Here is a 113817-nt window from a genome sequence, read left to right on the forward strand (position 1 = left end):
GGTAGTCCACGCCGTAAACGATGAATGCCAGTCGTCGGGTTGCATGCAATTCGGTGACACACCTAACGGATTAAGCATTCCGCCTGGGGAGTACGGCCGCAAGGTTAAAACTCAAAGGAATTGGCGGGACCGCACAAGCGGTGGAGCATGTCGTTTAATTCGAAGCAACGCGCAGAACCTTACCAACCCTTGAGCATGGATATCGCGGGACCAGAGATGGTTCTTTCAGTTCGGCTGGATATCACACAGGTGCTGCATGGCTGTCGTCAGCTCGTGTCGTGAGATGTTCGGTTAAGTCCGGCAACGAGCGCAACCCACATTTTTAGTTGCCAGCATTCAGTTGGGCACTCTAGAAAAACTGCCGGTGATAAGCCGGAGGAAGGTGTGGATGACGTCAAGTCCTCATGGCCCTTACGGGTTGGGCTACACACGTGCTACAATGGTAGTGACAATGGGTTAATCCCAAAAAGCTATCTCAGTTCGGATTGGGGTCTGCAACTCGACCCCATGAAGTCGGAATCGCTAGTAATCGCGTAACAGCATGACGCGGTGAATACGTTCCCGGGCCTTGTACACACCGCCCGTCACACCATGGGAGTTGGTTCTACCCGACGGCCGTGCGCCAACCCTAACGGGAGGCAGCGGACCACGGTAGGATCAGCGACTGGGGTGAAGTCGTAACAAGGTAGCCGTAGGGGAACCTGCGGCTGGATCACCTCCTTTCTAAGGATGTTTCTAGCCAGATTAGCTTGCTAATCTCGTGAAACACTTAGCAGAGACTAGTCATAGTCTCAAACACACGGCCAGGCCGTCCTCATATCTCTTCAGAACAAGCGGAACGCAGTAACCATGCGTCTGGGCATGCGGCCCTGATGCGCCCTGTGTTCTATGCTGGGGCCTTAGCTCAGCTGGGAGAGCGCCTGATTTGCATTCAGGAGGTCAGGAGTTCGATCCTCCTAGGCTCCACCAGTTACACGACCTTACACTGCGGTGTTAAGATCGTGGGTCGGTAGCTCAGGTGGTTAGAGCGCACGCCTGATAAGCGTGAGGTCGGAGGTTCAAGTCCTCCTCGACCCACCACGTTTTTTAGCCCCGCTAAAATACGTGGGCCACGCGGCAGATGATTGCGGCACGCAAACATCAAGAGCAGCACCCATCAGAAAGCTTGATAATTACAGTATTCACAAGATCACTGGCTGCATTTGCGAATGCATCTGATCGTCCTGTGAGGGACGTTGTTTGAACCACGGTTCAAACTTTGACATCGTTTAGAGAGAAACAACATCAGTATCACTGGTTGGCCCGAGTATGGGTGCAACCAGAGGCGCAAGCCTCAAAGTGATATTGTTCCAAGTCTAGTACACTAACCGTTTGGCGTTTCCAAGGAAACGCTGGACATGGGAAAGTATACAGCTTTTGACACGTTGTAAGTCGTGAGGCTTACAGCTTGGCTGCCCTTCTCGGGGCGGCACCGGAAAGAATGAGTTTGGATCTCGGACGTAATTCCAGCATAAGTGGGCAACCAATTATGCGGTTCGGAATTACAACTTTAAAAGACCCGAACCTTGCTCTTTCTGGATCAAATCAAGCGCGAAAAGGGCGTTTGGTGGATGCCTAGGCAGTAAGAGGCGATGAAGGACGTGATACCCTGCGTTAAGCTGTGGTGAGCCGGGAATAGGCTTTGACCCACAGATCTCCGAATGGGGAAACCCACCTGAATATTTATTGTTGTCCTACCGCTTTGCTACTTGAGGACTTGTCCGCAGGTAAAAAAGAGGCGGGATCACCAGTAGGTATAACCAGGTACTTTAATCCTGAATACATAGGGGTTTTAGAGCAAACCCGGGGAACTGAAACATCTAAGTACCCGGAGGAAAGGAAATCAACAGAGACTCCGTCAGTAGCGGCGAGCGAACGCGGACCAGCCGAGCCCTGAAGAGTGAGTAGAATGGTCTGGAAAGGCCAGCAATATAGGGTGACAGCCCCGTATACGAAGCTCCAAGGGACATATTAAGTAGGGCGGGACACGTGAAATCCTGTTCGAAGATCGGGGGACCACCCCCGAAGGCTAAGTACTCCTTACTGACCGATAGCGAACCAGTACCGTGAGGGAAAGGTGAAAAGCACCCCGACAAGGGGAGTGAAACAGTACCTGAAACCGGACGCCTACAAGCAGTCGGAGGGACATCAGTCCTGACGGCGTACCTTTTGTATAATGGGTCAACGACTTAGTCTCACAAGCAAGCTTAAGCCGATAGGTGTAGGCGCAGCGAAAGCGAGTCTTAAAAGGGCGAATGAGTTTGTGGGATTAGACCCGAAACCAAGTGATCTAGCCATGTGCAGAATGAAGGTAAGGTAACACTTACTGGAGGTTCGAACCAACACCCGTTGAAAAGGGTCTGGATGACGTGTGGCTAGGGGTGAAAGGCCAATCAAACTTGGAGATAGCTGGTTCTCCGCGAAAGCTATTTAGGTAGCGCCTCGGACGAATACCATTGGGGGTAGAGCACTACATGGATGATGGGGGCCCACAGCCTTACTGAGTCTAAGTAAACTCCGAATACCAATGAGTACTATCCGGGAGACACACGGCGGGTGCTAACGTCCGTCGTGAAGAGGGAAACAACCCTGACCTGCAGCTAAGGCCCCTAATTCGTGGTTAAGTGGGAAAGCATGTGGGACGGCCAAAACAACCAGGAGGTTGGCTTAGAAGCAGCCATCCTTTAAAGATAGCGTAACAGCTCACTGGTCTAGATAAGCTGTCCTGCGGCGAAGATGTAACGGGGCTCAAACCACGAGCCGAAGCTCAGGATGTGTAGCAATACACGTGGTAGCGGAGCGTTCTGTGATATAGGACGCTGTGTAATTATGCTCCGCTTGCGGAACATAACATACACAATGTGCTTTCTGTGAAGCCGGGCTGTAAGGCATCCGGTGGAGAGATCAGAAGCGAGAATGTTGACATGAGTAGCGACAAAGAGGGTGAGAGACCCTCTCGCCGAAAGTCCAAGGGTTCCTGCTTAAAGCTAATCTGAGCAGGGTAAGCCGGCCCCTAAGGCGAGGCCGAAAGGCGTAGTCGATGGGAATCAGGTTAATATTCCTGAGCCGTGAGGTAGTGACGGATCGCAAAGGTAGTTTGCCCTTATCGGATTGGGTGGGCTGCTCAGCGGTCCCTGGAAATAGCTCCTCTATAAGACCGTACCCTAAACCGACACAGGTGGACTGGTAGAGAATACCAAGGCGCTTGAGAGAACCACATTTAAGGAACTCGGCAAAATGCCTCCGTAAGTTCGCGAGAAGGAGGCCCCGTCTGTAGGCAACTATGGGCGGGGGGCACAAACTAGGGGGTGGCGACTGTTTACTTAAAACACAGGGCTCTGCGAAGTCGTAAGACGACGTATAGGGTCTGACGCCTGCCCGGTGCTGGAAGGTTAAAAGGAGAGGTGCAAGCCTTGAATTGAAGCCCCAGTAAACGGCGGCCGTAACTATAACGGTCCTAAGGTAGCGAAATTCCTTGTCGGGTAAGTTCCGACCTGCACGAATGGCGTAACGATCTCCCCGCTGTCTCAAATGTGGACTCAGCGAAATTGAACTGTGTGTCAAGATGCACACTTCCCGCGGTTAGACGGAAAGACCCCATGCACCTTTACTATAGCTTCGCACTGGCATCAGGATTGAGATGTGCAGGATAGGTGGTAGGCATCGAACCGGGGACGCCAGTCCTCGTGGAGCCTCCCTTGAGATACCACCCTTCTTACTCTTGATGTCTAACCGCGGTCCATTATCTGGATCCGGGACCCTGCGTGGTGGGTAGTTTGACTGGGGCGGTCGCCTCCTAAAGTGTAACGGAGGCGCGCGAAGGTTGGCTCAGAGCGGTCGGAAATCGCTCGTTGAGTGCAATGGCAGAAGCCAGCCTGACTGCAAGACTGACAAGTCGAGCAGAGACGAAAGTCGGCCATAGTGATCCGGTGGTCCCGAGTGGAAGGGCCATCGCTCAACGGATAAAAGGTACGCTGGGGATAACAGGCTGATGATGCCCAAGAGTCCATATCGACGGCATCGTTTGGCACCTCGATGTCGGCTCATCTCATCCTGGGGCTGGAGCAGGTCCCAAGGGTACGGCTGTTCGCCGTTTAAAGAGGTACGTGAGCTGGGTTTAGAACGTCGTGAGACAGTTCGGTCCCTATCTGCCGTGGGTGTAGGAGATTTGAGAAGAGTTGCCCCTAGTACGAGAGGACCGGGGTGAACGTTCCACTGGTGGACCAGTTATCATGCCAATGGTAGTGCTGGGTAGCTATGAACGGACAGGATAATCGCTGAAGGCATCTAAGCGAGAAGCCCCCTTCAAAACAAGATCTCCCTTGAGAGCCGTGGAAGACCACCACGTCGATAGGCCAGAGGTGTAAGTGCAGCAATGCATTCAGCTGACTGGTACTAATTGCTCGATAGGCTTGATTTGATCCAGAAACAGCAAGGTTTAGCGGCAATACTTAAAAAGAATTGTCTGCAGGCAAATGCCAAAACCCCTGCTTCGGAAACAAAGTCAAAAGCAGACACCACTACGTCACAAAATGTGACGGCAGTGTAAAAACATGGAACAATGGTAATGCAAAGCAATGCAAAACCACTGATGTTGTAATCCCTGAAACCATCAGGGATACGTTTCTTCCTCGGTTTGGTGGTCATAGCGCGAGCAAAACACCCGATCCCATCCCGAACTCGGCCGTTAAGTGCCGTCGCGCCAATGGTACTGCGTCTTAAGACGTGGGAGAGTAGGTCACCGCCAAACCTAGAAAGAAACGAAAAACTCTCAAAACGAAACAAAATCCCAATGAAATAAAAACAGAGGGAAAAAAAACAAAAATATATTGCAACAAAACGCAATAAAAAAAACAATCGCCGCGGGATGGAGCAGCCCGGTAGCTCGTCAGGCTCATAACCTGAAGGTCGTAGGTTCAAATCCTACTCCCGCAACCAAAATTACCAAATAATACAAACGCTTACCCTGTGGTATTTTTATACCGCAGGGCGTTTTGCGTTTTACATCAACGCCACATCAACACCGCGCCTAAAAAACGGCATTCGCACGCATTCGCGTGCAGTCAGCGGCATTCGCCGACATTGGGCTGCATTCGCGGGCTTTGGCACGCATCAGATGAAGCGGAGCGATAGGGCCTTTGAGGCTTAGATGCCTGTGCCTGTTTGAGCGCAAACCGATCTGTGTTGCATCGCCACGGTAGCCCGCGGTGTTTGTCAAACAAGTTGTCCGCCGATTTCAAGCGGCGTCTCTGATTTCGGAGGCGCTGGTATCGCGTTCCGGGTTCAGCCAGACGGGTCCGGCGGGTTGCCAGTTGCGGGTTTTTCCTGACCACCGTTCCGGCTTTTGTGCGCGGGCATTTGCATAGAGCAAGGCCCGGTTTGCGAGGGCATCGCGGTCTTGTCCTGCGTGGCGCATGCTGGGTGTGACGAAGCGGATGGCGCTGTGAAGGTGCTCCCCGTTATACCAGCTGGTGAAGGATTTCACCCAAGCCTGCGCCTCGGCTTTTGTCGCGAAGCCCTTGGTTGGCCAGTCCGGGCGATACTTGCAGGTGCGGAACAGCGCCTCGGAGAAGGGGTTGTCGTTGCTGACGCGCGGGCGACTGTAGGACGCCATGATGCCCAGCTTTTCCAGCGTCACCTTCATCGTAGCGCCTTTCATTGGGCTCCCATTGTCGGCGTGCAGCACCAAGGGCCGCGCGATGCGGGCCTCCGACCAGACCGCCTTTTGCACCAACATCGCCGCAAGATCCGCACCCTCGCGCTCATGGACTTCCCAGCCCACGATCTTGCGGCTGAAGATATCCACGATCAGATAAAGGTAGAAGAACATGCCCGCGACCGGCCCCGGCATCCAAGTGATATCCCAGGTCCAGACCTGACAGGGTGCGCTGGCTTTGTAACTAGTTGGAGGCTTGCGCCGGACGGGCGACTTGGACCGACTACGATGATGCTGTTGCCCATCTGCGCGCAGGATACGGTAGAAGCTGGATTCTGAGGCCAGATAGTGCCCCTGATCGGCTAGTTTCGGCACGATCTGGCTGGGTGGAAGGCTGGAAAATTCCGCAGAATTACAGATGCTTAGAACAGCGGCGCGTTCCTCGTCGCTGAGCTTGTTAGGAGGCTCCGGCCGTTGGACCAAGGGACGTTGATCAGCGTGAACCTGACCGCCTTTGGTCCAGCGGCGCAAGGTCCGTTCGCTGATTTCCACCTCAGCGCAGGCTTTGGCGCGGCGGGCGCCAGCGGTGACGGCCCCTTCGATCAGCAGCGTGGCGGTTTGGCGATGTGGGGTGCTGATCATGCGTCCTCGTCGCCCCCCCAGATCGCCGCCAGCTTTTTTCTGAGCACCAGAAGCGCCGCAGTTTCGGCCAGGGCGCGGTCCTTGCGGGCCAGCTCGCGCTCCAACTCCTTGATCCGCTTCTTCTCTTCCTTCGTCGCCTGGCTCACCTTGGCCGTGCTGGTACGGTCCCAGTCATTCGCCTGCTCGCACGCCCCGCGCCATACCTTGATTTGCTCGGGAAACAGCCCGCGCTTGCGGCAATACTCCGCCAGATCGGCCTCATTCAGCGCCGCCGTCTCCAGCACCGCCGCAAACTTGTCGCGCGATGCCCAACCGGAAGGGCCGGCATCGGCATCGGGCAAAAGCTGGCCCTTGCCACGCGCCTCAGCACGCCACTTGTGCAGCGTCGCCTCCGAAATCCCCTCCTCCTGCGACAAGCGCCGAATGGCCATGTTGTTCGGAGGCAGCATCCGCTTCAGCACCGCAGTCTTGCGTTCCTGTGAATATCCCACGTCATCGTCCTATCCCGCCCACCTGAAAAATAGAGAAAAGTAGAGCAGCGGACAACTAGCCTGACACAGGGGGCCCGGCCCACAGTCGGTGAAACAGGCGACAAGGCTTAGATCATTGATGCGATTGCGACAGGGACCATTTCTTGGTAAGCGTTTCCTAGGCGGCACCTTCCCAGTTTTTGCCTGACCTGCGACTCCACGGCTGATGGAGATCGGGGCAGGAGTTTCGCGATGGCGACTACGGTGGAGTTTCTCAGGGACTACGGTGTGGAGATACGGGCCAATGGTCAGAAGCGGTGGCCAGACGAGGTCAAGGCGCAGATCGTTGCAGAAAGCCTGATGCCTGGTGTGACGGTGAACGCGGTTGCGGCGCGGTATGGGCTTCGGGCGAACCACTTGTCGGAATGGCGTGGTCGGGCGCGCGACGGGAAGTTGGTTTTGCCTGCGCTGGCGGACAGCGGCTTTTGTTTTGCGCCTCTTGTGCTGTTGGATGAGAATACTAGTGCTGTGCCAACGCGTCCTGAGCGGCCGGGCCAGTCTGAAGCGCAGCCCTTGGGATTTATCGAGATCGCCGTGGGCCAGGTGACAATCCGGTTGGACGGTGCAACGACAGCCACGCGGATTGCCGAGATTGTGCGGGCGATCGGGCCGTCGTCATGATGCTCCCCTCGAACCGAGTGCGGTTTCTGGTCTCGACGCAGCCTGTCGACTTCAGGAAAGGCCATGATGGTCTGGCAGCAATTGTGTCGTCTGTGCTACGCAAGGATCCGTTCACCGGCACGGTCTTTGTGTTCCGCTCGCGTAAGGCGGACAGGTTGAAGCTGCTCTTCTGGGATGGCACTGGCTTGGTGATGGCCTACAAGCGGCTGGAGGATGCGACATTCACTTGGCCCGCGATCAAGGATGGGGTGATGGCGCTGAACCACGCCCAGTTCGAGGCGCTGTTTGCGGGTCTCGACTGGCGCAAAGTAAAGGCATTGGAGGCACGCCCGCCAGCTGCGGCAGAGTGAATCAACCGCTTGGTTTGGCGTGTTTTTGCGGGGGTTTTTATGGTAGCTTCAGCCCATGCAAACCGCACCCGTCATCGACCTTTCCGCCATCCCGGCCGCGCAACGCGCGGCGGTGCTGGCGTTGATGGAAACGGTGGCGACACTGACAGAAATCACCCGTCGGCAAGAGCATCTCATCGCCGAGCTGAACCACGCCCTGCATGGCAAGCGGTCAGAAAAGCTGTCTGAAGATGAACGCCAGCTGGCGTTCGAAGACCTGTCCATCGCCTTGGCCGAGGTTGAGACAGAAAAGAAAACGCGGGCCGCCAAGGCGGACAACGGGACGACCAAGCCTACGCCCAAGCGCACCATCGGCAACCTGCCAGCCGCGCTGCCGCGGATCGAATAGCCCCGAGTTTCCTAGACACCTTGCAGCTTCAGTTTTTGCTGCTGTTCGAAGTCAATCGGTGACAGCATGCCATTCCTAACGTGTTTGCGCTGTGGGTTGTAGAAAAACTCGATGTAGTCGAACACGTCCTGACGGGCTTCAGCGCGCGTTTTATACTTTCTGCGTCGGATGCGTTCGCGTTTGAGCAGGTTGAAGAAGCTTTCTGCCACTGCATTATCCCAACAGTTCCCGCGACGGCTCATGCTTTGCGTCAGATTGTGCTGTTCGAGGAACTCTTGCCACTCGTAACTGGTGAATTGTGAGCCTTGGTCGGAATGCACCTGAACTTTGGTCTTTGGTTTGCGCCGCCAGACAGCCATCAGCAGGGCTTGCAGCGGCAGATCGGTATATGTGCGGCCTTGCATGGACCACCCAACAACGCGCCGGGAAAACAGATCGATGACAACTGCGAGATAAAGGAAGCCCTCGTGGGTGCGGATGTAGGTGATATCTGTGACCCAGAACTGGTCCGGAGCGTCGACATCAAACTCTCGGTTCAAGGTGTTGTCGGCCACGACCGCAGGGCTGCCGCCATAAGAGCCGGGCTTCTTTTTGTAACCAATCTGGGCCCTTATCCCTGCTAGACGCGCCAAACGCCAAGCCCTGTTGGGGCTGATGTCTTCGCCCATGTCGCACAGATCATCGTGCAACTTGCGGTACCCATAGACCTCTCCGCTGTCATCCCAAGCCTGCTTCAACAGCACCGTTTGGCGCTGATCCTCCAGCGCACGCTGACAAAAAGGTTCACGCAGCCATGCATAGAAGCCGCTCGGATGAACGGCCAGCATCCGGCACATAGCCCTGACGGCAAAGATTGGCCGGTGTTCGGCGATAAACGCATACCTCACCGGGATTCCCTGGCGAAGTATGCGGTCGCCTTTTTTAGGATGTCCCGTTCCTCCGTGACCCGCAGCAGATCTCGCTTCAACCGGCGGATCTCATCAGCTTGCGCATCGACCTCTTGGATCACCTTTGCGGGCCGCGAAAACTGCTTCTGCCATGTGTAGATCGACTTGGTGCTGACCCCCAATCGCTCGGCCACCTCGCGCACCGGATAGCCCCGATCCTCGACCTGTGCGACCGCATCGCGTTTGAACTCATCTGTGAATTTGTTCGTGGACATATCGTCCTCCTTGCTTCCAAAATTACCAAGCAAGGCGTCTACAAATCTAGGGGCTATTCAACCAGCTCTGTCCTGTTGCTTAAGTCAAAGATCAGCTAGTTCACTACCAAGTGAAGCAACTTTGAGAAACAGCCATGACCAACCATGACTTGGGTAACCCCGCGACGATCCAAGATCTGATTGCAGCCTTTCCATTGCCTACACTGATCATCGGACCTACAGAACACGTTCTGTCCCTGAACGACGCGGCCGATATGCTGTTGGGTAAAAGCGTTGTGGGGCGGCACTTCACGACCTCGCTGCGCCAGCCAAAGCTGGTAAAGTCAATCGAACAAAGCCTACAGGATCGGGCTCCGCGTAGCGTATTCTATCAAACTGTCGAAAACGGCAGCGACACGTCATATGACGTGTCGCTACGGGCAATTGCGCAAACGGGTCTGTTGCTTGTCAGCTTTCAAAACGCGACCGATTTGGCCCGTGCCGAACAAATGCGTCGCGATTTTGTCGCCAATGTCAGCCATGAATTGCGCACCCCACTGACAGCGCTCATGGGTTTCATTGAGACCCTGCGCAGTTCTGCCCGAGACGACGCCAAGGTTCGGGATCGGTTTTTGGGTATCATGGCGGGTGAGGCGGAACGTATGAACCGGCTTGTGGGGGGCTTGCTGTCGTTGAGCCGGGTTGAGGCAGATGAACGCGTTCGCCCCACAACGCGGCTCGACCTGCGGAACGTTTTGCAAACAACATTGAGCAATCTTGAGCCGTTGGCGCGGGAGAATGCTGTGGCCTTGCGATGCGATCCGGGACAGGTGCCGCTGTACGTCATTGGCGTTGCCGATCAGTTGTTGCAAGTCTTTACCAATCTTGTGGAAAACGCGATCAAATACGGCGGCGCGGATCAATCTGTCGAGATCAGCGCCCTTAGATCCGCGCATGATCCCGTTCTGCGTGGCCCTGCGATAGAAATCATGATTGCCGATCATGGACCGGGTATTGATCCCATTCATCTGCCGCGCCTGACCGAACGGTTCTATCGTGCAGACAATCACCGCAACCGCGAACTGGGCGGTACAGGCTTGGGCTTGGCGATTGTGAAACATATCCTCAATCGTCACCGGGGGCGGCTGAAGATTGCCAGCCAGCCGGGGCAGGGGTCACAATTCACCGTCGTTTTGCCGCCCGATAGCAAGAGCGCATGATTTGCAGGCAAAAATCCGGTCAAAACCTCAATTGTCATAAAACTGCAACATACCTGTCGCAAAACCGAAGCAAGCCGCGCCCATAAGCGCGTCAGGATCACCAAGGGGTGGTCTTTGATCGGATCGGACAGGAGTCTTCATGTCACTCGTTAACCTTACTGCATCGACGCTGGCCATCGCGGCCTTATCGGCCACGGCGGCAGCCGCCCGCGACAATGTGCAGGTTGCAGGATCGTCCACAGTGCTTCCCTATTCTGCTATCGTTGCCGAAGCCTTTGGTGAAAATTTCGATTTTCCGACGCCGGTTGTTGAATCGGGCGGGTCATCGGCAGGGCTCAAGCGGTTCTGCGCGGGGATCGGTGACAATACCATCGACATCGCGAATGCCAGCCGCGCCATCAAACCCTCTGAAATCAAAGTCTGCGCCGAAAACGGCGTGACGGATATTGTCGAAGTGCGCATTGGCTACGATGGGATCGTCTTTGCCAGCGACATCAATGGCAACAGCTTTGCCTTTACACCCGTTGACTGGTATTTGGCGCTGGCCGCTGAACTGCCCACAGATGGGGCCATGGTTGCGAACCCAAATACCAATTGGAACACGCTCAACGCCAATCTTCCCAATCAGCAGATTCAGGCGTTTATCCCCGGCACCAAGCATGGCACGCGGGAGGTGTTCGAGGAAAAGGTGCTGCTTCAGGGCTGCAAGGACAGCGGTGCGATGGATGCGATCCTGAAGATCAACGGTGCTGACGAAAAAGCTGCCGAGGCGACCTGCATGGCAGTGCGCACGGACGGCCTTTCGGTTGATATCGACGGCGATTACACTGAAACACTGGCCCGGATCGAAGCGGACTCCAATGGTATCGGCGTCTTTGGCCTGTCATTCTATGAGAATAACACTGACAGGTTGCAGGTCGCGACCATGTCCGGTGTCGTCCCGAACACTGAGAGCATCGCAGCCGGAGATTATCCGGTGTCACGCCCGCTCTTTTTCTACATCAAGGCGGCGCATCTGGGCAAAATTCCGGGCTTGCAAGCGTTCGCCGATTTTTTTGTAAGCGATGAAATCGCGGGGCCGAATGGACCGCTGGCCGAATATGGGCTGGTCTCTGACCCCGATCTCGGCACGACGCAGGGTGCAGTGGCCAATCATGTGCTTTTGGGCGCTATGTAAAGCAGATTATGCGGGGCGGGCATGCTGCACGCCCCGCGTTCTTCTACGGGAAAGTTGCCTTGATGTGGGTTTTTGATGCCATCGTTTCACTGCCGGTGCTGGTGATCGGCCTTGCGATCTTCGGGTTCACTGGCGCAAGGCTGCGTGCCCGCGTCGCTGCGCGCGATGATATCGGCAAATTAGCGGCACTGCCGAAGGCACATGGGATGAACGCCTTTTTCAGCGTTCTTGTTCCTGCATTTGCCAGCTTTGTCATTCTATTGCTTGTCCGGTTGCTTGGGCAGCAACAGGGCATCGAAACCCTGTCTGCCGGGTCTGCCTTTTGGGTGGTGCTTGCCATAGCCGCAATCGGGTGTATCGGCGCAATCTTGCGGTCTTCGCGCCGTTTTCGGGCGCAGCGGGCATCCGAATGCTGGATCAAATCCCTGCTGATCGCGGCCGCAACCGTCGCAATACTGACCACCATTGGTATTGTGTTGTCGATGGTGGTCGAGGCGATGCATTTCTTTCAGCAATATGATTGGCGCGATTTCTTCTTTTCCACGGACTGGGCCCCGAACTTTCGTGGTAACAGCGCACTTGGCATCCTGCCGCTGCTTTGGGGCACTTTCTACATCAGCTTCATCGCGCTTTTATTCGCCGTGCCGGTGGGACTGTTCGCCGCGATCTATCTGTCTGAGTATGCCGGCCCCCGCATGCGCAGTGTCGCCAAGCCGCTGATTGAAGTCCTCGCGGGTATTCCGACGATTGTTTACGGGCTCTTCGCGTTGATTACCATCGGCCCCCTGCTGCGAGATTATTTTTCGCAGCCGCTTGGTTTGGGCGACAGCGCATCTTCGGTCATGACGGCAGGGCTTGTCATGGGGATCATGCTGATCCCTTTCGTTTCGTCACTATCGGACGATGCCATCAATGCTGTGCCGCAGGCGATGCGCGACGGGTCTTATGCGCTTGGCGCGACCCGGTCCGAAACCATCCGCCAAGTGGTGCTTCCGGCCGCACTGCCCGGCATCATGGGTGCCGTTCTGCTGGCCGCAAGCCGCGCGATTGGCGAAACGATGATCGTCGTGCTGGGTGCGGGCGCCGCTGCGCGCCTGTCACTGAACCCGTTCGAGGCGATGACAACCATCACCGTCAAGATCGTCAGCCAACTGACCGGTGACACCGATTTTGCCAGCCCGGAAACGCTGGTGGCATTCGCCCTCGGGCTCACACTGTTCACCTTTACGCTGGGACTGAACGTGATTGCGATGATGATCGTGCGAAAATATCAGGAGCAATACGAATGATCACTTCCACAACCTCGCTGCTGGACCAAGACTATCGCACGAGGCGGCGAAATTCGGCCGAAGCACGGTTTCGCGCCTATGGTCTGGCCGCGATCGGCGTTGCCACTATGGCGCTGGTGCTTTTGCTGACTTCGGTTGTGTCCAACGGCCTCGGCGCGTTTCGTCAAACCTATATCACGCTGGAAATCCCCCTGCCTGAGGCAACTCTGGACAAGTCCGGCAGGCGCGACCCCGTTGCAATGGCTAAAGTTTCGACCTTCGGCTATGCGCCGCTACTGCGTGACGCATTGTTGGGAAAATTGGCAAAGCTACAAATCACCTCTGAATTGCCGGACAAGGATATGGCCGGGTTGATGAGCAAGGAGGCGACAGCAACCTTGCGCGACCATGTGTTGGCGAACCCCGATCTGATCGGCGGCAATGTGACTATGGAGATTCTGGCCGACGGGCGGATCGACGGGTATTTCAAGGGCCGGGTTAGCATGGAAAGCGCTGCGCTGGACGGCAACACTTCACCAGAGGCGCTGCAACTCGCCCAGAAACTTGCCGATGCCGGTGTGATCATAACGCGGTTCAATCGGGAGTTCCTGACCGCCCCTGACGCCAGCGACCAACGCCCCGAGGCGGCCGGTCTGGGCGTCGCCATCCTCGGGTCACTTTACATGATGCTGGTGGTGTTGGTGCTGGCGCTGCCAATCGGGGTAGCCACCTCGATTTATCTGGAGGAGCTTGCGCCAAAGAACCGGGTATCCGACCTGATTGAAGTGAATATCAGCAATCTGGCCGCCGTGCCGTCAATTGTCTTTGGCATCCTCGGGCTGGCGATCTTTATCAATTTTGCCGGGATGCGGCAATCCTCGCCGCTGGTTGGGGGGCTGGTGTTGACGTTGATGACCTTGCCGACCATCATCATCTCGACCCGTGCGGCGCTCAAAGCTGTGCCGCCCTCAATCCGCGATGCGGCACTTGGGGTCGGGGCCAGCAAGATGCAGGCGGTCTTTCATCACGTCCTGCCGCTGGCCGCCCCAGGTATATTGACCGGCACGATCATCGGCCTTGCCCAAGCCTTGGGGGAAACCGCGCCGCTTTTGCTGATCGGCATGGTTGCCTTCGTGCGCGACTATCCGGCGGCTTACAGCGATACTGCTGGGCTATTTGGCGAGGCCGCCACGGCGCTGCCAGTGCAGATCTTCAATTGGACCCAGCGCGCCGACCCCGGATTTTCTGAGCGCGCCTCAGGGGCGATCATCACCTTATTGGTGTTTCTGGCGGTGATGAACACGGTGGCCGTGTTGCTGCGCCGCCGCTTTGAACGCCGCTGGTAAAGACAGACAAAATCATGAAAGACACCAATGTGACCGAAAACATCAACACACTGACGCGGCAGAAAATATCGGCAAAGAATGTGCAGGTTCGCTACGGTGACAGCGTTGCCATCAACTGCGTATCGGTGGACATCGCCCCCAATACGGTGACTGCTTTTATCGGGCCGTCTGGATGCGGTAAATCCACGTTTTTGCGTTGCTTGAACCGGATGAATGACACGATTGAAATCTGCAAGGTAACAGGGGATATCCGCATTGATAATGAAGATATCTATGACCGGAATGTAGATCCGGTGCAGCTTCGTGCCAAGGTCGGTATGGTATTTCAAAAGCCAAACCCGTTTCCGAAGTCAATCTTTGACAATGTCGCTTACGGCCCGAAAATTCACGGTCTGGCGCGCAATAAATCTGAACTGGGGGATATTGTCGAAAATGCGCTGATGAAAGCCGCGCTGTGGAATGAGGTCAAAGACCGTCTCAACAGTCCCGGCACCGGTCTTTCGGGGGGGCAACAGCAACGGCTGTGCATCGCGCGGGCGATTGCCACCGCACCCGAGGTTCTGCTGATGGACGAACCTTGTTCTGCGCTGGACCCGATCGCCACCGCGCAAATCGAAGAGTTGATCGCCAGCTTACGACAGAGTTATTGCGTCGTGATCGTTACCCACTCGATGCAACAAGCGGCGAGGATCAGCCAGAAAACGGCGTTTTTTCATCTTGGCAGTCTGGTGGAATACGGTGATACCGATCAGATATTCACCGCCCCGCAAGACCCAAGAACCGAAAGCTATATCACTGGCAGGATTGGATGAGCCATGACAAATGAGCATATATCTTCGGCTTTCGATACCGATCTGGAGGGGGTTCAGACACAAATCATGAAGATGGGTGGACTGGTCGAAGACGCCATCCGCCTTGGCATGAAATCCCTTGAAACCCGCGATGAAGAACTGGCGCAAAAGGTCCGCGCCGCCGACGTAGCAATCGACCACCTTGAAGAGACGATCAACGAGGGCGCCGCCCGCATCATTGCGTTGCGCGCCCCGACTGCGATTGATCTGCGCCTGATCCTGAGTGTGATCAAGATCAGCGGCAATCTTGAAAGGATTGGGGACTATGCCAAAAATATGGCCAAGCGAACCGAAGTGCTTTCGCAGGTCGCGCCAATCAGTGACAGCATCGGTACTCTTCGCCGCATGACGCGAGCGGTTGAGGCGATGCTAAAAGATGCGCTGGATGCCTATATCCACCGTGATGCGGCGCTGGCCGCAGACGTGATCGCACGCGATGTCGATGTGGATCAGATGTACAACGCGCTGTTTCGGGAATTACTGACCTTCATGATGGAAGACCCGCGCAACATTACCGCCTGCCTGCACCTGCATTTCATTTCCAAGAACACCGAACGCATGGGGGATCATGTGACCTCTATCGCAGAACAAGTCATCTATCTGGCGACAGGAAAGCAACCGAACGAGGCGCGCCCGAAAGCCGATACAACATCCACAACATCAGGAGTCTGACGAAATGCCACCAGAGCAAGCGCGGGTCCTGCTCGTTGAGGATGAACCTGCCCAGCGTGCGGTCCTGACCTATAATCTCGAAGCGGCGGGTTTCGCCGTGTGCTGTGCCGAGAACGGCGAAGAGGCCATGATGATGGTCGCCGAGGCGCTGCCCGATCTGGTGATCCTGGATTGGATGATTCCGCTCATAAGCGGAATTGAAATCTGTCGCCAACTCAAGACCCGCGACGAAACAAGGCGCATTCCGGTCATCATGCTCTCGGCGCGATCCGAGGAGGTCGATACCGTGCGTGGCCTGGAAACCGGTGCGGATGATTATATGACAAAACCATATTCTGTTAATGAGCTTATGGCGCGCGTCCGCACCCAATTGCGGCGCACCCGTTCGGCAGTCGCAGGGGTTGGGCTGACATTCGAAAATATCATCCTTGATCCAGAAAGCCATCGAGTCAGTCGCGACAATCGTGAACTGAAGTTGGGGCCGACAGAGTTTCGACTTCTGACCAGGCTGATGGAGCGGCCGGGCCGCGTTTTCAGCCGTGATCAACTGCTCGATCTTGTCTGGGGGCGCGATATCTTCGTGGATTCGCGCACGGTCGATGTTCATATCGGTCGCCTGCGCAAAGCTCTGACGCGATTTGGCGATAGCGACCCGATCCGTACCGTGCGCGGCGCTGGCTATGCGCTTGGATAAACAGTTGGCGGGGTAAGGCAGGGTTTGTTTTCCATCACTAAACCGCACATTTAGCTATGAGGGCCGACAACCGACAACGGGTGGCTTTGCACCGACTTTCGATGGATACCCCGCCAAGCTGTAAAACGCGCGAAAAGACGCAACGCAGAATCTGCAATGCCGCACGCAACCGAGAGTGGGAGTCGGCTTTGGCCGAAACCGCGCTCCGGCGTGGTTCCTCCCGGGTCCTATTCCTATACCGGGGCGCAGCGCGGCATTTCGCTAGCGCGTGGCTTTTTCACCGGGGAAGCCACCCCACGGATCATCTCGGCATTATGTCTCATTATCAGTGACTTACCCGGTACACCGCGCGGGCAAGGTGGATTTCTTTCGGAAGCCACCCTCGCCCTTGGCCAGCAAAGGAAGGCAACTCTGCGCCAGAAGTTTTCGGACATCTCATAACACTTTGATTTCAAAGCAAAAAGTGGATTGATATTTCTAGCCCCCTTGACCTACCGATTGATCATCGAAGAATTACGCCCGCAGGTATCCCCTCGCGGGCGTTTTCGTTTTCCTGACATCGCGGCGCTCGATCCTGTCGCTGGCCAAGTTGCCCGCGCGCATCGGCATGCCCACCCTTCGCCAATTGAGAACCGCCCCATGGACCTGGTCTTCGCGCCAAGCGAGATTGAGACGTGGCCGATTGATCGGCTGCGCCCTTATGCCCGGCGCGATCACAAAAGGGTGGCGCGTCAAGCATCCCAACACGTTTGACTGTGAGTTCGGTTTCAGCTCTATGGGCGATGAAATCGCGGCAGGGTGGGGGGCATCCATGGCGCAAAGCGGCCCCGGCGGTACCCCTATCGTTATGCTGGGGGGCGGCACCTATATGATGATGAATTCCGACATTTATTTTGCGGCTTTGACGGGTCACAAGATGATTGTCGTGGTCTGCGATAATGGCGGGTATGCGGTCATCAACCGTCTTCAGCAATTCAAAGGCGTGCCAGGCTTCAACAATATGCTGACAGATTGCCGTGTCCGTAATAAAGACAACCCGTTGCATGTTGATTTTGTAAAACATGCCGAAGCAATGGGGGCAAAAGCGCGTCAGGCAGAGAGCCTCGCCGATTTTGAAGATGCGATGAAATGGGCACAGGGCAATGACGGCCCGCCCGTGCTTTCGATCGTATCCGATGCCTGGGCTTGGGTGCCGCGGGGTGCGGATTGGGATGTGGGTGTGCCCGAAATCTCAAATTTTGAATCGGTGCGTGCAGCCCGCAAATCACAGGATGCGATCCGTATGAACCAGCGTGTTGGAGTATAATTATGAAAGCTAAACTTGGTATTGCACCAATTGCATGGTGGAACGACGACCTCGAAGAACTGTCCGACGACGTTAGCCTAGAAGAATGTCTTCGGCAGGCTTCGGTGGCGGGCTTTACCGGCATGGAAACGGGGCGCCGCTTTCCGATGAACATGGATCAGCTTGGCCCAGTTCTCGACACTTACGGCATGTCAGTGTGCGGGGGCTGGTTCTCGGGGCTGTTGCTCGACGGTGATATTGAGGTCGAGAAAGATCGCATCGCCGAACAACTGGCATTTTTCAAAGCGGCAGGCGCGCCTTGTATCGTCTACGGCGAAACGGCGCGGTCGATCCAGGGGGTGAAATCCGCACCTCTGGCAACGAAACCCAAACTCGACAAGGCCGAGGTCGCAGCCTACGGGCGCAAGATGTCGGACTTTGCCGACTGGTGCGCGAAAGAGGGGATGCCGATCAGCTATCATCACCACATGGCCGCCGTGATCGAAACGGAGGCTGAGCTTGATCTTTTCATGCAACATTCATCCGTGCCGCTGTTGTTCGATGCGGGCCATATGGCTTTTGCCGGCGGTGACGTTTTGCGGGTAATCGACACCCATCACGACCGTATCAGCCATGTCCATACCAAGGACGTGCGCATGCAGGTGATCAATGCGCTTGACCGGACCAAAGAGAGCTTTCTGGATGCAGTCGTCAAAGGCGCGTTCACCGTGCCTGGCGATGGCAGTCTGGATTTCGAAGTCATCGTGAAGGCGCTGGCGGGCTATGGCTATGAGGGCTGGTTCGTCGTTGAAGCGGAACAAGACCCCAAGGCCGCACCCCCGCTTGCAATGGCGCAAAAAGGCCATCGGGAGTTGCTCCGCGTCATGGCGGCAGCAGGGTATGAGGTTGTATCTTCGGAGGGTGCGCAGTGAAACAGCCTCAAAGATAAGATCGCCATCATCACCGGTGGCACGCAGGGGCTCGGCGCCGCTATTGCGCGAAGTTTTGCGACCGCTGGATGCCTGTTTCGAATTTCACCCCGTCGAGGACATACCCGATGGGCACGGCTGGGATTTCTTTGTGGAAAAGCTCAACGGCCAAGGCCGGATGCTGCTGCAATCCCACGCAGCAGAGGCGGAGGCATTTTCGCCCTATGATCAGACAGGGTTAATCAGATCGCAACCCACAGGCTTTATACCGAGAGCGCCTTGCAGATCACCTGAGCCACCGCCAACAGGTTGCACGCAATATCCAGTTCGGCCTCGCGCTGCTGCTGCTTGTCGTGATCCCTGCCGCCCTTGCCATTGTCGCCGCTATAGCAGGCCCGATTGCAAGCCCGTTGATCCTGAAATCCCCCCGCACAGGGCAGCGCGCAGGTTTCGAGGTGCACCTGATGCTTCTGATCAAGGGGCAGGGGTGATGCCATTCCAAAGGGCTTTTGCCGCCCACCCATCTTGCAAAAATGTCGATGCCAGTGATGCAAACCACGCCGCGCATCCCCATATAAAGGTTGAGGCATCAGTGTTTTCAAAGGAGAGAAGCCATGGATCTGCGGTTTGACGGCAAAACGATCATTGTGACAGGTGGGGGATCGGGGATTGGGGCCGCGACCGCCGAGGAGCTTGCAACGAGCGGTGCCACCGTGATCGTCGCGGACCTTGACCGGGCCAATGCCGATAGCATTGTCAAAAGCATTTTGGGCAAGGGTGGCAAAGCCCATGCCTGTACCGTGGATGTGGCGAAGGCCGCCGAGGTTGAGGCCATGGTGGCATTTGCGGTTGAAAAAACCGGTGCGTTGCACGGGATTGTCAATAATGCTGGCATCGGTGGCCCCTCGGCGCCGACCGGCAGCTATGATGTCGAGGCGTGGCAAAAGGTGATCGACATCAACCTCTCCGGTGTTTTCTATGGCATGCGATTTGCTATCCCCGAGATTGAAAAGGCGGGTGGCGGCGCGGTGGTCAATGTGGCCTCGATCCTTGGTTCGGTCGGCTTTGCGGGCGCCTCGCCCTATGTCAGCGCCAAGCATGGCGTCTTGGGCGCGACAAAAAATGCGGCGCTTGAACATGCAGCGACGGGCGTGCGGGTCAATTCCGTAGGGCCGGGGTTTATTCTGACCCCACTGGTCAGCAACGCGCTGGACGCCGCAACGCTGAAGCAGCTTGAGCGTGAGCACGCCCTGAACCGGCTTGGCACGCCCGAAGAGGTCGCAGCGCTGATCGTGTTTTTGCTGTCGGATCGTGCCAGCTTTATCACCGGATCGTATCACTTGGTCGATGGTGGCTATACGGCACGCTAACCCTGCGGGCCCGCCCTTGCCGGGCGGGCCACGGGTTCAAAGACCGATCACCATCGGAACCTTACGACCTGTTTGGCCGGGCTGTTTGGCCGGGCTGTAACAGGCCCGCCGTCTGGCAGCCCTTATCTCTGCCTTGGCGAAAGGCTTTCCTATGGGGGAACTGGCCCTTGGCAAGCTATTCAAGGATCGAGGGAGGGCGGATTGGGTAGCCATAGGCCACGGCCCGGGGTCTGCCCGGTCAGGATGTCCGAGGCCGGGGGCGCGATGGTGAACACGTTTGAGACATCGCATCCTTCTTTCAACGTGTTGGTATGGATGATGATATCCGTATCGCCGCCCTTTTCGATGTTCACGGGGCGTTTTCGTCGCGTTCCTCGTCAGTCAGTTTGAAGTGGATTTCACTTACACGCCTTTTGCAGCGGCCATCAAAACACGTGTCGGGCTCGATAAAGATCCGCACTTGCCCGGCCTGGGTGCGAGTATTCCCGCGTTCATGCTCGTCCGTAGGCCTCGGCAATCGCTACTTTCATCGCGGCCTCTGGCGTATGATCCGCCCAGGTAACCAGTTGAAACGCAGGGTAAAACCGCTCGGCTGCCATCACGGCACTGGAAATCAATCGGTCAATTTGCTCTGGCCCCGCAATCTGTCCACCAGCAAGACAAAGCCCATAGCGCCAGACCATCAGCTTCTGGTCGCCCCACCAGGTGAACGCGCCGGTCCAAACCATATCATTGCACCGATTCAGCACATCATACAGCGCCGATATTCGGCCCTCAGGCGGCTCCATTTCAAACGTGCAGATCAGCCGAAGCGTTTCATCCTGCGCCGACCATGCCAGCGTCAAAGAGTAGGTACGCCACTGCCCCTCAACGGCCATTGCAATCTGATCATCGGTAACCCGGTCAAACTCCCAAGCGTGGTGTTCGGCCAGTGTTTCAACGATGTCGATCGGATGGACATCCTCTGCAAGATAGTCTTCTGAAAGTGACATGCTCCGCCTCGTTTTTATACTACCTGCTGGCCTGCCCACAATTGATGGACCGACTACAAGAAGCTGAGTGTTTGGCAAGAACCAGCGTCCCCCCAACAAACCCCTTACTAGATATAGTGTTTGAGGAACGAAACCCTGTAAAGGGAAATCTGTAAATTCTTCTGTGGACAACTGTGGCTCGCTGTGTGTGGCTCGATGTGGCTCGCCACGCAATTTTGCAGTGATTGACACGCAATGTTGCAGCAGAACGGTTTTTTGCTAGAACGCTTGAACGGACACAACCGCCTTCAGCTACCCCACTTCGTGGAGAAGAATGAACGCTGCCGCGATATCCGAAGGATGTCATCCTCTTTGATGGTGCCCGCTTTGCGTCGAGTGCCGCCCGTTTCAGTCAGGATTTCAACATCTGGACTTTCGAAAATTGCACTCCGAAGGTCATCAGAATGCGAAGGGGTACGGCTGTAGACTTGTTGGTAGAATTCACCCACCGTCACGGCGTCGCCAAAACCCGAAATCGTTCTAGGAACGTCATCTAGCAACTGCTCTCTCGCTAAGATTCGGTCACTTTCACCGAAAAGATAGAGTTTTCCTTCTCTTGCCGGATCGAAGCTAAACATATCCAGACCTGCTCTTCCGAAGTGGGCTTGGGAGTTAGCATTTGCATGAAGCACGTCGTTGTAGACCTGTCTTGCCCGAGGAGATTTGGCGAAGTGCATTAACCAATATCGCCAACCATCGGGGTTATGAATTGAGAAGGGGCTTGTAAATGGGGCAGCAGAAGACAAGTGGTCTAAGGTGGTCCTAGTTTTTCGACCAGTTTACAGCCTTGTTAAGATGGATCAGGGTTTCATTTCAGGCCGCTAATCTCATTGGTTCTGTTTGGGTGGCATAGGCCTCGTTGGGGGTCAAGATACCGTGGGTGGAGTGGGGGCGTTCCGCGTTGTAATAGGCCAACCATTTTCCAATACCCGCCTTGGCCTCGGATCCCCTCTCGAAGGCATGCAGATAAACGCATTCATATTTCAGGGACCGCCAAAGCCGCTCAATCATACGGTTGTCGATCCAGCGCCCTTTGCCGTCCATGCTGATCTTGATCTTTGCATCCACCAGAACCTCAACCCAACTGCTGCCTGTGAATTGGCTGCCTTGGTCCGTGTTGAATATCTCTGGCGTGCCGTATTTGGCCAAGGCATCCTTCAAGGCTTCCACGCAGAACTCCGCGTCCATGGTGTTGGACAGCCGCCACGCCAAAACCTTGCGGCTATACCAGTCCATGATTGCCACCAGGTACAGAAAGCCCCGCTGCATCGGTATATAGGTGATGTCTGCGCACCAAACTTGGTTCGGCCGGTCGATCGCCACGTTTCTCAGCAGATAGGGCCAAATCTTGTGCTGCGGGTGCTTCTTGCTGGTGTTGGGCTCCTGATAAATCGGGGCCAGCCGCATCAGGCGCATCAAACGCCGCACCCGATGACGGCCACAAGCATGGTCCTCGCGCTGCATATAACGGGCCATTTGACGCGATCCATACCACGGGGTCTGCAGAAATTGCTTGTCTATGATCGCCATGAACCTCAGGTTCTCTGCGCTCTCGCCCTTTGGCTCATAGAAAAGGTTCGACCGCACCAGCGTCAGCAACGCGCACTGACGCCGCACGCTCAACTTATGATCCTTGCTCACCATCTTTTGCCTCGCGTCCCGAGCAGTTGAACCGAGGCATCTGCCAAAAAATCCCGCTCCACAACAAGCTGCCCAATCTTCGAGTGCAGCTTTGCTATATCAGCCGGGCTCGGCGTGTCAGGATCAGGGCCCCGTCGTCCAAACGTCGCGGCCATGTTATCAATCGCTGCACGCTTCCATGTGCTGATCTGGGTCGCATGCACCCCATACTTCTTCGACAGCTCAGAAAGCGTCATCTCTTCGCGGATCGCATCAAGCGCAACCTTGGCCTTAAACTCGGGCGCGTGGTTCTTTCTCTTCGTCATTCTGGATCATCTCGCTCATTAAGAAATCCATCTTAACAACTGGTCCGAATTCCCGCGACCACCTCTTAGCGCACCCTCCGGCCTCCTGTTGAGGCCATTTGCTTGGGAGACTGCGGGCATTGCCAGCCTCTCCAAAGCCCGGTTTTCGGCCAGCAGATGTTTTCACACCAGCTTCTGGACAAAAAAACTATAGCGGTATCGTCAGGGATGGAGGGGGGCGGCTGATTACGCGGTTCTCAGTCGCCCCTCAATTGATAGACCCTCAGGTATCAATAGTTCGGGGCCACGGTATTGCCCGATCCGGCGTCAGTTATCGTGCCGCCGTTCAGCATGTTATTGACCACTGCGCAGCCTGTGGTTGACGCGCCCAGCGATAGCACCGCGCCTGATGTTCTGGTGAAACGGTTGCCCGTCACGAGTACGCGATTGGCAGCTCCCGATGCCTCAACTGCCAGCGCCATATTTGACGGATCATCAATGGCTGCACCGCTGATCGTCACCCCGACGGCCCCAGCGAGATAGACGACCCGCGTCGGGCTATTGGTTGCCGGAACAACCGCGTCCATTTTGGTCAGTGCTGAATTGATCGCCGTCGATGCAAACTCCAACAAAGTCAGGCGCTGCACGTTTTTAGCCGCAAACCGCGTGACATGTGAGCGTGGACCACGAACCCGGACAGCGGGGTTGACTGAGACGGGCTGGCTTTCGGTCAGCCCGCAAATTTCCAGCAATGTCCCCTCGGCGGTACTCAGAACATAGACATAGGGTAGGTATCGTGATCGAACCAGAAGCCCCCCAGCTTGTCGGGATGGTTCCCGGCGTTCCCGGCACACCCCCTGTACATGCGCTGTTGAGCATCCTGTTGCGCAGACCGCCAGCCGGCAGCCGCCCCAGGTATGGGCGGTCACTGTCTGTGGCCTGTTCCGCATAGAGAAACCCGTCCTTCGTGGCCACTCTGGCGGATTTCACGCGCTGACCCGCAGTTGTAACGGGCACGGTCCGGGCAACATCTTGCCACAGGTTTCCAGCCAAAGGGTCGAGCGGCATCAGGTAGATCCCCGCATCTCCGTCCTTCAGAAGGGTTCGGGGCGTCCAAGTCAGGTTGACAAGGTCAGCGGCGGAAACGGAGGAAAGAAGCGCAGCGGCGGCGGCGGCCGTGGCGTTGCCCGCAAACAGCGCAGCAGCGCCACGGTCCAATCCCGTCTGAACCTGAAGGGCAGAGGCCACAGCCAGATCCTGCTGGATGAGGTCCAGCGCATGCGCGAGGGCTGCGCCATCAAATGCCCCGGACGGCAGGTCGCCGACCCGACTCCAGGTGCCAGTCCCCGCAGCCCCCTCTTTGCGATAAACGCCGTTATAGCCCGCAAATCCATCGCCCCAGATCTGGCCCTGTGCGCGATCAGGCCAGACGAGATCGGCAAGAAGCTCGGCACGGGTTGCATAATTCGGGCCCATCAGGGTGGTCATCAACGTCACCAGCCGGTTCAATGCGATCCGAACAGTGGCCCCGTCGCGGTTGCCCAACAGCTCATCGACAATTGCAGCGTCATCCAGATTTATAGTGCGCACACCTGACATGGCTTTTTCCTTAAATAATTGAGAGGGTGAAGGGGCCGGAGGCTGGTCCGGGCACGAGGTCATCGTTCATCGGCTCCAGCCAAACGTAATGGGTGCCCTGGCTTAAGCAGCCTTCGGTTTCCAGATAGACGATCAGTGCGTCGAGCGTGCCGTCATAGGCAGAGCTGGCGCGAACCGCGACACTCACATTTCCACTGACAGCCTGAAGCCGCTGGCTGTGATGCCCGCTGGTGGTTACGGCAGCGCCGGGCCGGTCCGATCCGCCAAGAAGATACGGCGTCAGGCTGCCTGCGGTCCTATCGGCGGCACTAAAGCCGATCCGGTAGAATTTGCCGGCCTGCGCGATCAGCGCTTGCCCGATATCATCCGCCGTGCCCGGCGTGTGGGTGGCTTTGCTTGCTGCGACCGCCCAGCCCGGATCGAGGGTCCATGCCGCCGGATTGTCAAAGCCGCTGTCAACCGCGAGGTTCGATCTGGTGGTATCGCCCAGGGCAAAGCTATAGCTCTGCATCTGGCCCACCGCGTAGGGTTCACCAACAGCATCGGTTTCGCGGTTAAGGCTGGCAGAGGTCGAGCGGTAGATCTGCACCTTCGTGGTGGACGCATCGGCCCCTGTCGCCAGTTGGATCAGCGCTCCGCCCAGCAACGTCGTGACACTGATCGCATCGGCATCCAAGGCCACAGGAATGCCTGCATCACCGGTGCCGACCGTGATTGCAATGTTATTGGTCCACGCGCTGGCGATTGCTGCCGCTGATACCGCCCGCGCCCGGATCACCACCTGGTCACCACTGGCATAGTCCATGATCGCGCCGCCGCCATTGGCCGCTGGAATAAGGATCGTGGTCCATTCGGTCGCGCCAGACAGCTTGTGGGCCACGGCATAGCTTGCGGTTGCGATACCGCTGGTTTGCGCCGCCAGCTGGTAATCAATGCGGTTCGCATCGCCGGTGCCGTTAAGACCACTGCTGATCAAAGTGAACCGTGGCACGCCCGGTGCCGCCGCGCTCTCTGACAGTTCTGCGCCCGCACGCCCCGACCATGCCGGGATCGCCTCCGCCGCAAGCAGGTCTTCGATCTGTGCCGCTTCGTCAATCAGATGCAGGATCTCGTCATTTTCCGCTGCCCGCTCAACGCCGCGCACGATCAGCGGCAGGCTTTCGGCCGAGGCCCGACCGAAGAGCACCACATCGCCCGGCAGCGGCATCGGCCCGGCCCCGGTCAACGTCAGCAACGGCCCTGATCCCGTGTCGGACGTGGGGGCGACGGGCCTGACGACAGAGCTGCCGATAGTGTCAGGAATTTCGCTTTCCGCAGCAAAAACCCGAAACCGTAACACATAGGATTGCCCCGCAACCAGATCGACCTCCTGATCCAGCTCGATCATCTGGCCAATCACATCCCTGACCCGCGCCGAACATTGCACCGAGTCGAGCATATAATGGTTCAGCACCACCTTATCGCCACGCGTTGCCGCGCTGCGACACCGCAGCCGCCGCCTGCTGCCCGATCGTCATTGTGACCTGCGGCTGCCCCCGGCCATCGCTGCCTTGTGTGGCCTCAACCTTCTGGCCCGAATAGTCGTTGATCACGAAAGACAACGGCGGGGCTGACATCGCGGCGGGGGCGTGCAGGCTTGCCCGTGAACCGCCGACCGCACCCCCGGCTGCGTAGCCGGGAATGGGAGAGCCGGAATTCATCGCCTCAAGCAAATGACGATACCGTGCGGTCGACCTGGCATTCACCACATATTCGCCATTCGACAATTTGGCGGTGATATCATCGGATGTCCCAGATCCCGGACCATGCACCATGCCGCCGGTCGCATAAATGCCCGTGAAAGAGGCCGTGGCAGGGGCACCGCCTGCGCCCCCGAACAAACCGGCGATGCTCCCTAAAAATCCCTTGCCGCCACCGCCAAAAAGACCACCGCCGCCAAGTAATCCGCTCAACGGCCCCTCTCCCAGCAATGCGGCCTCCAGGATCGCGCGCTGAAGCGTCTTGATCAGTTGTTCGCCTGCATCTGCGCCGCCCATCAAGGCATCAATCAACGCGTTGCCCGCTTGTTTGCTGACCCATTGCAGGCTTTCCATTTGTTCGGTTTCGCGCATGCGCGTGCTGATCAATTCCTCAACCTTGGCCCGTTCCGCATCTGTCGCCCCGGCCAGCGCCTCGCGGTGGCGCAGCAGTTCCTTGCGGATCGGATCGCTCTCGCGCAGCAGCTCCAGCTCGCGCTCTTGGCTGGCGATCAGATCATCCAGCGCCTTTTGCTGCTTTTCCAGTTCCGAGGTGCCACTCTTACGGCCTGCGCCCGAGGTGCGGCCCTTGCCTGCGCGGTCTCGCTCTGCCTCTCTCTTTGCAGTGGCAGCGCGTTCGACCCCAAGCTCTTCGTCCAGCGTAAGCCCGCGCAGCTTGACTTCACGATCCGCCCAATTGACCGATTTATCAAACCAGCTTTGCGCCCCCATGTCGCGCGCCTTATATTCGGCGTCGATCTGTGACCGTGTCGCGGCCAAACGCGCATCGCCAACGGATTTGCCCGATTTAAGGGCGGCAATCTCAACTGCCTTGGCCGCGTTGGAAATCATGCCGCCGCCGATTTGCGACAGGGCCGACAAAATTCCGCCAATCTCGGCAGCCACCGACGCCATCGCACCCGCCCAGGCATGGGTTGCCGCCTCGCTTTGCGCCGTGGCATCCCATGCCGCCATAAGCGCATCTTTCTGTGACTCAGCGATGTCGAGTTGCGCAACCATTTCGGCACGCACTGCACGCGCCGCATCGGCCTGAAGATCGGCAACCTGAACCGAATCTCGCCCATAGACCAACTCTGCGAGACGCAGCTCATTTTGCTGGGTCAGGGCGGCCCCTTCCGCGCTGCGCAGATCGGCGGCGCGGGCTTTCGGGCGGGTGATGACGGCCTCGATCTGCATCAGATGAAGCCTTTCATGTTCCAGGCCTTGCCCTTCACCGCTTGCGGCAGCCCTTCATACCAATCCCAAACCTCACCACGCTCGGGGCGCACCAACGCACGCGGGGCCAGCACAGCCTGCAACAACTTGCGTTGCGCGCGGCTGGGGAACAGTTGCCAGCTATATTCCCAACCGCCGCCCCGCCCCGACCGCCGCCGCGCAAGCGCCGGGTTGCAGCGCCAGCCCAAGCGATCCGCATGCATATTCACGCCACGCTTGGTCCCCGGCAGATCGGGAAAGGCAGCGCAACCGTAACGCGATCATTCCGCACACACGAGAGGTTAGAGTCAGCTACATTTGGCAACCATCAAAATCTGGTCGGTCAACGCAAACACCAAATCAACGTGGATTTATCGTAGAAGGATGTCTATTGGTTTGCTCGGGGTGACAGGCAGTTGGTGGTGGACAATCTATCATGGTTTGCCTTCGCTGACTGCAGAATTAACTTTCGAAAGGACCGAAGAAATGGCTGAAAAGATGCTACTCATTATCTTGGATGGGGTGCCTTACCGCAATTGGCGTCGCCTTTTCGGCAATCTCGAAGGGTGGGTCGCGCAAGGCAGTGCGCAGGTGTGGCGTATGCGCAGCGTGCTGCCGTCTACATCTGCATCCTGCTATGCGACAATTCACACCGGCACCCCGCCACAAGTGCATGGAACTTGGGGGAATGAAGCAGTCAAGCGTCTCAGTCAGCCTGATATTTTCAGTCAGACACGCAAGAGCGGCGGTACGACTGGCGCCGTCGCCCATTCCTTTTGGTCCGAGTTCTTCAACCGTGCCCCATTCGATCCGGTGCGGGACTTGGAATATGACGAACCGGAGAGCGATAGCATAAACCACGGGCGGTTTCATTCGATGTATGGTTACAACTTGATCAACCAGGCAACGCCTGCCGATAATGACCTCTTCGCCACCCTAACCATGCTGACCGAACGCTTTGGCCTCGACTACGGCATGTTGCACACCTGCACACTGGATTCTATGGGGCACCGTTTCGGCCACGATTGTCACGAGATGGACAATGCCTGCTACCAGATGGACTATCAGCTGGCGCCTTGGATAGACCGCTGGCGCAAGGCGGGATATGAAGTCATTGTAACCGCCGACCATGGGCAGTCCATGCGCGGCCACCACGGCGGCGTTGGCGAGGACCAACAGGATTTCGCGCTTTATTATTTTGGCTCGGCCAAAGGTCCGCACTCAGCCACGCTGCTGGACCAACTCGCCCTTGCTCCGACCATCCTGTCCAGACTAGGCGCAGAGATTCCGAACAGTATGAAGGCCGCACCATTCCTGACGGACGGAGAGATCTGATCCAGACATACTCAAAGCCCATCGAAATCTGGTCAATTGATGCAAGCACCAAAGCAAGCGGCGGGCTCTGGCGTGGCAAGCGACTCACAGGCGCGCTCAGAGTGTCGCTGTGGCATCACGGTGCTGCTTTGGCCACCCGAAGGCAGCGCCGAAGCAGATCGACTCCCTACGGGCTACTACGGCGTTATGAAACTGCCCGCCGTCCGGCTCATCAGGGCGGGCTGATTCATCACAGTGATAGGGGAAGCCAAGGCGTCTCGATCCGATATACTGAACGTTTGGGAAAAGCGGGCATTGAACCATCTGTGGGCAGCGTCGGCGATGCCTATGATCGAGCCAGTGGACGCCATTGGTTCAAGACCACTGGCGAGGGCTTTGGCCGAGACAATCAACGACCTTTATAAAGTCGAGGTGATCCGCCGGCGCAGTTCATGGAGAACTATGGATGAAGTCGCGTTGGAAACCCTCAAATGGCCTTACGGCCCCTCTCGATGATTGCAAACGCAATCATCTGCCGGGCAACGGATGCAAGCATCGCCTACCGGCCAACAGGTCGACTGGTTCAACAACCGCCGCCTGCTTGAGCCCATCGGAAACATCCCACCCGCAGAGGCAGAGGAGGCCTTCTATGCAAACTTGAACACACTCGATATGGTCGCCTAGTTGTTGAACAAATCACCCTCCGGTAAAGCCGGGGCGGTTCACCCGTAGTGCTGGCTTAAATAATCTTCATGCTATGGGACACGTTTTTCACGTTCATATAGTTATCCAACCCTTCGGTGCCGCCTTCACGGCCATAGCCGCTGGATTTGACCCCACCAAACGGGGTTTCGGGCAGCGAGGCTTCCAGCGTGTTGAAGGAGATATTGCCTGCCTCCACCTCGTCCGTCATCCGGTCGATATAATCGGCTCGATTGGAAAACCCGTAGGCGGCAAGCCCGAAGGGCACCGCATTGGCCCGCGCTATGGCGTCATCCAGCGACGCAACCGGGTTGATGACCGCCAGCGGCCCAAAGGGTTCTTCCTGCATTACATTTGCATGGTCCGGAACGTTGGCAAGCACCGTTGGCTCAAAGAAGTAGCCTTTGTTTCCAATCCGTCCGCCGCCGGTCAGGATGTTCGCCCCCTTGGCCCTTGCATCCGCAACCAAAGCCGCAAGCGCAGGCACGCGGCGTTCGTTTGCCAAGGGGCCCATCTCTACCCCTGCCTCCATGCCGTTGCCGACAACCGTGGCCGCCGCGCGTTTGACGAAGGTTTCAAGAAAGCGATCAAAAATGCTTTCATGCACGAAAAAGCGGGTCGGCGATGTGCAAACCTGCCCTGCATTGCGGTATTTTCGAATGGCACTGGTCACAGCCGCTTTTTCCACATCCGTGTCTTCGCAGACAATCACGGGGGCGTGTCCGCCCAGCTCCATCAAAACGCGGGTCATGTTTTCGGACGCCAGCGTCGTCAGATGCCGCCCCACGGCGGTCGAGCCGGTAAAGGCGACCAGCCGCACGGGGTCTTGCCGGATAAGATGGTCTGAAATCTGGGCAGGGTCGCCAAAAACCAGATTCAGCACACCCGCAGGCAAGCCCGCATCATGAAACGCCTGTATGATGTGCAAGGCCCCCGCCGGGGTTTCTTCGGCAGCTTTGAGGATAATGGAACAGCCGGTCGCCAAGGCACCGGCAATCTTGCGGCAAGGCTGGCTCATCGGGAAATTCCACGGCGACAGGCCCAGGACAACGCCGACAGGTTCGTGATGCACGATATAGCGCACACCCGGACCGGACGGGATGACGCGGCCGTAGGTCCGCGTTGCCTCGCCCGCGTCCCATTCGATGAATTCGCACCCCCGGATCACTTCCAGCCGCGCTTGTGACAGCGGCTTGCCATGCTCGGCGGTAATCGACTGCGCGATCTCTTCCTGGCGGTCGCGCAATATCCTTGCGGCTTTCAGCATGATGTCAGCACGATCACGCGGGGCGGTACGCCGCCAGATCCGGAACCCGTCTTGGGCCGCTGCAAGGGCATCATCAAGATCGGAAATCCGCGCCCTTGGCAGCCGCGCGATCTCGGCCTCGGTTGCCGGATTGATGACGGGCATATCGTCAGGCGTTTTGCGCCACTCACCGCCGATATACAGCTTCAAATCCGGATAGGTGCTCATCTTGCCCTCTCAAAGTCACAGGTTTGTCTAGAAGGTTCACATGGATGCAGCCATCGGCTCAACCGAATTGGGCAAATACTGCTATCGGTATCGGTGATACCAGTGCCGCCTATCTGCCATTCGCCACATCGCGCAGCGCCGCCAGAAAGGCGCTTCCCGCCGGCGACAGGCTGCTTTCACCCCGATGCGAAACACCCACGGGCCGCCCGCCAAAGGGAACATCCCAATCAATCCGGGTCAAAAGACCTGCCTCGACATCAAGGGCCGCGACATGGGTGGGCAGCAAGCCGATAAAATCATGGGACCGCAAAAGTGCTCGATTGGTCAGATAGGACACGGATTCAATCACCGTTGCCGGCAGATATTGCCCTTGCTTTACAAAATACTGATCGGTTTGCCGCCGGAGCGTCGTTTCAACCGGCGGCAATATCCATCCGAATGGCATCAACTGTTCAAACGTCACATTGGCAACTTTGGCCAGCGGGTGCGCGTTGCCGGTGACAACCATCACGCGCTCGTCAAAGAATTTTTCCTGCTGGATGTTGGAACGGTGCCTGTGACTGGGCAACCGCCCGACGATCATGTCAATCTCACCCGACCGGAGGGCGGGGATCAGCGCCTCGTTCGTGCCTTCAATGATCTTGATCGCGACTTTGGGACGATCCTGAAACAGCCGCTTGATTGCACGGGGCAAAAGGGTGGGCGACGCGGCCAGCAAAGTACCCACAACGATACGGCCACTGTTGCCTTCATTCAGATCATCCAACTCCTGTGCGGCGTTGGATACCTGCGCAAAGATCAGCTTGCCATGGCGGATAAGCGCCTCGCCAAAGACCGTAGGCACGACACCGCGGTTGGTCCGTTCAAACAGCTGAACCTCGAAATCAAGCTCAAGGTCCTGGATCATCTTGGTTGCGGCGGGTTGCGAGATGCCCAGATCGCGCGCGGCATGCTGGATGTTACCGTGCTGGCTAACAGCCACAAGCAACCGCAGTTGGCGCAGTTTCAGGCGTGTCAGGGCACGGTCGACAATGCGCGTGTGATTGGAAACCATGCGATCCCGCCTTAAGTTGTGATTGCAGCGCGGCGGCGCTCAATCGCGGAAATGATGCTCATCGCGGCAAGGGCAGAGCTGCGCGGATTGTCTGGAAGGGCCTTGCCTTCGATCCTGAAGCTGAAGCTGCCAAAAGCGCCTGACGCGTGGATCTCGTGGATATTGGCGGTCACATCGGGGTCTGCGATCAGCGTGACCTTGGTGCGGTCAAACCCAAGCCCGGCGATGGCCACGGCGGCAGCGACATTTGCGTTTTTCGGATAATCGGTTGCGGCCTGTCGGGCGCTGCCCTCAAAATGGGTTGCCGCAGATTTCAGCCCCGCCAGATCAACGCGCGCTTGGGCGGGTGAGCCCAGCCAGCCTTCAGGGGGCTTGCGGCCCGTGTAGGTTACTGCGTTCAATCCGCCAACCCGCGCCGCCTGCAAGCAATCCAAAGCGCCGATGGCCCCGCTTGCCAGATGCAGTTGCGCCCCGCCAGCTTGCGCCGCGCGTGTCAGGCTTTGCTCCAGCCTTTCATCGGCAAGCGCGCCTAAAGAAACCGTTATCAGGTCAATGCCGCGTTCCAGAATGGCGGCCCCATGTTCAATCAGTGCCGCATGGCCAGCACAATCAACCATCAGGTCGATGTCGCCCGGCAGGTCAGCCACACTGGCCACGCGGGCCACTCCGCCCTCATTCGGGGCACTCAACCGGGCTGCCCGCACCAACGAGACGTGCAGGCCGCTGCCACCTGCGCGGAGTTTTTCCGCCACAAAGCGCCCAATGGCACCTTCACCGATAATCCCAATCTTCATCCGCGACTCCTGTCCTTGCAACTTTATACCTGAAACCCCAAGCCCTCTGCTATCGAATTTTCGAATAGCCAGTTAAGCCCGTTTAGATTGGTAATTGCGCGAACGCCGCGCTTTAGTGTTTGCAAAGCAACCGCCATGACCCGCCGGAGCCCCATTGTGAAATATTCAAAATATGACGCCAAAGCCTATGCCCGCGAAACCATGCGCGGCATCTGGGCCGCTGCACTGAACCCGTTTGACGATAATCTGGCCCTGAATGAAGCTGGTCTGCGCCGCAACATTCGGCACTGGATTGATGATCTGGGGATTCAGGGCCTGTTCATTGCCGGAAAACAGGGCGAGTTCTGGTCGATGTCGCTGGATGAACGCAAGCGCAACATGACCGTCGCGGCACAGGAATGTGGCGATAAGGCGGGAACCATCATGTCGATCTCGGACCAGAATGTGAATACCGTGCTGGAGCTTGGCCGCCATGCCGAAAGTTGCGGGGCGGATTATGTGGTCGTGCATGCGCCAATGCTTAGCTTTTGCCATGATCGCGAGGAGGTTTTGTATAATTATTACAAGCACCTGTGTGACCGTCTTGATATCGGTATCGCAATGTGGAGCCATCCTGACAGCGGCTATCTGATGGAGCCGGAAACCTGTGCGCGGATTTCCGAGCTGCCCAATATCATGGCCATCAAATATTCGGTGCCACGGGAAATGTATGCACGGCTGACAAAGATGATCGGCGATAAGATTCTGGTCTCAACCTCGTCCGAAGATGAATGGCTCGACAATATCGAAGAGCTTGGCTGGCAGTTATATCTGTGTTCATCGCCGCCGTACCAGTTGCAAACGAAAAACGATCTGCGGATGCATGAATACACAGAACTGGCCTTTGCGGGTAAGTTCGATCAGGCGCGGCATGTGCGCAACAGCCTTGATCCGGTGCGCGATGCGATCAAGACCAGCAAACCCGGCGGCAAGCCCACGGCGCATGGCAAGTATTGGCAGGAATTGCTGGGGCAGGTTGGCGGGCGCGTGCGCCACCCGATGCTGGAATTGACCGAGGCGGAAAAGGCCGCGACATCAAAGGCGTTTGAAGGCTGCGGGCTGAAGCTCTGATTTATGGGCGGTGAAGGCTTTGCGCTGCTGGCCGCCCTTGCTTACGGGCTGGCAGGTGTGTCGATCGTAAAGGGCAAGGCCAGCGCGCGTGGCGACAATGGCGTGTTCTTGTCTGTTGTGTTGACGGCGGCTGTGTCGGGCCTTTTGTGGTTGGGTTGGGGGCAGGTCACTGTCGCGGTGCTGGCAACATCGGCCGCGGTTGAACCCGTGGCGGTTTTCATCGCCGCAGGGCTGTTTTCAATGGTGCTGGGGCGCACGACCATGTACCGCGCAACCGAGCAAATCGGCCCCGTCGCCGCCAGTTTGCTGCGCCGCCTGACGCCGGTCTTTGCGCTTCCCATCGGGGTGATATTTCTGTCAGAAATCCCCGAAGGGCAGACGATTTTGGGCGCGGGCCTAGTGATCGCGGCGGTTATGATCTACATCGGCAAACCGGTCCCAAATTCCGGTCAGACAATCCGCCTTGGTTGGTTGTTGGGAATAGGATCAGCGGCATCCTATGCAGTATCCTATGTGCTGCGCAGTCATGGCCTGGATCACCTTCCCGACGCGGCCTTCGGGACATTCATGGGCGCGATGGCAGGCCTGATCTGGCTATTGGGCCTAAACATCATTGGTGCAAACCCGAGGCTACGCCTACGCAAATTGCTATTGGATCGCGGGCCTTGGCATTGGCTAACGGCATTGGCCCTTAGTGCCGGGCAGCTTCTTCAGTTTTTTGCCCTCAAATCAGCCTCGGTAGTTGTTGTGGCCACGCTTGGCTCTCTGGAAGTGTTTTTCACAGCGCTTTTGGGGGCCATCCTGATTGGCGGTCCGGGCTTGCGGGCGGGGCGCATATGGTTGCCGGCCTGTGTTGCTTTCACGGGTACCGCGCTGTTGGTGTGGTAAGTTTTTGGTATAAATAATAATAATACCAAGTTTACCGGAAACCGTTATTTCTTTTGTGCAAGTAGGCTTATCCTTTTACTCAACGACCAAGCCCGCCGCCCTTAACGCCATACAAGCAGGAGGAAAACCCATGTCAAACCACCCGACACTCAAGCCCTTCAATTTCAAACGCTGGGTCGAGGAGAACGCCGACAAGCTGCGCCCACCGGTTGGAAACCAACTGCTGCACAAGGAAGGCGATATGATCGTCATGGTCGTCGGCGGTCCAAATACCCGCGTCGATTTCCATGATGATCCTGTGGAAGAATGGTTCTTCCAACAAAAGGGCGACATGGTTCTTAAGATTGCGGATGGCGGCAAAATCTATGATGTGCCGATACGCGAAGGCGAGGTGTTTTTGATGCCACCCCATACCCGTCACGCCCCCCAGCGCCCGCAAGAAGGCTCGATCGGCATTGTCGTCGAAGCGCCGCGCCAGCCGGGCATGATGGAAGGTTTTGAATGGTACTGCTTTAACTGTGAGGCCCTTGTGCACCGCGAAGAGGTTGCGCTGGGCGGTCCCGAAGGCATCGTGACGGCATTGCCGAAAATCTATGAAAAATTTCACAACAGCACCGAAGCACGCACCTGCCCCGGCTGCGGCACATTACATCCCGGTAAGGGAAAGCCGCCGGAAGGCTGGGTGAAGCTGTGATGCATGGAAACCCAGACAGATAATCGGGTATTCAAAATGCAGCGACCGGCGGGCAATGGTAAGACGCCGTAAAAAAGCTCACCCGCCTGTGAGAACGTAGGGGGGCTGGTGGACGGCTTGGCAACATGTGGGCGGGCCATATGCGATAAAAACATCCTGTCCGGTCGGTTTGAAGGCCGGATCTTTTCCGACCCTGAAAAAAAGCGATTTCCGCTGGGCGGAAGGGGGTAGAGGCTGGCTTCTTGACGAAGTGATTAGGCGACAACAGCTCACCTGATGATGAATGACCGCCTGCGCCCGCGTGCCATCCAGCAGCCCACGCCCCGCAAAAGATGCAGTGATTCTTGCCGTCACTGTGCTGGATTGCAGGCCAAGCATAACCAGAAAACCAGAAAGTGCCGCCCAAAGTCGTGCTGCCGTTCCGGTGGAAATCCATCGGTGGCGTGCCGCGCCAAACCCAGAGCGCCCACCGCTTTTGATAGGCCCAAGCCCCCAGATAAGGCGTGCCCCCGCGCCGCGCAAATCGACCATCCTTATTGTGGGCGTCACCGCATTATGCGATCTTTATGAGAATTTCTTGCAATGCTGTGCAACGATAGTAAAGAAGTTAGCCAAGGGTATAGGCTTTGCGCCAGCTATGGGCGTCTCCGCCCCCTTTAACGGCTTGCATCATGCGATGTTTTGCCCGAACGGTAAGGCATTGTCTTTTAGGATTTCTTGGCTACAGGGTATAATGTGACAAATTCATCCTCTCAGCGTGGTAGTGGTTTTGTAAGTGCGCAAAAGGTTGCGGAGCGTGCGGACGTTTCCCGTTCTGCCGTTTCGCGGACATTTACGGATGGGGCGAGCGTGTCGGAAGAGACGCGGCTAAAGGTGCTCAAGGCGGCTGAAGAGTTGGGCTATCATGTTAACCATCTGGCGCGTGGTCTGATACGGGACCGTAGCAACATCGTGTCCCTTGTTGTGTCCGAAGTCGCAAGCCCGTTTCAGGCGAGCCTTATGGATGCAATGACGCGGGCTTTACAGCTGCAAAATCGGGTGGCGCTGGTGATCAACACCAGTGGCGACAATGAAAGTGCAGCACAGGCCCTGAAGCAAAGCCTTAATTACCGTGCGGATGCCACCATTGTTTTGACGGGCACGCCTTCCTCCAGCCTTGTCGATACATGTCTGTTGAACGGGCAGCATGTCATTTTGATCAACCGCAGCGAAACGCCCGATGGCGCGGACCGGATCACGGTGAACAATGCCGCCGCCGCGCAAGAAGCTTTTTTGCTGCATCAACGTGCGGGCGCGAAACGGCATGTCGTCGTGGCCAGCACAAACCGTACCCCCAGCCTTGTCGCGCGCGAGTTGGCCTATGTCGAAGCGGCCACACAGGCAGGCGTCGAGGTTGAAGTGGTCGCCACAGGGCCGACATCCTATGAAACTGGGCAGAAGGCCGCGCGGCAGGTCTTGGCCCGATCGAATGCCGCAGATGCTGCCTTTTGCGTAACGGACCTTCTTGCGCTGGGGTTCATGGATTCCGCACGGTTGGAGTTTGATCTGAATATCCCGCGCGACTGCTGTGTTATCGGCTTTGATGACATTGAGCAGGGGGGCTGGGATTCCTATGGGCTGACGACATTCCGCCAGCCCATAAATCAAATCGCAGAATATATCTCACGGCTTCTAGATAATGAGGAAGCGGCGGGCGAGGGCGTGACGTTTGAGACGCAGTTGATTTGGCGGCGCTCGGTGCGTCCGCGTTAAACCGCGGTGAGCGCCCCCGTCACAAGATCAATCCTGAGGTGATTGTCCGGTGCGCTATTTGCGTGTTTGTGCAGCGTTGAAAGAAGACGCGCTGCGGGGCCAGCGGCATTGGACGGCGGCAAGCCTTGATACAGGGCCAGCCGCTCTTTCGGGACCTGTGCCAAAGTTCCGGCGCGTTCCAATAGGTAGAGATCGCTGATCGCGGTGAGGCCTGAAATTTCGGCGGCGCTTTGCGTAAAATCTTCTTCCTCGATCAAATCAGCAAGCGTTGATGTGGCGAGCAGTTCGGCAAAACCGTCTTCCCAATCGCGCGGCAGATGGCGCAAGAAGACAAGCCTTGTGAGGTGCCACCGCAGAAAGCTTTGATAGTCCTCGGCTTCTGGCAACTTGGCCCCCGCCATACGATAGGCGTCATTGATGTGATCGCGACCCGCTGCGTTCATCAGAAGATGCGTGGTGATCTCGGCGGTATTGCCTTGCAAATCAAGCTCTTTCCAGCCCGCCGGATAGCCGACCGTGGACGGGGCCGCGATGTTTGTCAGGGCGGGTGCGTCGGGCGTGGCAAGGCGGGTGGCGCTGCGATTCAGGTGCCAGTGGCCGCTGAAATGCAGGCCTATCCCCGTTGACGCGATGCGCGCGGCAATTCCATCGTTCGGCATCATCCGGCGTTTGCCGCCGGCATCCATCTGGCCACTTGCACCATTCAGAACATCAAGCACCGGATAATGCGAGAAGGTGACCAAGCGCTTTCCTAGCCGCTCTGCCCGTGCGCTAACTGTGGCCATCCAATCAAGTAACCAGCTTTTGCGTTGCAAAACGGCGGCCCAGCCTTCTGAACTGCCATCGCGCCAATCGCCCTTGTTTGATGCCGGATCGGGCCAGTAGACCGAGGCATCAATAGATAAGATCCAAAGCCCTGCGACGGGCTCTGCAAGGTAGGAAAGATCTGGCACAAAGATTGTTTCAGCGTCATCGGTGGCGATTGCGCCCATGCGGGACTCTACCGCAGGATCTGTGCCAAAGGGCGTTTCCCACAGCAGATCATCGGGGTGGGGCGCGAACCCGAAGCCCGACGCATGGGGGAACATCTGCGCATAGCTCAGGCGTTGCATTGCGGCTGTCGCATCGTTTCCATTGTCAGGCGCGCTTGAGACGCTAAAAACCGATCCATCTTCGGCCGAGAATTCCTTTGTCTGTACGAGATCGCCATTGACCCATTGGTCGTGGTTTCCGGGGGTCAGGAAAAACCGCATTCCGGCGCGCGCTTCATAGTCGCGCAAGATTGTGGCGGCAGCCTCCCAATTCGGGGTTTGCCCGTCATCCGTCATATCCCCGAGGATCAGTATCAGCGTGATCCCTTTGGCCGCCATCTCGTCCAATGCGGCGCGCAGGGCCGGTTCACTTTCGTTGAAAACGCGTGTCGAATGTAGCGTGTCATTCAAGCTGCGAAGCATGTGTTGGCCGGGGCGCCCAAAGGCGGCCCCTGTCTCAATAGCGTGCAGATGTGGGTCCGCGAGAATCCCGATCCGCCCCTCCCATGCGGCGGCAACAGTCACTTCGTGCCCTCAACAGGGTTTGCTGCGCGCATCTGCGGCGCATCGTGGCCGATCATATCAATCCACTTTGACGCCTGCCGTGCGGCATCGACCAAAACGGGCTTGGGTGCTTCGAACCATTCATCGGGGCGCAGTTCGCGTTTGCGCTGAACATGTTGGATTGCCGCGTCCAATGTCGGGTAGGTTTCCGGCATCGCCCGGTGCAAGAACAACGCGCCAAGCGACACTGATCTTGACCGCCCGCCGCGACAATTCAAAAGAACATTCCCCTTGGCGCGGTGCGGATAGCTTGGCCGGTCGGGCAGTTCCTGCACCAAGGCGCTGCGCAAAATATAATAGCCGGCAAGCATCATCGTTGCGGGGTTGCCATGGCCGTCAACAAGGCCGATCTTGTAGTATCGCAAGGCGCCCTGGCCAAAGGTCACGGCGCCTTCGGCTGCCCCCGTCAGGTCACGGCCTTCATCAGACACAAGGTTGAAATCGAGGTTGACCGCGCAATTGACGACCGTGGTGATGCCGTGTGCGCGCAAAAGGTCCAAATCGGATGCGCCATCACGGCCCCCGATATAAAGCGATACACCATAAGGGGTGACATTTTTCTCAATCAAACTGATCGGGGGGCGTTCATATTCGGGGGACATTTGATCGTTTCCTGTATTCAGACGGCGCATGTGCGCAAGGCACCGGCATTTGCAAGGGGGATACCGGAGATCGCGCCTAATTGAGCAGCGAAGGCCGGGGTGGCGGCCAGAACGGGGGCACCTTCCGAAAGGGCGTTTTCGGCTCCTAGAAAGTCGCAGGTGGCACCGCCCGCTTCTTGCACAAGAAGAAGGCCCGCGAGGCAATCCCAAGCATTCATGTGCAATTCTACATAGCCGTCGGATCGTCCGTCCGCAACATAGGCCAGCCCCAGCGCACCAGAAGCTGCGCGCCGTACATTCGCGCCCGCATCCAGCATTCCAGTGAGCACAGCAAGGTATTGGCTTTGTGGCATGCGATTGGACCAACCCAGTTCAATACAAGCGGCGTCAAAATTATCGGTTCCGGCGGTGTTGATCGGCAAGCCGTTGCGGGTGGCACCTGCGCCGCGCCGCGCGAAATAAAGATCATCCATTGCGGGTGCGTTGATGGCGCCGATCTCGATCACCCCATCGACAACAAACGCGATCGAGATGCAAAAATGCGGGATTCCACGGGCAAAATTGGCGGTCCCGTCAATCGGATCGACCACCCAGACATGGCCTGATGTGACCGTACCGCCACTTTCTTCGCCCAGAAAGTCATCCTCGGGAAAGGCTTCTTTCAGGCGTGCGCGCAGATGCGCCTCTACCGTGCCATCGGTTTCAGTCAGGAAATCTTGCGGGCCTTTGCGGCCAACGTGCGCGCCTTGACGGCTTTGGCGTTCAAATCCTTCCAAGGCCAGTTTGCCCGCGCTTAGGGCGATCTCTTTGCAAAAATCGGCACGGCGGCTGAGCGTTTCCGGGCTGAGCGGGTGCGGTTGGTTCGTCATAGGCTACGTCCTTCAATGGGGCCTGTGCACTGCGCTATTGCACAGCATTGCAAGGCTTTCAATCCTGATACCGGGGACAAAGTTTGAGGTGTGTGGTTATGGGTTCGGGTTTACTTTGGGGGGCTGCGTTGGGTGTCGATTTCGGTACAAACCGCCTCGAGTGTAGGGTAGGCCGCTTGCGCGCCATAGGCATGGTATCCGGGGCAGGCGTAATCGGGGGCATCATCCGGCACACGCCCAAGCCGCAACGGGTGATATACCCCACCCGCGCGCCGCAAGATCAAGATTGCAGCCGTGACATCCCATGCATTTACGCCGAAACCTGCCGCTGCATCTGTCCAGCCTGCCGCAACGTGGCAAAGCGTCAGCGCGGCACTGCCCGGACGGCGCAGCGTGCCGAAGGCTTCGACCAGGCGGCCGAAACGCTCTAGCGCAATGTCCCGCCCATCAAGACGGAAATCTCGCGCGACCGGATAGCCGGTAATCAGCACCGCGCGGGCCTCATCCGAAACGCTTTTCGCGGCAAGGCGCTGATTATTGCACCACGCACCTTGGGCATCGGCCCAGAACATCTGATCGCTCATCGGGTCGTAAACCGCACCGGCAATGATTTCACCGTCGATCACGGCACCGATTGAAACGCACCAGAATGCCAGCCCGACTGCGAAATTCGAGGTGCCGTCAATCGGATCGACGAACCAATTGACTTGGCCTTTGGCGCCGGTTTCGCCCGAGGCGCCGTCTTCCTCGCCGATGATGACGGCATCCGGCGTGGCTTTCATCAGATAGCTGCGCAAGGCGGCCTCTGTTGCGCGGTCATGGATCGTGACGGGGTCGTGGAGATCGACCTTGTGGTCGACCTCCATTGCGCTGCGGAAGGCTGCGCGCAGGGCCGGGCCGACCAAAAGCGCCCCATCCCGTGCGATTTTTGCAAGCCTTGCGGCAAGTTCAATCCGGTCAGGGCATGCGACTGTGGTTTGGTCCATTGTGGAACCTTCCGAAGTACCAGTCATTTTTTGTAGCTCAGGCGCCAGAAGTCCTGCCAATCTTGGCGCGTATCCCAATCGGATGCTGCCTCGGATATTTGGTAAGGCAAGACGCGCTCCAGGAATGCGCCGACGCCGGAAGGTTCGCTATCGGGCAGGCCAACCTCGATGTTTGATGACATCTTGCCGTCTTCAGCTTGGGGGGCGATGCCTTCGCCGGTCAGAACATAGCGGATAAACAGCTTGGCCGCGTTCGGGCTGTCTGTTCCCGCCGCGATCACACCGACGCCGGCATTTGCGAAGCCAAGAAAGGGTTGCATGTCGCTGCAAAGCCCAAGTTTGAGGCCGCCTTCCGCATTGTCGCGGAACTTGGCAGAGCTCATCATCCCCATGAACGCATCGGTTTGGCCCGGTGATCCGACAGCTTCTGCAGCGCTGCTGTCTGATGACCCAAGCAGCGGGCCGTTTTCGGCCAATGCCTTGACCCAGGCTTTGGTCGCGCTGGCTTGATCCGTTTCAAGCGGCTTACCGAAATAATCGGCATAGGCTTGGGCCACGGCCGCATCGGCCTGGCTTTCCATTTGATTGAACCAATCGGTGTAAATGGTTTTGCCCAGCGGGTCCTGCATCGCGACATGCCCGCGCCATTTGGGTTCGGTCAACTCCCAGATGTTGGTCACGGGGCAGGTTTCATTCTGTTCGGCGTTATAGGCCCAGACGTTGACCGTGGTCACCACGACAAGTGGATTTTGGTATTGGCTGGGGATTTTATCCGCCATATCGGGTGGCAGATAGCTGATGGCGGCCCCCACAGGCAGGACTTCGCCCACAACCGATGGCGCATCGGAAATGATCGAAACATCGCCTTGGACATTCCCCGCGCGCGCCTCGCGCAAAAGCATTTCTACTTGCGCTGTGGCCTTTACCTTGGTGCCAACAGCTTGCAGCCCGTATTTCGCGGCGAACGCATCGGCCATCTCGGTGATTTTTCCGGTACTGTCATAGATTTGCAGTGGCGGCTCGGCTTTGGCGGCGGCAATCATTGCCTCGATTTCGGGCGTTTCAGCTTGTGCGCTGATGGTGAAGGCAGAAAGGGCTGCAATTGAAAGCATCGTCGTGCGGGTACAAAGAGCCGCAAGTTTCTTTCCGGTTTTCATTATATCCTCCCTGAAATGATGAAAAATCCGGCGGCGCGTCTGCCGCCGGACAGGTTCAGTTGCGCAGTGCCATGCGCCAGGCGTCTTGCCAGTCTTGGCGCTTGTCGAGATCCTCGATCGCGGTCGCCGTGTCATAGACCATCAGCTTTTCGATATGGCTGCCGACGCCAGATGCTTCCTCGGCATTGGCGGGGATGCTGGTGTTCGATGATATTTTGCCGTCAATGGTCTGCGGGGCGATGCCCTCTTCGCTAAGCAGATAATGGACAAATAGCTTTGTCGCGTTCGGGCTTTTCGTGCCTGTCGCCATCGCCGCAACACCGGGGTAAAGCCAACCCTCAAACGGCTGAATATCGGCGCAGATGCCAAGCGCGGTCTTTCCCTTGACGTTATCGCGGAATTTCGCTGTGGACATGATCCCCATGAAGGGTTCCGCCTGCCCAAGCGCGCCGACCGCATCCGCCACGCCAGAGCTATCTGCAATCAACGGCGCGTTGGCGGCAAACCCCTGCACCCAAGCGGCGGTGGCCGATTGCGACGAGGTGTCGAGCGGCTTGCCGTAATGCGCTTCATAAGCCGCTGCCATTTCGGCATCGTGATGTGTCTCCAACTGGTTGAACCAATCGGCGTAGGCGGGCTTTGCCAGCGGGTCCATCATCGCAACTTTGCCGTGCCATTCGGGATCGGTGAAGGCCCAAACATTGTTGACGGGGCAGTGGTCGTGGACCTCGGAGTTGTAAGCCCAAACATGCGGATCGGAGACGACGACCAGCGGATCGCGCGATTGGGGTGCGATGTCATTCGCAAGGTCCGGCGGCAGCCATGTCGTCGCGATGCCTTCGGGGATCAATTGCCCCATGATCACCGCGAGATCTCCGGCGACGGCCAGATCGCCTACCACATTATTCGCCTGCGCCTCACGGATCATCAACTCGGCCTGCTCGGCTTCGTTCACCTTCTTGCCGGTGGCTTGTATGCCATAGGCTTTGGTAAATGCCTCTGCCGTTTCCACGATCTTGCCCGTGACGGCATAGACGGTGATCGGCGGTTCGGCTTTCGCAGCTTCAATCATTGCCTCAAGTGAAGCATCTTGGGCAAAAGCTGCGCCCGCTGCACCCAGAATAAGCGCGGCGGTCAGTGGGCCATATTTTCTTGTCGTTTTCATGTGATCTCCTCCTAAAGATGTCATGCGGCGAGTTTTGCCAAAAGCGGGTCTGCATCGTGCAGGCGTTGGCCATTAGCGTCGAATAAATGCAGGGATGCGGGTTGCATCACAATTGTAACCATCTCGTCTTGCTTAAGGGTGGGGGCGACATGGGCCGTCATGAAGACTGTCTGGCCTGCAGCCTGGAGTTCGATGATCCAGCTACCGCCCGTGGGCAGCACGCCCGAGACGGTGGCGGGAACGCTAAACTGGCCTTCGGGCAAGGATGATGCCGTTCCGGCCAGAAGGCGCATTGCCTCGGGGCGTATAGCCATAGAGGCGGCATTGTTTACCCCGGGCAGGCATTGCGTCAGGTAGCCGCGCGCGAACCGCGCAAGCGGGGTCATATCTCCTGACATTTCCATGATGTTGATCGGTGGCGCGCCGACGAATTCAGCCACGAAGCGGTTGGCGGGGCGCTCATAGATATCGTCGGGCGTGCCTATTTGCTGCAAACGGCCTTCGCTCATTACGGCAATCGTGGTCGCCAATGTCATGGCTTCCCATTGGTCATGGGTCACGAACATGATTGTTGTGCCGAAATTTGCATGGATACGCTTCAACTCGGCGCGCATTTCAAGCCGCAAACGCGCATCAAGATTGGACAGCGGCTCATCAAGCAAAAGCACGCCGGGGCTGACCGCAAGCATCCGCGCCAGCGCGACCCGTTGCTGTTGCCCGCCCGAAAGCTGCGAGGGGAAACGATCGCGGTACTTTTCGATCCCAAGCGCGGTCATCACCTCTTCAGTGCGGGCGTCCCGCTCTGCCGCGGGCATTTTGCGCAGGCGCAAGCCAAAATCGACATTACGCGAGATCGTCAGATGCGGCCAAAGCGCATAGCTTTGGAACACCAGCCCCAATTCGCGCTTTTCCGGCGGAATGAACACGGCCTGATCGGGGCAATCAACGACCCGCCCGCCAATATCAAGCGACCCGCCCGAAAGGTTCTCCAGCCCCGCGATCATCCGCAGGGTGGTGGTTTTCCCACAGCCCGAGGGCCCGAGCAGGCACATGAATTCGCCATCGGCAATTTCAAGATCCAGATCGGGAACCGCGTCGCTGTTTGCTCCGGGATAGGCTTTGCGCGCACGGCGTAGATTGATCGTCGGCATATTAACCTCCCAGCCCTTCGGCAAGATTTGTTCCGGTGAGTTTTTGTGCGGTCAAAGTTCCAAAATAGGCGATGGCAGCGATGATCAGCACGACCGCATTGGCGGCTTGCGTGTAATGGTAATCGACAAGGCGCAGCGAGAAGGTTGTCAACACGTCGGTGCTTGGCACGGCAAGCATGACAAACAGGCTCAGCCCTTTGATGCCCGAGATGAAGGGCAGCAGAACCCCCGTCACCAACGACCCTTTTTGAATCGGTATCACCACGCGGATCATGCGCGGCAACCAGCCCGCGCCCGAAATCTGGGCCGCTTCCTCGGGCTCTTTCCCCAGTTGCATCATCGCGGAAATTCCAGCGCGCGAGGCATAGGGCATCTGCTCTGCCATCAGCGCCAGCATCAAGATCGCGATGGTGCCGTAAAGGGCAGGTATTGGCCCGCGCTGCACCGCAAAAAGTGAGAGATAAGCGGCCGCAAACGCGATGCCCGGCACAAGATAGGGCAAGAACGTGATCTGCCGCAGGAAACCCGAAAGCGCAGGCACAGGGGTTCGGACCACAACATAGCCCACCAGCAGCCCCAGAATACCCGAGCAGATCGAAGCCGTTCCGACAATCCACAGTGTATTCCACGCCGCCGACCAAAGATCTGGCGAAAGCAGAATACCCGTGCGTAACGCGACCGTATCAAGATCGGTGCCAATCCAATATTGCAACGTGAAGTTATCCAGATTGAAGCGCGCAGGGATTTTCATCACGGTCGAGAGGGCCAGGGTAAGCACCGGCAGGCCAACGCTGAATAGGAACATGCCCGCTGCGAACCCCGTCGCCGGTATCCGCCAGCGCCGCAGCTTCACCGTTTTGTTCATTGAGCCTTTTGAGCCGACAGTCACAAAACGCCGCGCCTCCCGCACCAGATAGGTGTCGATCAGAAGGGTGAGTACGCCCATCAACATAATCGCGCCTGCCAGCACCCCTGCTACGCCAGTTTGACGTGACGCGATGTTGCGAAACAGCGAGGTCGCCAACACATCAAATTTTACAGGCAGGCCCAGAACGTAGGTGACGCCGAATTCACCAAGGCATTTGGCAAAGATCAACACAATCGCGGAAAGTAGGGCGGGGCGCATCAGCGGCAAAACGACTTGCCAGGCAATTGTCCAACCCGATGCCCCCAAAATGCGCGCGGAATCCTCAAGCTGACTATCGAAACGGCGCAGGCCGTTGCCGAACAAGAGGATAATGAACGGCGTATAATGCAGCGCAAGAATAATCGTGATCGGCACTTGCCCGTAAGCGAGCCAATCCGGCGGAGAAAACCCCAGTGCCTCGAACCAGCCTTGCTGGCCGCCGATGGTACGGTTGCGAAACAGGGTCGTCCACGCCAGTGCAAAGGTCCATGCAGGAAGCATATAGGGCACGATCAACGCCGTCGCGAACCAGCGTCGCGCGAACATATCGGTGCGGCTCAATAGCCATGCAAGCGGTGTGCCGATCACAAAGGACAGCGCGATTGCACCGAATGCAACCGAGAGCGTGTTCCAAAGCGGTTGCCAAAACAGATCACGCGAAATCGGTGACAGGAACGTCCGTGTTACATAGTAAAGCGTGCCCGACCCGACATCTGTTCCGATACGGCGATCATCGCCAAATTGCACCTGTCCCGCATCAATCAATATAGAGATGATGGGAACCAAAATCAGGTAAGTGAACAGCAGGGCCATCAAGATGCCGATCACAGTTGTCGGCTCGTGCATGGCGAGGCGGTAGCGATATTTCAGCCGTGCCGCACGGTTGTTTTCGATAGGGAAATCATGCCTTGGTATCATTCGCCAGCCCCTCGATAAGGGGGGGCCGAGCGGAAGTTATCCGTCGTCATTCAGTCTTCCTCCCTGTGGGTGATCCGGCCAAAGCCGCTCCTCGATCATCCCGTGTATCGCGGGCAATGCCACGCCATTCCAATGATATTTGCATAGTATTGCACGGCTGTGCAAACTTATAGTTTGTATATATTATAGCGTGTTAGCGGAAATTGTGTTTGATATAAGGCATTATGTTCCGAAGGCTTTGTGGGTGCCATGCAATCGCGTTCATCAAAGCGATTGGCCAATATCCCATCGCCGATGCCTGTCTTTGTGCTTTGGATAAGGCGATCCGTCAGGCCCGTGGCCGGCGCGTGGAATGCTGTGGCCCGGTGATTGCATCAAAACTGTCGGTGGCTGCGCTGGCCAAGGCAGGCGCGCCGGTATCCAGACGCTTTGTATTTGCCAGAAACCAGCGGCCGCTGCCGCATTGCGCCCTTGAATAAGCGCCGGTGGAGGGCAGACTTTCGCTTTGCCTCACAAGGCACCCCATATCCCTTTGCCAAAGCCTCGGTTGAAGCAGAGGGTAACCAGTTTCATGTGGAAAACCCTGCCAAAATCCGAAAGACTCGCGCTTGGTTGTGCAGGCAAGGAGGGGCGATCTTGAATCCGTTTTTGTCTTGCGGCGAATTGCGATTCGCCGAGGAGGTGGCTATAGAGGGTATGTCTTCGCCTGCGCCGCAGGTGAGCGGTCTGTGCTGACAGTCCGCCAAGGCTATATTGCACGCGGCGGCCAAATTCTTGACGCTTCCGTCGTGCCGGTGCTGCGCAATCACAACATGCGTGACGAGAGCGCGGCCATAAAGACGTATGAAGCGCCCGAGGATTGGGCTGACAAACCTGTGAGGCGAATATAAAAGGATGTGGGGGCATGCTGGACGAAAAACACGGCAAGGGCCATTCTGGCTACAAAAGCCATGCCAACCTGGATCGCAGGCGCGGGCTGTTGGTTCCAAAAATTCTTCAGCATTTCCAGGCACCGCATTTGCGAAATCAACGCGAATACAGAAAAACAGTTTGCTATGTTTATCCGTCAACTATCTGTGAGATGACAGGGTTTCGCCAACTTGATGCCCTAAAGAAGCTTATATCGAAGCGTAGACTTTCAACCATCAGTTTCTGGAGGAACCGTGCGCACAATTTTCTCACCCGAAGGGCCTTGGGAAATTCGAAAGCCAAGTTTGACCGATGACCATCTCGACGAATTGCTTGATGCATGGGAAATGGCCAAAACTGCCTACCAGCAAGTGCTTGGCGACGGTGTGGACCGCTCTGCTATAGCGCTGTCCAGGGACAAAAACTACAACACCCTCTTGAGGGCGGGGCAAAGGATTTTTCTGCTGGGGGGTGCCTCCGCAGTGTCTTTGGTCGCACGTCGGCTTGGAAAGCAATCAATCGAGGCTTCTGCCGTTCACTTTGAACGATTGTGGCAAGGCCTGCTGCCGGCAACGATCGGGCGAACCTGCTGAGCCTAAGCGGGCTATCGGGAAGGAAGGCTGGTTTACCATTCAAGGGTGGTAAAGCGGGGCGAACGTGTCTGGCAAATCCAAGGTGAGGCGCGGCTGTCTGAGAAAGCCGATTTTTGACGACAACACCAAAATATACGGGTCTTTAAAAGGATGCGCTGCCGTCCCCAGCGAATCATGATTTTTTCGGGTTATGCGCGCGATGTTCCCGATTGGCTTGCGTTCGCCAAGCGGTGATCACGATCAATCATGCACTATCTGCTGCGCAAGCCCTTACGGTTCGCCGAATGGCACAAATTTGGGTTGCATTAACAAAAGCTAGCTGGTTATATGGTCTGGCTTGGTGTTCCGAAAAGCGCAGAAATGTGTGGAACCTAAAAGGGAATTCAGTAAGGGCAGCCGCCCGAAGCTGGAGCCGCCCCCGCGACTGTAAGCGGTGAGCTGTTGCCCATAATGCCACTTGCCAAACCCGATGATGGGTGCGGTGGGGAAGGCGGGCAAACAGCCACGACCCGCGAGCCAGGAGACCTGCCAAGCATGATTGAAACGCGATGCCGTCGGGTGGACGGTGAGGAGGCTTAAAATGACGACACTGACCCAAGTTCAAGGCCATTCCCATGGCAAATCACGCGCGGGCATGTTGCCCGCATTGTTCGCGGTAATTCTGGGGCTGGCGCTTATTACGCTGACAGGCCACGTTCAGGCCTCGGCGTTGCATGACGCAGCCCATGATATGCGTCACGCAACTGGCTTTCCCTGCCACTAACGGATGTTCTCTAAGTTTTTGACCAGCGCGTTGTTCGCTGGTGCTGTAGCTGGCTTGATTGCCGGTCTGCTACAGTTGGTATTCGTGCAGCCAGTTTTGCTGCATGCGGAGCTTTATGAGAGCGGAGAGCTGTTGCATTTCGGGGGCGATCTGGTTACGGCGCATCCGATTTTGCCGGGGTTTGATGCGGTGCGTGACGGGCTGAGCCTGATCTTCACGATGCTGACCTATACCGGCTATGCCTTGATCCTGGTCGCTGTGATGTCAGTGGCGGAAGGTCGCGGCGCGCGGATTGACGGGCGCATTGGAATGATGTGGGGCATTGCGGGCTTTGTCACATTCCACCTTGCCCCAGCCTTTACGCTTGCGCCCGAAGTTCCGGGCGTGGCTGCGGCAGAGATCAGCGCGCGGCAAATATGGTGGTTCTCCACCGTCGCGGCGGCAGGTGTTGCGCTTTGGCTGATAACTTTTGCGCATAGTTGGGCGCTTCGGGGGCTGGCTGTGGTTTTGCTGGCAGCACCTCATTTGATCGGCGCGCCAGAGCCGGACAGCTTTACCGGCTCAGTGCCGCCAGAGATCGCGGCCTTGTTTGCGGCGCGTGCATTGGGCGTCGGTTTGGCCGCGTGGGTATTGCTGGGGGCCTTTGCTGGATATTTCTGGCGGCGAGAGGCGGCGCAGGGCACAGCGAGCGTTGGGGCATGAACAGGACTCTTGGCCTTTTCGCCATCGGACTGGTGTTCGGTGGCGGGATTGGATTCACGCTTGCTGCGGGCAATGGGATCACCTTTGACGGGCACGATCACAGTTCGGGGCATGGTGGGGGCGCGCATGAAATGGCGCATGCCGCCGCCCTTGAAGTGCCCGCACTGGACGCGCCCGGGATTGCGGTTGAGCTGACCCGCGATCCGGTGGAGGGCTATAACCTGCATGTTCAGACAACCAACTTTACCTTCACCCCTCAGGCCGCTGGCCTTGGGGACGTGGCGGGTGAGGGGCATGCGCATGTCTATATCAACGGGGAAAAGCTGGGCCGACTTTACGGCGAATGGCTGCATATCGCACATCTGCCGCAAGGCAATGTGATCGTTGAAGTCACGCTGAACAGCAACACTCACCGACCGCTGACGGTCGCCGGGCGGCCCATTGCTACCGATACGGCTCTCTTCGTTGAATAGGGGCCATTTTATCGGCAGAAAGGACATCTGCGCATGACCGTTACCTTGCATGTCTGCACAACTTGCCGCACCGGCGAGGTGCAGGAGGAAGATGCGCCGCGCCAAGGCGCGCTGCTGCATGCCGCCCTGTCCAAGGCAGGCGCGCCGGAAGGCGTGCAGATCGTGCCTGTCGAATGTCTGTCAGCCTGTTCGCAGGGCGCGTCCATTGCGCTATCTGCGCCCGGGAAATGGACTTATGTCTATGGCAGGCTGCGCTGCACCGACAGCGCAGATATTCTTGCAGGCGCCGCAGCTTATGCCGCTACCGCCGATGGCCTTGTGCCGTGGCGCGAACGCCCCGTGATTTTTCGCAAGCAAAGCCTTGCCCGTATTCCCCCGATGGAGTTTTCCAAATGACCGACCTTGCCAAAATACCCGTCACCGTGATCACCGGCTTTCTTGGCGCGGGCAAAACCACGCTGATCCGCCACCTGATGGCCAATTCAAAGGGCCGCCGTCTGGCTATTCTGGTCAATGAATTCGGCACCGTGGGCGTTGACGGCGACATCTTGAAATCCTGTGCGGATGAGGATTGCCCGGCGGAAAACATTGTAGAGCTGGCAAACGGGTGCATCTGCTGCACAGTGGCCGATGATTTCATTCCCACGATCGAGGCGCTGATGGCGATGCCAGTGCGCCCTGACCATATTCTGATCGAAACCTCGGGGCTTGCGCTGCCCAAACCGTTGCTCAAGGCGTTTGATTGGCCAGCGATCCGCTCCAGGATCACTGTCGATGGCGTGATTGCATTGGCCGATGCCGAGGCGGTTGCGGCAGGCCGGTTTGCCGCGGATGTGGCGGCGGTTGACGCGCAGCGCCTGGCGGATGACAGCATTGACCACGAAACGCCGCTGGCAGAGGTGTTTGAAGATCAGATTTCCTGCGCCGACATCATCTTGATGTCAAAGGCCGATCTTGCGGGGCCTGAAGGTCTGGCCGCCGCGCGCAAGCTGATCGAGGCGCAGAGCCCGCGCAAAATTCCGATCCTTGAAATGAGCGAGGGCGTGATTGACCCCAACGTGATCCTTGGCTTGAACGCTGCCGCCGAAGACGACCTTGCCGCACGCCCGTCGCACCACGACGGTTCGGATGACCACGAACACGAGGATTTCGAAACCGTCGTCGTGCCGATGCCAGAGGTGGGTGATGTGGATGCGTTGATTTCCGCGATAGAACGGCTGGCGAATGAGCAGCACATCTTACGGGTCAAGGGCTATGTCGCGGTGACGGGCAAGCCAATGCGCCTTTTGGTGCAGGCGGTGGGCGCGCGCGTTCGCCACCAGTTTGACCGCCCTTGGGGCGCAGGCCAGCGCGCGGGGCATCTGGTTGTCATCGCCGAGCATGACCACATCGACGCCGCCAAGATCCGCCAAGTTCTGGGGGCCTGACCGGATGCACGTCATTTTCCGCGACAGTCACGGGTTGGAGGATACGGACGCACCGTTTGATCCCGGCCAGACGCCTGCGGAACTTGTCGTGCTGTCTTTCTCCGACAGCGATCTTGGCGCTTTTGCCGCGGGCTGGCATCGGGGGGGCGGGCCGCAAGGGGGGCTGCCGACCCTGCGCCTGTGCAACCTTGTGGCCCTGCGCCATCCCGCGTCTGTCGATAATTATGTCGAGGCGACGCTGACCGGGGCGAAAGGTATTTTGATCCGGCTGATCGGGGGCGAAAATTACTGGCCCTATGGCATCATGCATGTACAGGACTTTGCCCGTCGCCATAATATCGCACTGGCAATTCTGCCAGCCGATGGGCGCGAAGACCCCGGCCTTGATGCCCATTCGACGTTGCCGCTCTCGACGCTGCGGCGGCTGTCGCGGCTTTGTGACATTGGCGGCCCCATCGCGGCACAGGCGGCTTTGGCCCAACTCGCGCTGGCCGCAGGGCTTTATGCCGCTCCGGTTCTGGGCGCGAAAACTGTACCTGATTGCGGCTTTTACGACCCCGAGGAAGGTGTGATTTCCATCGCTGGTGTGGGCAGGAATAGGGTCGCTGTGATCTTTTACCGTAGCCACCTGATGGCCTCTGATACCGCACCGGTTGACGCGTTGATCGCAGCATTGGCAGAACGCGGTTTTAACGCCATCGGCCTTTTCGTGCCATCGCTCAAGGCCGATAGCGCCCGTATTTTCCTTGCTGATGCCTTGGCGCATCTTGCCCCCGTGGCGATCGTGAACGCCACGGCATTTTCGGGGCGCGGCGATGACGGGTGCACGCCACTGGATGCGCCCGGATGCCCCGTGTTTCAGGTGGCCCTGTCTACGGCACAGCGCAAAGACTGGGCGACAAGCGAGCGCGGGCTGTCGCCTGCTGATCTTGTGATGAACGTCGTTATGCCCGAGGTTGATGGCCGCATTTTTGCCGGTGTCGTCAGCTTCAAGGTGCCGACCAGGAAAGACCCCGATCTGCAGTTTTCACGCTTTGCCCACCGCACCGATGCTGACCGGGTTGATGCTGTCGCAGACCGGGTACAGGCGTGGCACCGGCTTGCCAGCACACCCGCAAAGGATCGCAAACTTGCGCTGGTCCTGTCGACCTATCCGGGCCGCGAAGATCAGATTGCCCATGCTGTTGGCCTTGATGCGCTGGCCTCGGTTGAAGTGATGCTGCAAACGCTTGCCAACGCCGCGTATACTGTGAGGCCCAAAAGCGGGTTCGGCAAAAGCCTTCTTCGCCAGCGCATTGCCTGGCCTCTGGATGACTACAAGGCAGCGCTCATGGCCCTGCCGCAACGCTTGCGCGATGATCTGGCCGCCGCTTGGGGCAGGGCAGAAGATGACCCGCTTTTCAAGGCCGGCGCGTTTCATTTTGCGGCGCAGGCATGCGGCAATGCCCTGATTGCCTTGCAACCGGAACGGGGGGCTACGATTGCGCGCGATACGGACTACCACGACCTTGCCCGCGTTCCACGCCATTCCTACGTCGCTTTTTACCTTTGGCTGCGGGCGCAGGGGTATCACGCGCTGGTGCATATCGGGGCACATGGTACGCTGGAATGGTTGCCCGGCAAATCGGTTGCCCTTTCGAACGGTTGCTGGCCCGAAGCGCTGACGGGGGCTATGCCCGTGATCTACCCTTTCATTGTCAACGACCCCGGCGAGGCGGCACAGGCCAAACGTCGAATTGCTGCGGTGACGCTGGGCCATCTGCCACCCCCAATGAAAAACAGCGCTGTGCCAGAAGGGTTGCTGCGGCTTGAAGGTCTTCTGGATGAATATTCCTCGGCTGATGGTCTTGATACGGCCCGCCGTGACCGCCTGATTGGTATGATCCGCTCCGAAGCGCAGGCTTCGGGCGTCGAAGCCGATCTTGGCCTTGATCTGGCCGCCTCTCCGGCAGAGGCGATGACGCGGATCGACCGGTTTGTCTGCGATATCAAGGAAAGCCAATACGGCGATGGGCTGCATGTCTTTGGTGCGGGGCAGGGGGAAAATGAAGGGCTTTTGACGGCCCTTGATGGCCGCCGCGTGCCTGCAGGCCCGTCCGGCTCTCCCTATCGGGGCCGCGCTGATGTTCTGCCGACAGGGCGTAACCTTTATTCGGTTGATCCGCGTGCGGTGCCGTCCCGTGCGGCACATGCCCAGGGCGTGAAGCTGGCCGAAGAACTGCTGCGCCGCCACCTTCAGGACAAAGGCGATTGGCCCAAAGGCTTGGTGATTGATCTGTGGGGGTCTGCGACCATGCGCACGGCGGGCGAAGAGGTTGCGATGGCGCTGCATCTTGCCGGGCTCATGCCCAAATGGGATGCGGGATCTGACCGCGTTTCGGGCTTTGAGATTGTTTCGCTTGCACTGCTGGGGCGCCCCCGCATTGATGTTACGCTGCGCATATCGGGCCTGTTTCGTGATGTATTCCCCGCGCTGGCACAGATATTCGAGGCGGGCGCTGCTGCCTTGTCCCGCCGTGACGAAGCGCCTGACATGAACCCTTACCTTACCCAAACGCCGCGCGTCTTTGGCCCCCAGCCCGGCCTTTACGGCATGAACATCGAAAGCGCGCTGCACGATTATTCCGATGCGGGCCGTGATGCTGCCGGGCAGGCATGGCTGGCCGGTTCGGAATGGGCAATTGACGCACAAGGCATGGCGCACCGCGACCGTGCAGCACTTGAGGCACAACTGCACAAGGCAGATGCCTTCGCCCATGTGCAGGACTTGTTGGAAAGCGATATCCTGCTGGCGTCTGACTATGCCAGCCATGAGGGCGGATTTGCGGCCGCGATGGCCCATCTTGGGGCGGTGCAACCCGCGATGTATCATATTGATCACAGCCGCGCAGGGGCCCCCAGCGCCAGAACCATTCCCGAAGAAATCGCCCGCATCGTGCGCGCGCGCGCCGCCAATCCCGACTGGGCCAACGGCATGATGCGGCACGGGTTTCGGGGGGCGGCAGAGGTGGCCGCAACTCTCGACAATCTGGCCGCCTTCGCGCATCTGACGCGGAACGTGCCGGGGCATTTGATAGACCTTTACTATGACGCGACGCTGGGCCGTGATGATCTGGTGGCGTTCATGGCCACGGAAAACCCCGCCGCCCTGGACGCGCTGCGCAGCCGCTTTGCCGCCTTGCGCGAGGCTGGCCTGTGGATCACGCGGCGCAATTCGATCAGCGCTGCCTTGGATGCCGCGCAATGAACGGCGCCCCTCGGATCAAGGGTTGGTGCCCCGGTGCCCTGCGCCCGATGATGTCGGGAGACGGGTTGATCGTGCGGGTCAGGCCCCCTTTGGGCCGTCTGAATCCGCATCAGGTATCGGGCATCGCCGCACTTGCCACAAGCTGCGGCAACGGCATTGTCGACCTTTCGAACCGCGCCAATGTGCAGTTGCGCGGCGTGGCAGCGGGGCGCTATGAGGTGCTTATCGACGGTTTGCGGGCGCTGGGGGTGATTGACCCCGATGTTACGGTTGAAAGCCGGCGCAATATTCTGGTCACGCCCTTTCGTAATGCGGGTAACGCAAACGAGTCGCTTGCCGAAGAACTTGCGAGCGCACTGGCCGCCACAGATGCGCCCGATGTCAGCGCCAAGTTTGGCTATGCCGTCGATGCTGGCGCAACGCCGGTCTTGCAAGCCGCGCCTGCCGATATTCGCCTTGAACGTGGTGCCGATGGCAATTTGCTGGTTTGTGCGGGTGCGCACCGCTTTGGCAAACCAGTGACTGACGGCGAAGCTGTTTCGCAGATGCTGACGCTTGCGCGGTGGAGCCTTGGCCACGGCACCCGCATGTTCCGCGTGCTGACCGGCGGCACAGCGCTGCCGCAGGGTTTCACCGTACCGCGACAGGCTGCAGCACCCAGCCCGAAACCGGGCCTTTACCCTGCGGGGGCGCTTGTTGGCATGGCGTTCGGGCAGATCGACGCGGCCACCCTTGACGCCCTTGCCAATCTGGGTGCGCTGCGCGTGACCCCTTGGCGGATGCTGCTGATTGAAGGGGCAGATAAGCTGCCGCTGCACCCCGGTTTGATCTGCGACCCCGAAGACCCTCTTTTGAGAATAGCCGCCTGCGTTGGCGCACCTGGTTGCGCACAGGCGCATGCCGGCACGCGCGCTGTTGCCCGCAATCTTGCGCGATATGTGCCCGCCGGAAAGACCCTGCATGTCGCTGGTTGTGCCAAGGGCTGCGCGTTGCCACGCGCCGCCAGCGTCACGCTGACGGCCACAGCGGCGGGCTTCGATCTTATCCGCAACGCTACCGCCGACGCCGCCCCCGAGCAAACTGGCCTACAGCCGAACGACCTTCCTAATTACCTTCAAAAGGCGCTCTCATGAAGCACACCTATATCACTGATGGCGCAGAGATTTATCGTCAGTCCTTTGCCACCATTCGTGCCGAGGCCGCACTGGACAGTTTTTCGGCAGAAGAGGAAATCGTTGCTGTGCGCATGATCCACGCTGCCGGAATGGTTGGTCTGGAACAGCACATCCGCTTTTCCCCCGGCATGGCGATTGCCGCGCGGGTGGCATTGGAAAACGGTGCGCCCATTCTCTGCGACGCTTATATGGTTTCCGAAGGAATAACCCGCAAACGCCTGCCGCGGCTGAATGAGGTGATCTGCACCCTGCGTGACCCAATGGTGCCACAGATGGCTGCAGAGATGGGCAACACGCGATCTGCTGTCGCGGTGGAACTTTGGCGCCCCAATCTTCACGGCGCGGTCGTCGCGATCGGCAATGCGCCCACCGCGTTGTTTCATTTGCTGAATATGCTGCAAGACCCTGCCTGCCCCCGCCCCGCTGCAATTATCGGTTGCCCGGTGGGTTTCATTGGGGCGGCAGAGTCCAAGGACGCGCTGATGCGCGATTTGCCGGTTCCCGCGATGATTGTCGCCGGGCGGCTCGGCGGCTCGGCGATGACGGTTGCGGCGGTTAACGCCCTTGCCAGCCGGGTGGAATGAGATGGGAAAAGTGATTTGTGCCGGCCTTGGCCCCGGCGACCCGGATCTGATGAGCGTAAAATCCGACCGGGTCATTCGCGCTGCACGCCGCATCGCGTATTTCCGCAAAAAAGGCCGTGCGGGGCAGGCCCGAAGCATCGTTAACGGAATGTTGCGCGATGACGTTACCGAATACGCGATGGAATATCCCGTCACCACAGAACTGCACTTTGAGTCAGAAGAGTACCGCCGCCTGATGGTCGATTTCTATGCCGATTGGGCGGACCGTCTGGCCGATCTTGCCCGCGATGATGATATTGTGGTGCTCTGCGAAGGCGATCCCTTTTTCTACGGATCGTTCATGCATCTGCACACGCGCCTGCAGGGCCGCGCCGAGGTCGACGTGCTGCCCGCGATTCCTGGAATGGTCGGCTGCTGGAACGTGCTGGATACGCCATTCACTTGGGGCGATGATGTGCTGACGGTGTTGATGGGCACCCTGCCAGAGGCAGAGCTGACCGATCATATGCGCCGCGCAGATGCGTTGGTGGTGATGAAAACCGGGCGCAATCTGCCTGCTGTGCGCCGTGCGCTGGTGGCGACCGGGCGGCTGCAAGATGCTTGGCTGGTGGAAAAAGGCACCATGCCAGCGCAGCGTGTCGCGAAACTGTCAGAGGTAGGCGACGCCGATTGCCCCTATTTTGCCATTGTGCTGGTACATGGGCAAGGCCGCAGACCAGAGGCAGCCCTATGACTGGCTGGATTGCCATTGCGGGGCTGGGGCCGGGGCGGGATGATTTGGTGACCCCCGAAGTCACCGCCACGCTGGCATTGGCGACGGATGTCATCGGCTATATTCCCTATGTCGCCCGTGTCGCCGCGCGTGAGGGGCTGACCATGCACCCCAGCGATAACCGGGTAGAGCTTGACCGTGCCGTCCACGCCTTGCAACGCGCGTCACAAGGGGGGCGGGTGGTGGTGGTTTCCTCTGGCGATCCCGGTGTCTTTGCGATGGCCTCTGCCGTTTTCGAGGCGTTGGAGCAACACCCCGAATATGCGGCTGTTGATATCCGCGTTCTGCCCGGCATTACCGCGATGCTTGCCGCCGCTGCGGCGATCGGCGCGCCGTTGGGGCATGATTTCTGCACCATCAACCTGAGCGATAACCTGAAACCCTGGGCGACGGTGGAACACCGCCTGCGCTTGGCCGCGCGGGCTGATTTCGCGATGGCCTTTTACAATCCGCGCTCAAAGTCGCGCCCGCATCAGTTTGCCGCCGCCCTTGATATCTTGCGCGAAGAATGTGGCCCTGACCGGCTGATCACATTCGCCCGCGCCGTCAGCACGCCTGAACAGGCCCTGCGCACCGTCACACTGGCAGAGGCCGCGCCCGAGATGGCCGATATGCGCACGGTTGTACTGGTTGGAAACGCCGCGACGCGCCGCATCGGGCGCTACGTCTATACGCCGCGGGGTGCGGAATGACCCAGCCAATTCATCACCGCATCGACATTGTCCAGCGCCGGTCCGGGCAGGGGGGGCGCGCGGCCATTATCACAGGCAGGTGCAGGGTGCGCGCGGCCTCCAGCTTGGCTTGGGCTGCCGTGCCACCGGCATTCTTGGCCAGAACATGGGTGATTTGGTGCTGACACATCATTGCGATGTCGCCCTGCGCGGTGAACGGGCCGCGCGCCAGCACCACCGTTGTCTGTGGCAATGGCAGTGGCGCGTCGGGGGCATCTATCAGCCGCAGGATGTAATGATGTTGCGGTTTCGCGCTGAACAGCCCGATCTGCTGTTTGCCAATCGCCAGAAACACCCGCGCTGGGCTATCCGGCAGGGCATCGACCATATCCGATACGCGATCCACCATTGTCCAGTTATCCCCGGCCTGTGCCACCCAGGGCGCGCGCTCCAGACGGATCAGGGGCGTGTCAGCCTGCGCACAGGCGGCAACCGCGTTGCGGCTCATCCCGGCAGCGAATGGGTGGGTCGCGTCAATCACATGGCTGATCGCCTCGGCATTCAGATACGCCAGCAGCCCCGCAACGCCGCCAAACCCACCGACCCGCATGGGCAAGGGTTGCGGCACAGGGGCAAGCGTTCGGCCTGCGTAGGAAAAAATGGTTGCGATACCCGTTTGCGACAGGCGCTGGGCCATCGCACTCGCCTCGGTTGTACCACCCAAAAGAAGGACGCGCATCGTGGCTAAACCCTGGCTCTCGTTCATCGGAATGTCGGACGATAGCGCAGATAACCTGCCTGCGGCAAGCCGTGCGGCACTTGACGCGGCCACGGTGGTCTTTGGCGGCCCGCGCCATCTTGCACTGGCAGACGTGGGGGAACGGGGGAGGCCCTGGCCGGTGCCGTTTTCGATTGATCTGGTGCTGGCGCAGCGCGGCAAACCGACAGCCGTTCTGGCATCGGGAGACCCCTTTTGGTTTGGCGTCGGCGGCAGCCTGTCGGACCATCTGGACCCTGGCGAATGGCAGAGCTTTGCTGCGCCCTCAACCTTTTCGCTAGTCGCCGCCAATCTTGGATGGCGGTTGGAGGAGACAAGTTGCCACGGGTTACATGCGGCCGCCTTTGCGCGGCTTCGCCCTGCGTTGGCCCCAAATGGACGACTGATCTGTCTGCTGCGTGACGGAACTGCACCGGCGTTGCTGGCAAGCTGGCTGACCGGGCAAGGTGCCGGTGACGCGAGGCTATGGGTCATGCAGGCAATGGGGGGGGCCGATCAGCGGGTTTATCAGACCACCGCCAGCGGCTTCGATCTGACCGGTATTTCCGCGCCCGTTGCCGTTGCGATTGCGCTGCCCCGCGATATTGGCCTGCCGCGTTGCGCGGGTCTGCCAGACGATTCCTTTGCCCATGACGGCCAGATAACCAAACGCCCGATCCGCGCGCTTACAGTGTCGGCGCTGGCACCGCGCCCCGGTGAAATGTTGTGGGACATCGGTGCAGGCTCAGGCTCGATCAGTGTGGAGTGGTGCCTTGCCGGTGGGCAGGCCACGGCGTTTGAGCAAAAGCCAAGCCGGGCCGCGAACATCCGCCGCAATGCCCAAGATTTTGGGCTGACCCATCGGCTGACCATCGTGGAAGGCGATTCCCACACGCTGCTTGCAGGCCGCGCCGCCCCCGATGCTGTGTTTGTCGGCGGTGGCGGCACGGTTGCGCTGTTTGACAAATTGTTCGCGCTTCTGCCGGCGGGCACCCGCCTGGTGGCAAATGGCGTGACGCTGGAAACCGAGGCGCTACTGACAAGCCTGCACGCATCTTGTGGTGGCTCCCTCCTGCGTATCGAAACTGCGCAAGCCGAGCCGCTTGGGCGCATGCGCGGCTGGCAATCCGCCCGCCCCGTTGTGCAGTGGAATGTCACGCTATGAGGGTTGCGGGAATCGGATTTCGGAACGCTGCGACCAAGGATTCCTTGCAAGACGCGCTGGCCCGCGCCATTGGCGACGGCCTGCCTGTTCAGGCGGTCGCGACCGAAAGCAGCAAAGCCCGTGCGCCTGCCTTTCGCGAATTCGCAGCGGCGCTTGCCATTCCCGCATTTGCGGTCAGGGCATCAGATTTGGCCCGAATGGTTACGCCCACACAATCGCAGCGGGTCAAGGACCAATTCGGCACCGGGTCGCTGGCCGAGGCGGCAGCCCTTGTTGCCGCCGGCCCAGACGCGCGACTGGTTGAGGCGCGGGCCGTCTCACACGATAAAATGGCCACGGCGGCAATCGCAGAAAACGAAGGAACAGATACGTGACAGTCCATTTCATCGGCGCAGGCCCCGGCGCGCCGGACCTTATCACCCTGCGTGGTCGCGACCTGATCGCGGCTTGTCCCGTTTGCCTGTATGCAGGGTCACTCGTGCCAGAGGCTTTGCTGGCGCATTGTCCCGAAGGGGCAAAGGTTGTGAACACCGCGCGCATGTCACTGGATGAGATCATGGAGATCATCGCGCAGGCAGACGCCGCAGGCCAAGATATTGCCCGACTGCATTCCGGCGATTTGTCGGTCTGGTCTGCGATGGGCGAACAGCTTCGCCGGTTGCGCGCCCTTGGCATCGCCTACTCTGTGACGCCCGGAGTGCCATCTTTTGCCGCCGCCGCCGCCGAATTGGGGGCGGAATTGACGTTGCCCGGCGTGGCGCAATCGGTGGTGCTGACCCGCACCTCGGGCCGGGCGACGGCCATGCCCGAAGGCGAGTTGTTGGAGAATTTCGCCCGGACCGGTGCAACATTGGCGATCCATCTTTCGGTGCATGTGCTGGATAAGGTCGTTGCAGATCTGACCCCGCATTACGGCGCTGATTGCCCCGTTGCTGTCGTCTGGCGGGCAAGTTGGCCCGATCAGCGCATCGTGCGCGCAACGCTGGCCACCCTGCAAACGGCCATCGGAGCCGAGATGGAGCGCACCGCGCTGATCCTGGTGGGGCATGCGCTGGGGGCAGAGGACTTTGGCGAAAGCCGCCTTTACGCTGGTGATTATGATCGCCGCTTCCGCCCGGTTGGCACGGCGCCGCGCTTTCCAGAGGCTGCGCAATGATTCCCCCCGGCCTGCTGATTTCCGCGCCCGCTTCGGGCTGTGGCAAAACCACGCTGATGCTGGGGTTGCTGGCTGCTTTGCGTGCGCAAGGCATCGCGGTGCAGCCGTTCAAAAGCGGCCCGGATTACATCGACCCGGCCTTTCACACCGCTGCATCTGGGCGGGCATCGTTCAACCTTGACAGCTGGTCGATGGACCATGCCTGCATTGAAGGGCTGGTCGGCAATGCCAAGGGCGCAGACCTGATCCTTGCGGAAGGGTCGATGGGCCTGTTTGACGGTGTCGCTGTGCCCGGTGCGTCCGGCAACGGGGCCAGTGCGGATATCGCGGCGCAAATGGGCTGGCCCGTGGTGCTGGTGCTGGATGCGTCGGGTGCTGCGCAATCGGTTGCGGCGACAGCGCTGGGATTTGCACAGATGCGCCCTGATGTGAGGCTGGCGGGCGTGGTGCTGAACCGCGTCGCGTCAAAGCGTCACGAAACGCTCATCCGTGTTGGCATGGAACAGGTTGGCATCACCGTTCTGGGGGCGCTGCCGCGCCAGAAAGACATCGCGATGCCCGAACGCCACCTGGGCCTTGTGCAAGCGTGCGAGCAGGAAAACCTGCCCGAGATATTGTCAAGCGCGGCGGGTCTTGTTGCTGCCCATGTCGATATCGCGGCCCTGATCGCTGCCGCCGCAGGAACGCTGAAAGATGCCCCGCCCCCGGCACGGGTCATCCCGCCCGGACAACGCATCGCGCTGGCGCAGGACGATGGCTTTGCCTTTGTCTATCCGCATCTGCTGGCGGGATGGCGCGCGGCGGGGGCCACGGTCCTGCCGTTTTCTCCATTGGCCAATGAGGCCCCTGATGACAGCGCGGATGTCTGCTGGCTGCCCGGTGGCTATCCGGAACTGCACGCGGGCCGTATTGCCGCTGCCGACAGGTTTCGTAACGGATTGCAGAAATTTGTCCGCACGCGCCCCGTTCATGGCGAATGCGGTGGCTATATGGCAATGGGTGCCGGGCTTATTGATAAAGAAGGTGTGCGGCATGAGATGACGGGCTTGTTGGGGTTGGAAACATCTTTCGCCACGCGCAAGATGCATCTTGGCTACCGCAAGGCGGATCTGCATGTGGGCATCCCCGGCCATCCGGCCCCGGCGCAGTTGCGCGGGCACGAGTTTCATTATGCAACGATCTTGTCAGAGCCCGACGCAGCACTGGCCAAGATCATCGACAGCAACGGCGTGCTGGTGCCGGAAACCGGATCGGTCAAACTTTATGAAGGCGGCGGCGTTGCCACGGGCACCTTTTTCCACATGATCGCGGAGGCACCATGACGGGCTTTGTCTCATTCGTCTCATCCGGGCCTGGCGACCCTGAACTGCTGACCGTCAAGGCAGTCAAGCGGTTAGAAGCAGCTGAAGTGGTGCTGTTCGATGATCTGTCTTCGGGCCCAATTCTGGCGCATGCCCGCGCGGATGCGGATTTGATCGGCGTGGGCAAGCGCGCCGGGCGCGCCTCGCCCAAGCAAGACCATGTCAGCCGTGTATTGGTGGATTATGCCAAGGCGGGGATGCAGGTCGTGCGGTTGAAATCCGGCGATTGTAGTATTTTCGGGCGGTTGGAAGAAGAAATCCTGGCCCTTCAGGCGGCGGGCATTTCTTATGAAATCATCCCCGGCGTCACCTCTGCCTCGGCGGCAGCGGCGGCGGCGGGTATTCCGCTGACCCGACGGCTCACGGCGCGGCGGGTTCAGTTCATCACCGGCGCTGACGTGACCGGCGATCTGCCTGCGGATGTGAACATGGCGGCGCTTGCCGATTCGATGGCTACGACGGTGGTTTATATGGGCAAGCGCACTTTTGCCGGCCTTGCTGCAAGGTTGATCGAACACGGGCTTGCGCCTGATACGCCCGCTATACTGGCCGAGGCGGTATCGACACCGGCCCAGCGGGTTGAACGGTTTACGATTGCCACGCTGGCCGCCTATCTGGAGGCAACCAGCAGCACCACCCCAGCGCTGATCTTTTACGGTGCGCTGGCGGATTTGCGGCAATGAGCGCGCCGGTGTCGATGTTGGTCTGTGCCCAATGTGCGCCCGATGGTTCCTTTCTGGATCTCGCGCGCAGAGGCATGGGGGGGGGGCTCGGTCATATCTGTCGAATGTATGTCTGGTTGCCGCCATGCCCAGACGGTTGCGTTTCGCAGTCCCGGCAAGGTGGCTTATCTTTTTGGTGATATCACGGCTGCCGATATCCCTTTGCTGCGCAGCTTTGCACGGCTTTATGACGCATCGGAGGACGGCACATTTGCCGATGCCCGCGTGCTGGGCGATCTGCGCACCAAGGCGTTGGCAAGGATACCGGGATGAGCCTGCATCTGACGCTTATCGGGATTGGCACCGGAAATTCCGAACACCTGACCTTGCAGGCGATCCGCGCGATCAACCGGCAGGATCTGATCCTGATTCCGCAAAAGGGCGAGGGGAAAGCCGACCTTGCCGACCTGCGCCGCACGATCTGCGATGAGGTTCTGACCAATACCACGACGCAGGTTGTGATGTTCGATTTGCCGGTGCGGGATGAAGCGACGTTGGATTACCGCAGGCGGGTTGATGACTGGCACGATGCCATTGCTGTCGCATGGCAGCGGGCAATGGCCTACCACGCTGGCGCGCAGAAGGTGGCGCTGTTGGTCTGGGGCGATCCGTCGCTTTATGACAGCACCCTGCGGATCGCGGCGCGTTTGAACCCCGCCCCAGTGCTGGAGGTTATTCCCGGCATCACCTCGCTGCACGCGTTGACGGCCGCCCATGCGATTGCGCTGAACGAGATCGGCGCGCCGTTTGTGGTGACGACAGGCCGCCGATTGCGCGACGAAGGCTGGCCGCCGGGCGTGGATACGGCCGTTGTCATGCTGGATTCAGGCGGGGCCTTTGCGACGCTTGACCCTGCGGGGATCGAGATTTGGTGGGGCGCCTATGTTGGGATGCCACAGCAGATTATCTGTGCGGGAAAGCTGGCAGAGGTGGGTAGCAAGATTATTGCCCTGCGCGCCGAGGCACGGGCGCAGCACGGCTGGATCATGGATATCTATATCTTGCGCCGCAGGGTGATGACAGGCGGCCAGACATGGGGCTGAACCGAGCAAAACGTACCGTCACGCTTATGGCTCAGCCCCGCGCCTTTTCGTCGCCTTCTACAATCACGGCCTTTTGCGAGGCAAACTTCCTCTATCCATAATCGGAGACATCAATGACGCCCCCAGACGCCACCCCCGAAGAAAACCAAGCCGCTGTCACCCCATCAGAAGATATGAACGCGCGTCATTCGAAAAAAATGGCCAAGATCAAAACCGCACGCGATAAGATGATGGCCGGTAAAGAAGGCGACAAAGGGTTGTTGATCGTCCATACCGGGGCGGGAAAAGGCAAATCTTCCAGCGGGTTTGGCATGATCTTGCGCTGCATCGCCCATGAGATGCCTTGTGCCGTGGTGCAATTCATCAAAGGCGGCTGGGATACTGGCGAGCGGCGGATTATTGAGACGCATTTTTCCGAACTGTGCGAATTTCACGCAATGGGAGAAGGTTTTACATGGGAAACCCAAGACCGCGAACGGGATGTCGCGATGGCCGCAAAGGGCTGGGAAAAGGCGAAGGAGCTGATCCGAAACCCGCATAATCGTCTGGTTCTGCTTGATGAAATCAACATCGCCCTGCGCTATGATTACTTGGATATAGCCGAAGTTATGGCCTTCCTTGCGTCGGAAAAACCGCCTTTGACCCATGTGGTGATGACGGGCCGCAACGCGAAACCGGAGCTGATCGAGGCCGCCGATCTGGTAACCGAGATGACCTTGATCAAGCACCCATTCCGGTCTGGCATCAAAGCACAGCCCGGCGTGGAGTTTTAACGTGGGCCAATCGGGTAAGTTGCACGCACAGGGCCGGATATTCGCGCGAAAAGGAGCGTAAATGAAGGCACTGATGATCCAGGGCACTGGTTCCAATGTGGGGAAATCGGTTTTGGTCGCGGGCCTTTGCCGGGCCGCGAAACTGCGCGGTTTCAGCGTGGCACCCTTCAAGCCGCAAAACATGTCCAACAATGCCGCCGTGACCGCAGATGGTGGCGAAATCGGGCGGGCGCAAGCGTTGCAGGCATTGGCCTGTGGGATCGAGCCGCATACCGACATGAACCCGGTCTTGCTCAAGCCGGAAAGCGAGACTGGGTGTCAGGTTATCGTGCAAGGCAAACGCGTTGCCACCGTCAAGGCGCGCGATTATGCGGCACTCAAACCCGGTTTGATGACCTCTGTGCTTGAAAGTTTTGGGCGGCTGAAGTCCTGCAATGATCTGGTCATCGTGGAAGGTGCGGGCAGTCCCGCCGAGGTCAATCTGCGCGCGGGCGACATTGCCAATATGGGCTTTGCACGGGCCGCAGACTGCCCTGTTGTTTTGGCCGGTGACATTGATCGCGGGGGGGTGATTGCGCAGATCATAGGAACGCAGGCAGTGATGGACGGCGCCGATAATGCAATGATCTCGGGCTTTCTGGTCAACAAGTTTCGGGGGGACCCAGCGCTTTTTGCTGATGGCTATCAGCTCATTGCTGCACGGACCGGCTGGCGCGGTTTTGGCGTCGTGCCTTACTTTGACGCGGCCTCCAGGCTTCCCGCAGAAGATGCTTTGGATTTACCCAAAGGCGGCGGGTCGGGGGCATACAGGATTGCCGTTCTTGCCCTGTCGCGGATTGCCAATTTTGACGATATTGACCCATTGGCGCAAGAGCCGGGGGTCGCCCTGACCATGCTGCGCGCGGGAGAGGTTATTCCCGCCGACACCGATCTGGTCATTATCCCCGGAACAAAATCGACGATTGCGGATCTGGTGTTTTTACGCGCGCAAGGCTGGGATATTGACCTTGCCGCCCATCTGCGGCGCGGCGGCAAGGCCCTGGGGATTTGCGGAGGCTATCAGATGCTGGGAACTTCCGTGCGCGATCCGCAGGGCGTCGAGGGGCCAGCCGGTGAAATATCGGGGCTGGGGCATCTTGCAATTGAAACCGAGATGACCCCCGACAAGCGGTTGACCCGCGCCCATGCGATACATCAGGCAACAGGGCTTGCGATGCAGGGCTACGAAATCCACATCGGTCGCTCGGATGGGCAGGACCGGCAACGCCCGTTTGCCATGGTGAACGGACGCCCGGAGGGCGCTATATCCAGTGATGGCCGGGTGATGGGCAGCTATCTGCATGGCATGTTCAGCAATGATGCATTCCGCGCCGGATTTTTGCGCAGCATCGGCGGACAATCCTCGGGGCTGCACTATGGGGCGGGGGTCGAGGCGACGCTGGATGCACTTGCTGCGCATCTTGAAAAACATGTTGATGTGGCCGGCCTCATCGCCCTCGCACGGTAACTAAGCTGCTGATGACCTGCGGCTTGCCCTTAGGGGAAACGCCGTTTCGGATGTCAGGCGGGTTAGTTTGACCGGCCTTCCAACGCGCAAGCTAGCCGTGCCCATTCGGCCTCGTCTCCGGGCAGGCCAAGGCGAAGCCAGCGGGCGGAATAGGGAAAGATGCGTGACCAGATTTGATGCTGGGCCAGCCGGTCCTGCGCGGCTTTGGCATCTGGCGTTTCGTAAAGCCGAAACAATTCGGTGCCTCCAACCACGGCCCAGCCTGCGGCTTTGGCCAGCGCGTCAGCCTTTGCCGTTTCGGCTTGGAGGCGCAGGATCGTCGCTTTGGCCCAGGCATGATCTGTTAGCGCCTGTGTCGCTATCCGCAAGGCCGCGCCATTGACAGGCCACGGCCCTGCCATGTCGTCAAGGCGCGCGATATCATCGCTGCATCCAATCACAAAACCAAGCCGCAACCCGGCCAGCCCATAGAACTTGCCAAACGACCGCAGGATTATCAGGCCGGGCGCACCCGCCGAGGGGGCCAGCGACAGGGCGGGCTGCGGATCGCCAAAACTTTCATCAACGACAAGGCGCGTCTCTTTCGCCAAATCCTGCAAATCGGCGGCGGCAAAGCTTTGGCCATCGGGGTTGTTCGGATTGACAACAATCGCCAGATCCGCCCCGGCAAGCTGATCAAAGCGGGTGACCTGTTGCACCTGCCAACCAGCGGCACGCAGGGCTGCGGCGTGTTCATTATAGGTTGGCCCAAGCACGCGCGCTTTGCCTGGCACGGTCAGTCGTGGGATCATCTGGATCGCCGCCTGCGCGCCAGCGGTGGCCAGCATCGGTGCATCGGTCCGATACGCAGTGCGGGCCGCCGCCAAAGTCGCCGATTTCGCAGCGTTGGTTGGCAGCATTGTCCAATCCCCGATCGGGATAGCCGGAACGGGGTAGGGAGCGCGGTTGATCCCTGTCGACAGGTCAATCCAATGCGTTCCACCAAAGCGCGCAATCGCCGCGTCGATATTTCCACCGTGGTCGCGCATCTTGCCTCCTTAAAGTAGCGCCAGCGTCAAAAGCGCGGCAATTCCCAACACCAACGCGCGCCGGTAAAGCGCAAGCCCGCGCTGCAGATCAGCAGCGAGCGGATCTGCGGCACCACCGTTCACCCACGGCTCATCCGCGATGTGGTTGGCATAGACGCGTGGCCCGGAAAGCCGCACCTGCAAGCCTGCGGCCATTGCAGCCTCTGGCCAACCCGCGTTTGGCGATCTATGCCGAGGGGCGTCGCGCAGCATGGTGGCTATCGCTTGCTTGGGGCGGCCAGAAACCACCGCGAACATCACGCCAGTCAACCGCGATGCTGGCAGGTTGACCAAATCATCAAGCCGGGCTGCGGCCCAGCCAAACGCCTCGAAACGTGGGCTTCGGTGGCCGATCATTGAATCAAGCGTGTTGATTGCCTTGTAGGCCGCAATTCCGGGCAGGCCGAAAAGCACACCCCAAAACAAGGGCGCGACAATGCCATCTGATGTGTTTTCCGCAAGGCTTTCCAGCGCCGCACGCGCAATGGCCGCCTCGTCAAGGGTGCTGGTTTCGCGACCGACGATCATGGAAACAGCATGACGCGCCGCAGGTAAATCGCCGTGTGCCAGCGGGTTGGCGACCGCTGCGACATGTTCATACATGGACCGCATCGCAACCAGAGGCCATGCGATCACACCGCCGATCAAAATGCCCCACCACCCTGATACCTGCATCTGCACCACGGTTGATAGCCCAGCGACCAGCCCAACACATATCAAAACAGCCGCGACCCCAGCCCATTTGCGGCGTGCAAAGCTGCAGCCCTCGCGGTTCAGCCGACGGTCCAGCGCCCCAATCAAAGCGCCGATCCATGTGACAGGATGCCCAATCGCTGCATAGAGGCGCGCGGGCCAGCCGATTGCCAGATCAAGCGCAACCGCGATCACCATCATCGCGGCAAAAGTCATTGCGCCCCCCCAGAAAGAAATTGCACGACCCCGTGCAAGCCGGCATCTTGTAGCATCGCTTTCGCGCCAGCCGGAACTGTGCCGGGCCGAAAAATGAACCCGCGCGCAGACCCTGTATGGGCGATGACATGGCCCAGAGCACCAAGTTGATGTGCCACGGCCGCAGTGGGGTCACTATGTGCCCGGCGCATCCGCAGCGTGAGCTTTGCCGATTGGCTGGCAAGTGCCGCCAGTGCTGGCAAATCACTTGACTGTGCCGCCGCAACCCAATCGGGAAGCAGCGGCGCTATATCAGGAAAAGTGCTATCTTTTGCATCAGTACGCTGTGGCGGGCCATAGAAACCGCCGATCACTTCAAATCGGGGCAGGGGCGGCAGAGCGGCAAGCGTTTGACCGAGGCGCGAGGCCCAAAGATGCTGTTCAGGGCTTGCAAACATCAGCGGGTCTGATGCCCCCTCGCTTGCGATGCAGGCGGCGGCCAAGGCATGCGCCTCGCCGTGGTATCCTGCCAATCGCGCGAGTGCCACCAGCGCGGCCGTCGAGGCCCCCGCACCCCCACCAACGGGCATCTCGGCGTGGATATCAATCTGACCGGAAAGGGAAAGACCAAGCGTTTTCAGAAACCTCTGCGCATGATCCAAGGATAGAAGCCCTTGATCCGAGTCGTCGATGATCAAGCCAACGCCCGGTTGGTGCCGCGCCACGACACCCAAGACCGGACAAGGCAGCGTGATCAGCGCCACCGGCCCCGATGGGCCGATACAGCCTTGCATCAGCTCGCCAAAATGCCCTGCGACCCTGATCAACGCGGCACCAGATTAACGCCCGCTATTGACCAGGCTGCCTTGGGTAGGGCGAGAATGGTTGTCATCGACATTGGCGCCACTTGGAACGCAAGCCCCATTGGTAGTGCATCCAAAGCCAAGCCAAGCGTGGCCCTTATGACGCCCGCATGGACAATCAACGCGGTTCTGCCGTTGCGCCCTGCTGCCTCCAATATCATGGGGGTGCAGCGGGCGGCCAAATCAAGAAAGCTTTCGCCGTTCGGCGGCCGATACTGCGCAAGTTCGGGCAAATCCAGCGCGCCAAGATCGGGCAGTTTGTCGTAATGTTGCCCCTCCCAGTCGCCAAAGTCCTGCTCGCAGAGCCTGGCATCCATCTCGGCATTTGCTTCTGGCCAAAGATGTGCCAGTGTCTGTTGGCAGCGCCGTGCGGGACTGACGAGGATATGATCCACCGGTCCAATCGCTTGGTGCAAGGCAGCAAAAGCTTTGGTATCACTGCAATCGGCCGCAACATCGCGCCGCCCCGCTATCCGCCCCTCGCTCAGTGCCGGGGCGTGACGTATCAGGATCAGCTCGGCCGTCATTTTGTCAGACAATTACGCATTCCTCCTTTCACGCCTGCACTGTATCTGCTTTGTTATGAGCGCTGTAACAAGAGGTTGTTTGCGGATGACACAGACGATTCTGATTACCGGAGGTGCGCGGTCGGGAAAAAGCCGTATCGCCGAGGCACGCTGCCTGTCGATAGGCAGACCTGCAATCTATATTGCTACAGCACAGGCGCATGATGCCGAAATGCGTGCCCGCATTGCTGAGCATCAAGCGCGACGCGGGCCGGAATGGCACATGATTGCCGAGCCAATCGAACTTGCCACCGTGCTTCACGCCAGCGATGGAAAAGGGCCGCGGTTGGTTGATTGTCTTACGCTCTGGCTCAGCAATCTGATGCTGGCTGGGCATGATTGGCGCGGCGCAACGTCAGACCTGATTGCGGCCCTGACGAAGCAGGCCAGCCCCGTGGTGCTGGTCACGAACGAAGTCGGTATGGGGATCGTCCCCGAAAATGCCTTGGCGCGCGCGTTTCGCGATGCGGCGGGTACGATAAATCAATGGGTTGCAGCAGAAGCGGATGAGGTTGTTCTTGCCGTTTCAGGCTTGCCGGTGAAAGTGAAATAAATGCAATTTACCTCTTTGAACACCATCGCTGATCTTGTGGCGGTCCTTCCGGTCTTTGATGAGACTTCGGTAGCGGCCGCGCATGTGCGCCAAAATAGCCTGACCAAGCCGCCGGGGTCGCTTGGGCGGCTGGAAACCCTTGCTGCGTTCATGGCCGGATGGCGCAAAACCGCGCGCCCGGAAATAAACCGGGCACAAGCGCTTGTTTTTGCCGGAAACCACGGCGTTTGCGCGCAGGGTGTGAACCCCTATCCACAAGAAGTTACAGGCCAAATGGTGATGAACTTCCAAGCTGGCGGGGCGGCGATCAATCAGCTTTGCCGTGCCAATGGCGCCGATTTGCAGGTCATTCCGCTGGATCTGGATCGTCCTACACAGGATTTCACCCAAGAGCCCGCGATGTCCGAGGCCGAAACCCTGGCCGCGATGCAAACCGGGGCTGATGCCGTCGATACGCAGGCCGATGTGTTGATCCTGGGTGAAATGGGTATTGGGAATTCAACGGTTGCGGCCGCGATGGCGGCGGCAGTTTTCGGCGGCGAGGTGGCCGCTTGGGTTGGCGCTGGAACAGGGTCGGATGCCGCCGGGATCGCGCGTAAAATCGCGGCGGTCAAGGCGGGGCTTGCACGGCATCAGGGCTGCGCTGGCATGGCCGTGCTTGCGGCTTTGGGTGGGCGCGAACAGGCGGCGATTTGCGGTGCGGTGCTGGCAGCACGCGCCGCCGGTATCGTTGTGATCCTTGATGGGTTCATCTGCACGGCGGCGGCGGCCGTTCTTTATGGAACCGATCCGCGGCTGTTGGATCATTGCCTGATAGGGCACCAAAGCGCCGAGCCGGGCCACGCGAAACTTTTGAACGCCATCAACAAGGATGCGATTCTGAAATTCGACATGCGTTTGGGCGAAGGGTCGGGCGCGGCCCTGGCGCTTGGCATTCTGCGGGGGGCTTTGGCCTGCCACAATGGAATGGCGACCTTTGGCGAGGCCGGAGTGTCCGAAGCGTGAAATACGCTGCCCAGTTTCAACTGGCCGTGATGATGATGACGCGGCTTCCTGCGGGGCGTCTGGGGGGGGCGCCCAGCCTTGGCGCCTCGGTTTGGGCATTCCCGCTGGTGGGGGGAATTGTCGGTGGACTGGCGGCCATGGTCATGCTTGTCGTTTTATGGTTTGGCGTGGCACCCGCTCTGGCGGCGGGGCTTGGGGTGCTGGCAATGGTTGTTTGCACGGGGGGGCTGCATGAGGATGGTCTTGCCGATGTGGCCGATGGGTTTGGTGGCGGGCGTGACAGAGCGCACAAGCTTGAAATCATGCGCGACAGCCAGATTGGCAGCTATGGCGCACTCGCGCTGATACTGTCCATGGGGCTACGCTGGCAGGGTTTGGCTGGTGTTTTGACGTTGGCGGGCCCATGGACCGCCGCCGCCGCGCTGGTTGCTTTGGCAATGGCAAGCCGTGCCGGCTTGGCGGCTGCTTTATGGCTGATGCCGGCGGCTCGCTCAGACGGTTTGGGGCGATCGGCTGCGGGAACATCCGCAGATCTGGCGCTGATTTCTGCGGTGTCAGGCGCGGTGGCGCTTGTCGTATTCTTTGGTTGGCCGGGGGCGGCAATCGCGGCTGCAATGGCTGCAGTGCAGGTTGGCTTTGCGGCATTGGCCAAACGCCAGATTGGCGGGCAAACCGGCGATGTTTTGGGTGCGATGCAACAGTTGGCGGAAATCTCGGGCTGGGTCATGATTTCCGCGATAGTTTACCGGGGCCTGTGAACATTCCGACTTCCCAAATGGCGGTTTGAATGAACGTGCAGCGCTTTGTGGTGGCGGATCATGTATGGCAGCAGCCGGGGCCGCTGCCGGGAAAGGCCAGCGGTGCCGCGGCCACGGCAAGGTGCAGGACCACAGGCCCCAGAATTTTGAATGTCTACGGGCCTTGATTGCACAAACGCGCTACCCAATTCCGGAATGAAAAGTTTCGCGTCACGCCGCCGTTTTATCGGGCCAAAATGCGCGGGGCTGACCGGCTTTGGCAGCAGTACCAGCCGCCTTTCCTCACCGCAGATCGCAAAGGACACAGCCGAAAGCTGCGGTCACGCCCGGCACGCCCCATCCCCGGTTACCAGATACTTGAAGCTGGTCAATTGCTCGGCCCCAACCGGCCCGCGTGCATGCATCTTGCCCGTAGCAATGCCAATCTCGCCGCCCATCCCAAACTCCCCCCCGTCGGCGAATTGGGTCGAGGCGTTGCGCATCAAGATCGCACTGTCGAGCCGCTGAAAGAACTGCGCCGCCACAGCGTCATTCTCGGTCAGGATCGCATCGGTATGGTTGGACCCAAAGGCGCGGATATGTGCAATCGCCTCCTCTACGCCGTCGACCAGCTTGGCCGCGATAATCATATCCAGAAACTCGCGCCCGAAATCATCGGGCTTGGCCGCCACAACACCCGGCACCGCCGCAATCTCGCCGATCCCGCGCACCTCAACCCCCGCAGCCAGCAAATCGTCGATCAGCACTGTGCCGTGGCGGGCCCAGAACGCCCGGTCAATCAGCAGGCACTCGGCTGATCCGCAAATTCCGGTGCGCCGGGTCTTGGCGTTCAGCACGACCGCCCGCGCCTTGGTCAGATCGGCATCGCCATCTGCATAAACGTGGCAAATCCCCTCCAGATGCGCAAACACCGGCACCCGCGCCTCGCGTTGCACGAGGCCTACCAAGCCCTTGCCGCCGCGCGGTACGATCACGTCAATATACTCTACCGCTTGTAGCATCTGCGCCACCATCTCGCGGTCGCGTGTCGGGATCAGCTGGATCGCAGCGGCAGGCAGCCCCGCCTGCACTACACCTTTGACCATGCAGGCATGAATCACACTGGAAGAGTGGAAACTTTCGGAGCCACCCCGTAAAATCACCGCATTGCCAGCTTTCAGGCACAGCGCGCCCGCATCCGCCGTTACATTGGGCCGCGATTCATAGATCACCCCAACCACCCCCAATGGGGTGCGCACGCGCTGAATATGCAGGCCGCTGGGCATGTCCCATTCCGCGATGATATCGCCAACCGGGTCGCGCTGTTCGGCGATCATGCGCAGCGTATCCACAATCGCGCGCACCCGCAGCTCATCCAGCCGCAGCCGGTCAATCATCGCGGCTGACAGCCCTTTTCCCTCGCCATAGGCCACGTCTTTGGCATTCGCTGCGATGATCTCGTCGCGCGCCGCCCAAACCGCCTCGGCTGCACCGATAAGGGCGGCATATTTACGTTCGGCACTGGCACAGGCAAGCTCTGCCGCAGCGTCCCGCGCCGCTTTGCCGATTTCGGCCATCATCCCGCCCATATTCACGCTGTCCATACCACCATCCCGCTGCAAACTTGCCACCAAAATAGTCTTTATTGTCGCGGCATGCAATCAAGGCAGGGTTTGAATTGGCACCACGCCCGCGCGCATGTTAGGCAAGGCAAATAACAGCAGGTGTTGCCAAATCGTGACCGGACCCCAGATCGAACTGTTTTCAGCCGAAGGTAGCGCGCAGTTTGTCTTGCGCGGCTCTTTTTCGCTGGCAACGCTGACCCCACTGGTCCGCGATCTGGCCGCGGCCGTGGCCAAGGGGCCGGTTGAGATAGACCTTGCAAACGTCACCCGGTTGGATACCAGCGCCGCCTGGGCCATCATCATGGCCGAGCAAGAGGCCAAGGAAAAAGGCCGGCCCTTTGCCATCACCAATCCCAGCGATGACGCTGTCACCATTCTGGGGGCTGTGCGCAGGGCCCTTCCCAAACCCGATTCAGCGCCGCCAAAGCGCCTGACCCTTACCGACCGGCTGGAAAAAGTGGGGCGCAGCGTTACTGCCGCCGGCGGTTTCATTCTGGAATTGCTGGGGTATTTCGGCCTTTTTCTGGATCGCTGTGTGCGATCCATCCGCCACCCGTCCGAGTTTCGTTTTACCGCGCTTGTGCATCATTGTAACGAAGTTGGCGTCAAGGCGGTGCCGATTGTGGCGCTGATGTCTTTTCTTATCGGCGTTGTATTGGCCTTTCAGGGCTCTACCCAGTTGCGGCAATTCGGGGCCGAAGTGTTTGTCGTAGACCTGATCGCTGTCTCGGTGTTGCGCGAACTCGGCATCCTTCTTACCGCGATCATCGTTGCAGGCCGTACCGCCTCGGCCTTTACCGCCGCCATCGGCTCGATGAAAATGCGCGAGGAAATTGACGCCATGCGGACGTTGGGCATTGATGTGGCGGGGGCGCTGTTCGTGCCGCGTATCCTTGCGCTTTTGCTGATGCTGCCCATCCTGGGACTGATCGCCAACCTGTCCGGGTTGATCGGTGGCGGGTTGATGGCCTGGATAGATCTTGGCATTTCACCCGGCATGTTCCAAACGCGGCTGATTGAAAACACCGGCGTATGGCATCTGTTGGTGGGCATGATCAAAGCGCCGTTCTTTGCGCTGATCATCGGCATTGTCGGCTGCCATGCCGGTATGCAGGTTGGCAGCAACGCCGAAAGCCTTGGCCAAAAAACCTCTGCCTCGGTGGTCACCGCCATTTTTGCTGTGATCGTTACCGATGCCGTATTCTCCATATTTTTCGCGCAGGTGGGTGTATGACCACAGCCACCCCCGCAACAGACGCCGAGATCGTTATCCGCATTCGCGGTCTGCGCAACCAGTTCGGCACCCATGTCGTTCACGATGACCTTGATCTTGATGTGTACCGGGGCGAGGTTCTGGGGGTTGTCGGCGGCTCGGGGACCGGGAAATCCGTGCTTCTCCGCTCTATCTGCGGGCTGCAAATTCCGAAATCGGGTGAAATTGATGTGCTGGGCACCAATGTCCTGGCCGCCACAGACCAGCAGCGCGCCGCGCTTGAACGCCGCTGGGGGGTGATGTTTCAGGATGGTGCGCTGTTTTCCTCGCTGAATGTGCGCGAAAACATAGAGGTGCCGATGCGCCACGTTCAAGGGCTGGACCCCAGTTTGCGCAGCCAGATGGCCGATCTGAAAATTGCGCTCTCGGGCTTGCCCTATCTGGCCGGAGACAAGTTTCCATCAGAGTTGTCAGGCGGTATGCGCAAACGCGCCGGGCTTGCCCGTGCTTTGGCCCTTGACCCCGAAATCCTGTTTCTGGATGAGCCGACCGCCGGGCTGGACCCCATAGGTGCCGCCGATTTTGACATCCTTATCAGGCAATTGTCTAAAAGCATGGGGTTGACGGTCTTTCTCGTCACCCATGATCTTGATACGTTGCACGCTACCTGCGACCGCGTTGCTGTGCTGGCCGAGAAAAAAGTCCTGGTCAGCGGCACGATGCAAGACATGCTGGCGGTTGATCATCCTTGGGTACACGAATATTTCCACGGCCCCCGCGCCCGCGCCGCGATGGATGCCATACCTTTGACGAAAGGCGAATAAAGCCATGGAAACACGGGCAAATTACGTTCTGATCGGGCTGTTCACAATAGTCGGCTTTATCGGCATGCTGGCTTTTGCGCTGTGGTTCGGGCGCATCGAACTTGAAAGGCAATTCGCCTATTACGATGTCAAGTTTACCGCTGTCTCGGGGCTGACGCGTGCCTCGGATGTGCGCTTTGCCGGCCTGCCCGTGGGCCAGGTGGTTGATGTCGGCCTTTCGCCCGACAATGACGGCACAATCCTTGTCCGGCTGGAGGTTGCCCAAAATACGCCCGTCCGCACCGGGTCGGTCGCAACCATCGAAAGCCAGGGCGTCACCGGCGTTTCCTATGTCGGCATCAGCCCCGGTGAACCGACAGAGCCGTTCTTACGCGACACCTCCGATGCGGACATCCCGCTTATCGAGGCTGGCCGATCCATGCTGCAAAGCCTGTCCGAGGATGCCCCGGCCTTGGTCACCGAGGTACTGGATGTTGTTCGCGAACTTAAAGGCTTGATCAGCAACGAGAATGTCAATCGAATTGACAATATCCTGATCAATGTCGAACGCGCTTCGGAAGGTTTTGCGCAATCGCTTGATGATTTCACCATCGTCGCGGGTTCAATTTCGGCCTTTGCGATTGAGATTTCAAACTTCAACGTCATGTTGGAAGGCCTGACCAGCAAGGCCGAAAAGCTGTTCGACAGCGCCGATGAAACCCTTAACGCGATCACAGAACTGTCCAGGGAAACCCAGGTGACCGTGGCGACCGGCACCAAAACGCTGGAACAATCCACCGAAACGCTGACAAAGGCGCAAGCGTTCATCGACCAGGATTTGAAACTCGCCACCAAAGAGTTGACCGACGGGCTGTCTGAAACCCGCGCCCAGATCAGCAAAATCAGTGATGATGCCCGTGCCATGCTGGCAGAGTTCAAGAAAACCGGTGAAGTGGCGACGATGCGGCTGGTCGAGTTGGAGACCACGATCAAATCCGCAGATGCGGTGATCGTGCAGCTTGATGAAACCCTTGTGTCCATGGATGAGGCGTCGGTCAACTTTGACAAACTGGTCAACATTGACGGGACCGCGCTGGTCGCCGAGGCGCGCGCCGCCCTTGCGCCCATCGCCGCTGCGGCAAAAAACGACCTGCCCGCGATGATGGCCGATATCCGTGCCGCCACAGAAACCGCCAATCAGGTGATTGCCGATGTCGGCACGTCACTTACCTCTGCCAGCGCCAAGGTTGACGGGCTGATGGATGCTGCCAGCGCCTCGCTTGCAGCCGTGACCGACAGCTTTTCCCGCGCCAATACCACGCTGGACGCGATCAATTCGGCCCTTGTCGTGGGCGAGCGCACGCTTGTAGCGGCTGAGAAAACCTTTGACGGTGCCGACCGCGTGATAAATGAGGATATCAGCGCCATCGTCACCGACCTGCGCGGCACCATTGACGGGCTGGATAGCGCGATTGCCGGCATCTCCGATGCGATCCCCGGTGTCACCGCCGATCTGCAAGCCGCCGCCAACGCCGCCCGCGAAACTTTTGAACGGGTGTCGCGCGTTGTCGCCGCCTCGGACCCGCCGATCCGCGATTTCACCGTGACCGCCCTGCCGCAATTCACCCGCCTGGCCCGCGAAACCCGCGATCTGATCAAGAATCTTGAACAGCTTACAAAACAAATTCAGCGTGATCCTGCGCGCTTCTTCCTCGGGGGGGATACCCCTGTTTACAAACGTTAACCGGAAAGAGGTCCTGCCATGACCCCAGCAATCACCCCGCGCCTTACCCTTCTCGCGCTTGTCGCAACTGCGTTGCTTTCCGGTTGCTCGGCCCTTTCGGCGCTCAGCAGTGCCGCAACGCCGCTTGATGCCTATGATCTGTCGGCCCCGCCAAACCCCGTGGCTGCGCGTCATACCAGCGCACGGCAATTTGTGGTTGAGCTGCCTACCGCGCCCGGCGCGCTGAACACTGACCGCATCCTGATCCGCCCGCATCCTTTGCAGGCCGCCTATCTGCCCGATGGCAAATGGGCCGAAGAGGTGCCGGTCATGCTGCAAACCTTGCTGGTCCGCAGCTTTGAAGATACCAACGCTTTTCGCTATGTCGGCCGCCGCCCCTTGGGTACATCGGGCGATTACGCCTTGGTCACCGACCTGACCGATTTTCAGGCCGAGGCCGCCCCGGATGGTAAAACTGCCACCATCCGCCTGCGCCTGACCGCCCGTATGGTGCGTGAAGATGATGCCGCCGTGATTTCCTCACGCAGCTTCACCAGCAGCGCCGTCGTTGCCTCCACCCAAACCCTAAGCCTGGTAGAAGGCTTCAACCAGGCCAATCAAACCCTGCTGAGCGATGTTACCAGCTGGGCGCTCGGCACGCTCAATATCGGGTTGAAACGCTAAAGCCGCGCCCGTATTCATCTTTGCAACGCCAGCGCCGGATGAATGCGGGCAGGGGCACCAGCGCCCGCGCGGATTATTTTGGCGCTTCAAATCACCATATCATCGCGGTAAATCAATGCCGCTCGCCCGATATAGCCCAAAATCGCCTCTATCTCGCCCGAGCGGTGCCCCGCAATCGCGCGCGCCTCTGTCGCCGTATAGCGCACCAGGCCTTTGCCAAGCGCGGCACCATCCGGCCCGATAATCGCCACCGGATCGCCCCGCCCGAAACTTCCAACCACAGCAGCGACCCCCGCCGGCAACAAGGACTTGCCGGCCAGCAAGGCCGCAACAGCCCCGGCATCAAGTCGCACCTCGCCCCGTGGCTTCATTGCATTGATCCAGCGTTTGCGCGCCTGCTGTGGGTCGGCAGCCGAGACAAACCACGTCCGCGCCGCACCTTGTGCCAGCGCTTGCAAGGGCCGCAGCGCAGACCCTTCCATGATCGCCATTGCACAGCCACCCGCCACCGCAGTCTTGGCCGCCAACAGCTTGGTTTTCATCCCGCCCTTTGACATGCCCGAAACCGGATCGCCCGCCATTGCCTCAATCGCGGGCGTAATCTGCGTTACCACGTCAAACCGCACGGCAGCCGGGTCTTCTTTCGGATTGGCTGAATAAAACCCGTCCACATCCGACAGGAGAATCAACTGATCGGCCCCCACCGTCACGGCAATCTGCGCGGCCAGCCGGTCGTTATCGCCAAAACGAATTTCATCCGTCGCCACGGTGTCGTTTTCATTCACGATCGGCACCACACCAAGGCCCAGCAATGTCTCCATCGTCGCGCGTGAGTTCAGATAGCGGCGACGATCTTCGGTATCCTCCAGCGTCACCAAAACCTGGCCTGTGGTGATCCCATGCGGCGCCAGCGCCTCTTCATAGGCCCGCGCCAGCCGGATTTGCCCTACGGCAGCGGCGGCCTGTGATTGTTCTAACGGCAGTTCCGCAAAGGGCAGCCCCAACACCGTGCGCCCCAGGGCAATAGAGCCGGATGACACGATGACAACATCGGTCCCGCGTGCCTTTGCCGCAACCACATCCAGCGCCAGGGCCGTCAGCCAGTCATGGCGCAAGCCCCTGACCCGGTCCACCAACAAGGCAGACCCGATCTTGATCACCAGGCGTTTGGCAGCGGTTACGTCGGGCGCGATCAAGGTTGCCACGGCCCAACATCCTCGACAACAACCCGGTCTTCCAGAATCTGCGCATAAAGGCGGCGCAAGACATCGGCCAGCCCTTGGTTTGACACGCCCGAAATGGCAAAGACCTCGCCATCAACGACCGACGCCAATTCGGCAAACCGCGCCTCAAGGGTTTCGGCATCCAGCGCGTCGATTTTGGTCAATGCGGTGATGCGTGGCTTGTCACCCAGCGCCTCGGCATAGGCCTCCAACTCGGTCACGATGGTCTGGTAATCCTCGGCGACGGTTTCCGATGTGCCATCGACCAGATGCAACAGCACGGAACAGCGTTCCACATGCGCCAAGAACTGCATGCCAAGGCCTGCCCCCTCGGAGGCCCCTTCAATCAAACCGGGAATATCGGCCATGACAAACTCATGCCCATCAATTCCCACCACCCCAAGGTTCGGCACCAGGGTCGTAAACGGATAATCCGCAATTTTTGGCCGCGCGTTGGAAACGCTGGCCAGAAACGTCGACTTGCCGGCGTTTGGCAAGCCAACCAATCCGGCATCCGCGATCAGCTTCAGGCGCAGCCAGATCGTGCGCTCTATGCCCTCTTGCCCCGGATTGGCGCGCGCCGGTGCGCGGTTGGTCGAGGATTTGAACTGCAAGTTACCCCAGCCGCCGTTGCCGCCCTTGGCCAGCAGCACACGCTGCCCCACGGTGGTCAGATCGGCCAGAACGGTTTCCTCATCCTCGTCCAGAATCTCGGTGCCAACGGGCACTTTCAGCAAAACATCCTCGCCGGTTTTACCAGTGCGCTGGCTGCCCATGCCGGGCTGGCCCGATTTGGCAAAAAAGTGCTGCTGATAGCGAAAGTCGATCAGCGTGTTCAGCCCCTCGACAGCCTCGACCCAGACCGAGCCGCCCTTGCCGCCATCGCCGCCATCCGGCCCGCCAAACTCGATGAATTTCTCGCGCCGGAACGAAACACAGCCCGACCCGCCCCCGCCAGAGCGGACATAGACTTTACAAAGATCAAGGAATTTCATGGGTCCGGCTTTCAGCAAAAGGGTCAATGCGCTGCGTTACCCGATAATGCGCCTTACCTCAAGGTCGGGCGGCAGCGGTTGCGGGCACAATTCCGGCCCGACCTGCCAAAACCGGTACTCATACCGCCAATGCCCAGCGTTCAGGGCCGGCGGGCAGCGCCTGATCGGTTCGCGCCATGAACCCCGATCAGGGCGGGCCACCACCGCTTGAAAGGCAGGCGCAGCCCCCGCCGCGCCGCCATCAAGCGATGTCTTCAGGCCATTTTCTTCAGATATGTCCATGTTTGCACCCGCGCGTTGCGGGCCACGCTAAAGCTTTCTGCATCCCCAAGATAGGCAAACCCGCAATTGGTAAGCACCCGCGCCGAGCGTGGATTGTCCTGAAAGACCTGTGCAAAAATCGTCTTGTTCTTCAGCGGATTGGCAGCAATCAGCGCCTGCACCGCCTCTGAGGCATAGCCTGCGTTCCAAAACGCCGGTGCAACCCAATAGCCGATTTCTGACTGGTCGCGATCCATCTGCTTCAGTGAGATCACACCCAAAACTTCGGGCATGCCCGAGGCCAACCCATCCATCACCCAAATGCGTTCGGTTGACCCTACATTCATCGCGCGCGCCACGAATGCCTCGGCGGCACCGGGTGGCAAAGGGTGGGGAATAGAGCTGGTCCCCTCGGCGACCCGCGCATCCCCCGCATGCATGGCAAACAGCCCCGCATCCGAAATCCGCACCGGGCGCAGCACAAACCGCACAGCCGGTATGGCTAGCTGTTCCTCAATCTCTTGCAACATCATCGCGCTCTCCTCCGAAAACACATCTGCCCCTTATAGCTGGGGTCACTTTGCCGAATCACAACCAAACGAATCGATCACACTTAGGTTAAGAATTGCCCCCGCACTTTCGAGACAGCCCAGAATGCGAAAAGGACCGGCCTTGCAGCCGGTCCCCTTATTACATTTGCGTGTAACGGTTCGGCTTACTCGGCTGCCTCCGCAACCGGGAGAACCGAAATAAAGGTGCGGCCTTTAAGGCCCTTCTTGAATGCAACCTTGCCTTCGACGGTGGCGAAAATGGTGTGATCCACACCCATGCCAACGCCCGTTCCCGGAAACATCTTGGTGCCACGTTGGCGAATGATGATGTTGCCCGGAATGGCAACCTGGCCACCAAACAGCTTTACGCCAAGGCGGCGGCCGGCTGAGTCGCGGCCGTTACGGGATGAACCACCAGCTTTTTTATGTGCCATGGGGGATTACTCCTCGGTCGAGGCAGCTTTCGCCGCCTTTGGTTTCGCAGCGGCTTTCGCCTTTGCAGGGGCCGCTTTTGCAGCAGCTTTCTTGGCCGGAGCCTTCTCGGATGTCGCTGCCGGGGCTTCGGCATTATGTGCCGCACGGCGGGCATCGGCGGTGCCAGTGGCAGCCTTCACGTCCGACGTGTCGCCACCAGTTGCCAAAACATCGGTCACACGCAACAGCGTCAGATGCTGGCGATGACCTTTGGTGCGCTGGCTGGAATGTTTCCGGCGACGCTTTACAAAGTGGATGACCTTTGGGCCCTTGATCTGTTCGATCACTTCGGCCTGAACCGCAGCGCCCGCAACCAATGGCGCGCCAACGGTCAGCTCTTCACCGCCAACCATCAGAATTTCGTTAAACTGGATCTTGTCGCCAGCTACACAATCAAGCTTTTCAACGCGCAAAATATCGCCCGCCTGCACCTTGTATTGCTTGCCGCCTGTCTTGAGGACCGCGAACATAGGGTCTTTCCTTTTCATGTCTTCGCGTCCTGTGGCCCCAGCATATACTGGCGTTTCACGCAGCCTCGGACGGCGCGCCCCCATTCGGGGCGATATAAATACCAAATCTGGCCAAGTGTTCCCACTCAAGCAAGATGCGGGCTTATCGGGGATCACGGCACCAGAGTCTAAGCCAGCAGTACACCCCCGGCTCTTGCCCGAGCGTTATTTTCCATCCACCGCGGGCGTGGCCGCAGCCCCACCTTCCATATCCAGGATCAGCGCCTTCATTTCGTCAATTTCAAGCGGCTGCGTCTTGATAATACCATCAGCAAGTCTTTTGGCGCGTGGGTCGGTGATATTGGCGCGGCTGTTGCTCAAAAAGGTAATCGAATGATGCGGGATCATCGCCTTCATCCAAGACAGATCAGCCACTTTTGTGGTTGCGGCCCAAGATGCGGTTGTGTCTCGAAACCGGTGGAAATTCTCTGGCCGCGATCTCCGAGCATGTGAATTCGGGCCTGATCAGGCAGCGCGGCAAGGACGCAGGACGCGGTTTGCTTGCAAACCATGAGAGGATGCGCAAAAAATGCTTTTCTTTGCTTCTCGATGCTGGCGGCAGTATCAGCTAGATCATGTCACGGTAAGGGAAACTCATCCACCCCACACGGCCCGTCTGCGATTGAGGGGAGCGCTGATAATCTCTATTATCTCGCAGGCTTAAAAGACGATAAGAAACTGGTTTTCTGGAAACCCCAAAAAACCAAATCAGCCGCAGAGCCAAAAACGCTCGCTTTTCGCATCACTACGCACTTTGTTGGAACGAGGAATGATGGGGTGATCGGACCAACGGGTGCAGAAACCGATATGCGTGGGTTGTAGACGAAATCACCCTCGCGCACTATGTAATAGCCGCCAATGTTTGCGACATTGGCAATATCCTTATCGAAACAATCGCCTTGGTCCAGTACGCCCATTGTGGCCGAATTCGTCAGTACGCGTGACAATTCCAAATCAGTGTTCTTGGCTTTGGAACGCTGCCCAACTTCCTGCAACTCCTGCATGTCCCAATCCGGAAACGCCGAGCCGTCGTCTTGCGTAAAGCGCAGCTTTTGCGAGAACCGCCGTTGCATCAGCCCCGCCTTGAACCGCACCAAGCCCGCCTCGGTCCGCAGCACCCCCGCAAGCCGAACCACAGCAAGAAGGCAAAACAGCGCATCGGTGAACTCAATGAAGCGAAGGCCAAATTACTTCGGGATGGTTATGATCCGACAGATCAGCAATTTCGGGAGGCGCTGCACAAGGGCGAGGCCTATCCCGAAGAGCATGATGCCATCGTTGATGCGGACCTTTGGGCCAGTGTGCATGCCATCCTTCAGGAAAGCCCCCGGAAGCGGGCCAACAACAGCCGCGCGCAAGATCCGCACATCCTGCGCGCAATCGGCCGCGCATGGAGTCCGGTGCGTACGCCACCATTCAGGAACTGGCCGAGGCCGTCGGACTGGCGGAACGCCATGTCAGCCGCCAGTTGCGGCTGGCCCGACGAGGTCAAGGCGCTGATCGTTGCGGAGACGTTAAAGCCGCGTGCGACGGTGAATGCGGTTGCTGCACGTTATGGGCTCTCGTGCAGGATCCGGGACGCGGAAAGACAAAGACTGGGTATCTTTGGGTACTGGCCCGCGATGATAGACCGTGGGGCGGTGAAGATCCGCCCGGTGTGGTCTACTTCCATGCACCGGGTCGGGCGGGCGAGAATGCCGAAACATTCCTCACCGGCTTTGACGCCATCCTGCAGATCGACGGATACCAAGGCTATAACCGGCTGACCAAAATGACCCGCAGGGGGGGGCGATCCCATTCGCGTGGCCATTGCTGGGCGCACGCGCGCCGCAAGCTGAAGGAAGGCTTTGACCGCGATGGCTCAGAAATCGCCGCCGAAGGCCTGCACCGCATCACCGAAATCTATACCGTTGAAGCCGATATCCGTGGCGTCTCGTCCGGCCAGCGTCTGTCTGGTCTTGTCACGGTTACGTTCCGGTCTCCCAACTCATTTATGCGGCCTTTCGCTCAAATGCGAAGGGGCTTTTGCCGCCTGGCGACGAGTGGCGGCGCCGCGGATTGTAGAAGCCGTTGATATACTGGAATATCGCGCCTTCTGCCTGGCGGCGTGTGTCCCAGCGGTTGCGCCAAATCAGCTCTGCCTTGATGGATTTGAAGAACGTCTCGGCCATAGAATTGTCGTAACAATTGCCCTTGCCGCTCATTAAGACCTTGAAGCCGTGCTTTGACAGGCGGCGCTGATACTCGTTGGAACGGTATTGCGACCCACGATCCGTATGGTGAATGCAGCCTTCGGGTGGTTGCCGTAGCGCCACAGCCATGTCCAGCGCCCGGATCGCCAGGTTCCGTTTCATGCGGTTGCTGACAGCCCATGCTGTTACCCGGAAGGGTTTTGCGTGCAAAACACGCAGGGCGATGACGCGACGAGAGTAGAGATCGAGGATGACAGCCAGATATAGCCAGCCTTCGCTGGTCCAGATGTAGCTTATATCACCGGCCCATTTTTGGTTCGGGCCATCCGCAGTGAAGTCCTGATCCAACAGGTTGGGCGCGATGTTGAACGTGTGATCGCTATCGGTTGTGACCTTATATTTTTGGGTTCTGATGACCTTAATGCCGTTCTCGCGCATCAAACGGCCCACAGGCCCGTGACCGACGTTCAGCCCCAGCTCCTGCAGTTCTTCAGTCATCCGTGGGCGCCCATAGCTTTGCAAGCTCAGGCGATGTTGCTCACGGATATGGGCCAGAAGCACCATATCGTCCCGCTGGCGTTGGTTCATTGGGCGGTCCCGCCAAGCACGGAACCCACGAGAGGTGACCTGCATGATACGGCAGATAAACTCCACAGACCAAGCTTCTTTCCAGGCGGCCCCTCTCATCGCTACAAGCAGCGATTGCCGGGCAATGGATGAAGGCGAACCTCACCGGCTTTGGCCTGCAAAGAAGATCGCCGCCTTTCTTAGCACTTCCCTCTCCTCGCGCAGTAGCCGGAGTTCTTTGCGAAGGCGGGTGTTTTCTTTCTCAACATCCTCATGCGGCCCAGACATCAGATCGTCGTGCTGATGTTGTTGAACCCACTTATTCAGCGTCGAGACGCCAACCCCCAAATCCGATGAAAGCTGCGGGCGCGTTAAGCCGCTGCTCGTCGCCATCCGTACCGCATCACGCCGAAACGCGTCTGTGTACTTCTTTGCCATTCCATATCTCCTTCATAGCAAACATTGCTCGAAAGAAACCCGAACTAAAACAGGGCAAGACCACAAGGCTCACAGCGCTCCTAGGTGCCACGCCGGGGCCATTACAACGGGTAATCAGCGGAGAACGCTCGGCCAATCGCGGTTGGCACGCACGCGGGACACTCTGTGAAGGGGGCGCACCATTTGCGCGAGATTATTGACTAAGAATCCTTGGGTTCGTGTTGCCTGAAAAAAGGTATTGCAGTTGTAACCGATGTTTACATCTTGCCGCTGGTTTTGATCAGCGCCCATGAAAGGTCATTACGCGCATATGTAGCCCACACATTGAAGTGGTCCGGCCAAGAGATGAGTTTTCATTGTTTCGAACCATGAACCCCAGCCTATCCGCAGTCAACAACATCACCACCCTGCAAATCACCCAGCGCGCCAAAGGTCCGGGGAAGTAAGGGGGGAGGGCTAAGGTTACTTATGACGCGCGATTTCGCACCTACAAATTCACATGAGGTGCCTCAAAACCAATATTGCCGTTTTAACTGTTGTTTACATGTTGCCGATGGTTTCGATCAGCGCGCTCGCGAACGGACATGACCCGTGTATGTAACCAGAGGCAATGGTCTAGCTGACCTGCCCCCCGGTCGTCCCTCAGTCATAACGAGAGTCCTTTGGTTTGATAGTCGTCGGTTTCGGGTGTGGCAAGCGCGCCGGGCGCGATGCCATCAAGTAGCTCAAGCGCTCGGCGCGCTTCTGTGGGGGTCTTGTTGCCGAGCGATGAATGCGGCCTGACGTTGTTGTAATCGTAGCGCCAGAGGGCCAGCGTTCGGCGGGCGTCGGTCAGGCTGTCGAAGATTTCCTCGTTGAGGCATTCGTCGCGCAAGCTGCCGTTGAATGACTCGATGTAACCATTCTGTTGCGGCTTGCCGGGGTCGATGAAATGCCACTCGACCTTGTTGTCGTTGGCCCACTTCAGAATAGCCTTGCTGGTGAACTCCGTGCCATTGTCAGAAACTATGCAGGCGGGTTTCCCATAGACCCGAACCAGCGCATCCAACTCCCGTGCGACCCTGGCCCCAGAGATGCTGGTGTCGGGGACCAGGCATAGGTTTTCGCGGCAGCAATCGTCATTGACCGCAAGGATGCGGAATTTGCGACAGGCCCCGAAAGTGTCGGACAGGAAGTCCAAGGATCCCGTTGCCCGGCAGGTGATTGCAAGCAATCACCGAGAGGGGGCGCTGGTTCGGGCGCAATGGCACTGGCATTGGTGTGCGGCTGCCTCGCGTCCGTTTCCGGCCTCTACGGCGGCGCACTGACAGGCCCTCTTCCCGGTAAATCCGGTAAAGCTTCTTTTCGTTCATAATCATGCCCATGCGCTTTAGCAGAACGCCAATGCGCCGGTAACCGAACCGCCGCCGCTTCTCAGCAATCTTGTTCATTTCCAGACGGATCTCCGGGTTATCGGGCGGCCTCTCGCGCCGCACGGTCTTCGGATCGACACCGATCAGGACGCAGGCCCGGCGTTGAGAGATCGGATGATCCCGCGTCGCCCGCAGCACTGCGTCCCGCCGTTGCATCGGCGTCGTCAGGGCTTTCCCAAGAGATCCTTCAGCACAACATTGTCCAGCATGACATCTGCCACCAGGCGCTTCAGCTTCGCATTCTCATCCTCGAGCTGCTTCAGCCGCTTGGCATCGGACAGGTCCATCCCGCCATACTTGGCCTTCAGCTTGTAAAACGTCGCAGGGCTCAATCCATGCTTCCGGCACAGCTCCGCCGTCGGCAAACCAGCCTCCTGCTCTTTGATCATCCCGATAATCTGCGCTTCGGTGAAACGGCTTTTCCTCATCTCGTCTGCTCCTTCAGGTTGGGCAGACTCTACATCAGACTGAGGGAACTTCCGGGGGGCAGGTCAGGTGCTGGCAGTACTGCGCCGAAAACATGCTGCACTTGATCCGCTACAATCCGAGAGCATCCGCGACGCGCTGGGGGGAAGAATAGGGGGAAGCGATTTTGCGTTTCCCTTATATTTCAATGACTTGGATTGCGTAAATGGCGGAGAGACAGGGATTCGAACCCTGGGAACCCTCACAGGCTCAACGGTTTTCGAGACCGCCCCGTTCGACCACTCCGGCACCTCTCCGCGTCGGGGATCGTCTATCGGGCGTTTAGCTTGTCGGGCGTGGGGTTTCAAGTCTGATTTGCAACAATTTCACGGGGCCCTCGGCTTTTTCTTGCTGGAAATATCCTGCGCTGTGCGTGGTGCTACGGGTTGCAAAACGAGAGAGAGTGGCTAGTTTCGCGTAAGTGTATTTATGGGTCTATAAAAATGATTGCTGGTCTGAAACTGCCTTCGCTTCTTGTCCTTGGTCTGCTTGTCTCGGCGGGGGGGATTGGGCAAGCATTTTCCAATCCGCTGCCTTTGGTTCTGGTCCAGGATGTCGGTATCCCATCGGTCGCTACCTTGGCAAAAACGCTGAGGATCGGCGAGGTGATTGATGTGATGCGGCTTGAGGGGCTGAGCTACGGCACCGAAATGGAGGGGGATCTGTTCCCTGGCAAGGGGGGGGCGGCCTGGGTTTCGGTGGTAGAGTTGATTTATGACGGGCCGACGATGCAGAGGCGGTTTGAAGAGGCACTGGCCGCGCGGCTTGCCGGGCATGAAACCGATATGGGGGCGATGCAGCAGTTTTTTGCCGCCGACCTTGGGCAGCGGATTTTGAAGCTGGAAATCGAGGCGCGCCGATCTCTTATGGATCAGGCGGTTGAAGATGCAGCCAAGGCACGCGTCGAAGAGATGATGGCCGAGGCGGTGCCGCGATTTGATGCTTTGCAGGCCTTTTCCGAGGTGAATGATCTGGTCGAGATGAACATCTCGGGCGCGATGAATTCAAACCTCGCCTTCTTTCAGGGCATGGCTGAGGTGGGCGCAATGCGCCAGGATTTAACCGAAGAAGACATGCTGATGGATGTCTGGGGGCAAGAGCCAGAGATCCGGGCCGAGACGGAATCCTGGGTTTTTCCGTATCTTGCGCTGGCCTATGGGCCGCTATCGGATGAAGAATTGGCGGCCTATATCGAATTTTCCGAAACCGGGCCGGGGCAGACGTTGAATACAGCAGTTTTCGGGGCGTTCGACACGGTTTTCGCAGCGATTTCGCGAGACTTGGGGCGAGCCGCTGCCAGGCAAATCATGGGTGAGGATATCTGACATTGGCCTGGCGCGGAGAGTGTCTGGCCTTCAGTGTATCGGTGATCTGGTCCATGCGTTCTAAGTGGCGCAGGGACGATGGCGATTTCCAAGGAACTGCTTGCGAACGTCTGAAGGGCGGCGCGCGGCCTGAAGATCTGCTTGGCGATGCCGGGCTGATGAAAGGCCAGACCCGGATCGACGGCATGGATGACAAGATTATCCCTTGCCCGGCAGGCGATTTGCAAGGCAAACCTGCCGAGAATGGGTTCGCTAGGCCTGTGGCCTTACGGCGAATTCAGGTATTCACCTGCCGGCTATCTGAAACCCGCATGGGCCGGGGCAGATACACAGAGTTCATAACACCCCCTGCCCGAAAGCACGATGCACCACCCGGAACGACCGTTCTATAGCGCTGCTTCTTCTGATTTGCAGGTCCGGGTATCGGCGGTGCGGGTCTGCGCCTTGGCACTATCAATCAATCAGGCGGGCAGGCGGGTGCGCCCCCTTCAAATCGGTTGCCGTTCGCGTAATCGCAGGGCGCCTCTTGCATTTCCAGATGCAGGCGCATGCCGGTATAGGGGTGGGCGCGTGCAAGGTCTTCGTCAAATGCGATGCCAAGGCCAGGGGCCTCGGGGGGGATGATGTAGCCATCTTGCCATTTGATCGAATTTTTGATGAGGCCAAGATGAAAACTGCCGCCGGTTTCGATCGTCTCTGCGATCAGCAGGTTGGGGATGGACGCGGCGAGGTGGATGTTCGCGGCCCATTCCACCGGGCCGGCATAAAGATGCGGGGCCATTTCGGCATTGAACACCTCGGCGATCGCTGCAATTTTTTTGGCTTCCCAAATGCCACCAACGCGCCCCAGGGCCGGTTGCAATATCTTGACGCCGCCGTGACGCAGCAGTGCGCCAAACTCGGCCTTGGTCGTTAATCGCTCGCCGGTGGCAAGCGGAATGCGAACGTGGCGGGCAACCTCGGCAAACTCGTGCAGGTTATCGGGCGGAATCGGTTCTTCGTACCACAGCGGCGCGTAGGGTTCCAATGCCTGGCCAAGCCGGATTGCGCCCGCAGTGGTGAATTGACCATGGGTGCCGAACAACAGATCGGCGCGCTCGCCCACTGCCTCGCGGATGGCTTTGCAGAACGCGACCGAGCGGGTGATATCCGACATCGCCGGTTGGTGGCCGCCCCGGATGGTATAGGGGCCAGCCGGGTCAAATTTTATCGCCGTAAACCCCATGTCCACAAAGCGCAGTGCAGCCTTGGCGGCCATATCGGGGTTGACCCAAAATTCCGGGTCGAGTTTGCCGGGTTCGGGGTAAAGATAGGTATAGGAACGGATACGCGCATTCATTTTGCCGCCCAAAAGCGCCCAGACGGGGCGGTTGCGGGCCTTGCCGACAATATCCCAGCACGCCATTTCAAGGCCGGAAAATGCACCGATGGCCGTAAGGTCCGGGCGTTGGGTAAAGCCCGAGGAATAGACGCGGCGGAACATCAGCTCGATATTCTCGGGGTTTTCACCTTCCATATGGCGGGTAAAGACATCCTCGATCACGGCGGACATCGCCTTTGGGCCGACGGTCGCGGCGTAACATTCGCCATAGCCGGTGATGCCGCAAGCAGTGGTGAGTTTGGTGAATATCCAATAGCGGCCCCCCCAACCGGGCGCGGGTGGGGCAACGATAAAGATTTCAAATGACTGGAGACGCATATTGAACCTTTCCGATTGTGGCACGCGCTGGCGGGCGTCATGCCCTTCGGTCCCCATGTGAGGTGATTTTCCAAGAGGATGCTAGCGGTGCTTTTGTCCTTTGTCGCTGGATTTTGTGACATGGAGCAAGATAGCGGCCACCATCAAGATTGCGGCCAGCAAAAAGGGCGCACCCGGGGCGAAGATTGCGGCATCGGGCGCGGTGAAATGCGCGAAGGTCGCGGTCATTGTCAAAGGGGCCACGATCATCGCAATCGCGCTTAGCGAGGCGAGCACGCCTTGCAATTCGCCCTGCGCGTTCTCGGGCACTGCGCGTGATAAAATCGCTTGCAAGGCGGGGATGACCACGCCGCCAAGGGCTGTGATGGGCGTCAGCATCAGGGCGAGGGGGCCCGAGGTGACAAGGCCAAGGGCTGTCAGGGTTACGACGTCGATCCCCATGCCCAGCAGCGCCGCACGCTGTTCGCCAAAGCGTTTGATCAGGGGGCCAACCAGCAGCGCCTGACCGATACCATAGCTTATTCCGTAGATACCCAACGAGTAGCCGATCATCTTTGCATCCCAGTCAAAGCGGGCTTTGCCAAAGAACGCCCAGATCGCGGGATAGACGTTCATGGCAAGGGCGATGATCAGGAATGTCAGCAGCGGTGATTTCAGGCCGGGTCGTTTGCTGACGGCGCGAAGCGCGCCAATCGGGTTGCCGCGCGCCAAAGTGAAGGGGCGGCGGGTGCGGTCACTGACCGTTTCAGGCAGCACGATCAGGCCGAATACAAGGTTTGCCAGCGCCATGCCCCCGGCGGCATAGAACGGCGCGCGGGTGTCAATGCTGGCCACCAGCCCGCCGATCAGCGGCCCAAGAACAAAGCCGAGGCCAAAGCAGGCCCCGATCAGCCCAAAGCGGCGGCCCCGGTCAGGGGCGGGGGTGATATCGGCGACAAAGGCGGTGGCGGTGGATTGGGTTGCTGCGGCAATGCCTGCAAGCAGGCGGGCGGCAAGCAAAAGCCAGATGCTTGAGGCCATTGCCATGCCAAGATAGGCCAGCGCCATGACGCCAAGCGATACCAGCAGCACCGGGCGGCGGCCATAGCAATCGGAAAGTGATCCGATTACCGGGCCAAAGATAAACTGCATCACCGCAAAAGATGTGGCAAGCACCCCACCCCACAAGGCTGCGGTGGCAAGCGTGCCGCCGGTGACGGCGGCAATAAGGTCGGGCATCACCGGAAAGATGAGGCCGATACCAATGGCATCAAGGGTTACGGTCATCAGGATAAAGCTGAGCGCGAGTCGGGGTGTCGGCGTCACGAACCCGCCTCGGTTTGCGCGTTTACCCAGGCGGCTTGCGCGTTTTGCGTGCCGGGGTCACGCAGGGCTGTTGTTGTGACGCCGGGGCAAGGCAGCCTGCCCAGGGGCAAGGCCCCAGCACAAAACCCATGAAGGACGAGAATGGGCGGCATAAACGGTGAAACCCTGAAAGATGCAACGACAAGCGATCAGCACCAAGGGTTGCCCCGATGCGGTGAAAGGATCAAGCTGATTCACAAAAGGCAGGTGGTTTGCTGCGCCAAAAGCGACAGGCCAAGGTAACGGGCAGGCCTGACCAAGCCAGCGCAGCCTGCGGCGATCTGCCAAAGTCGCGCAGCTTTGGCTTTTGACCGCAGCACTTATTCCGCTAAGGTGGCCAACGCACGGGCAAAGACATCGGGGTCGACATTTCCGCCGGATGCAACACAGATGACATCTGGCGTGACAATCTGTGCGCCGTGGAACAGGGCTGCCGCCAAGGCTACGGCGCCGCCCGGTTCAAGGACAATTTTCAGGCGCAGCCATGCCAGCGCGACGGCGCGCAGGGCCTCATCATCACTGACGACAATGCCGGGGCCGCATAGGTTTTGCATCACCGGCAGGGTCAATTCCCCTGGGGTGGGCGTCACGATGGCATCACATATCGACCCCGAGGCGGCTGCATTGTGCTGGCGCTTTCCAGTGGCAAGGCTGCGGGTGACATCGTCAAAGCCAACGGGTTCAACCGGGCGGGCGCGCAACCCCGTGGCGTGTGAGGCAAGGGCTATGGCAATGCCCGATGTCAGCCCGCCGCCACCGCAACACACCAAGACATCGGCGTCTGTGATACGCTCATTCACCGCCTGTTCGGCAATCTCAAGGCCTGTGGTGCCTTGGCCCGCGATTACCCGCACATCATCAAAGGGTTTGATCAGCGTCAAGCCGTGGGCCGCAGACAGGCTTGCGCCGATGGCGTCACGATCCTCGGTGGCACGGTCATACAGCACAACCCTGGCACCAAGCGCGCGGGTGTTTTCAATCTTTATGCGCGGCGCATCGGCGGGGATGATGATAACCGCAGGCGCGTCATGCAGCCTGGCGGCAAGTGCCACACCCTGGGCATGGTTGCCGGATGAAAATGCAATCACGCCCTTGGCGCGCAGATCGGGTTCCATGGCGGAAACCGCCGACCACGCCCCGCGAAACTTGAAAGAGCCGGTGTGTTGCAAACATTCAGCCTTCACAAAGACCCGGCGCCCCGCAATCTCATCCAGAAAAGGTGAGGACAGCAGCGGGGTACGGCGGGCGTGGCCATCAAGGCGGCGTGCCGCAGCTTCGATATCGGCAATTACGGGCATGGTTTGGTGCTTTCTTGTCTGTGCTGCAGGCATTGCTGACCTGCGCGCGCAGGAAGGTCAATCTTTAGCTGATTTCTTTACGCGCTGTTAACCTATTTCCTGCCAGTCTTTGGCCAAGGGGGGGCGTTCATGGCATGGCTTTGGGCCGTCTTGTTTGGTTGGATTGCGGTGTCGGCGCAGGCAGGGGCGTGGCCGCGAGAGCAAGGCGCGGTGTTCATCGCGCTGTCTGCTGACCAGGTTGGGTCACAGATGTATGCCGAATACGGCATGCGCAAGGATTGGACCATCGGGCTTGAGGTGTCGATGCCGCAAGGGCGGCGGCTGCCGGATGTGACCCAGTTTGTGCAGCATCCGGTCTGGCGCGGGCGCACAGCCATTCTTTCTGCCGGCGTCGCGGCAGAGCTGCGCGAAACCACAGCAGCGGCCGCGTTGCCGCATTTGAAGGGTATTTCCGAAATCGCACTCCGCGCAGGTCTGTTCTGGGGCAAGGGGTTTGAGACCCGGATCGGGGGCGGTTGGGCCACGGTGGACGCGCAGGTGGAAAAGCTGGTGACGACAGATTGGCTGGATCAGGGGCTGACCTACAAGCTGGATCTGGGGTTTGGGCTGAAGCCCCATGACCGGCTCATGCTGATGGGGCAGGCGCAGCTTTGGCACCGCGCGGGCAATCAAAACCTGCGGCTGGAAACCAGTGCGGCCTGGGCGCTTGGCCCCACGCATCTGGTAATCTCGCCTTCGGTGGGTGTGATCGGCCCGAAAGAGCCCCGGCTTAAACTGGGCCTGTGGGTGGAGTTTTGACGGCTTGCAGATAGCTGTGCAGCAAGGTCACCGCCTCGGGTTCATCCAGAAACGGGATATGGGCGCGGTCGGGTACATTGATAAACGCCATATCGGGGCGGCGGCGGCGCATCTCATCTGCGCAAGACTGGCTTAGCAAATCGGAATTCGCGCCGCGGATCAAGGCCAGGGGCAAGCCCGCGCAGGTATCGAACAGCGGCCAAAGATCGACCTCGGGGCCTTTGAACGCGGCAAGGAAGCTTTCGCGCAGGGCCGGGTCATAGGTGATACGCAGGCCTTCGGGCGTGGCGGTATAGTGCAAACGCGCCTCCTCTAGCCAGCGGCTGTGCGGCACATTGGCAAAACCGGGCATGTTGGCGGGCAGCGCCTCGGCCAGTGCCTCATGGGTTTTGACGCGGGGATTGCGGCCGACATAATCCATGATGCGCTCCAACCCCGGTTTGTGGATCTCGGGGCCGATGTCGTTGAAGCAGATGCCAAGCAAACGGTCATGCGCCGTGGCGGCAAGGATCATGGCAACCAGCCCACCGCGCGAGGTGCCCAGCAGCGCGGCCTTGCCAACGCCCAGATGATCAAGCAATTCCAGCGCATCCTTCGCCTCTTGCGGCACGGTATAGGTGGCTGCCCCGGTCCATTGGCTTGCGCCGCGCCCGCGATAATCCATGCGGATCAGGCGGCAGGGCGGCAGATGTGGGGCCATATAGTCAAAATCCTGAATCGTGCGGGTCAGGCCGGCAAGGCACAGCAGCGGCGTGCCATGGCCTTCATCGCGGTAGGCAAGGTTTGTGCCGTCGGATGTGGTGAAAAACTGGGTCATGCAACACCTGCGGTTTTCTGGGGTGGGTGGATTTGGCTTGGATGGATATCGCGTTTTGGCTTTGAATTGAAGCACAGCCTGACCCAGCGCGCGTTGAAATCGTTTATGTCAGGCCGCACGAAGCGCTTTCGGGGCGGGTTCGGGTGACGGCACGCGTTCAGGCTATTCCAGGCGGCAAGGATGCAGGCGGGGATGGGCATCGCGCAAGGCTTTCATTTTGATCGAAACTGGCACATGCCGTCACCAAGCGAAAGGGGGCGCGGCAATTGGGATGCTTGCGAGCAGCAGGCGCAGGGCCTAAAGGGAAGCGTTGCAACTAAAGGCGGGTGCTATGGCGCGGAATACGACAGTTCTGGAAGAGCGCGAGAAATCGAAGCATATGGGCGCATTGCGGGGCTTGGTTCCGTTTTTGGCCCCGTATCGTATCCTTGTGATCGGGGCCGGTCTTGCGCTGGTTGTGACGGCTTGCGTTTCGCTTTTGCTGCCACTGGCGGTGCGGCGCGTGGTTGATGGCTTTGCGGCCGATAATGCCAGCCTGTTGGATCAGTATTTCCTTGCTGCGCTTGTGATTGCCATATTGTTGGCGCTGGGCACCGGGGCGCGCTATTATCTTGTGACGCGCTTGGGCGAACGGGTTGTTGCTGATATTCGCAAAGCCCTGTTCGATAAAGTGATGGGCATGAGCCCCGCTTTCTTTGAACGCCTGATGACGGGCGAAGTGCTTAGCCGGTTGACCACCGACACGACCCTGATCCTGTCTGTGATCAGTTCGTCAGTGTCGGTTTCGCTGCGTAATCTGTTGATTTTCCTTGGTGGCATGGTGGCGCTGTTGCTGACATCGGCCAAGCTGACCGGGCTGGTTTTGCTGATCGTGCCGGGGGTGGTCATTCCGATTATCGTTCTGGGGCGGCGCTTGCGGGTCCTGAGCCGTGAGAATCAGGACCTGATTGCCAACAGTTCGGGCAATGCATCCGAGGCGCTGCTGTCGGTACAGGCGGTGCAGGCCTTTACCCATGAAGACCCGTCGCGGGCTGCCTTTGCCGATTTGACCGAGCAATCCTATCGTTCGGCACACAAGCGCATCGGGACACGGGCGCTGATGACCGTGATCGTGATTTTTCTGATTTTCACCGGCGTTGTCGGTGTGCTGTGGATCGGCGCGCGCGACGTGCGTGCCGGGGTGATGAGCCCCGGTGAATTGGTGCAATTCCTGATTTATTCGGTTATGGTGGCCGGTGCGGTTGGCGCATTATCCGAGATCTGGGGAGAGTTGCAGCGCGCGGCGGGTGCGACCGAGCGCTTGGTTGAAATGCTGGTCGCGCAAGATGCGGTCGTCGATCCGGTCAATCCAGTGGCGTTGCCGCGCCCGGTAAAAGGTGCGATCAGCTTTGAAGAGGTGCATTTCCAATATCCGGCCCGACCGGAAACCAGCGCGCTGGGCGGGGTCGATCTGCATGTGACACCGGGCGAAACCGTGGCCCTTGTTGGCCCGTCAGGGGCAGGCAAGACCACGATTTTGCAGCTTATCTTGCGATTCTATGACCCGCAGCAAGGCCGCGTGACCCTTGATGGGGTCGACCTGAAAGACATGACGCGGGCAGAGTTTCGACGTTCGATTGCGCTTGTGCCACAAGACCCGGTGATCTTTGGGGCCACCGCACGAGAGAACATTCGTTTCGGGCGCCCCGAGGCGACAGATGCCGAGATTGAGGCCGCAGCGCAAGCGGCGGCGGCCCATGATTTCCTGACGGCGCTGCCGCAGGGCTATGATACTTTTGTGGGCGAGCGCGGCGTGATGCTGTCCGGCGGGCAAAAGCAACGGATCGCCATCGCCCGCGCGATTTTGCGCGATGCCCCGGTGTTGTTGCTGGATGAGGCGACCAGCGCGCTGGATGCCGAATCTGAACGGGCGGTGCAGGCTGCTGTGGATGAACTGTCGAAAACCCGCACGACGATCGTGGTGGCGCATCGCCTGGCAACAGTGAAAAAGGCCGATCGGATCGTCGTTTTTGACGAAGGCCGCATTGTGGCCGTGGGCACCCATGATGAATTGGTCAAACAAGACGGGCTATATGGGCGGCTGGCGAAATTGCAATTCACAAACGGCTGAGGCAGGGCAATTTCGGCGGTAAAGGTTGAAAGGGCTGGCAAGGCCGCGTTTCCGGGCCTGGCTGAGAAAGATCATTTCAGCCATTCCGCACCCAAAAACGCGGGGCAAGACAGTTGAATGGGGCGCATTTTGGCGCCTCTTTTTCATTTGGCGCTATGACGTTGCGTTTTGGACGCAGGTCTTTGCTTGCGACATAGGCGAAAAACCCCCATCGTTGATCTTAAAAAGGGCCCGCCGACATGCGTGCGGGCGGTTAGGGGAGGACTGCCAATGAAAGCCTTTGCGTCGGTTGCGGACCGTGATGCGATTGAAGCCGAAAAACCATGGGCCGAGCGTAACGCCGCAAAGTCCATTTATGAGTTTCTGGGCCGGGCGCGCGATGCCCATGGTGATAAACCGGCCATCAGCTTTCAACTGCTGTCTGGTGCCACTGACCGCGCCGAAACCCTGACCTGGTCACAGTATCATGCCAAGGTGACGCAGGCTGCGAACCTGTTTCGCAGCCTTGGGGTTGGGCCGGGCGATGTTGTGGCTTTTGTGTTGCCCAATTGCACCGAAACGGCTGTGACAGTCCTGGCTGGGGCGGTTGCGGGTATTGTGAACCCGGTCAATCCGTTGCTGGATGCTGATCAGATCAGCTCTATCTTGCGTGAAACCAAGGCCAAGGTGGTCGTGACGCTGAAAGCCTTTCCCAAGACCGAGGTGGCGCAAAAGGTGGCCGAGGCCGTGCGCCACGCCCCTGCTGTGAAAGCCGTGCTGGAAATTGATCTGAATCGCTACCTCAGCCCCCCCAAAAGCTGGATCGTGCCGTTTGTGCGCCCGAAAAACCCGGTGGCCCATACTGCAAGGGTTTTGAACTTTACGGCGGAATGCGCGCGCCATCCATCTGACAAGCTGATGTTCGAGGATGTGCGCAAAGACAGGGTTGCCGCCTATTTCCATACCGGCGGCACCACCGGGATGCCCAAAGTCGCGCAGCACAAGGTTTCGGGCATGGTCTATAACGGCTGGCTTGGTGCCAAGCTGATGTTCAAAGCATCTGACGTGGTGATCTGCCCCTTGCCGATGTTCCATGTGTTCGCGATTTATCCGATCTTGATGTCAATGATCGCCAGCGGCGGGCATGTGGTGTTTCCAACGCCGGCGGGGTATCGTGGGGATGGTGTGTTCGACAATTTCTGGAAATTGGTCGAGCGCTGGAAGATCACCTATATGATCACGGTGCCAACCGCGCTGTCGGCCCTGATGCAGCGCCCGATTGACGCCGATGTCAGCAGCCTGCGCGGAGCGTTTTCAGGCTCTGCCCCGTTGCCGCTGGAATTGTACAAACGGTTTGAAAAGGCGACAGGGGTGCAGATCATCGAGGGCTATGGCCTGACTGAATGTACCTGCCTTGTGTCTTGTAACCCGCCGGAGGGGCTTAAGAAAATCGGCTCTGTCGGTATTCCCTTGCCCTATACCCATGTGCGCATCCTCAAGCATGATGCCGCGGGCAAGGCAACCGATTGTGGTGTCGATCAGATCGGCGAGATCTGCGTCGCTAACCCCGGTGTTTTTCCCGGATCAACCTATACCGAGGCCGACAAGAACCGCGATCTGTTTGCCGAGGGTATCTATCTTCGCACGGGCGACCTTGGGCGCATGGATACCGACGGGTATCTGTATATTACCGGACGCGCCAAGGATCTGATTATCCGGGGCGGGCATAATATTGACCCGGCAGAGATTGAAGAGGCATTGGCAGGCCATGAAGCGGTTGCCATGGTGGGCGCGATTGGCCAGCCTGATGCGCATGCGGGCGAAATACCCTGTGCCTATGTCGAGCTGGTACAGGGGGCGACAGTCACCGAAGAGGCGCTGCTGGATTACGCCCGCAAGCATATACATGAGCGCGCAGCGGTGCCGCGAACCATTGAGATCCTTGATGAATTGCCGAAAACGGCTGTTGGCAAAGTCTTCAAGCCAGATCTGCGCCGCCTTGCAATTCGGCGCGTTTACAATGACGCGCTGAAGACCGCAGGCCTGCCGGTGCGGGTGGAGGCCGTGGTCGAGGATAAAAAGCGTGGTCTGGTCGCGCAGGTGCAGCGCATGGATGGCGTGGATGAGGCGGCAGTGACCGCTGTCCTGGGCCAGTTTGTCCGACCATGGGATTGGGTTTGAGGCGGCCCGTATAAACCCTGATCGGCAGGGAAAAGGGGCGCCGGGGCAGGGGGCATTTTGCCCCCTCTTGGGCCTGCCGGCCATTCATCCCGGCAGCTATTTTCAGTGTGAAAATGCATGGACCCTATGAACCAGCACCCGGAAACTACGTCGGCCCGAATACGCTGTTGCCGAAAATAAAAGGGTGGTTCAGGCTGCTGTGTCCAGCCAGATTGTAACGGGGCCAGCATTGGTCAGGGTGACATCCATATCGGCCCCGAATACCCCATTGGCGGTTTTGATCCCGAGGGATTGCACGGCGTTAGTGAAATACTCATACAGACGGCGGCCTTCATCGGGATCGGCCGCAGGCGAAAAGCCGGGGCGATTGCCACGAGAGGTATCGGCGGCAAGCGTGAATTGGCTGACGATCAGCGCGTCACCGCCAGTGTCTTTCAGCGACAGATTCATCTTGCCTGCCGCATCTTTGAAAATGCGCAGCTTGGCAATTTTGGCAGCCAGTTGGTTGGCCATCGCGGCTGTATCGCCCTGCATGGCGCAGATGAAAATCAGCAGACCGGGGCCGATTTCACCGACGGTCTCGCCCTCTACAGATACGGATGCTGCATGGACGCGTTGCAAAAGGGCCCTCATAGTTCATGCGCCCAAGGTGGGTTGGCACCGGCGCGCGACACAGTGATCGCAGCGGCGCGGTTGCCGAGCGACAGCGCCGCATCAAGCGTTGCATCGGGCAGCGCCGCAAGGGCCGGTTTGCCAAGGGCACCCGCCGCATAAAGAGCCGCCAACGCGCCGGCGTTAAATGTATCCCCCGCGCCGACCGTATCCGAGACCTGTACCTTGCACGCCGGCATGAAACGGTTTTGACTGGCCGTGACCGCGCGGGCCCCGGCTGCGCCCTCGGTAAGAAATACAAGCTTTGGCCCGCGTGCCAATAGTCCACGCGCCAGCGCCACCACATCGCCAGCCCCTTCAAGCCAGTGCAGATCTTCATCGCTGATTTTGATGATGTCGGCAGCGCCCAGCATCGCATCCATCCGGGCGCGGTAGCCTGCCTGATCGGTGATGAAGCCGGGGCGAATGTTTGGATCTATCATCGTGACGCGACTGCCGGCTTCACGGGCCTGAAGGGCCGCGTAGGTCGAGGCGGCAGGATCATTGACAAGCGAGATCCCGCCAAAAAACAGGGTCGAGATATCCGCAGGCAGGGCAGGTAAATCAGCGGGGGCAAGCAAGCGGCCCGCCGTATTTTCATCATAGAAGGCATAGGTTGCCTGCCCATTGACCAGCTTGACAAAAGCCAGGGTTGTCGGGCGATCGGTACGCGCGGCAAGATCGGTTTCCACGTTCGACGCAGCCAGTGTCTGGGTTAAAATCTCACCAAAAAGATCAGTTGAGAGGCCAGAGAAGAAGCTGGTTTTCACCCCAAGACGGCCAAGGGCGATGGCCGTATTGAACACCGCGCCGCCAGCGTAAGGCGCAAAAGCTGTTTCACCCAGGTCCGTTTTGCGGGGCAGCATATCAATCAAGGCTTCGCCACAACAAAGGATCATCGCCGTTTTCCCATCAAAAGTTTGGCGCAGTATAGACATCGCTTGTTGTTAGCGCAAACACTTTGGCAATCAGCCAAAATACCGAGACAGGTTCAGGCGAACCCGGTCAAGAGGGGTGGCGCCCGTCGTATCGGGGACAAAGGTTTGGCCGGTGATCGTCTCATAGGCGTCAATATAGACTTGGGCGGTGGCTGTGATCATATCTGCGGGTATGTCGGGGATAGGGTCCGCGTAGGGATTGCAGCGCTCAGCCACCCAAGAGCGGATGATATCCTTGTCGAAAGACGGCGGGCGGGTGCCATTTGACAAGGCGGCCTCATACCCGTCGGCCCGCCAGTAGCGAGAGCTGTCGGGGGTGTGGATTTCATCGGCCAAAATGATGTTGCCCGCAGTATCGGTGCCGAATTCGTATTTGGTATCAACAAGGATGAGGCCGCGTTCCGCCGCCATTTTCTGGCCACGGGCAAAAAGGGCAAGCGCTGTCGCAGACAGGTGCTCCCATTGGGTCTGGCTTAGCAGGTTCTGGGCGATGATCTCGGTGACGGTCAAGGGTTCATCATGGCCACCATCAAACGCCTTGGTGGTAGGGGTAATGATCGGGGCTGGAAGTGCTTGATTGTCGCGCAGACCATCTGGAAACACGTGACCATAAAGTATCCGCTGGCCCTTTTTGTACTGGGTCAGAATAGAGGTGCCTGTGGTTCCGGCCAGATAGCCACGCACCACGATTTCAATGGGCAGGATCGTCAGTTTCTGCCCGATCACGACGTTGGGGTCAGGATAGTCCAGCACATGATTGGCGCAAATATCGGCGGTATGATCGAACCAATACCGTGCCATCTGAGTCAGAACCTGGCCTTTGTAGGGGATCGCGGCAAGAATACGGTCAAAGGCGGAAATTCGATCCGAGGAAATCAGGATGCGGCGATTGTCGGGCAGGTCATAGCAATCACGGACCTTGCCGAAATACGGGTTTGGAAGTTCGGGGATGCGGGCATGGTCCAGGACACGGGTCAGGTCGATCATCGGAGCCTCCATTCGGTTGGGGGTCTTTTATGCGGGGCGCTGGCAGAGTCAATCTTTGCCGTGGGTTTATTCTGGGCCAAGATTGTGATGTGCGCTGGAGGGGGCCATATCACTGCTGCTGGCCGAAATAGGCCACAACGCCGATGACAATTGCCGCCGCCACCACGGCAAAGGCGATTTTCCATTTGGAATAGGGGCGTTCGCCCTGCACCTTTCCGGTTTGTCCGTTAACAACGAATTGAAAGGTTTTGCCATTGTATTTATAGGCGGCCATCCAGATCGGCAGCAGAATGTGCTTGAATGTTTCAGCGCTGTAATCGGTGCTGACCTGGTTGATGCGCTGCTCATCGCCGCCAATGTCGCGGGCAATATCCGAGGCGATCACCTGCGCCATTTTTTCATGTGCGTCGACGTTGCCATCGGCAAGGGAAATTGTGTACCCCTCTGCGGTGAAGCCTGCCAGGTAATCGGGGCGGTAGGGCTCCAAGGCGCCCAGATCCCAGGGTTGCAGCCCTTCGGTATAGCGGCGCGGCAGGCTGGAGGTGGCAAGGACCAGCACATCATCAAACAGACGCGCCACACGGCCAGAAACTGGCTGCCAACTGGTTTTGCGGACCTGTTCCTGACGCTGCTGGGGTTTGCCATCAACCTGCACCGTGACCGTGCGGGTTTCATAATAATAGGTGCCGCGCTGGCCCGAATAGGTCGAGCGTGTGTCGGCGTCAAAGGTCCAGTGTGGAACATATGTGCCTGTAAGCGCGCGGCCTTTGCGCGCATATTCGACAAGGCCATTGGGGGCGAACCACAGGCGGCCCAGCCAACGGGCCATAGCGGCGCGGGCGCTGCGTTCATCCAGTTGAAACGGGATCAGGGCTTGCGGTTTGATCTGGCGGTTGGTCCCGGTGCCGATGACAACCGGAGTTGCACAAAACGGGCATTGGGTGGCATGTTGCGCGCCCGCAAACTCGACCAAAGCACCACAATTCGGACATGGGGTGGTTTGCGGCTCTTCCATCGCCGCTTGTGGCAGGTCATCGCGCAAACCGCGCGCCAGATCATGTTCACCAAGCGCTGCGTGCAGGCTGGATTGGGCGGCTTGCGGGATATGTTGGACATTACCGCAATGGGCACAGACCAGTTCCGACTGGCCGGGCGCAAAGCGCAACTCGGCCCCGCAACTGTCGCAGGGCCAGCGGTTTTTCTGGTCTGTGGTCACATCAGGCTCCGGGGGGTGGGGGTGGGGCGATGGTGAAAAGCTGGGCGAGTTCGGCAATCTCGCCCGCTGGTTTCCAGCCGTCCTGACCCGCGGTCCAGACCTGCGTGTCGCGGGTAAAGCTGCCTTCGGTAATCATGCGGCCAAGGTGGCTGCGCGAAAACGGGCCGCTGGTGGTGCCATCCTTGGCAGTATGCCACAGCTTTTCAGGGGCAGGCGGCGGCGGCGGCATTTGCGCCGGGGCGGCGGCGGCGGCAGGCACGGCCCCCCACGGTCCTGCCATTTGGGCCCCCATATTCTGCGCCATCCCCATGCCGATACCAGCGCCAATCCCTGCCCCCATCGCGGCCCCCGCAGCAGAGCCCGGTTGCGCCATACCTTCGGCGGCGTTGAATTTCATGTATTTATCCAGATCACCAACCACACCCATCGAGGTGCGCTTGTCCATCGCGGCCTCGACCGCCTCGGGCAGTGAGATGTTTTCGATGTAAAGCTCTGGCAGAGACAAGCCATATTCAGCGATTTGCGGGTTGATCGCGGTGGCGACCAGTTTGCCCAGATCGGCCGTATTGGCCGCCATATCCAGAACAGGAATGTTCGAGGCGGCCAGCGCGCGGCTCATTTCTTGCAAGATCACGTTGCGGATTTGAAAGCTGATTTCATCGGCGGTGAATTCACCGTCAGTGCCAACGATTTCTTGCATGAATTTCGCGGGGTCGGTGACGCGCATCGAATAGGTGCCAAAGGCGCGGATACGGACCGGGCCAAATTCGGGGTCACGCGTCATGATCGGGTTTTTGGTGCCCCATTTCAGATCGTTGAAACGGGTGGTGTTGATGAAATAGATCTCGGATTTGAACGGCGATTGAAAACCGTGGTCCCAATGCTGAAGGCTGGTCATGATCGGCATGTTGTTGGTTTCCAACATATACATACCGGGGCCAAAGACATCGGCCATCTGGCCTTCATGGATGAAAACGGCGGCCTGGCCCTCACGCACGGTTAGTTTTGCACCGTATTTGATCTCATTTCCGTGCCGTTCAAAACGCCAGACCATGGTATCGCGGGTGTCATCGGTCCAGGCGATAACGTCGATGAATTGGCCTTTGAAAAAGTCGAAAACCATGTGCAGGCTCCTAGCTGTCGCCGCCGACAAGGGCGTCGGCGAGTTGGTCGATGATGGGGCGGGCCTCGGCTGCGGTCATGCCGGGGGACAGGCGCTTGTCATACAGCATTTTCAGCATCATTTCATCCATCGGGGTGAGCAGGGCAAATTCCTGATCATCGTTGAAAATAGAGGGGCGGGCCTGCGGGCTGTCATTGGGCAGACCAAGGCCCTGGCTGATCTCTTCGTGCAAACAAGACAGGTGGAGAAGGTCCGGGTGTTCGGCGCGGATCACGGCAAAGGCGCGCTCGATCAGGTTGCTGGCCTCGTCAATCGAGGTGGTGACCTGACAATAGGTCGAGTCTGGCATGTTGGTGATGGATTGCAGTTCCGCCGCGCCAATGCCGGGGGCGTCGCGGCGAACGGTGGGGCCGAGGGCCCTGATTTCATCGGTATCAAGGATATGCAGATGAAAATTCACACCGCTGTTGGCAAGCTGAATCGAATGGCCCGTCACCTGCGACAGCCGCGCAAGAAACGAGCGCACGCGCGCAGTTTCGATCGCGCGTTGGTCCTTGGTAACCGATGCGCTGAAATTGAGGCCGACGCGCACCGGATTGCCCCAGCGGCGCAGACGTTTTTCTGTTGGGCGGGCCACAAGTGTACCGCTAGAGCTGTCAAACTCATCAAAAAACGCGATACGGGTGAAGTTATTGGCCAATATGCGGGCAGAAAACGGCGCGTCCTTGGCCCCGGTGTCTGTGCGCATCAGCCCGAGTGACAAAAGCTCTGCCTGCACGCCGGCGTAATAGGCCCGCAATGCCTGGCTGGCCGCCGAGGGGGCTGCGGCCTTTGGTTTCTGGCTGCGGGCTTGTGGGGGCTGTGGTGCGCGCCCTTGCGGGGCCGGGGCCATCACGCAAGCCGCTAAAAGCCCGGCCGAGGCGACCAGAAGGGCCGCCCCTTTCAGGGCCTTTAGCGATGGTTGCAGTGAAAGGGGCGCGCGGGCCATGATGTGATGTTTCCTCTTGATCCGGTCAGGCCGTGGTGGCGGTGGTGGTGACCAACCCATCCTTGCGGCCACTGGCCGAGGCAAGGGTGTCGCGCAAGTCATGCTCCATTTTCACCAGTTCCACCTCGGCTGCCGCCCGCTTTGCCTTGCCGGCATCTGCAATCGCAAGGCTTTCGTTGATGGTGGCGATCAGGGTCGCATTTGCCTTTTTCACCGCTTCGATATCGAACACGCCGCGTTCCATTTCCGTGCGCACGATGCGGTTGGCCTGCTGCAGGTTTTCGGCGTTCGAGGTCAGCAGTTCATTCGTCAGATCATTCGCCGCGCGGATGCTTTCGGCCGCTTCACGAGACCGTTGGATGGTCACGGCCTGCGCCAGTTGCGTTTCCCAAAGCGGCACCGTGTTGACAAGGGTAGAGTTGATTTTCGTCACCAAAGACTTGTCATTTTCCTGTACCAGCCGGATCGAAGGCAAGGATTGCATGGTGACCTGACGGGTCAGCTTCAGGTCATGCACGCGGCGTTCCAGATCATCACGGGCGGCCCGCAGGTCGCGCAATTCCTGCGCTTTCATCACCTGGCGATCCTCGGGCGCGGCACTGACTTCGGCCTCTTTGGCCGGAATGGCCAAACTGTCCAGATCTTTGATCTTGGCATCACCCGCCGCGATATAAAGCGCCAGCTCCTCATAAAAGGTCAGGGTTTTGTCATAGAGCAGATCAAGCGATTTGATGTCTTTCAGCAGGGTATGTTCATGGCCCAGCAGGGATTCGGTGATCTGGTCGATCTGGCCCTGAACATCTTCGAATTTGGCGACGAAATTGGAAAAGGGGGCCGCGCGGCCCAGCAGTTTTTCCCACCATGTGCGTTGGCGGCGCACATCAAGTTCGGAAACCGAAAATCCGCGAATGGTGCTGACCATATTGCGCAGGCTGTCACCCGCCGGGCCGACATCCTTGTTTTTCACATCGGCCAGCATGGCTTGCGATATTGCCTGCAATTCGGTCTGCGCGCTTGACCCGAAAGAGATGATGGACTGGGTGTTGCCCATATCAATCTCGGCCATCCGTTTTTGGATTTCGGCAGCATGTGCGGGGGCCGCAGCCTCTAGCGTCACCAGATCACGCCCCGGTTCGGGCAAAACAACGGCGGTGACGCGTTCAACTTCGGCCAATGTGGCGGCGGCTTTTTGCTGGATGGTTTCGGCCATTATATACTCACTTTTTCAGGCGCGGCGATGGGGCGCGGGGAGGGGCGGCGCGGTTTAACGGTTTTCAAAGGCAAGTCGTTCCCGAAGCACCTGAATTTCGACATTCAGGTCGCTGTGATTGTCGGATAAAAGCGCGGTGGTGCGGCTGGCGAAATTGGTTTCCAGATCGGTCAGCAGCGCCTCATAATCGGCACGAATTTTCGGGTCGCGGTTCTGGGCGTATAGATCGGTGAATTTCTCGGTCGCGTCGCGGGCCCCTTGCAAATAGACGCCCAGGTATTTGCGGGCCGCTGTCAGGTCGCGCGGGTCGCTCTCGACCGTGCGAAACAGGGCGCGGGCGGTCGTGCTGAAAGCGTCAATGCGCCGTTCAAGCGCGCGGTCGCGGGCGCGCAAGATCACGTCGTTCATGGCTTTCAAATGGGCCTCGGCCGTGTCAATCGCCTTGGCCACCCGGTCGGTTTGAAAGCTGTCGATACCCTCGACGCCCTTGTCAGACATCGGGTCAAAGCCGAACGCGCCAATATGCAGGAAAGCGCCGAGCGTGGCGATAATTGTCGCAATAACCGAGCTTTGCCCCGCCATCAGCAGGCCCACGCCCAAGCCACCGCCGACCAGCATCGCGCCGATTGCCTTGCGCGGCAGGGCCGGGCGGCGCGCAACGCGGCGCGCCTCATAGGCTTCTTGTGCAAACAGCCCTTCGCGGGTCATCCACGCCCCCCCCAGCATCATCGCAAACGCCATCAGCCCGTAAATCAACGTGGTGGGGTCACCCTGAAACGCCTTCCACGCGAATGGAAAGGGGAGGATAAACAATAGGTTGGACTTGAATCCAGCTTTGCTGCGGCGCTTGCCCTGAAATGAATTGGGTGTTGGGGGGGGGGCATTGGATGTGCCGTTCGGGCTGAACTTTCCGCCAAAGCGCTGCGCCATTCAAACGACCTCCATTGTAGCAACATAAAGCGTCAGCGCGGCAAGCAGGCCAAAAGACAGCGATTGCAGGCCAAAAAACGGCTCGGGCTGGCCGTGGGCTTCAGCAGGCAGGGGCGCAGATCTTGCCCCCCGGATTTTGGCAATGACAAAAATAATCAGTGCGAATGGCAGTAAAAGCACAAGTACCCTGAGCAGCAATCCAAGCATCTGTCAGCCTCCGGCTTCGGGTCGATTTCTGGACTGTCCAATCAGATCGGAACGCCCGCGTTCCTTGGTAAGTATAAGCAGGCCTGGCCCCGCTTGCCAGTAGGCAGAGCGGGGAAAGTTTCGGTTTATTCCCCCTTTGGGCGATGCGGGCGCGGTTGTGCCGGTTTGCTGCGGGGTTTGGCCGGGTTGGAATTGTTGCGCGACGCAGTGGGTTTGGTGGCAGCCTTTGCCCATGATTTAGAAGCCGGTTTAGGGCTTGTCGGTTCTTTTGGCGCAGCGGAAAGGGCGGGGGCAGGATGGGGGGCGTGCCGTGGGCCGGTTTTGTAGGCAGCCTTTGGGGGGGTGGGGCCGGGCCTTGCTGTGGCGGATGAACGGGCCGATTTGGCGCGTGGCGCATCGACTGGCGCGCGCTCGGGTTTGGTGGCGGGCTTTGCTGCGGGTTTGGAAATGCGCGGGCCGCCTGCACGTTTGCCTGAACTGGGGGTGCCACGCGGCTTTGGGGCTACGGCATCTTCGGGCAGTTCGCGCTGGCCCAACTGGTCGCGCAGCACACGGCCTTTGACCTCGGTCACATCACCGGGGGCCATGTCTCCCAGCCGAAACGGGCCATAGCTGATCCGGATCAGGCGGTTCACGGTCAGGTTTAATGCGGCCATCGCGCGGCGAACCTCGCGGTTCTTGCCTTCACGCAGACCGACAGTCAGCCACGCATTCGCGCCCTGAATACGGTCAATAACCACAATCATCGGCTGGAATTTCTCACCATCTATGGTGATACCTTGACGCAGGGGTATCAGATCCGGGTCGGTCGGATTGCCGTTGACGCGGACGCGGTATTTACGCAGCCAGCCGGTTGAGGGCAGCTCAAGCTGGCGTTTCAGGCCGCCGTCATTGGTCAAAAGCAAAAGGCCCTCGGAATTAAGGTCCAGCCTGCCAACCGACATGACGCGGGGCAGGTCTTCGGGCAGGTGATCAAAAATCGTGTCGCGGCCCTTTTCGTCGGCGTTCGAGGTGACGAGGCCATCGGGTTTGTAATAGAGCCACAACCGCGCGGGTTCGGGCTGGCCGATGGGGTGGCCATCAACGGTGATCCGGTCACTGGCGGTGACGTTGAGCGCGGGGCTGTCGATGATTTTGCCGTTGACGCTAACCTGGCCAAGCTCGATCATCCGCTCGGCTTCCCGCCGAGAGGCGACGCCGGCGCGGGACAGGACCTTGGCGATGCGGTCGCCTGCGGGGGGGGTATCGGTGCCCTCGGGTGGGGTCTGGTTTGGCGGAATCTGGTTTGGCTTGGGCATTGGGTCGGCCTTTTCTGGCGGCGTCATCGCGACGTGGCAAAGCGCCGGGGGGTTTGCCCCCCCGGACCCCCAAAGGTACTTCGCCCAAGGTGAAGGGGCAAGGGGGATTGGAAAGATAAGCGGTATTGGAGGGTTGAAACCCTTGGCGGGGCGGGGCAAGGCTGATGGTGAAAGGGGGAGGGGCGATGGTTGGATTCACGTCATATATGGCTATTGCGCTGGAGGAGGCGAGGGCGGCAGCCCTGCGTGGAGAGGTGCCTGTAGGTGCGGTTCTGGTGGGGCCGGATGGTGTTGTCGCACGGGCCGGAAACCGGGTCCGGGCGATGTGTGACCCGACGGCCCATGCCGAAATTCTGGTGATCCGCGAAGCCTGTCGGGCTTTGGGCACGGAGCGGCTGGGCGGGCATGACCTGTATGTGACTTTGGAGCCCTGTGCGATGTGCGCTGCGGCCATCGCCGGGGCACGGATCGCGCGGCTGTATTATGGGGCGTCAGACCCGAAATCAGGCGGTGTCGAGGTTGGGGCAAAGGTGTTTTCGCATCCGCAATGCCATCATGTTCCAGAAGTTTATGACGGGATTGCCGCAGCGCCAGCCGCGGCCTTGTTGAAAGATTTTTTCGCGGGAAAGCGATCGTGAGGGTTGGTTTTGCCATTTTTCACGGCAAAGAGGTGTGATCGCGGCTGTGAGGCGCCTCAACGCCTTCAGGCGGGACAGCCGAAATCTATTGGGGGTTTGGGATGTGAGGGGACGCGGTGGATGCGGCAATTGCCCCGGCGTGTTGCCTGGCCCTTGTGCCACGCAGCACATTCGTACATCGCGCCTGTAGAGGTGGCTGGTTCTGGGGGCATAACCTGCTATAGCGGGCGCAAAGCAGGCAGGGAGAGCATGCGATGGACGGGCAGATGAAACAGGATGAGGCCGAGCCGGTACTGGCGCGCCTGGATGTGTCGCAACCGCGCCGGATCGTCGGGGCTGGCGTGCAGATCGGGCTGGGCTTGGTGCTGATCAGCCTTGCAGCCAGCCTTCCACGCGAACAGATGGCTTTGCGTCTGGTGTTGCTGGTCTTGTCGGGGGCGGGAATTTATGGCGCGATTGTGATGTGGCGGGCAACATCCGGGGGATTGGTGTTGACGGCCAGCGGGCTGCGCGAAGACGGTGGCCGGTTGCTGGCTGAGATGGCAAATATGCGTGAGGTGTCACGCGGGCCATTTGCGTTGAAACCATCGCACGGGTTCTCGCTTGTCTTGCATGAAAGCATGCGGTTTGCTTGGGTGCCGGGCCTGTGGTGGCGCTTTGGCAGGCGGGTTGGGGTTGGCGGAGTGACGCCCTCGCAACCTGCCCGCTACATGGCGGAAATGATTACGGCAAATATTACGGCAAAGAATCCGGGGCAGGTGGGCTAAAGGCGCTTTGCCTGCTGCCCTGCACGCCCTGCCAGCGCGGTTTTTGCGTTTGTCGCCGCGCCGCGCCAAAAAAAACAAACGCCCACCAAGCAAGCGGGCGTTTGTTATTTTTCCGGCCGTCGAGCAGATCAGCAGGAAAAACTGGTGTGGCAGAGTTTGGGCAAAAAGCGTGGGCGGGTGACGATGAACTGTTCCAGCACCGCTGGCGTCAGCCCAAAGGCAACCGGAGGCGTATAGGGTATCCGGGTTTCAACAAGAACCGCACTATCGCCATCAGACATCGTTGGCAAGCGATCAGACAGGCTTGCCAGATTGCTATTGTTCAACGGTGCCATTGCATTGTTGGGAGAGCGTGAGAAAATCACCTCATAGCGATCACGCGGCCCGCTCCAGCGGTAGGAGGTTACCCGGATGTCGCCGGCCTGATCGCCGGCGAGCATCGTGTTCATGGCCGTGCGCATCCCGCCAAGATAGGCGTCATTGACGCTGGTCTGGCTGCGAGAAATCAGGTCTGAAATCGTGTAAGAGGCCTTTTGCACCGTGTTGATGGAGCGATAGACATCCCAATAGGCAAACAGCCCGGCATAGGCCCAGATAAGCGCGGGCAAAACCATGACTGCCTCGACAACCAGGCTGCCTTTTTCATCGCGGGCAAAGCGGCGCAACACATATGACAGGAAAGACATAGGATAACTCCTCATGGTTCATTCACAAAGGCAGAGGTGGCGATAAGCCCATAGCCCCCCTGTGCATCCTTGGGCAGCTTCAACCCGAGGCCCGTGGTTGGGAAGATGGCATCCTGGATCACGCAAACGCGAACCATCATGATCTGATGCGCCGCGCCGACGTTAAATGTGGTTGAGGGTTGAATTGACGTGCCGCGATCAACGCAAGCCAGTTCTTGTGACGGAAAGGCCCATGTGGTTGTGCTGACGGGTTGCAGGTCGATGGTGATGTTGCTCTCGCAATCGCTCATCACGATGGTACGCGAGCAAATCTCGTGCTTCAGGGCCTGCACTGTTGCGTTCGGGTATTGGCCCAGCCGCAAGTTGCGCATCACGATATCGACAGATTGCTCCAGCAAGATAAAGCGCGTCATGAGCATTCCCGATTCGATGGATGCCATGAAAATCGCCATGATGACCGGAACACAGATCACAAAATCGAGCGATGCTGTGCCTTTCTCGGATTTGGCAAGGCGGTCAAGCTGGTTTCTGAAACGACCCAGCAGCGAAGGCTTGGGCAAAGGGCAAGGTTTTGCCAGTAACGACGGCATGGCCCGCGCTTGGGCCGCACCTGCCGATTGTGCGATATGATCAATCATTGGGTCAACCTCAACTGACTAATATTATTGGCAATGGCGCGGAAGGCGGTGGCGATTTCCAGGCCGCTGGCATCAAAGTAATGGGCGTCCGAGGTTGCGCAGTTGCGAACCTGGGTCCGCCCGCCATCCGGTGCCTCAAATCCGATCCCATAGACCACGATATTGTTGGCTTTGGCGGCGGCGCAGGCCTGCTGCAAGCGTGTGTCTTTGTTCGAATAGACCCATTCCATGAAGTTGCTGCGCCAGCCGTTGTAATCTTGATTCAGCGCCAACCCGTAGAAATGATAGGCAACATATGTCACCGAATAGTTTTTCCACACCTCTGGCCAGGTCAGTTGGTTGTAGCTGGAGTCATTGCCGCCGCCGTCCCGATCTGAGTTCCAGCTGTTGGTGCGGGGCCACCACCAATCGTTTCGGGTATAGGATCTGTCGAAATACACCGAAATGCGATTGTTGCTCTTGTTCTGGTAAATGTTCGAATTACCGCTGTTATAGGGGTCTTTGATTTTATATTCGGTGGTATTTTCACCGTCGGTCATCACAACCAGCACCTTCAGCACCTCTTCCGCAGTTTCATCCAGCGGGCGGTTGGCGAATTTGGGCAATACCTTATCGGCGGCGACAAGGTGCTGAACCACGGGGTTGGCGTTTTTGTTCAGCAGATAGGCACCCCATTTGACCCCGACGTCGATAGAGGTGTTGCCGCCAACTACCAGTTTGTTGATCGCCGCGTGCAGCTTGCTTTCACTGTCGCTAAGCTGTGTCACAACGTTGCCGCTTTGCGGGGGGCAGTTGTACAGCATGTTGTTTGACCCATAGGTGTAGTTGTAAGGGTCGAAATGCGCGTTTTGTTTGAAGCTGGCACTTCGTGACAGATCAAACGAGGTGAAGACCGAGTCCGGCAGCTCCATGCAGGCCGAATCGGATTGGGTGTCGGTTACATTGAAGGCGTCCATCATCGGTTTGCCGATGTTGACCTGCGCATTATAGGGAATGATCGAGATGGAAACCCGGCCCGGCTCTGACGTGGCAAGAACCGCTGTTACAAATTCGCGGGCGGCGGGCCGCAAGTTGTTGATCCGAGATCCCCCCATGGAGCCTGAGATATCAAGCACAAGCGATACTTCGACGTTTGAGATGCGCTGTTCTGCACCCGACCCGGCTGCCGCAGTGATGTCATCAATGCCAATCATCTGGATGAAGAAAGGGGCAATGGTGGAACTGGCCCCCGCTGTCACCTCGCGGAAGTTAAGCCCGCTGTCGACGTTGACCCAGTCAAGCTGGTCAGCAAGGCCGGCCTTGGCGAAATAGTCGTTCACAACGCTTTCCGGGTCCAGCCGTTGGGTCAAGGCGGCAGCAGCCAGAACCGAACGATCCAGCGTTTGCTGCATCTGGGTGCGGCGCTGTTCATAGCGCATAAGATCCACGGCAAGACCGCCCATCATCGCCATCAACAAGAACAAAATAAGGCCAAAGACGAGCATTGAGCCGTCTTCGCTTTTTGCAAACTGGTTCGGGGCCAGGGCGCGCAGTCTGAACCGGTTGTTTGCACAGCGGATATGGCCCTGCGGCTGGGCGTTAGCCTTTGACTGGATTTCCATTTTTGTTTCCTATCTACGCGTGCCCGGACTGCTGTTGGACAACGGCCTTATCCAAAAAGCTTGAGGTCTGGATACAACACACCTTTTCCCATCACCCAATAGGCCTGCAACATGGGGCAAAAATGTGGCTTTTCTTGTAGGGAATTCTGAAAATTTGACAGCATTGGAAACGCCGATGGCATCGGTCCGGGTATTGTTCGCGTTTCAGGGATAAAGGGGCAAGAATTGCGGCTGAAATGCCCGTAAAAGCGCTGGAAAGGTTAATGAAATCGGGCAAAAACGGGGCCTGCGAATCGGCTGAATTTGCGGTTTTTCCCGTTTTCAGGCAGGTTTGTTGCGTTAGGAATTGGCGAAAGGCAAAGATTGCGCCAGATGTCCTTTTCTGATCGGGCTGGTTTTTTCTTTAATGAAATTTTGGATGGTCTGGTTTAGCATCGGGGGGCAAACCCCCATCGAAATGGCGGGTACAGGGAGGATTATATGCAAATTACTGGCGAGCCAAGCTTTCGCGACTCTGTTGATCTGATGTTTGATCGGGCGACCGCGCTCATGGATCTGAGCCCCGGATTGGTTAAAAAGATCAAGGTTTGCAATTCAACCTATACCGTGCGCTTTGGTGTGCGTTTGCGCGGCAAGATTGAGACGTTTACCGGCTATCGCTCGGTTCATTCGGAGCATATGGAGCCGGTAAAGGGGGGCATACGCTACGCATTGTCGGTGAACCAGAACGAGGTTGAGGCGCTGGCAGCGCTGATGACTTATAAATGCGCCTTGGTCGAAACGCCCTTTGGTGGCGCCAAAGGGGGCCTGTGCATCGACCCGCGTGCCTGGGAGGAGAGTGAACTGGAACAGGTAACGCGCCGCTTTGCCTATGAGTTGATCAAGCGTGACCTGATCAATCCGGCGCAAAACGTGCCGGCACCAGACATGGGGACCGGCGCGCGCGAGATGGCCTGG

General features: G+C 58.8%; 105 protein-coding genes, 4 tRNA genes, 3 rRNA genes, 6 pseudogenes and 1 riboswitch (1 of these 119 only partly in view). Of the genes and pseudogenes, 61 read left to right on the forward strand and 57 right to left on the reverse strand.

The window, feature by feature from the left end; genetic code table 11:
- The 6 genes from VDP61_RS08825 to VDP61_RS08850 all read left to right on the forward strand — a co-directional run.
- Positions 1-723, forward strand: a 16S ribosomal RNA gene (locus tag VDP61_RS08825); the annotation flags it as partial.
- A gap of 170 nt (positions 724-893) precedes the next feature.
- Positions 894-969, forward strand: a tRNA-Ala gene (locus tag VDP61_RS08830).
- Between the two features lie 34 nt (positions 970-1003).
- Positions 1004-1080 (forward strand) — tRNA-Ile (locus VDP61_RS08835).
- A 502-nt stretch (positions 1081-1582) separates the two neighbouring features.
- Positions 1583-4459, forward strand: a 23S ribosomal RNA gene (locus VDP61_RS08840).
- Positions 4460-4674: 215 nt separating this feature from the next.
- Positions 4675-4789, forward strand: a 5S ribosomal RNA gene (gene rrf, locus VDP61_RS08845).
- Between the two features lie 111 nt (positions 4790-4900).
- Positions 4901-4977 (forward strand) — tRNA-Met (locus tag VDP61_RS08850).
- 298 nt (positions 4978-5275) lie between these two features.
- Here VDP61_RS08850 and VDP61_RS08855 read toward each other — a convergent pair.
- Positions 5276-6786, reverse strand: a protein-coding gene (locus VDP61_RS08855; RefSeq protein WP_323006662.1) for an IS3 family transposase whose coding sequence is annotated in 2 segments (ribosomal slippage) — positions 5276-6360 and positions 6360-6786 — 1512 coding nt in all. Because the reading frame shifts where the segments join, the coding sequence is not laid out codon by codon here.
- A gap of 273 nt (positions 6787-7059) precedes the next feature.
- Between VDP61_RS08855 and tnpA the strand changes: the two genes are divergently transcribed.
- The 3 genes from tnpA to VDP61_RS08870 are packed head-to-tail and all read left to right on the forward strand — an operon-like array spanning position 7060 to position 8226.
- On the forward strand, positions 7060-7488 hold the full coding sequence (tnpA, locus tag VDP61_RS08860) for an IS66-like element accessory protein TnpA (protein ID WP_323006559.1): 429 nt from the start codon (positions 7060-7062) through the stop codon (positions 7486-7488).
- A complete protein-coding gene (gene tnpB, locus VDP61_RS08865; protein WP_323006560.1) occupies positions 7485-7838 on the forward strand; it encodes an IS66 family insertion sequence element accessory protein TnpB in 354 nt (117 codons plus the stop codon). Before tnpA ends, tnpB begins: the two co-directional genes overlap by 4 nt.
- Before the next feature lie 55 nt (positions 7839-7893).
- Positions 7894-8226, forward strand: coding sequence for a transposase (locus VDP61_RS08870; RefSeq protein ID WP_323006561.1), 333 nt, complete (start codon positions 7894-7896; stop codon positions 8224-8226).
- Positions 8227-8237: 11 nt separating this feature from the next.
- On the opposite strand, the gene VDP61_RS08875 is transcribed toward VDP61_RS08870, so the two are convergent.
- Positions 8238-9388, reverse strand: a protein-coding gene (locus VDP61_RS08875) for an IS3 family transposase (protein ID WP_416236508.1) whose coding sequence is annotated in 2 segments (ribosomal slippage) — positions 8238-9139 and positions 9139-9388 — 1152 coding nt in all. Because the reading frame shifts where the segments join, the coding sequence is not laid out codon by codon here.
- A 134-nt stretch (positions 9389-9522) separates the two neighbouring features.
- On the opposite strand from VDP61_RS08875, the gene VDP61_RS08880 reads away from it, so the two are divergent.
- The 9 genes from VDP61_RS08880 (at position 9523) to iolE (ending at position 18812) form a co-directional block, all read left to right on the forward strand.
- Positions 9523-10587, forward strand: coding sequence for a sensor histidine kinase (locus VDP61_RS08880; RefSeq protein WP_323006562.1), 1065 nt, complete (start codon positions 9523-9525; stop codon positions 10585-10587).
- A gap of 139 nt (positions 10588-10726) precedes the next feature.
- Positions 10727-11764, forward strand: coding sequence for a substrate-binding domain-containing protein (locus VDP61_RS08885; protein ID WP_323006563.1), 1038 nt, complete (start codon positions 10727-10729; stop codon positions 11762-11764).
- Between the two features lie 62 nt (positions 11765-11826).
- Positions 11827-13053 carry a phosphate ABC transporter permease subunit PstC gene (gene pstC / locus VDP61_RS08890; RefSeq protein ID WP_323006564.1) on the forward strand — a complete coding sequence of 409 codons (1227 nt, stop codon included), beginning with the start codon at positions 11827-11829 and terminating at the stop codon, positions 13051-13053.
- Positions 13050-14378, forward strand: coding sequence for a phosphate ABC transporter permease PstA (gene pstA / locus VDP61_RS08895; protein WP_323006565.1), 1329 nt, complete (start codon positions 13050-13052; stop codon positions 14376-14378). Before pstC ends, pstA begins: the two co-directional genes overlap by 4 nt.
- Before the next feature lie 14 nt (positions 14379-14392).
- Entirely contained in the window at positions 14393-15190 is a 798-nt protein-coding gene (gene pstB / locus VDP61_RS08900; RefSeq protein WP_323006566.1) for a phosphate ABC transporter ATP-binding protein PstB, read from the forward strand.
- Between the two features lie 3 nt (positions 15191-15193).
- Positions 15194-15901 carry a phosphate signaling complex protein PhoU gene (phoU, locus tag VDP61_RS08905; RefSeq protein WP_323006567.1) on the forward strand — a complete coding sequence of 236 codons (708 nt, stop codon included), beginning with the start codon at positions 15194-15196 and terminating at the stop codon, positions 15899-15901.
- Positions 15902-15905: 4 nt separating this feature from the next.
- Positions 15906-16595: a phosphate regulon transcriptional regulator PhoB gene (gene phoB / locus VDP61_RS08910; RefSeq protein ID WP_323006568.1), complete on the forward strand. Its 690-nt coding sequence runs from the start codon at positions 15906-15908 to the stop codon at positions 16593-16595.
- 700 nt (positions 16596-17295) lie between these two features.
- The gene (locus VDP61_RS08915; RefSeq protein WP_323006569.1) at positions 17296-17901 is read left to right on the forward strand and encodes a thiamine pyrophosphate-dependent enzyme; all 606 of its coding nucleotides are present in this window, start codon (positions 17296-17298) and stop codon (positions 17899-17901) included.
- 2 nt (positions 17902-17903) lie between these two features.
- The gene (gene iolE, locus VDP61_RS08920; protein WP_323006570.1) at positions 17904-18812 is read left to right on the forward strand and encodes a myo-inosose-2 dehydratase; all 909 of its coding nucleotides are present in this window, start codon (positions 17904-17906) and stop codon (positions 18810-18812) included.
- A 260-nt stretch (positions 18813-19072) separates the two neighbouring features.
- Here iolE and VDP61_RS08925 read toward each other — a convergent pair whose 3' ends face one another.
- Complete coding sequence (locus VDP61_RS08925) at positions 19073-19306, reverse strand: hypothetical protein (protein ID WP_323006571.1); 234 nt, start codon at positions 19304-19306, stop codon at positions 19073-19075.
- A gap of 117 nt (positions 19307-19423) precedes the next feature.
- On the opposite strand from VDP61_RS08925, the gene VDP61_RS08930 reads away from it, so the two are divergent.
- Positions 19424-20179 carry an SDR family NAD(P)-dependent oxidoreductase gene (locus VDP61_RS08930; RefSeq protein WP_323006572.1) on the forward strand — a complete coding sequence of 252 codons (756 nt, stop codon included), beginning with the start codon at positions 19424-19426 and terminating at the stop codon, positions 20177-20179.
- Between the two features lie 179 nt (positions 20180-20358).
- Here VDP61_RS08930 and VDP61_RS08935 read toward each other — a convergent pair whose 3' ends face one another.
- The 9 genes and pseudogenes from VDP61_RS08935 to VDP61_RS08975 all read right to left on the reverse strand — a co-directional run.
- Entirely contained in the window at positions 20359-20532 is a 174-nt protein-coding gene (locus tag VDP61_RS08935) for a hypothetical protein (protein ID WP_323006573.1), read from the reverse strand.
- 138 nt (positions 20533-20670) lie between these two features.
- On the reverse strand, positions 20671-21171 hold the full coding sequence (locus VDP61_RS08940; protein ID WP_323006574.1) for a YbjN domain-containing protein: 501 nt from the start codon (positions 21169-21171) through the stop codon (positions 20671-20673).
- 287 nt (positions 21172-21458) lie between these two features.
- A complete protein-coding gene (locus tag VDP61_RS08945) occupies positions 21459-21788 on the reverse strand; it encodes a hypothetical protein (RefSeq protein ID WP_323006575.1) in 330 nt (109 codons plus the stop codon).
- 235 nt (positions 21789-22023) lie between these two features.
- A protein-coding gene (locus VDP61_RS08950) for an IS3 family transposase (RefSeq protein ID WP_323006576.1) occupies positions 22024-23156 on the reverse strand; the annotation gives its coding sequence in 2 pieces (ribosomal slippage) (positions 22024-22889 and positions 22889-23156; 1134 coding nt in all).
- Between the two features lie 269 nt (positions 23157-23425).
- Positions 23426-23782, reverse strand: a complete 357-nt coding sequence (locus VDP61_RS08955; protein WP_323006577.1) for a hypothetical protein — start codon at positions 23780-23782, stop codon at positions 23426-23428.
- A 4-nt stretch (positions 23783-23786) separates the two neighbouring features.
- On the reverse strand, positions 23787-24734 hold the full coding sequence (locus VDP61_RS08960; protein ID WP_323006578.1) for a hypothetical protein: 948 nt from the start codon (positions 24732-24734) through the stop codon (positions 23787-23789).
- Between the two features lie 10 nt (positions 24735-24744).
- Complete coding sequence (locus VDP61_RS08965; RefSeq protein ID WP_323006579.1) at positions 24745-26187, reverse strand: hypothetical protein; 1443 nt, start codon at positions 26185-26187, stop codon at positions 24745-24747.
- Positions 26188-26191: 4 nt separating this feature from the next.
- Positions 26192-27667, reverse strand: a complete 1476-nt coding sequence (locus VDP61_RS08970; RefSeq protein WP_323006580.1) for a hypothetical protein — start codon at positions 27665-27667, stop codon at positions 26192-26194.
- Positions 27667-27942 (reverse strand): annotated as a pseudogene (locus VDP61_RS08975) (DNA-binding protein); the annotation flags it as partial. The pseudogene VDP61_RS08975 and the gene VDP61_RS08970, both read right to left, overlap by 1 nt.
- Before the next feature lie 229 nt (positions 27943-28171).
- Here VDP61_RS08975 and VDP61_RS08980 point away from each other — a divergent pair.
- A complete protein-coding gene (locus VDP61_RS08980; protein ID WP_323006663.1) occupies positions 28172-29020 on the forward strand; it encodes an alkaline phosphatase family protein in 849 nt (282 codons plus the stop codon).
- Between the two features lie 194 nt (positions 29021-29214).
- Positions 29215-29683: pseudogene (locus tag VDP61_RS08985) on the forward strand (hypothetical protein); the annotation flags it as partial.
- Between the two features lie 55 nt (positions 29684-29738).
- Here VDP61_RS08985 and VDP61_RS08990 read toward each other — a convergent pair.
- The 3 genes from VDP61_RS08990 to VDP61_RS09000 all read right to left on the reverse strand — a co-directional run bounded on the left by VDP61_RS08990 (position 29739) and on the right by VDP61_RS09000 (position 33023).
- Positions 29739-31175: an NAD-dependent succinate-semialdehyde dehydrogenase gene (locus VDP61_RS08990; RefSeq protein ID WP_323006582.1), complete on the reverse strand. Its 1437-nt coding sequence runs from the start codon at positions 31173-31175 to the stop codon at positions 29739-29741.
- Positions 31176-31284: 109 nt separating this feature from the next.
- Positions 31285-32229, reverse strand: coding sequence for a LysR substrate-binding domain-containing protein (locus VDP61_RS08995; protein ID WP_323006583.1), 945 nt, complete (start codon positions 32227-32229; stop codon positions 31285-31287).
- A gap of 11 nt (positions 32230-32240) precedes the next feature.
- Positions 32241-33023 (reverse strand): aspartate dehydrogenase, encoded by a 783-nt coding sequence (locus VDP61_RS09000; protein ID WP_323006584.1) that lies wholly within the window; start codon positions 33021-33023, stop codon positions 32241-32243.
- 156 nt (positions 33024-33179) lie between these two features.
- Here VDP61_RS09000 and VDP61_RS09005 point away from each other — a divergent pair, with 156 nt between their 5' ends.
- From VDP61_RS09005 to VDP61_RS09015, 3 genes are all read left to right on the forward strand, one after another.
- Positions 33180-34133 carry a dihydrodipicolinate synthase family protein gene (locus VDP61_RS09005; RefSeq protein WP_323006585.1) on the forward strand — a complete coding sequence of 318 codons (954 nt, stop codon included), beginning with the start codon at positions 33180-33182 and terminating at the stop codon, positions 34131-34133.
- Between the two features lie 3 nt (positions 34134-34136).
- Positions 34137-35021 (forward strand): DMT family transporter, encoded by an 885-nt coding sequence (locus VDP61_RS09010; RefSeq protein ID WP_323006586.1) that lies wholly within the window; start codon positions 34137-34139, stop codon positions 35019-35021.
- A gap of 130 nt (positions 35022-35151) precedes the next feature.
- Positions 35152-35715 (forward strand): 3-hydroxyanthranilate 3,4-dioxygenase, encoded by a 564-nt coding sequence (locus VDP61_RS09015; protein WP_323006664.1) that lies wholly within the window; start codon positions 35152-35154, stop codon positions 35713-35715.
- 78 nt (positions 35716-35793) lie between these two features.
- Here the strand turns inward: VDP61_RS09015 and VDP61_RS17860 are convergent, their stop codons facing one another.
- Positions 35794-36246 carry a hypothetical protein gene (locus VDP61_RS17860; RefSeq protein WP_416236518.1) on the reverse strand — a complete coding sequence of 151 codons (453 nt, stop codon included), beginning with the start codon at positions 36244-36246 and terminating at the stop codon, positions 35794-35796.
- 204 nt (positions 36247-36450) lie between these two features.
- On the opposite strand from VDP61_RS17860, the gene VDP61_RS09020 reads away from it, so the two are divergent.
- Positions 36451-37467 carry a LacI family DNA-binding transcriptional regulator gene (locus VDP61_RS09020; protein WP_323006587.1) on the forward strand — a complete coding sequence of 339 codons (1017 nt, stop codon included), beginning with the start codon at positions 36451-36453 and terminating at the stop codon, positions 37465-37467.
- On the opposite strand, the gene VDP61_RS09025 is transcribed toward VDP61_RS09020, so the two are convergent.
- From VDP61_RS09025 to VDP61_RS09060, 8 genes are all read right to left on the reverse strand, one after another.
- Positions 37464-39023, reverse strand: a complete 1560-nt coding sequence (locus VDP61_RS09025; protein WP_323006588.1) for a metallophosphoesterase — start codon at positions 39021-39023, stop codon at positions 37464-37466. The genes VDP61_RS09020 and VDP61_RS09025 overlap by 4 nt on opposite strands.
- Positions 39020-39664 carry a dual specificity protein phosphatase gene (locus tag VDP61_RS09030; protein ID WP_323006589.1) on the reverse strand — a complete coding sequence of 215 codons (645 nt, stop codon included), beginning with the start codon at positions 39662-39664 and terminating at the stop codon, positions 39020-39022. The genes VDP61_RS09025 and VDP61_RS09030 overlap by 4 nt, the downstream gene beginning before the upstream one ends.
- A gap of 17 nt (positions 39665-39681) precedes the next feature.
- Positions 39682-40533 (reverse strand): inositol monophosphatase, encoded by an 852-nt coding sequence (locus VDP61_RS09035; protein WP_323006590.1) that lies wholly within the window; start codon positions 40531-40533, stop codon positions 39682-39684.
- A 110-nt stretch (positions 40534-40643) separates the two neighbouring features.
- Complete coding sequence (locus VDP61_RS09040; RefSeq protein ID WP_323006591.1) at positions 40644-41519, reverse strand: inositol monophosphatase family protein; 876 nt, start codon at positions 41517-41519, stop codon at positions 40644-40646.
- 23 nt (positions 41520-41542) lie between these two features.
- On the reverse strand, positions 41543-42676 hold the full coding sequence (locus tag VDP61_RS09045) for an ABC transporter substrate-binding protein (RefSeq protein ID WP_323006592.1): 1134 nt from the start codon (positions 42674-42676) through the stop codon (positions 41543-41545).
- A gap of 55 nt (positions 42677-42731) precedes the next feature.
- On the reverse strand, positions 42732-43841 hold the full coding sequence (locus tag VDP61_RS09050) for an ABC transporter substrate-binding protein (RefSeq protein ID WP_323006593.1): 1110 nt from the start codon (positions 43839-43841) through the stop codon (positions 42732-42734).
- A 20-nt stretch (positions 43842-43861) separates the two neighbouring features.
- The gene (locus tag VDP61_RS09055) at positions 43862-44992 is read right to left on the reverse strand and encodes an ABC transporter ATP-binding protein (protein ID WP_323006594.1); all 1131 of its coding nucleotides are present in this window, start codon (positions 44990-44992) and stop codon (positions 43862-43864) included.
- A gap of 1 nt (position 44993) precedes the next feature.
- Positions 44994-46817: an iron ABC transporter permease gene (locus tag VDP61_RS09060; protein ID WP_323006595.1), complete on the reverse strand. Its 1824-nt coding sequence runs from the start codon at positions 46815-46817 to the stop codon at positions 44994-44996.
- A gap of 740 nt (positions 46818-47557) precedes the next feature.
- On the opposite strand from VDP61_RS09060, the pseudogene VDP61_RS09065 reads away from it, so the two are divergent.
- From VDP61_RS09065 to cobJ, 12 genes and pseudogenes are all read left to right on the forward strand, one after another.
- A pseudogene (locus tag VDP61_RS09065) lies at positions 47558-47799 on the forward strand (IS5/IS1182 family transposase); the annotation flags it as partial.
- Positions 47800-48031: 232 nt separating this feature from the next.
- On the forward strand, positions 48032-48319 hold the full coding sequence (locus tag VDP61_RS09070; RefSeq protein WP_323006596.1) for a hypothetical protein: 288 nt from the start codon (positions 48032-48034) through the stop codon (positions 48317-48319).
- A gap of 321 nt (positions 48320-48640) precedes the next feature.
- Positions 48641-48867, forward strand: a riboswitch (cobalamin riboswitch).
- A gap of 32 nt (positions 48868-48899) precedes the next feature.
- Positions 48900-49082, forward strand: a complete 183-nt coding sequence (locus VDP61_RS09075; RefSeq protein ID WP_323006597.1) for a CbtB domain-containing protein — start codon at positions 48900-48902, stop codon at positions 49080-49082.
- Between the two features lie 3 nt (positions 49083-49085).
- Complete coding sequence (locus tag VDP61_RS09080) at positions 49086-49784, forward strand: CbtA family protein (protein WP_323006598.1); 699 nt, start codon at positions 49086-49088, stop codon at positions 49782-49784.
- On the forward strand, positions 49781-50257 hold the full coding sequence (locus tag VDP61_RS09085) for a hypothetical protein (protein ID WP_323006599.1): 477 nt from the start codon (positions 49781-49783) through the stop codon (positions 50255-50257). The genes VDP61_RS09080 and VDP61_RS09085 overlap by 4 nt, the downstream gene beginning before the upstream one ends.
- A 33-nt stretch (positions 50258-50290) precedes the next feature.
- On the forward strand, positions 50291-50653 hold the full coding sequence (locus VDP61_RS09090; RefSeq protein ID WP_323006600.1) for a DUF1636 domain-containing protein: 363 nt from the start codon (positions 50291-50293) through the stop codon (positions 50651-50653).
- A complete protein-coding gene (gene cobW / locus VDP61_RS09095; RefSeq protein ID WP_323006601.1) occupies positions 50650-51684 on the forward strand; it encodes a cobalamin biosynthesis protein CobW in 1035 nt (344 codons plus the stop codon). The genes VDP61_RS09090 and cobW overlap by 4 nt, the downstream gene beginning before the upstream one ends.
- Before the next feature lie 4 nt (positions 51685-51688).
- The gene (gene cobN / locus VDP61_RS09100) at positions 51689-54931 is read left to right on the forward strand and encodes a cobaltochelatase subunit CobN (RefSeq protein ID WP_323006602.1); all 3243 of its coding nucleotides are present in this window, start codon (positions 51689-51691) and stop codon (positions 54929-54931) included.
- Complete coding sequence (cobG, locus tag VDP61_RS09105) at positions 54928-56064, forward strand: precorrin-3B synthase (protein WP_323006603.1); 1137 nt, start codon at positions 54928-54930, stop codon at positions 56062-56064. The genes cobN and cobG overlap by 4 nt, the downstream gene beginning before the upstream one ends.
- The gene (locus VDP61_RS09110) at positions 56061-56690 is read left to right on the forward strand and encodes a precorrin-8X methylmutase (protein ID WP_323006604.1); all 630 of its coding nucleotides are present in this window, start codon (positions 56061-56063) and stop codon (positions 56688-56690) included. The genes cobG and VDP61_RS09110 overlap by 4 nt, the downstream gene beginning before the upstream one ends.
- A gap of 1 nt (position 56691) precedes the next feature.
- Entirely contained in the window at positions 56692-57423 is a 732-nt protein-coding gene (gene cobI, locus VDP61_RS09115) for a precorrin-2 C(20)-methyltransferase (protein ID WP_323006605.1), read from the forward strand.
- On the forward strand, positions 57420-58154 hold the full coding sequence (gene cobJ / locus VDP61_RS09120; RefSeq protein ID WP_323006606.1) for a precorrin-3B C(17)-methyltransferase: 735 nt from the start codon (positions 57420-57422) through the stop codon (positions 58152-58154). Before cobI ends, cobJ begins: the two co-directional genes overlap by 4 nt.
- A 13-nt stretch (positions 58155-58167) precedes the next feature.
- Here cobJ and VDP61_RS09125 read toward each other — a convergent pair whose 3' ends face one another.
- Entirely contained in the window at positions 58168-58872 is a 705-nt protein-coding gene (locus VDP61_RS09125; protein ID WP_323006607.1) for a cobalt-precorrin-6A reductase, read from the reverse strand.
- A gap of 1 nt (position 58873) precedes the next feature.
- Here VDP61_RS09125 and cbiE point away from each other — a divergent pair, with 1 nt between their 5' ends.
- The 9 genes from cbiE (at position 58874) to VDP61_RS09170 (ending at position 66617) form a co-directional block, all read left to right on the forward strand.
- The gene (cbiE, locus tag VDP61_RS09130) at positions 58874-60055 is read left to right on the forward strand and encodes a precorrin-6y C5,15-methyltransferase (decarboxylating) subunit CbiE (protein ID WP_323006608.1); all 1182 of its coding nucleotides are present in this window, start codon (positions 58874-58876) and stop codon (positions 60053-60055) included.
- Positions 60052-60429 carry a cobalamin biosynthesis protein gene (locus VDP61_RS09135; protein WP_323006609.1) on the forward strand — a complete coding sequence of 126 codons (378 nt, stop codon included), beginning with the start codon at positions 60052-60054 and terminating at the stop codon, positions 60427-60429. Before cbiE ends, VDP61_RS09135 begins: the two co-directional genes overlap by 4 nt.
- Positions 60426-61211 (forward strand): precorrin-4 C(11)-methyltransferase, encoded by a 786-nt coding sequence (gene cobM, locus VDP61_RS09140; protein ID WP_323006610.1) that lies wholly within the window; start codon positions 60426-60428, stop codon positions 61209-61211. Before VDP61_RS09135 ends, cobM begins: the two co-directional genes overlap by 4 nt.
- Positions 61208-62533, forward strand: coding sequence for a cobyrinate a,c-diamide synthase (locus tag VDP61_RS09145; protein ID WP_323006611.1), 1326 nt, complete (start codon positions 61208-61210; stop codon positions 62531-62533). The genes cobM and VDP61_RS09145 overlap by 4 nt, the downstream gene beginning before the upstream one ends.
- On the forward strand, positions 62530-63255 hold the full coding sequence (gene cobA, locus VDP61_RS09150; RefSeq protein WP_323006612.1) for a uroporphyrinogen-III C-methyltransferase: 726 nt from the start codon (positions 62530-62532) through the stop codon (positions 63253-63255). The genes VDP61_RS09145 and cobA overlap by 4 nt, the downstream gene beginning before the upstream one ends.
- Positions 63256-63297: 42 nt before the next feature.
- Complete coding sequence (locus VDP61_RS09155) at positions 63298-63567, forward strand: DUF1636 family protein (protein ID WP_323006613.1); 270 nt, start codon at positions 63298-63300, stop codon at positions 63565-63567.
- Positions 63564-64337: a precorrin-6A synthase (deacetylating) gene (cobF, locus tag VDP61_RS09160; protein ID WP_323006614.1), complete on the forward strand. Its 774-nt coding sequence runs from the start codon at positions 63564-63566 to the stop codon at positions 64335-64337. The genes VDP61_RS09155 and cobF overlap by 4 nt, the downstream gene beginning before the upstream one ends.
- Positions 64338-64510: 173 nt before the next feature.
- On the forward strand, positions 64511-65110 hold the full coding sequence (cobO, locus tag VDP61_RS09165) for a cob(I)yrinic acid a,c-diamide adenosyltransferase (RefSeq protein ID WP_323006665.1): 600 nt from the start codon (positions 64511-64513) through the stop codon (positions 65108-65110).
- A gap of 61 nt (positions 65111-65171) precedes the next feature.
- Entirely contained in the window at positions 65172-66617 is a 1446-nt protein-coding gene (locus tag VDP61_RS09170; RefSeq protein ID WP_323006615.1) for a cobyric acid synthase, read from the forward strand.
- Between the two features lie 62 nt (positions 66618-66679).
- Here the strand turns inward: VDP61_RS09170 and cobD are convergent, their stop codons facing one another.
- Genes cobD through VDP61_RS09190 form a run of 4 tightly spaced genes read right to left on the reverse strand, consistent with a single transcriptional unit; the run spans position 66680 to position 69974 of the window.
- Positions 66680-67645 (reverse strand): threonine-phosphate decarboxylase CobD, encoded by a 966-nt coding sequence (gene cobD / locus VDP61_RS09175; protein WP_323006616.1) that lies wholly within the window; start codon positions 67643-67645, stop codon positions 66680-66682.
- A gap of 9 nt (positions 67646-67654) precedes the next feature.
- Positions 67655-68593, reverse strand: coding sequence for an adenosylcobinamide-phosphate synthase CbiB (cbiB, locus tag VDP61_RS09180; RefSeq protein WP_323006617.1), 939 nt, complete (start codon positions 68591-68593; stop codon positions 67655-67657).
- Positions 68590-69399, reverse strand: coding sequence for a propanediol utilization protein (locus tag VDP61_RS09185; RefSeq protein WP_323006618.1), 810 nt, complete (start codon positions 69397-69399; stop codon positions 68590-68592). The genes cbiB and VDP61_RS09185 overlap by 4 nt, the downstream gene beginning before the upstream one ends.
- Positions 69396-69974 (reverse strand): histidine phosphatase family protein, encoded by a 579-nt coding sequence (locus VDP61_RS09190; protein ID WP_323006619.1) that lies wholly within the window; start codon positions 69972-69974, stop codon positions 69396-69398. Before VDP61_RS09190 ends, VDP61_RS09185 begins: the two co-directional genes overlap by 4 nt.
- A 73-nt stretch (positions 69975-70047) precedes the next feature.
- Between VDP61_RS09190 and cobU the strand changes: the two genes are divergently transcribed.
- The 3 genes from cobU to VDP61_RS09205 are packed head-to-tail and all read left to right on the forward strand — an operon-like array spanning position 70048 to position 72317.
- Positions 70048-70554, forward strand: a complete 507-nt coding sequence (cobU, locus tag VDP61_RS09195) for a bifunctional adenosylcobinamide kinase/adenosylcobinamide-phosphate guanylyltransferase (RefSeq protein WP_323006620.1) — start codon at positions 70048-70050, stop codon at positions 70552-70554.
- Positions 70555-71559 carry a nicotinate-nucleotide--dimethylbenzimidazole phosphoribosyltransferase gene (gene cobT / locus VDP61_RS09200; protein ID WP_323006621.1) on the forward strand — a complete coding sequence of 335 codons (1005 nt, stop codon included), beginning with the start codon at positions 70555-70557 and terminating at the stop codon, positions 71557-71559. It begins immediately after the preceding gene.
- Positions 71556-72317 carry an adenosylcobinamide-GDP ribazoletransferase gene (locus VDP61_RS09205; protein ID WP_323006622.1) on the forward strand — a complete coding sequence of 254 codons (762 nt, stop codon included), beginning with the start codon at positions 71556-71558 and terminating at the stop codon, positions 72315-72317. The genes cobT and VDP61_RS09205 overlap by 4 nt, the downstream gene beginning before the upstream one ends.
- A 320-nt stretch (positions 72318-72637) precedes the next feature.
- Here VDP61_RS09205 and VDP61_RS09210 read toward each other — a convergent pair whose 3' ends face one another.
- Entirely contained in the window at positions 72638-73900 is a 1263-nt protein-coding gene (locus VDP61_RS09210) for a glutamate-5-semialdehyde dehydrogenase (RefSeq protein ID WP_323006666.1), read from the reverse strand.
- A 133-nt stretch (positions 73901-74033) separates the two neighbouring features.
- On the opposite strand from VDP61_RS09210, the gene VDP61_RS09215 reads away from it, so the two are divergent.
- From VDP61_RS09215 to VDP61_RS09230, 4 genes are read left to right on the forward strand one after another with little or no spacing between them, the layout of a single operon-like run.
- A complete protein-coding gene (locus VDP61_RS09215) occupies positions 74034-75155 on the forward strand; it encodes an MlaE family lipid ABC transporter permease subunit (RefSeq protein WP_323006623.1) in 1122 nt (373 codons plus the stop codon).
- Positions 75152-75958 carry an ABC transporter ATP-binding protein gene (locus VDP61_RS09220; RefSeq protein ID WP_323006624.1) on the forward strand — a complete coding sequence of 269 codons (807 nt, stop codon included), beginning with the start codon at positions 75152-75154 and terminating at the stop codon, positions 75956-75958. Before VDP61_RS09215 ends, VDP61_RS09220 begins: the two co-directional genes overlap by 4 nt.
- Before the next feature lie 4 nt (positions 75959-75962).
- The gene (locus VDP61_RS09225) at positions 75963-77681 is read left to right on the forward strand and encodes an MlaD family protein (RefSeq protein WP_323006625.1); all 1719 of its coding nucleotides are present in this window, start codon (positions 75963-75965) and stop codon (positions 77679-77681) included.
- An 18-nt stretch (positions 77682-77699) separates the two neighbouring features.
- Positions 77700-78344, forward strand: a complete 645-nt coding sequence (locus VDP61_RS09230; RefSeq protein ID WP_323006626.1) for an ABC-type transport auxiliary lipoprotein family protein — start codon at positions 77700-77702, stop codon at positions 78342-78344.
- An 86-nt stretch (positions 78345-78430) separates the two neighbouring features.
- Here the strand turns inward: VDP61_RS09230 and proB are convergent, their stop codons facing one another.
- The 7 genes and pseudogenes from proB to VDP61_RS09265 all read right to left on the reverse strand — a co-directional run bounded on the left by proB (position 78431) and on the right by VDP61_RS09265 (position 83430).
- Entirely contained in the window at positions 78431-79549 is a 1119-nt protein-coding gene (proB, locus tag VDP61_RS09235; protein WP_323006627.1) for a glutamate 5-kinase, read from the reverse strand.
- Positions 79537-80562, reverse strand: coding sequence for a GTPase ObgE (gene obgE / locus VDP61_RS09240; protein ID WP_323006628.1), 1026 nt, complete (start codon positions 80560-80562; stop codon positions 79537-79539). Before obgE ends, proB begins: the two co-directional genes overlap by 13 nt.
- Before the next feature lie 254 nt (positions 80563-80816).
- Entirely contained in the window at positions 80817-81356 is a 540-nt protein-coding gene (locus VDP61_RS09245; protein WP_323006667.1) for a GNAT family N-acetyltransferase, read from the reverse strand.
- A 182-nt stretch (positions 81357-81538) separates the two neighbouring features.
- A complete protein-coding gene (gene rpmA, locus VDP61_RS09250) occupies positions 81539-81808 on the reverse strand; it encodes a 50S ribosomal protein L27 (protein ID WP_323006629.1) in 270 nt (89 codons plus the stop codon).
- Between the two features lie 6 nt (positions 81809-81814).
- Entirely contained in the window at positions 81815-82318 is a 504-nt protein-coding gene (gene rplU, locus VDP61_RS09255) for a 50S ribosomal protein L21 (RefSeq protein WP_323006630.1), read from the reverse strand.
- Between the two features lie 204 nt (positions 82319-82522).
- Positions 82523-82750 (reverse strand): annotated as a pseudogene (locus VDP61_RS09260) (DUF305 domain-containing protein); the annotation flags it as partial.
- Between the two features lie 254 nt (positions 82751-83004).
- Positions 83005-83430, reverse strand: coding sequence for a hypothetical protein (locus VDP61_RS09265; RefSeq protein WP_323006631.1), 426 nt, complete (start codon positions 83428-83430; stop codon positions 83005-83007).
- A gap of 317 nt (positions 83431-83747) precedes the next feature.
- Here VDP61_RS09265 and VDP61_RS09270 point away from each other — a divergent pair, with 317 nt between their 5' ends.
- Positions 83748-84431, forward strand: coding sequence for an IS66 family transposase (locus tag VDP61_RS09270; protein WP_323006632.1), 684 nt, complete (start codon positions 83748-83750; stop codon positions 84429-84431).
- Here the strand turns inward: VDP61_RS09270 and VDP61_RS09275 are convergent.
- From VDP61_RS09275 to VDP61_RS09285, 3 genes and pseudogenes are all read right to left on the reverse strand, one after another.
- Positions 84349-85554: pseudogene (locus VDP61_RS09275) on the reverse strand (IS3 family transposase). The gene VDP61_RS09270 and the pseudogene VDP61_RS09275 sit on opposite strands and share 83 nt — an antisense overlap.
- A gap of 646 nt (positions 85555-86200) precedes the next feature.
- A pseudogene (locus VDP61_RS09280) lies at positions 86201-87394 on the reverse strand (IS3 family transposase).
- 204 nt (positions 87395-87598) lie between these two features.
- Positions 87599-87688 (reverse strand) — tRNA-Ser (locus VDP61_RS09285).
- Between the two features lie 186 nt (positions 87689-87874).
- Here VDP61_RS09285 and VDP61_RS09290 point away from each other — a divergent pair.
- Positions 87875-88756: a hypothetical protein gene (locus VDP61_RS09290; RefSeq protein ID WP_323006633.1), complete on the forward strand. Its 882-nt coding sequence runs from the start codon at positions 87875-87877 to the stop codon at positions 88754-88756.
- A 457-nt stretch (positions 88757-89213) separates the two neighbouring features.
- Here the strand turns inward: VDP61_RS09290 and VDP61_RS09295 are convergent, their stop codons facing one another.
- From VDP61_RS09295 to VDP61_RS09305, 3 genes are all read right to left on the reverse strand, one after another.
- Positions 89214-90455, reverse strand: coding sequence for a mandelate racemase/muconate lactonizing enzyme family protein (locus VDP61_RS09295; protein WP_323006634.1), 1242 nt, complete (start codon positions 90453-90455; stop codon positions 89214-89216).
- Positions 90456-90536: 81 nt separating this feature from the next.
- The gene (locus VDP61_RS09300; protein ID WP_323006668.1) at positions 90537-91721 is read right to left on the reverse strand and encodes a TCR/Tet family MFS transporter; all 1185 of its coding nucleotides are present in this window, start codon (positions 91719-91721) and stop codon (positions 90537-90539) included.
- A gap of 398 nt (positions 91722-92119) precedes the next feature.
- Positions 92120-93097 (reverse strand): threonine/serine dehydratase, encoded by a 978-nt coding sequence (locus tag VDP61_RS09305; protein ID WP_323006635.1) that lies wholly within the window; start codon positions 93095-93097, stop codon positions 92120-92122.
- A gap of 129 nt (positions 93098-93226) precedes the next feature.
- Here VDP61_RS09305 and VDP61_RS09310 point away from each other — a divergent pair, with 129 nt between their 5' ends.
- A complete protein-coding gene (locus tag VDP61_RS09310) occupies positions 93227-93895 on the forward strand; it encodes a hypothetical protein (RefSeq protein ID WP_323006636.1) in 669 nt (222 codons plus the stop codon).
- On the opposite strand, the gene VDP61_RS09315 is transcribed toward VDP61_RS09310, so the two are convergent.
- Positions 93867-94712, reverse strand: coding sequence for an alpha/beta hydrolase (locus VDP61_RS09315; protein WP_323006637.1), 846 nt, complete (start codon positions 94710-94712; stop codon positions 93867-93869). The genes VDP61_RS09310 and VDP61_RS09315 overlap by 29 nt on opposite strands.
- Before the next feature lie 331 nt (positions 94713-95043).
- On the opposite strand from VDP61_RS09315, the gene VDP61_RS09320 reads away from it, so the two are divergent.
- Together VDP61_RS09320 and VDP61_RS09325 are read left to right on the forward strand one after the other, a co-directional pair.
- A complete protein-coding gene (locus VDP61_RS09320) occupies positions 95044-96822 on the forward strand; it encodes an ABC transporter transmembrane domain-containing protein (RefSeq protein WP_323006638.1) in 1779 nt (592 codons plus the stop codon).
- 270 nt (positions 96823-97092) lie between these two features.
- Positions 97093-98982, forward strand: a complete 1890-nt coding sequence (locus tag VDP61_RS09325; RefSeq protein ID WP_323006639.1) for an acyl-CoA synthetase — start codon at positions 97093-97095, stop codon at positions 98980-98982.
- 189 nt (positions 98983-99171) lie between these two features.
- On the opposite strand, the gene dtd is transcribed toward VDP61_RS09325, so the two are convergent.
- From dtd to VDP61_RS09375, 10 genes are all read right to left on the reverse strand, one after another.
- Positions 99172-99615, reverse strand: a complete 444-nt coding sequence (dtd, locus tag VDP61_RS09330; protein ID WP_323006640.1) for a D-aminoacyl-tRNA deacylase — start codon at positions 99613-99615, stop codon at positions 99172-99174.
- Entirely contained in the window at positions 99612-100532 is a 921-nt protein-coding gene (locus tag VDP61_RS09335) for a carbohydrate kinase (RefSeq protein WP_323006641.1), read from the reverse strand. Before VDP61_RS09335 ends, dtd begins: the two co-directional genes overlap by 4 nt.
- A gap of 69 nt (positions 100533-100601) precedes the next feature.
- Entirely contained in the window at positions 100602-101558 is a 957-nt protein-coding gene (locus VDP61_RS09340) for a phosphoribosylaminoimidazolesuccinocarboxamide synthase (RefSeq protein ID WP_323006642.1), read from the reverse strand.
- 109 nt (positions 101559-101667) lie between these two features.
- On the reverse strand, positions 101668-102774 hold the full coding sequence (locus tag VDP61_RS09345) for a primosomal protein N' (replication factor Y) - superfamily II helicase (RefSeq protein WP_323006643.1): 1107 nt from the start codon (positions 102772-102774) through the stop codon (positions 101668-101670).
- 1 nt (position 102775) lies between these two features.
- Positions 102776-103897, reverse strand: a complete 1122-nt coding sequence (locus VDP61_RS09350) for an SPFH domain-containing protein (RefSeq protein ID WP_323006644.1) — start codon at positions 103895-103897, stop codon at positions 102776-102778.
- Between the two features lie 10 nt (positions 103898-103907).
- A complete protein-coding gene (locus VDP61_RS09355; RefSeq protein WP_323006645.1) occupies positions 103908-104885 on the reverse strand; it encodes a DUF2927 domain-containing protein in 978 nt (325 codons plus the stop codon).
- 25 nt (positions 104886-104910) lie between these two features.
- Positions 104911-106095, reverse strand: a complete 1185-nt coding sequence (locus tag VDP61_RS09360) for a toxic anion resistance protein (protein WP_323006646.1) — start codon at positions 106093-106095, stop codon at positions 104911-104913.
- 54 nt (positions 106096-106149) lie between these two features.
- Positions 106150-107025 carry a 5-bromo-4-chloroindolyl phosphate hydrolysis family protein gene (locus VDP61_RS09365; protein WP_323006647.1) on the reverse strand — a complete coding sequence of 292 codons (876 nt, stop codon included), beginning with the start codon at positions 107023-107025 and terminating at the stop codon, positions 106150-106152.
- On the reverse strand, positions 107026-107232 hold the full coding sequence (locus VDP61_RS09370; protein WP_323006648.1) for a hypothetical protein: 207 nt from the start codon (positions 107230-107232) through the stop codon (positions 107026-107028).
- A gap of 125 nt (positions 107233-107357) precedes the next feature.
- Positions 107358-108530 carry a pseudouridine synthase gene (locus VDP61_RS09375; protein ID WP_323006649.1) on the reverse strand — a complete coding sequence of 391 codons (1173 nt, stop codon included), beginning with the start codon at positions 108528-108530 and terminating at the stop codon, positions 107358-107360.
- A gap of 185 nt (positions 108531-108715) precedes the next feature.
- Here VDP61_RS09375 and VDP61_RS09380 point away from each other — a divergent pair, with 185 nt between their 5' ends.
- The gene (locus tag VDP61_RS09380) at positions 108716-109168 is read left to right on the forward strand and encodes a nucleoside deaminase (protein WP_323006650.1); all 453 of its coding nucleotides are present in this window, start codon (positions 108716-108718) and stop codon (positions 109166-109168) included.
- Positions 109169-109434: 266 nt separating this feature from the next.
- Positions 109435-109935 (forward strand): hypothetical protein, encoded by a 501-nt coding sequence (locus VDP61_RS09385; RefSeq protein ID WP_323006651.1) that lies wholly within the window; start codon positions 109435-109437, stop codon positions 109933-109935.
- Between the two features lie 128 nt (positions 109936-110063).
- Here the strand turns inward: VDP61_RS09385 and VDP61_RS09390 are convergent, their stop codons facing one another.
- From VDP61_RS09390 to VDP61_RS09400, 3 genes are read right to left on the reverse strand one after another with little or no spacing between them, the layout of a single operon-like run.
- The gene (locus tag VDP61_RS09390) at positions 110064-110621 is read right to left on the reverse strand and encodes a TadE/TadG family type IV pilus assembly protein (protein ID WP_323006652.1); all 558 of its coding nucleotides are present in this window, start codon (positions 110619-110621) and stop codon (positions 110064-110066) included.
- Between the two features lie 11 nt (positions 110622-110632).
- Positions 110633-111259, reverse strand: a complete 627-nt coding sequence (locus VDP61_RS09395) for a pilus assembly protein (protein WP_323006653.1) — start codon at positions 111257-111259, stop codon at positions 110633-110635.
- Positions 111256-112860, reverse strand: a complete 1605-nt coding sequence (locus VDP61_RS09400; RefSeq protein ID WP_323006654.1) for a TadE/TadG family protein — start codon at positions 112858-112860, stop codon at positions 111256-111258. Before VDP61_RS09400 ends, VDP61_RS09395 begins: the two co-directional genes overlap by 4 nt.
- 480 nt (positions 112861-113340) lie before the next feature.
- On the opposite strand from VDP61_RS09400, the gene VDP61_RS09405 reads away from it, so the two are divergent.
- A protein-coding gene (locus VDP61_RS09405) for a Glu/Leu/Phe/Val dehydrogenase (RefSeq protein WP_323006655.1) crosses the window boundary here: on the forward strand, positions 113341-113817 show its beginning. Its footprint extends 954 nt past the window's final position; only the first 477 of its 1431 coding nucleotides appear in the window; its start codon is at positions 113341-113343; its stop codon lies off the right edge, out of view.

This window comes from Pseudorhodobacter sp., assembly GCF_034675685.1.
Classification (GTDB): domain Bacteria; phylum Pseudomonadota; class Alphaproteobacteria; order Rhodobacterales; family Rhodobacteraceae; genus Pseudorhodobacter.

What these genes read in the sequence shown, in the direction of transcription:
- VDP61_RS09320 (WP_323006638.1), top strand. Translation starts at nt 95,044, where the DNA reads ATGGCGCGGAATACGACAGTTCTGGAAGAGCGCGAGAAATCGAAGCAT.
- VDP61_RS09365 (WP_323006647.1), bottom strand. Translation starts at nt 107,025, where the DNA reads ATGGCGCAGCGCTTTGGCGGAAAGTTCAGCCCGAACGGCACATCCAAT.
- cobW (WP_323006601.1), top strand. Translation starts at nt 50,650, where the DNA reads ATGACCGACCTTGCCAAAATACCCGTCACCGTGATCACCGGCTTTCTT.
- VDP61_RS09265 (WP_323006631.1), bottom strand. Translation starts at nt 83,430, where the DNA reads ATGCAACGGCGGTTCTCGCAAAAGCTGCGCTTTACGCAAGACGACGGC.
- phoB (WP_323006568.1), top strand. Translation starts at nt 15,906, where the DNA reads ATGCCACCAGAGCAAGCGCGGGTCCTGCTCGTTGAGGATGAACCTGCC.
- cbiB (WP_323006617.1), bottom strand. Translation starts at nt 68,593, where the DNA reads ATGACTTTTGCCGCGATGATGGTGATCGCGGTTGCGCTTGATCTGGCA.
- VDP61_RS09125 (WP_323006607.1), bottom strand. Translation starts at nt 58,872, where the DNA reads ATGCGCGTCCTTCTTTTGGGTGGTACAACCGAGGCGAGTGCGATGGCC.
- VDP61_RS09400 (WP_323006654.1), bottom strand. Translation starts at nt 112,860, where the DNA reads ATGGAAATCCAGTCAAAGGCTAACGCCCAGCCGCAGGGCCATATCCGC.
- VDP61_RS09370 (WP_323006648.1), bottom strand. Translation starts at nt 107,232, where the DNA reads ATGCTTGGATTGCTGCTCAGGGTACTTGTGCTTTTACTGCCATTCGCA.
- pstC (WP_323006564.1), top strand. Translation starts at nt 11,827, where the DNA reads ATGTGGGTTTTTGATGCCATCGTTTCACTGCCGGTGCTGGTGATCGGC.
- VDP61_RS09210 (WP_323006666.1), bottom strand. Translation starts at nt 73,900, where the DNA reads ATGGACAGCGTGAATATGGGCGGGATGATGGCCGAAATCGGCAAAGCG.
- VDP61_RS09375 (WP_323006649.1), bottom strand. Translation starts at nt 108,530, where the DNA reads ATGCCCAAGCCAAACCAGATTCCGCCAAACCAGACCCCACCCGAGGGC.
- rpmA (WP_323006629.1), bottom strand. Translation starts at nt 81,808, where the DNA reads ATGGCACATAAAAAAGCTGGTGGTTCATCCCGTAACGGCCGCGACTCA.
- VDP61_RS09110 (WP_323006604.1), top strand. Translation starts at nt 56,061, where the DNA reads ATGAAGCACACCTATATCACTGATGGCGCAGAGATTTATCGTCAGTCC.
- VDP61_RS09225 (WP_323006625.1), top strand. Translation starts at nt 75,963, where the DNA reads ATGGAAACACGGGCAAATTACGTTCTGATCGGGCTGTTCACAATAGTC.
- VDP61_RS08925 (WP_323006571.1), bottom strand. Translation starts at nt 19,306, where the DNA reads ATGGCATCACCCCTGCCCCTTGATCAGAAGCATCAGGTGCACCTCGAA.
- VDP61_RS08880 (WP_323006562.1), top strand. Translation starts at nt 9,523, where the DNA reads ATGACCAACCATGACTTGGGTAACCCCGCGACGATCCAAGATCTGATT.
- VDP61_RS09090 (WP_323006600.1), top strand. Translation starts at nt 50,291, where the DNA reads ATGACCGTTACCTTGCATGTCTGCACAACTTGCCGCACCGGCGAGGTG.
- VDP61_RS09300 (WP_323006668.1), bottom strand. Translation starts at nt 91,721, where the DNA reads ATGACCGTAACCCTTGATGCCATTGGTATCGGCCTCATCTTTCCGGTG.
- VDP61_RS08970 (WP_323006580.1), bottom strand. Translation starts at nt 27,667, where the DNA reads ATGCAGATCGAGGCCGTCATCACCCGCCCGAAAGCCCGCGCCGCCGAT.
- VDP61_RS09305 (WP_323006635.1), bottom strand. Translation starts at nt 93,097, where the DNA reads ATGCCCGTAATTGCCGATATCGAAGCTGCGGCACGCCGCCTTGATGGC.
- cobN (WP_323006602.1), top strand. Translation starts at nt 51,689, where the DNA reads ATGCACGTCATTTTCCGCGACAGTCACGGGTTGGAGGATACGGACGCA.
- cobD (WP_323006616.1), bottom strand. Translation starts at nt 67,645, where the DNA reads ATGCGCGACCACGGTGGAAATATCGACGCGGCGATTGCGCGCTTTGGT.
- VDP61_RS09015 (WP_323006664.1), top strand. Translation starts at nt 35,152, where the DNA reads ATGTCAAACCACCCGACACTCAAGCCCTTCAATTTCAAACGCTGGGTC.
- cobU (WP_323006620.1), top strand. Translation starts at nt 70,048, where the DNA reads ATGACACAGACGATTCTGATTACCGGAGGTGCGCGGTCGGGAAAAAGC.
- cobG (WP_323006603.1), top strand. Translation starts at nt 54,928, where the DNA reads ATGAACGGCGCCCCTCGGATCAAGGGTTGGTGCCCCGGTGCCCTGCGC.
- VDP61_RS08945 (WP_323006575.1), bottom strand. Translation starts at nt 21,788, where the DNA reads ATGTTTAGCTTCGATCCGGCAAGAGAAGGAAAACTCTATCTTTTCGGT.
- cobO (WP_323006665.1), top strand. Translation starts at nt 64,511, where the DNA reads ATGAACGCGCGTCATTCGAAAAAAATGGCCAAGATCAAAACCGCACGC.
- VDP61_RS09035 (WP_323006590.1), bottom strand. Translation starts at nt 40,533, where the DNA reads ATGACGAACCAACCGCACCCGCTCAGCCCGGAAACGCTCAGCCGCCGT.
- iolE (WP_323006570.1), top strand. Translation starts at nt 17,904, where the DNA reads ATGAAAGCTAAACTTGGTATTGCACCAATTGCATGGTGGAACGACGAC.
- VDP61_RS09050 (WP_323006593.1), bottom strand. Translation starts at nt 43,841, where the DNA reads ATGAAAACGACAAGAAAATATGGCCCACTGACCGCCGCGCTTATTCTG.
- VDP61_RS09390 (WP_323006652.1), bottom strand. Translation starts at nt 110,621, where the DNA reads ATGTCTTTCCTGTCATATGTGTTGCGCCGCTTTGCCCGCGATGAAAAA.
- VDP61_RS09395 (WP_323006653.1), bottom strand. Translation starts at nt 111,259, where the DNA reads ATGATTGATCATATCGCACAATCGGCAGGTGCGGCCCAAGCGCGGGCC.
- tnpA (WP_323006559.1), top strand. Translation starts at nt 7,060, where the DNA reads ATGGCGACTACGGTGGAGTTTCTCAGGGACTACGGTGTGGAGATACGG.
- VDP61_RS09155 (WP_323006613.1), top strand. Translation starts at nt 63,298, where the DNA reads ATGGTTCCTTTCTGGATCTCGCGCGCAGAGGCATGGGGGGGGGGCTCG.
- VDP61_RS09290 (WP_323006633.1), top strand. Translation starts at nt 87,875, where the DNA reads ATGATTGCTGGTCTGAAACTGCCTTCGCTTCTTGTCCTTGGTCTGCTT.
- VDP61_RS08960 (WP_323006578.1), bottom strand. Translation starts at nt 24,734, where the DNA reads ATGTCAGGTGTGCGCACTATAAATCTGGATGACGCTGCAATTGTCGAT.
- VDP61_RS08995 (WP_323006583.1), bottom strand. Translation starts at nt 32,229, where the DNA reads ATGGTTTCCAATCACACGCGCATTGTCGACCGTGCCCTGACACGCCTG.
- VDP61_RS09045 (WP_323006592.1), bottom strand. Translation starts at nt 42,676, where the DNA reads ATGAAAACCGGAAAGAAACTTGCGGCTCTTTGTACCCGCACGACGATG.
- VDP61_RS09000 (WP_323006584.1), bottom strand. Translation starts at nt 33,023, where the DNA reads ATGAAGATTGGGATTATCGGTGAAGGTGCCATTGGGCGCTTTGTGGCG.
- VDP61_RS09170 (WP_323006615.1), top strand. Translation starts at nt 65,172, where the DNA reads ATGAAGGCACTGATGATCCAGGGCACTGGTTCCAATGTGGGGAAATCG.
- VDP61_RS09220 (WP_323006624.1), top strand. Translation starts at nt 75,152, where the DNA reads ATGACCACAGCCACCCCCGCAACAGACGCCGAGATCGTTATCCGCATT.
- VDP61_RS09230 (WP_323006626.1), top strand. Translation starts at nt 77,700, where the DNA reads ATGACCCCAGCAATCACCCCGCGCCTTACCCTTCTCGCGCTTGTCGCA.
- cobA (WP_323006612.1), top strand. Translation starts at nt 62,530, where the DNA reads ATGACGGGCTTTGTCTCATTCGTCTCATCCGGGCCTGGCGACCCTGAA.
- pstA (WP_323006565.1), top strand. Translation starts at nt 13,050, where the DNA reads ATGATCACTTCCACAACCTCGCTGCTGGACCAAGACTATCGCACGAGG.
- VDP61_RS09055 (WP_323006594.1), bottom strand. Translation starts at nt 44,992, where the DNA reads ATGCCGACGATCAATCTACGCCGTGCGCGCAAAGCCTATCCCGGAGCA.
- cobT (WP_323006621.1), top strand. Translation starts at nt 70,555, where the DNA reads ATGCAATTTACCTCTTTGAACACCATCGCTGATCTTGTGGCGGTCCTT.
- VDP61_RS09355 (WP_323006645.1), bottom strand. Translation starts at nt 104,885, where the DNA reads ATGGCCCGCGCGCCCCTTTCACTGCAACCATCGCTAAAGGCCCTGAAA.
- VDP61_RS09335 (WP_323006641.1), bottom strand. Translation starts at nt 100,532, where the DNA reads ATGATCCTTTGTTGTGGCGAAGCCTTGATTGATATGCTGCCCCGCAAA.
- VDP61_RS09085 (WP_323006599.1), top strand. Translation starts at nt 49,781, where the DNA reads ATGAACAGGACTCTTGGCCTTTTCGCCATCGGACTGGTGTTCGGTGGC.
- cobJ (WP_323006606.1), top strand. Translation starts at nt 57,420, where the DNA reads ATGACTGGCTGGATTGCCATTGCGGGGCTGGGGCCGGGGCGGGATGAT.
- VDP61_RS09350 (WP_323006644.1), bottom strand. Translation starts at nt 103,897, where the DNA reads ATGGTTTTCGACTTTTTCAAAGGCCAATTCATCGACGTTATCGCCTGG.
- VDP61_RS09310 (WP_323006636.1), top strand. Translation starts at nt 93,227, where the DNA reads ATGGCATGGCTTTGGGCCGTCTTGTTTGGTTGGATTGCGGTGTCGGCG.
- VDP61_RS09340 (WP_323006642.1), bottom strand. Translation starts at nt 101,558, where the DNA reads ATGATCGACCTGACCCGTGTCCTGGACCATGCCCGCATCCCCGAACTT.
- VDP61_RS09295 (WP_323006634.1), bottom strand. Translation starts at nt 90,455, where the DNA reads ATGCGTCTCCAGTCATTTGAAATCTTTATCGTTGCCCCACCCGCGCCC.
- tnpB (WP_323006560.1), top strand. Translation starts at nt 7,485, where the DNA reads ATGATGCTCCCCTCGAACCGAGTGCGGTTTCTGGTCTCGACGCAGCCT.
- VDP61_RS09360 (WP_323006646.1), bottom strand. Translation starts at nt 106,095, where the DNA reads ATGGCCGAAACCATCCAGCAAAAAGCCGCCGCCACATTGGCCGAAGTT.
- VDP61_RS09245 (WP_323006667.1), bottom strand. Translation starts at nt 81,356, where the DNA reads ATGATGTTGCAAGAGATTGAGGAACAGCTAGCCATACCGGCTGTGCGG.
- VDP61_RS08885 (WP_323006563.1), top strand. Translation starts at nt 10,727, where the DNA reads ATGTCACTCGTTAACCTTACTGCATCGACGCTGGCCATCGCGGCCTTA.
- VDP61_RS09270 (WP_323006632.1), top strand. Translation starts at nt 83,748, where the DNA reads ATGGAGTCCGGTGCGTACGCCACCATTCAGGAACTGGCCGAGGCCGTC.
- cobI (WP_323006605.1), top strand. Translation starts at nt 56,692, where the DNA reads ATGGGAAAAGTGATTTGTGCCGGCCTTGGCCCCGGCGACCCGGATCTG.
- VDP61_RS09385 (WP_323006651.1), top strand. Translation starts at nt 109,435, where the DNA reads ATGAAACAGGATGAGGCCGAGCCGGTACTGGCGCGCCTGGATGTGTCG.
- VDP61_RS08915 (WP_323006569.1), top strand. Translation starts at nt 17,296, where the DNA reads ATGCCCGGCGCGATCACAAAAGGGTGGCGCGTCAAGCATCCCAACACG.
- dtd (WP_323006640.1), bottom strand. Translation starts at nt 99,615, where the DNA reads ATGAGGGCCCTTTTGCAACGCGTCCATGCAGCATCCGTATCTGTAGAG.
- VDP61_RS08990 (WP_323006582.1), bottom strand. Translation starts at nt 31,175, where the DNA reads ATGAGCACCTATCCGGATTTGAAGCTGTATATCGGCGGTGAGTGGCGC.
- VDP61_RS08930 (WP_323006572.1), top strand. Translation starts at nt 19,424, where the DNA reads ATGGATCTGCGGTTTGACGGCAAAACGATCATTGTGACAGGTGGGGGA.
- VDP61_RS09325 (WP_323006639.1), top strand. Translation starts at nt 97,093, where the DNA reads ATGAAAGCCTTTGCGTCGGTTGCGGACCGTGATGCGATTGAAGCCGAA.
- VDP61_RS09040 (WP_323006591.1), bottom strand. Translation starts at nt 41,519, where the DNA reads ATGGACCAAACCACAGTCGCATGCCCTGACCGGATTGAACTTGCCGCA.
- VDP61_RS09080 (WP_323006598.1), top strand. Translation starts at nt 49,086, where the DNA reads ATGTTCTCTAAGTTTTTGACCAGCGCGTTGTTCGCTGGTGCTGTAGCT.
- VDP61_RS09145 (WP_323006611.1), top strand. Translation starts at nt 61,208, where the DNA reads ATGATTCCCCCCGGCCTGCTGATTTCCGCGCCCGCTTCGGGCTGTGGC.
- VDP61_RS09380 (WP_323006650.1), top strand. Translation starts at nt 108,716, where the DNA reads ATGGTTGGATTCACGTCATATATGGCTATTGCGCTGGAGGAGGCGAGG.
- VDP61_RS09315 (WP_323006637.1), bottom strand. Translation starts at nt 94,712, where the DNA reads ATGACCCAGTTTTTCACCACATCCGACGGCACAAACCTTGCCTACCGC.
- VDP61_RS17860 (WP_416236518.1), bottom strand. Translation starts at nt 36,246, where the DNA reads ATGGTCGATTTGCGCGGCGCGGGGGCACGCCTTATCTGGGGGCTTGGG.
- pstB (WP_323006566.1), top strand. Translation starts at nt 14,393, where the DNA reads ATGAAAGACACCAATGTGACCGAAAACATCAACACACTGACGCGGCAG.
- VDP61_RS09075 (WP_323006597.1), top strand. Translation starts at nt 48,900, where the DNA reads ATGACGACACTGACCCAAGTTCAAGGCCATTCCCATGGCAAATCACGC.
- rplU (WP_323006630.1), bottom strand. Translation starts at nt 82,318, where the DNA reads ATGTTCGCGGTCCTCAAGACAGGCGGCAAGCAATACAAGGTGCAGGCG.
- VDP61_RS08940 (WP_323006574.1), bottom strand. Translation starts at nt 21,171, where the DNA reads ATGTCACTTTCAGAAGACTATCTTGCAGAGGATGTCCATCCGATCGAC.
- VDP61_RS08870 (WP_323006561.1), top strand. Translation starts at nt 7,894, where the DNA reads ATGCAAACCGCACCCGTCATCGACCTTTCCGCCATCCCGGCCGCGCAA.
- VDP61_RS09030 (WP_323006589.1), bottom strand. Translation starts at nt 39,664, where the DNA reads ATGTCCCCCGAATATGAACGCCCCCCGATCAGTTTGATTGAGAAAAAT.
- VDP61_RS08980 (WP_323006663.1), top strand. Translation starts at nt 28,172, where the DNA reads ATGGCTGAAAAGATGCTACTCATTATCTTGGATGGGGTGCCTTACCGC.
- VDP61_RS09010 (WP_323006586.1), top strand. Translation starts at nt 34,137, where the DNA reads ATGGGCGGTGAAGGCTTTGCGCTGCTGGCCGCCCTTGCTTACGGGCTG.
- obgE (WP_323006628.1), bottom strand. Translation starts at nt 80,562, where the DNA reads ATGAAATTCCTTGATCTTTGTAAAGTCTATGTCCGCTCTGGCGGGGGC.
- cobF (WP_323006614.1), top strand. Translation starts at nt 63,564, where the DNA reads ATGAGCCTGCATCTGACGCTTATCGGGATTGGCACCGGAAATTCCGAA.
- VDP61_RS09135 (WP_323006609.1), top strand. Translation starts at nt 60,052, where the DNA reads ATGAGGGTTGCGGGAATCGGATTTCGGAACGCTGCGACCAAGGATTCC.
- phoU (WP_323006567.1), top strand. Translation starts at nt 15,194, where the DNA reads ATGACAAATGAGCATATATCTTCGGCTTTCGATACCGATCTGGAGGGG.
- VDP61_RS09060 (WP_323006595.1), bottom strand. Translation starts at nt 46,817, where the DNA reads ATGATACCAAGGCATGATTTCCCTATCGAAAACAACCGTGCGGCACGG.